Source organism: Aeromonas sp. S16(2024), assembly GCF_041403065.1.
Lineage (GTDB): Bacteria > Pseudomonadota > Gammaproteobacteria > Enterobacterales > Aeromonadaceae > Aeromonas.
Genome location: NZ_JBGLQX010000008.1, coordinates 1 through 112465 on the forward strand (window position 1 = coordinate 1; position 112465 = coordinate 112465).

Annotated in this window: 112 protein-coding genes, 2 tRNA genes and 1 pseudogene (1 of these 115 cut by a window edge); 55 read left to right on the top strand and 60 right to left on the bottom strand. The window is 62.0% G+C overall.

Annotation, left to right across the window (positions count from 1 at the left end):
* Window positions 1-192: 192 nt before the first annotated feature.
* Complete coding sequence (gene prmA, locus ACB030_RS07655) at window positions 193-1071, bottom strand: 50S ribosomal protein L11 methyltransferase (protein WP_005317670.1); 879 nt, start codon at window positions 1069-1071, stop codon at window positions 193-195.
* A gap of 535 nt (window positions 1072-1606) precedes the next feature.
* The gene (locus ACB030_RS07660; protein WP_371158865.1) at window positions 1607-2623 is read right to left on the bottom strand and encodes a zinc-binding alcohol dehydrogenase family protein; all 1017 of its coding nucleotides are present in this window, start codon (window positions 2621-2623) and stop codon (window positions 1607-1609) included.
* 100 nt (window positions 2624-2723) lie between these two features.
* On the opposite strand from ACB030_RS07660, the gene ACB030_RS07665 reads away from it, so the two are divergent.
* Window positions 2724-3596, top strand: coding sequence for a LysR family transcriptional regulator (locus tag ACB030_RS07665; RefSeq protein ID WP_371158866.1), 873 nt, complete (start codon window positions 2724-2726; stop codon window positions 3594-3596).
* 2 nt (window positions 3597-3598) lie between these two features.
* On the opposite strand, the gene ACB030_RS07670 is transcribed toward ACB030_RS07665, so the two are convergent.
* The 12 genes from ACB030_RS07670 to ACB030_RS07725 all read right to left on the bottom strand — a co-directional run bounded on the left by ACB030_RS07670 (window position 3599) and on the right by ACB030_RS07725 (window position 15322).
* On the bottom strand, window positions 3599-5026 hold the full coding sequence (locus tag ACB030_RS07670) for a PTS transporter subunit EIIC (RefSeq protein WP_371158867.1): 1428 nt from the start codon (window positions 5024-5026) through the stop codon (window positions 3599-3601).
* An 89-nt stretch (window positions 5027-5115) separates the two neighbouring features.
* Window positions 5116-6573: a sodium/pantothenate symporter gene (panF, locus tag ACB030_RS07675; protein ID WP_371158868.1), complete on the bottom strand. Its 1458-nt coding sequence runs from the start codon at window positions 6571-6573 to the stop codon at window positions 5116-5118.
* 84 nt (window positions 6574-6657) lie between these two features.
* A complete protein-coding gene (locus ACB030_RS07680) occupies window positions 6658-6906 on the bottom strand; it encodes a YhdT family protein (protein ID WP_371158869.1) in 249 nt (82 codons plus the stop codon).
* 191 nt (window positions 6907-7097) lie between these two features.
* On the bottom strand, window positions 7098-8438 hold the full coding sequence (gene accC, locus ACB030_RS07685) for an acetyl-CoA carboxylase biotin carboxylase subunit (protein ID WP_025326014.1): 1341 nt from the start codon (window positions 8436-8438) through the stop codon (window positions 7098-7100).
* A 15-nt stretch (window positions 8439-8453) separates the two neighbouring features.
* Window positions 8454-8915 (bottom strand): acetyl-CoA carboxylase biotin carboxyl carrier protein, encoded by a 462-nt coding sequence (gene accB / locus ACB030_RS07690; RefSeq protein WP_025326015.1) that lies wholly within the window; start codon window positions 8913-8915, stop codon window positions 8454-8456.
* Window positions 8916-8951: 36 nt separating this feature from the next.
* A complete protein-coding gene (aroQ, locus tag ACB030_RS07695; protein ID WP_005326561.1) occupies window positions 8952-9401 on the bottom strand; it encodes a type II 3-dehydroquinate dehydratase in 450 nt (149 codons plus the stop codon).
* A 285-nt stretch (window positions 9402-9686) separates the two neighbouring features.
* On the bottom strand, window positions 9687-9815 hold the full coding sequence (locus ACB030_RS07700) for an acetyl-CoA synthetase (RefSeq protein ID WP_080741157.1): 129 nt from the start codon (window positions 9813-9815) through the stop codon (window positions 9687-9689).
* Entirely contained in the window at window positions 9812-11758 is a 1947-nt protein-coding gene (gene acs, locus ACB030_RS07705) for an acetate--CoA ligase (RefSeq protein WP_319912690.1), read from the bottom strand. Before acs ends, ACB030_RS07700 begins: the two co-directional genes overlap by 4 nt.
* A 200-nt stretch (window positions 11759-11958) precedes the next feature.
* The gene (locus tag ACB030_RS07710) at window positions 11959-13752 is read right to left on the bottom strand and encodes a putative bifunctional diguanylate cyclase/phosphodiesterase (RefSeq protein WP_371158870.1); all 1794 of its coding nucleotides are present in this window, start codon (window positions 13750-13752) and stop codon (window positions 11959-11961) included.
* 106 nt (window positions 13753-13858) lie between these two features.
* The gene (locus tag ACB030_RS07715) at window positions 13859-14227 is read right to left on the bottom strand and encodes a hypothetical protein (protein WP_371158871.1); all 369 of its coding nucleotides are present in this window, start codon (window positions 14225-14227) and stop codon (window positions 13859-13861) included.
* A gap of 7 nt (window positions 14228-14234) precedes the next feature.
* Complete coding sequence (torD, locus tag ACB030_RS07720) at window positions 14235-14903, bottom strand: molecular chaperone TorD (RefSeq protein ID WP_371158872.1); 669 nt, start codon at window positions 14901-14903, stop codon at window positions 14235-14237.
* Window positions 14904-15037: 134 nt separating this feature from the next.
* Window positions 15038-15322: a hypothetical protein gene (locus ACB030_RS07725; RefSeq protein ID WP_371158873.1), complete on the bottom strand. Its 285-nt coding sequence runs from the start codon at window positions 15320-15322 to the stop codon at window positions 15038-15040.
* Between the two features lie 433 nt (window positions 15323-15755).
* On the opposite strand from ACB030_RS07725, the gene glyA reads away from it, so the two are divergent.
* The 14 genes from glyA (at window position 15756) to ACB030_RS07795 (ending at window position 30187) form a co-directional block, all read left to right on the top strand.
* Complete coding sequence (glyA, locus tag ACB030_RS07730) at window positions 15756-17009, top strand: serine hydroxymethyltransferase (protein ID WP_371158874.1); 1254 nt, start codon at window positions 15756-15758, stop codon at window positions 17007-17009.
* Between the two features lie 123 nt (window positions 17010-17132).
* Window positions 17133-17561: a hypothetical protein gene (locus ACB030_RS07735; RefSeq protein WP_371158875.1), complete on the top strand. Its 429-nt coding sequence runs from the start codon at window positions 17133-17135 to the stop codon at window positions 17559-17561.
* Between the two features lie 136 nt (window positions 17562-17697).
* Window positions 17698-18147, top strand: a complete 450-nt coding sequence (nrdR, locus tag ACB030_RS07740) for a transcriptional regulator NrdR (RefSeq protein ID WP_025326027.1) — start codon at window positions 17698-17700, stop codon at window positions 18145-18147.
* Window positions 18148-18221: 74 nt separating this feature from the next.
* On the top strand, window positions 18222-19331 hold the full coding sequence (gene ribD / locus ACB030_RS07745) for a bifunctional diaminohydroxyphosphoribosylaminopyrimidine deaminase/5-amino-6-(5-phosphoribosylamino)uracil reductase RibD (protein WP_371158876.1): 1110 nt from the start codon (window positions 18222-18224) through the stop codon (window positions 19329-19331).
* Window positions 19332-19385: 54 nt separating this feature from the next.
* Window positions 19386-20039: a riboflavin synthase gene (locus tag ACB030_RS07750; RefSeq protein WP_371158877.1), complete on the top strand. Its 654-nt coding sequence runs from the start codon at window positions 19386-19388 to the stop codon at window positions 20037-20039.
* A 142-nt stretch (window positions 20040-20181) separates the two neighbouring features.
* Window positions 20182-21291, top strand: coding sequence for a bifunctional 3,4-dihydroxy-2-butanone-4-phosphate synthase/GTP cyclohydrolase II (gene ribBA, locus ACB030_RS07755; protein ID WP_371158878.1), 1110 nt, complete (start codon window positions 20182-20184; stop codon window positions 21289-21291).
* A 210-nt stretch (window positions 21292-21501) separates the two neighbouring features.
* Window positions 21502-21972 carry a 6,7-dimethyl-8-ribityllumazine synthase gene (gene ribE, locus ACB030_RS07760; protein WP_106887633.1) on the top strand — a complete coding sequence of 157 codons (471 nt, stop codon included), beginning with the start codon at window positions 21502-21504 and terminating at the stop codon, window positions 21970-21972.
* A gap of 14 nt (window positions 21973-21986) precedes the next feature.
* On the top strand, window positions 21987-22400 hold the full coding sequence (nusB, locus tag ACB030_RS07765; protein ID WP_025326032.1) for a transcription antitermination factor NusB: 414 nt from the start codon (window positions 21987-21989) through the stop codon (window positions 22398-22400).
* A 201-nt stretch (window positions 22401-22601) separates the two neighbouring features.
* A complete protein-coding gene (gene thiL / locus ACB030_RS07770; protein WP_371158879.1) occupies window positions 22602-23561 on the top strand; it encodes a thiamine-phosphate kinase in 960 nt (319 codons plus the stop codon).
* Window positions 23558-24046: a phosphatidylglycerophosphatase A gene (locus ACB030_RS07775; protein WP_171273383.1), complete on the top strand. Its 489-nt coding sequence runs from the start codon at window positions 23558-23560 to the stop codon at window positions 24044-24046. The genes thiL and ACB030_RS07775 overlap by 4 nt, the downstream gene beginning before the upstream one ends.
* A gap of 653 nt (window positions 24047-24699) precedes the next feature.
* The gene (locus tag ACB030_RS07780; protein WP_106887630.1) at window positions 24700-26424 is read left to right on the top strand and encodes an ABC transporter ATP-binding protein; all 1725 of its coding nucleotides are present in this window, start codon (window positions 24700-24702) and stop codon (window positions 26422-26424) included.
* Window positions 26425-26482: 58 nt separating this feature from the next.
* Window positions 26483-28039: an ABC transporter substrate-binding protein gene (locus ACB030_RS07785; protein ID WP_371158880.1), complete on the top strand. Its 1557-nt coding sequence runs from the start codon at window positions 26483-26485 to the stop codon at window positions 28037-28039.
* A 228-nt stretch (window positions 28040-28267) separates the two neighbouring features.
* Window positions 28268-29242, top strand: a complete 975-nt coding sequence (locus tag ACB030_RS07790) for an ABC transporter permease (RefSeq protein WP_025326037.1) — start codon at window positions 28268-28270, stop codon at window positions 29240-29242.
* Window positions 29243-29245: 3 nt separating this feature from the next.
* Window positions 29246-30187, top strand: coding sequence for an ABC transporter permease (locus tag ACB030_RS07795; protein ID WP_025326038.1), 942 nt, complete (start codon window positions 29246-29248; stop codon window positions 30185-30187).
* 76 nt (window positions 30188-30263) lie between these two features.
* On the opposite strand, the gene dxs is transcribed toward ACB030_RS07795, so the two are convergent.
* From dxs to xseB, 3 genes are read right to left on the bottom strand one after another with little or no spacing between them, the layout of a single operon-like run.
* Window positions 30264-32129, bottom strand: a complete 1866-nt coding sequence (gene dxs / locus ACB030_RS07800; protein WP_371158881.1) for a 1-deoxy-D-xylulose-5-phosphate synthase — start codon at window positions 32127-32129, stop codon at window positions 30264-30266.
* A gap of 21 nt (window positions 32130-32150) precedes the next feature.
* Window positions 32151-33041, bottom strand: a complete 891-nt coding sequence (gene ispA, locus ACB030_RS07805; protein WP_371158882.1) for a (2E,6E)-farnesyl diphosphate synthase — start codon at window positions 33039-33041, stop codon at window positions 32151-32153.
* Window positions 33042-33293: an exodeoxyribonuclease VII small subunit gene (xseB, locus tag ACB030_RS07810; protein WP_025326041.1), complete on the bottom strand. Its 252-nt coding sequence runs from the start codon at window positions 33291-33293 to the stop codon at window positions 33042-33044.
* A gap of 234 nt (window positions 33294-33527) precedes the next feature.
* Between xseB and pomA the strand changes: the two genes are divergently transcribed.
* The 10 genes from pomA to greA all read left to right on the top strand — a co-directional run bounded on the left by pomA (window position 33528) and on the right by greA (window position 41459).
* Entirely contained in the window at window positions 33528-34286 is a 759-nt protein-coding gene (gene pomA, locus ACB030_RS07815; RefSeq protein ID WP_043129112.1) for a flagellar motor protein PomA, read from the top strand.
* A gap of 8 nt (window positions 34287-34294) precedes the next feature.
* Window positions 34295-35188, top strand: coding sequence for a flagellar motor protein MotB (locus ACB030_RS07820; RefSeq protein ID WP_205642299.1), 894 nt, complete (start codon window positions 34295-34297; stop codon window positions 35186-35188).
* Window positions 35189-35573: 385 nt separating this feature from the next.
* Window positions 35574-35945 (top strand): BON domain-containing protein, encoded by a 372-nt coding sequence (locus ACB030_RS07825; protein WP_371158883.1) that lies wholly within the window; start codon window positions 35574-35576, stop codon window positions 35943-35945.
* A 165-nt stretch (window positions 35946-36110) separates the two neighbouring features.
* Complete coding sequence (locus tag ACB030_RS07830) at window positions 36111-37235, top strand: ABC transporter permease (RefSeq protein WP_371158884.1); 1125 nt, start codon at window positions 36111-36113, stop codon at window positions 37233-37235.
* Between the two features lies 1 nt (window position 37236).
* Window positions 37237-38028: an ABC transporter ATP-binding protein gene (locus tag ACB030_RS07835; RefSeq protein WP_371158885.1), complete on the top strand. Its 792-nt coding sequence runs from the start codon at window positions 37237-37239 to the stop codon at window positions 38026-38028.
* Entirely contained in the window at window positions 38025-38885 is an 861-nt protein-coding gene (locus tag ACB030_RS07840) for an MlaD family protein (RefSeq protein WP_371158886.1), read from the top strand. The genes ACB030_RS07835 and ACB030_RS07840 overlap by 4 nt, the downstream gene beginning before the upstream one ends.
* 167 nt (window positions 38886-39052) lie before the next feature.
* A complete protein-coding gene (locus ACB030_RS07845; protein WP_371159035.1) occupies window positions 39053-39643 on the top strand; it encodes an ABC-type transport auxiliary lipoprotein family protein in 591 nt (196 codons plus the stop codon).
* 349 nt (window positions 39644-39992) lie between these two features.
* Window positions 39993-40151: a hypothetical protein gene (locus ACB030_RS07850; protein WP_371158887.1), complete on the top strand. Its 159-nt coding sequence runs from the start codon at window positions 39993-39995 to the stop codon at window positions 40149-40151.
* Window positions 40152-40229: 78 nt separating this feature from the next.
* Entirely contained in the window at window positions 40230-40598 is a 369-nt protein-coding gene (locus ACB030_RS07855) for a PRC-barrel domain-containing protein (RefSeq protein WP_106887621.1), read from the top strand.
* Between the two features lie 384 nt (window positions 40599-40982).
* Window positions 40983-41459 carry a transcription elongation factor GreA gene (gene greA, locus ACB030_RS07860; RefSeq protein ID WP_041205192.1) on the top strand — a complete coding sequence of 159 codons (477 nt, stop codon included), beginning with the start codon at window positions 40983-40985 and terminating at the stop codon, window positions 41457-41459.
* A gap of 48 nt (window positions 41460-41507) precedes the next feature.
* On the opposite strand, the gene ACB030_RS07865 is transcribed toward greA, so the two are convergent.
* Both ACB030_RS07865 and yhbY read right to left on the bottom strand, forming a co-directional pair.
* Complete coding sequence (locus ACB030_RS07865; protein ID WP_371158888.1) at window positions 41508-42101, bottom strand: PilZ domain-containing protein; 594 nt, start codon at window positions 42099-42101, stop codon at window positions 41508-41510.
* 105 nt (window positions 42102-42206) lie between these two features.
* Window positions 42207-42503, bottom strand: coding sequence for a ribosome assembly RNA-binding protein YhbY (gene yhbY / locus ACB030_RS07870; RefSeq protein ID WP_025326057.1), 297 nt, complete (start codon window positions 42501-42503; stop codon window positions 42207-42209).
* 97 nt (window positions 42504-42600) lie between these two features.
* On the opposite strand from yhbY, the gene rlmE reads away from it, so the two are divergent.
* The 16 genes from rlmE to ACB030_RS07950 all read left to right on the top strand — a co-directional run bounded on the left by rlmE (window position 42601) and on the right by ACB030_RS07950 (window position 59415).
* Window positions 42601-43230, top strand: a complete 630-nt coding sequence (gene rlmE, locus ACB030_RS07875; protein ID WP_005326622.1) for a 23S rRNA (uridine(2552)-2'-O)-methyltransferase RlmE — start codon at window positions 42601-42603, stop codon at window positions 43228-43230.
* Between the two features lie 45 nt (window positions 43231-43275).
* On the top strand, window positions 43276-45228 hold the full coding sequence (gene ftsH, locus ACB030_RS07880) for an ATP-dependent zinc metalloprotease FtsH (protein ID WP_371158889.1): 1953 nt from the start codon (window positions 43276-43278) through the stop codon (window positions 45226-45228).
* A gap of 83 nt (window positions 45229-45311) precedes the next feature.
* A complete protein-coding gene (gene folP, locus ACB030_RS07885; RefSeq protein WP_371158890.1) occupies window positions 45312-46157 on the top strand; it encodes a dihydropteroate synthase in 846 nt (281 codons plus the stop codon).
* A gap of 17 nt (window positions 46158-46174) precedes the next feature.
* The gene (glmM, locus tag ACB030_RS07890) at window positions 46175-47509 is read left to right on the top strand and encodes a phosphoglucosamine mutase (protein ID WP_371158891.1); all 1335 of its coding nucleotides are present in this window, start codon (window positions 46175-46177) and stop codon (window positions 47507-47509) included.
* A gap of 131 nt (window positions 47510-47640) precedes the next feature.
* Window positions 47641-48405 carry a triose-phosphate isomerase gene (gene tpiA / locus ACB030_RS07895; protein ID WP_371158892.1) on the top strand — a complete coding sequence of 255 codons (765 nt, stop codon included), beginning with the start codon at window positions 47641-47643 and terminating at the stop codon, window positions 48403-48405.
* Window positions 48406-48732 carry a preprotein translocase subunit SecG gene (gene secG / locus ACB030_RS07900; RefSeq protein ID WP_025326063.1) on the top strand — a complete coding sequence of 109 codons (327 nt, stop codon included), beginning with the start codon at window positions 48406-48408 and terminating at the stop codon, window positions 48730-48732.
* A 9-nt stretch (window positions 48733-48741) separates the two neighbouring features.
* Window positions 48742-48826, top strand: a tRNA-Leu gene (locus ACB030_RS07905).
* 91 nt (window positions 48827-48917) lie between these two features.
* Window positions 48918-48994, top strand: a tRNA-Met gene (locus ACB030_RS07910).
* Window positions 48995-49160: 166 nt separating this feature from the next.
* Window positions 49161-49619, top strand: coding sequence for a ribosome maturation factor RimP (rimP, locus tag ACB030_RS07915; protein ID WP_025326064.1), 459 nt, complete (start codon window positions 49161-49163; stop codon window positions 49617-49619).
* A 14-nt stretch (window positions 49620-49633) separates the two neighbouring features.
* The gene (gene nusA / locus ACB030_RS07920) at window positions 49634-51136 is read left to right on the top strand and encodes a transcription termination factor NusA (protein ID WP_042648795.1); all 1503 of its coding nucleotides are present in this window, start codon (window positions 49634-49636) and stop codon (window positions 51134-51136) included.
* A 20-nt stretch (window positions 51137-51156) separates the two neighbouring features.
* Window positions 51157-53853, top strand: a complete 2697-nt coding sequence (infB, locus tag ACB030_RS07925; protein WP_371158893.1) for a translation initiation factor IF-2 — start codon at window positions 51157-51159, stop codon at window positions 53851-53853.
* 55 nt (window positions 53854-53908) lie between these two features.
* Window positions 53909-54343: a 30S ribosome-binding factor RbfA gene (gene rbfA, locus ACB030_RS07930; protein WP_139745516.1), complete on the top strand. Its 435-nt coding sequence runs from the start codon at window positions 53909-53911 to the stop codon at window positions 54341-54343.
* Between the two features lies 1 nt (window position 54344).
* The gene (gene truB / locus ACB030_RS07935; RefSeq protein WP_371158894.1) at window positions 54345-55304 is read left to right on the top strand and encodes a tRNA pseudouridine(55) synthase TruB; all 960 of its coding nucleotides are present in this window, start codon (window positions 54345-54347) and stop codon (window positions 55302-55304) included.
* A gap of 160 nt (window positions 55305-55464) precedes the next feature.
* Window positions 55465-55734: a 30S ribosomal protein S15 gene (gene rpsO, locus ACB030_RS07940; protein ID WP_005317514.1), complete on the top strand. Its 270-nt coding sequence runs from the start codon at window positions 55465-55467 to the stop codon at window positions 55732-55734.
* A 180-nt stretch (window positions 55735-55914) separates the two neighbouring features.
* Entirely contained in the window at window positions 55915-58056 is a 2142-nt protein-coding gene (gene pnp, locus ACB030_RS07945; protein ID WP_371158895.1) for a polyribonucleotide nucleotidyltransferase, read from the top strand.
* 147 nt (window positions 58057-58203) lie between these two features.
* Window positions 58204-59415 (top strand): MDR family MFS transporter, encoded by a 1212-nt coding sequence (locus tag ACB030_RS07950; protein ID WP_371158896.1) that lies wholly within the window; start codon window positions 58204-58206, stop codon window positions 59413-59415.
* Between the two features lie 3 nt (window positions 59416-59418).
* Here the strand turns inward: ACB030_RS07950 and ACB030_RS07955 are convergent, their stop codons facing one another.
* Entirely contained in the window at window positions 59419-59772 is a 354-nt protein-coding gene (locus ACB030_RS07955) for a DsrE/DsrF/TusD sulfur relay family protein (protein WP_371158897.1), read from the bottom strand.
* 159 nt (window positions 59773-59931) lie between these two features.
* On the opposite strand from ACB030_RS07955, the gene ACB030_RS07960 reads away from it, so the two are divergent.
* Entirely contained in the window at window positions 59932-60324 is a 393-nt protein-coding gene (locus ACB030_RS07960; RefSeq protein ID WP_371158898.1) for a DUF1090 domain-containing protein, read from the top strand.
* A gap of 74 nt (window positions 60325-60398) precedes the next feature.
* Here the strand turns inward: ACB030_RS07960 and ACB030_RS07965 are convergent, their stop codons facing one another.
* Both ACB030_RS07965 and yegQ read right to left on the bottom strand, forming a co-directional pair.
* Entirely contained in the window at window positions 60399-60647 is a 249-nt protein-coding gene (locus ACB030_RS07965; protein ID WP_005326658.1) for a YfhL family 4Fe-4S dicluster ferredoxin, read from the bottom strand.
* A 1-nt stretch (window position 60648) separates the two neighbouring features.
* Window positions 60649-62010, bottom strand: coding sequence for a tRNA 5-hydroxyuridine modification protein YegQ (gene yegQ, locus ACB030_RS07970; protein WP_371158899.1), 1362 nt, complete (start codon window positions 62008-62010; stop codon window positions 60649-60651).
* Window positions 62011-62465: 455 nt separating this feature from the next.
* Here yegQ and ACB030_RS07975 point away from each other — a divergent pair, with 455 nt between their 5' ends.
* Window positions 62466-63392 (top strand): L,D-transpeptidase family protein, encoded by a 927-nt coding sequence (locus tag ACB030_RS07975; RefSeq protein WP_005326662.1) that lies wholly within the window; start codon window positions 62466-62468, stop codon window positions 63390-63392.
* A 66-nt stretch (window positions 63393-63458) separates the two neighbouring features.
* Here ACB030_RS07975 and ACB030_RS07980 read toward each other — a convergent pair whose 3' ends face one another.
* The 5 genes and pseudogenes from ACB030_RS07980 to fldB all read right to left on the bottom strand — a co-directional run bounded on the left by ACB030_RS07980 (window position 63459) and on the right by fldB (window position 67665).
* Complete coding sequence (locus ACB030_RS07980) at window positions 63459-63854, bottom strand: VOC family protein (RefSeq protein WP_162519240.1); 396 nt, start codon at window positions 63852-63854, stop codon at window positions 63459-63461.
* 131 nt (window positions 63855-63985) lie between these two features.
* Entirely contained in the window at window positions 63986-65326 is a 1341-nt protein-coding gene (locus ACB030_RS07985; protein ID WP_371158900.1) for a TldD/PmbA family protein, read from the bottom strand.
* Window positions 65326-66726 (bottom strand): TldD/PmbA family protein, encoded by a 1401-nt coding sequence (locus tag ACB030_RS07990; protein ID WP_371158901.1) that lies wholly within the window; start codon window positions 66724-66726, stop codon window positions 65326-65328. Before ACB030_RS07990 ends, ACB030_RS07985 begins: the two co-directional genes overlap by 1 nt.
* Window positions 66727-66981: 255 nt before the next feature.
* A pseudogene (locus tag ACB030_RS07995) lies at window positions 66982-67083 on the bottom strand (flavodoxin FldB); the annotation flags it as partial.
* Between the two features lie 63 nt (window positions 67084-67146).
* Window positions 67147-67665, bottom strand: coding sequence for a flavodoxin FldB (fldB, locus tag ACB030_RS08000; protein WP_371158902.1), 519 nt, complete (start codon window positions 67663-67665; stop codon window positions 67147-67149).
* A gap of 197 nt (window positions 67666-67862) precedes the next feature.
* On the opposite strand from fldB, the gene xerD reads away from it, so the two are divergent.
* Complete coding sequence (gene xerD, locus ACB030_RS08005) at window positions 67863-68774, top strand: site-specific tyrosine recombinase XerD (protein WP_371158903.1); 912 nt, start codon at window positions 67863-67865, stop codon at window positions 68772-68774.
* A 71-nt stretch (window positions 68775-68845) separates the two neighbouring features.
* Here the strand turns inward: xerD and mscL are convergent, their stop codons facing one another.
* A complete protein-coding gene (gene mscL / locus ACB030_RS08010; protein ID WP_371158904.1) occupies window positions 68846-69259 on the bottom strand; it encodes a large-conductance mechanosensitive channel protein MscL in 414 nt (137 codons plus the stop codon).
* Between the two features lie 259 nt (window positions 69260-69518).
* Between mscL and ACB030_RS08015 the strand changes: the two genes are divergently transcribed.
* The 4 genes from ACB030_RS08015 (at window position 69519) to nqrE (ending at window position 73405) form a co-directional block, all read left to right on the top strand.
* Window positions 69519-70235, top strand: coding sequence for a disulfide isomerase DsbC N-terminal domain-containing protein (locus tag ACB030_RS08015; RefSeq protein ID WP_371158905.1), 717 nt, complete (start codon window positions 69519-69521; stop codon window positions 70233-70235).
* Window positions 70201-71931 (top strand): single-stranded-DNA-specific exonuclease RecJ, encoded by a 1731-nt coding sequence (gene recJ / locus ACB030_RS08020; RefSeq protein ID WP_371158906.1) that lies wholly within the window; start codon window positions 70201-70203, stop codon window positions 71929-71931. The genes ACB030_RS08015 and recJ overlap by 35 nt, the downstream gene beginning before the upstream one ends.
* A gap of 276 nt (window positions 71932-72207) precedes the next feature.
* Window positions 72208-72633: a hypothetical protein gene (locus ACB030_RS08025; protein ID WP_371158907.1), complete on the top strand. Its 426-nt coding sequence runs from the start codon at window positions 72208-72210 to the stop codon at window positions 72631-72633.
* A gap of 172 nt (window positions 72634-72805) precedes the next feature.
* Window positions 72806-73405 (top strand): NADH:ubiquinone reductase (Na(+)-transporting) subunit E, encoded by a 600-nt coding sequence (gene nqrE / locus ACB030_RS08030; RefSeq protein ID WP_371158908.1) that lies wholly within the window; start codon window positions 72806-72808, stop codon window positions 73403-73405.
* A gap of 47 nt (window positions 73406-73452) precedes the next feature.
* Here nqrE and ACB030_RS08035 read toward each other — a convergent pair whose 3' ends face one another.
* From ACB030_RS08035 to leuS, 15 genes are all read right to left on the bottom strand, one after another.
* The gene (locus ACB030_RS08035) at window positions 73453-73959 is read right to left on the bottom strand and encodes a GNAT family N-acetyltransferase (RefSeq protein WP_371158909.1); all 507 of its coding nucleotides are present in this window, start codon (window positions 73957-73959) and stop codon (window positions 73453-73455) included.
* 191 nt (window positions 73960-74150) lie between these two features.
* Entirely contained in the window at window positions 74151-75116 is a 966-nt protein-coding gene (lipA, locus tag ACB030_RS08040; protein ID WP_025326085.1) for a lipoyl synthase, read from the bottom strand.
* 85 nt (window positions 75117-75201) lie between these two features.
* Complete coding sequence (lipB, locus tag ACB030_RS08045) at window positions 75202-75879, bottom strand: lipoyl(octanoyl) transferase LipB (RefSeq protein ID WP_371158910.1); 678 nt, start codon at window positions 75877-75879, stop codon at window positions 75202-75204.
* A gap of 81 nt (window positions 75880-75960) precedes the next feature.
* Window positions 75961-76224 carry a DUF493 family protein YbeD gene (gene ybeD / locus ACB030_RS08050; RefSeq protein ID WP_025326087.1) on the bottom strand — a complete coding sequence of 88 codons (264 nt, stop codon included), beginning with the start codon at window positions 76222-76224 and terminating at the stop codon, window positions 75961-75963.
* 287 nt (window positions 76225-76511) lie between these two features.
* Window positions 76512-77741, bottom strand: a complete 1230-nt coding sequence (locus tag ACB030_RS08055) for a D-alanyl-D-alanine carboxypeptidase family protein (RefSeq protein WP_205642279.1) — start codon at window positions 77739-77741, stop codon at window positions 76512-76514.
* 181 nt (window positions 77742-77922) lie between these two features.
* Window positions 77923-78855 (bottom strand): septal ring lytic transglycosylase RlpA family protein, encoded by a 933-nt coding sequence (locus ACB030_RS08060; RefSeq protein ID WP_371158911.1) that lies wholly within the window; start codon window positions 78853-78855, stop codon window positions 77923-77925.
* Window positions 78797-79795, bottom strand: a complete 999-nt coding sequence (gene mltB, locus ACB030_RS08065) for a lytic murein transglycosylase B (RefSeq protein ID WP_371158912.1) — start codon at window positions 79793-79795, stop codon at window positions 78797-78799. Before mltB ends, ACB030_RS08060 begins: the two co-directional genes overlap by 59 nt.
* Entirely contained in the window at window positions 79795-80898 is a 1104-nt protein-coding gene (gene rodA, locus ACB030_RS08070; RefSeq protein WP_371158913.1) for a rod shape-determining protein RodA, read from the bottom strand. Before rodA ends, mltB begins: the two co-directional genes overlap by 1 nt.
* 68 nt (window positions 80899-80966) lie before the next feature.
* Complete coding sequence (gene mrdA / locus ACB030_RS08075; protein WP_205642275.1) at window positions 80967-82895, bottom strand: penicillin-binding protein 2; 1929 nt, start codon at window positions 82893-82895, stop codon at window positions 80967-80969.
* A gap of 99 nt (window positions 82896-82994) precedes the next feature.
* Window positions 82995-83462 (bottom strand): 23S rRNA (pseudouridine(1915)-N(3))-methyltransferase RlmH, encoded by a 468-nt coding sequence (rlmH, locus tag ACB030_RS08080; protein WP_025326093.1) that lies wholly within the window; start codon window positions 83460-83462, stop codon window positions 82995-82997.
* A gap of 20 nt (window positions 83463-83482) precedes the next feature.
* The gene (gene rsfS / locus ACB030_RS08085) at window positions 83483-83821 is read right to left on the bottom strand and encodes a ribosome silencing factor (RefSeq protein WP_205642274.1); all 339 of its coding nucleotides are present in this window, start codon (window positions 83819-83821) and stop codon (window positions 83483-83485) included.
* Between the two features lie 225 nt (window positions 83822-84046).
* Window positions 84047-84700: a nicotinate-nucleotide adenylyltransferase gene (gene nadD / locus ACB030_RS08090; protein WP_371158914.1), complete on the bottom strand. Its 654-nt coding sequence runs from the start codon at window positions 84698-84700 to the stop codon at window positions 84047-84049.
* A gap of 64 nt (window positions 84701-84764) precedes the next feature.
* The gene (holA, locus tag ACB030_RS08095; protein WP_205642272.1) at window positions 84765-85799 is read right to left on the bottom strand and encodes a DNA polymerase III subunit delta; all 1035 of its coding nucleotides are present in this window, start codon (window positions 85797-85799) and stop codon (window positions 84765-84767) included.
* Between the two features lie 15 nt (window positions 85800-85814).
* Window positions 85815-86297 (bottom strand): LPS assembly lipoprotein LptE, encoded by a 483-nt coding sequence (gene lptE / locus ACB030_RS08100; RefSeq protein ID WP_106887591.1) that lies wholly within the window; start codon window positions 86295-86297, stop codon window positions 85815-85817.
* A gap of 120 nt (window positions 86298-86417) precedes the next feature.
* On the bottom strand, window positions 86418-88994 hold the full coding sequence (gene leuS, locus ACB030_RS08105) for a leucine--tRNA ligase (RefSeq protein WP_371158915.1): 2577 nt from the start codon (window positions 88992-88994) through the stop codon (window positions 86418-86420).
* A 234-nt stretch (window positions 88995-89228) separates the two neighbouring features.
* On the opposite strand from leuS, the gene ACB030_RS08110 reads away from it, so the two are divergent.
* Entirely contained in the window at window positions 89229-89711 is a 483-nt protein-coding gene (locus tag ACB030_RS08110) for a zinc ribbon-containing protein (RefSeq protein WP_111910428.1), read from the top strand.
* A 66-nt stretch (window positions 89712-89777) separates the two neighbouring features.
* On the opposite strand, the gene lnt is transcribed toward ACB030_RS08110, so the two are convergent.
* The 5 genes from lnt to miaB all read right to left on the bottom strand — a co-directional run bounded on the left by lnt (window position 89778) and on the right by miaB (window position 95589).
* Window positions 89778-91307 (bottom strand): apolipoprotein N-acyltransferase, encoded by a 1530-nt coding sequence (lnt, locus tag ACB030_RS08115; protein WP_371158916.1) that lies wholly within the window; start codon window positions 91305-91307, stop codon window positions 89778-89780.
* Window positions 91308-91505: 198 nt separating this feature from the next.
* Window positions 91506-92387: a CNNM family magnesium/cobalt transport protein CorC gene (corC, locus tag ACB030_RS08120; protein WP_371158917.1), complete on the bottom strand. Its 882-nt coding sequence runs from the start codon at window positions 92385-92387 to the stop codon at window positions 91506-91508.
* A 193-nt stretch (window positions 92388-92580) separates the two neighbouring features.
* Window positions 92581-93051 (bottom strand): rRNA maturation RNase YbeY, encoded by a 471-nt coding sequence (ybeY, locus tag ACB030_RS08125; protein ID WP_371158918.1) that lies wholly within the window; start codon window positions 93049-93051, stop codon window positions 92581-92583.
* Window positions 93048-94106, bottom strand: coding sequence for a PhoH family protein (locus ACB030_RS08130; protein WP_371158919.1), 1059 nt, complete (start codon window positions 94104-94106; stop codon window positions 93048-93050). The genes ybeY and ACB030_RS08130 overlap by 4 nt, the downstream gene beginning before the upstream one ends.
* 49 nt (window positions 94107-94155) lie before the next feature.
* A complete protein-coding gene (gene miaB, locus ACB030_RS08135) occupies window positions 94156-95589 on the bottom strand; it encodes a tRNA (N6-isopentenyl adenosine(37)-C2)-methylthiotransferase MiaB (protein WP_139435807.1) in 1434 nt (477 codons plus the stop codon).
* A gap of 225 nt (window positions 95590-95814) precedes the next feature.
* Between miaB and ACB030_RS08140 the strand changes: the two genes are divergently transcribed.
* A complete protein-coding gene (locus ACB030_RS08140) occupies window positions 95815-96978 on the top strand; it encodes an FAD-dependent monooxygenase (RefSeq protein WP_371158920.1) in 1164 nt (387 codons plus the stop codon).
* 139 nt (window positions 96979-97117) lie between these two features.
* Here the strand turns inward: ACB030_RS08140 and ACB030_RS08145 are convergent, their stop codons facing one another.
* Window positions 97118-98014 carry a LysR family transcriptional regulator gene (locus tag ACB030_RS08145; protein ID WP_371158921.1) on the bottom strand — a complete coding sequence of 299 codons (897 nt, stop codon included), beginning with the start codon at window positions 98012-98014 and terminating at the stop codon, window positions 97118-97120.
* 113 nt (window positions 98015-98127) lie between these two features.
* Here ACB030_RS08145 and ACB030_RS08150 point away from each other — a divergent pair, with 113 nt between their 5' ends.
* Window positions 98128-98352, top strand: a complete 225-nt coding sequence (locus tag ACB030_RS08150) for a hypothetical protein (RefSeq protein WP_205642265.1) — start codon at window positions 98128-98130, stop codon at window positions 98350-98352.
* Window positions 98349-99002 carry an HAD-IA family hydrolase gene (locus ACB030_RS08155; RefSeq protein WP_371158922.1) on the top strand — a complete coding sequence of 218 codons (654 nt, stop codon included), beginning with the start codon at window positions 98349-98351 and terminating at the stop codon, window positions 99000-99002. Before ACB030_RS08150 ends, ACB030_RS08155 begins: the two co-directional genes overlap by 4 nt.
* 58 nt (window positions 99003-99060) lie before the next feature.
* On the opposite strand, the gene ACB030_RS08160 is transcribed toward ACB030_RS08155, so the two are convergent.
* Window positions 99061-99663 (bottom strand): nitroreductase family protein, encoded by a 603-nt coding sequence (locus ACB030_RS08160; protein WP_371158923.1) that lies wholly within the window; start codon window positions 99661-99663, stop codon window positions 99061-99063.
* A 281-nt stretch (window positions 99664-99944) separates the two neighbouring features.
* Here ACB030_RS08160 and ACB030_RS08165 point away from each other — a divergent pair, with 281 nt between their 5' ends.
* Together ACB030_RS08165 and ACB030_RS08170 are read left to right on the top strand one after the other, a co-directional pair.
* Window positions 99945-101492, top strand: a complete 1548-nt coding sequence (locus ACB030_RS08165) for a diguanylate cyclase domain-containing protein (RefSeq protein WP_371158924.1) — start codon at window positions 99945-99947, stop codon at window positions 101490-101492.
* A gap of 244 nt (window positions 101493-101736) precedes the next feature.
* Complete coding sequence (locus ACB030_RS08170; protein ID WP_371158925.1) at window positions 101737-102213, top strand: hypothetical protein; 477 nt, start codon at window positions 101737-101739, stop codon at window positions 102211-102213.
* A 54-nt stretch (window positions 102214-102267) separates the two neighbouring features.
* Here ACB030_RS08170 and ACB030_RS08175 read toward each other — a convergent pair whose 3' ends face one another.
* From ACB030_RS08175 to ACB030_RS08200, 6 genes are all read right to left on the bottom strand, one after another.
* Window positions 102268-103224, bottom strand: a complete 957-nt coding sequence (locus ACB030_RS08175; RefSeq protein WP_371158926.1) for a D-2-hydroxyacid dehydrogenase — start codon at window positions 103222-103224, stop codon at window positions 102268-102270.
* 121 nt (window positions 103225-103345) lie between these two features.
* Window positions 103346-104098: a DUF3530 family protein gene (locus tag ACB030_RS08180; RefSeq protein ID WP_371158928.1), complete on the bottom strand. Its 753-nt coding sequence runs from the start codon at window positions 104096-104098 to the stop codon at window positions 103346-103348.
* 106 nt (window positions 104099-104204) lie between these two features.
* A complete protein-coding gene (locus tag ACB030_RS08185; protein ID WP_371158930.1) occupies window positions 104205-104816 on the bottom strand; it encodes a DUF2238 domain-containing protein in 612 nt (203 codons plus the stop codon).
* A gap of 188 nt (window positions 104817-105004) precedes the next feature.
* Complete coding sequence (efp, locus tag ACB030_RS08190) at window positions 105005-105571, bottom strand: elongation factor P (RefSeq protein WP_011707002.1); 567 nt, start codon at window positions 105569-105571, stop codon at window positions 105005-105007.
* Between the two features lie 43 nt (window positions 105572-105614).
* Window positions 105615-106808, bottom strand: coding sequence for an elongation factor P maturation arginine rhamnosyltransferase EarP (earP, locus tag ACB030_RS08195; protein ID WP_371158932.1), 1194 nt, complete (start codon window positions 106806-106808; stop codon window positions 105615-105617).
* Between the two features lie 152 nt (window positions 106809-106960).
* On the bottom strand, window positions 106961-108004 hold the full coding sequence (locus ACB030_RS08200; protein ID WP_268434325.1) for a GMP reductase: 1044 nt from the start codon (window positions 108002-108004) through the stop codon (window positions 106961-106963).
* Window positions 108005-108402: 398 nt separating this feature from the next.
* Between ACB030_RS08200 and ACB030_RS08205 the strand changes: the two genes are divergently transcribed.
* The gene (locus ACB030_RS08205) at window positions 108403-108903 is read left to right on the top strand and encodes an ATP-dependent zinc protease (protein ID WP_371158934.1); all 501 of its coding nucleotides are present in this window, start codon (window positions 108403-108405) and stop codon (window positions 108901-108903) included.
* A 76-nt stretch (window positions 108904-108979) separates the two neighbouring features.
* On the opposite strand, the gene ACB030_RS08210 is transcribed toward ACB030_RS08205, so the two are convergent.
* From ACB030_RS08210 to ACB030_RS08225, 4 genes are all read right to left on the bottom strand, one after another.
* Window positions 108980-110422: an ATP-binding protein gene (locus ACB030_RS08210; RefSeq protein ID WP_371158936.1), complete on the bottom strand. Its 1443-nt coding sequence runs from the start codon at window positions 110420-110422 to the stop codon at window positions 108980-108982.
* Complete coding sequence (locus tag ACB030_RS08215; RefSeq protein ID WP_371158938.1) at window positions 110419-111111, bottom strand: response regulator; 693 nt, start codon at window positions 111109-111111, stop codon at window positions 110419-110421. The genes ACB030_RS08210 and ACB030_RS08215 overlap by 4 nt, the downstream gene beginning before the upstream one ends.
* An 81-nt stretch (window positions 111112-111192) precedes the next feature.
* The gene (locus ACB030_RS08220) at window positions 111193-111828 is read right to left on the bottom strand and encodes a tetratricopeptide repeat protein (RefSeq protein ID WP_371158940.1); all 636 of its coding nucleotides are present in this window, start codon (window positions 111826-111828) and stop codon (window positions 111193-111195) included.
* Between the two features lies 1 nt (window position 111829).
* Window positions 111830-112465 carry the 3' portion of an SDR family oxidoreductase gene (locus ACB030_RS08225; protein ID WP_371158942.1) on the bottom strand. The gene runs 213 nt beyond the window's last position, so only the last 636 of its 849 coding nucleotides appear in the window; the start codon falls outside the window, past its right edge — the gene reads right to left on this strand; the stop codon is at window positions 111830-111832.

The window sequence follows — 112465 nt, forward strand, 5'->3', positions numbered from 1 at the left end:
GCGAGCCTCGATAGCGGTGTTATGGGAGGGCTGGTTTAGGTTAGAGACCCTCCTTGAAGGCTATGAACTGGCTCAGTCTCTTGCGCATCAACAGTTGTGATCAAGAGACAGCCCTGGGGTGCCCTTGTCGTTCTGCAGGATGACATTGCTATCAGCCATGTTTGCGGTCGATAAGCTGGCAGCCTGTTGCTATCAGCCGTGCTTGCGGCCTGAGAGGCGGCACCACTCTTCCTTCACCGCGGTCGGGTCCATGTCGAACCACTGACCGTAGATGGTCTCCAGCTCCGGGGCCTGGCTCTCCAGCACGCCAGAGAGGGCCATCAGGCTGCCGGGCTTGCCGTGGCCGGCGATAAGCGGCGCCAGCTCCCGCAGCGGGCCAGCCAGTATGTTGGCCACCACCACGTCCGCCTCGACGTCTTGCGGCTGGTCGGCCGGCAGGTAGAGCTCGATCTGGCCGGCGACGCCGTTACGTTCGGCGTTGTCATGGCTGGCCTGGATGGCCTGCGGGTCTATGTCGATGCCGATGACGCGGGCGGCACCGAGTTTGAGGGCGGCGATACCGAGGATGCCGGAGCCGCAACCGAAGTCGACCACCGTCTTGCCGGCCAGATCCAGCCCGTCCAGCCACTGCAGGCAGAGCGCCGTGGTGGGGTGGGTGCCGGTACCGAAGGCCAGGCCCGGATCCAGCATGACGTTGACCGCATCGGGGTTCGGCACGTCGCGCCAGCTCGGGCAGATCCAGAGGCGCTCGCCGAACTGCATGGGGTGGAAGTGATCCATCCACTCGCGCACCCAGTCCTTGTCTTCCAGCTGCTCGACCTTGTAGCCGACGTCTTCCCCGAAGATCTGCTGGAAGAAGGCGATGGTGGGAGCCGGGTCGGTTTCGGCATCGAACAGCCCCATCACCTCGGTCTCGCCCCAGAGCGGCGTTTCACCAGGCAGGGGCTCGTAGACGGGCACATCCTGGGCATCCATAAAGGTCACCGCCTGGGCTCCACGCCCCAGCAGCATGTTGCTCACCTTGTCCGCGGTCTTGGCGGTGGCGTTGATTCGAATTTGTATCCAGGGCATGGGGTCGACTCTTCATAAATGTGAAACCGCGGGATTCTATCATCATGGGTCTGTGCTGTCGTGGTTTGCCCATGATGGGATGGGGAAGGAAGGCAACTCTGCCAAGTTGGCACGGTTAATGTATTCCTTACTGGGTGACGGGAAGCAACTTGTTCCCGCTGAATGCTTTGCTCTATGAAGTTCCGTCATCTTTTTCAGCCACCTTAGGGTGGCTTTTTTTATGCCGGCGCGCTGAAAAGCGGTCATTTTGCGGGTAAAAGCAGAGATTGGCACGCAATCTGCAAAGTTCCACATGTCCTGCATAAGGATATGTGTGTGATTGTTACCCCAACGTTCAGGTTTTGAGGGCCATCCCGGCGGGATGGCCTCTTTTTTTATGGTTTTTTCGGGGGAAGGATCTGTCAGGGGCCCAGATAGGCTGCGGGGCTGTGCACTCTTGGGGCTTGTCACTGGTGATCTCACCCCATGATGGTGCATTTTTTACCTATAAGGGAATAGAGCGCATGGCTGCGCGGGCTCCCTGGCGGCAAGGGCCTCAGCTGGCGAAGCCGCTCATGTCGATCACCAGCTTGCCCACCATGCGGCCCGCCTCCAGCTCGCGATGGGCCTGTGCCAGGCTGGCCGGGGTCAGTTCGGGCAGGGTGCGAGTGAGCGTGCTCTTGAGCACCCCTTGGTCCAGCAGGGCGGCGACCCGGCCGAGCAGCTGGTGCTGCTCGATCATGTCCGGGGTTTGGAACAGGGAGCGGGTAAACATGAACTCCTGGCTGAAGGTGACGCTCTTGGCCTTGAGCAGGCCCAGATCCCAGGGCTCGCTGGATTCGGCGATGGTGCAGATGTGACCGAAGGGGCGAATGAGGCTCGCCATGGCGGCCCAGTGCTGCTCGGTGGCATTGGTGCAGAAGATGGCATCGAGCTGGCTGATGCCAAGGCCGGCCAGCTCTTCCTGCAGCTTGTGATGACTCACTACCTGGTGGGCGCCCATGGCCAGGCACCAGTCACGGGTTTCAGGCCGGGAGGCGGTGGCGATCACCTCCATCCTGGTGAGCTGGCGGGCCAGCTGGATGGCGATGGAACCGACGCCGCCGGCGCCACCTATGACAAGCAGTCGCCCGGTACTTTCGCTGGTGAGGCCGATGCGCTCGAACAGGGTTTCCCAGGCGGTGATGGCGGTCAGCGGCAGGGCGGCGGCTTCCAGATCGCTCAGGGTCTTGGGGGCGAGGGCGGCGATGCGCTCATCCACCAGTTGCAGGGCGCTGTTGCTGCCGGAGCGGCTGATGTCGCCGGCATACCAGACCCTGTCCCCCGCCTTGAACAGGGTCACCTCGCTGCCCACGGCTACGACCTCACCGACCGCATCCCAGCCCAGCACCCGCGGGTTGCTCTCTACCTTGGCCTTGGGGGCACGCACCTTGGTGTCCACCGGGTTGATGGAGGTGGCCTTGACCCGTACCAGCAGGTCTCGCGGGCCCGGGGTCGGATCCGGCAGCTCGGTCTCGATGAAGCAGTGGGGGTGATCGCTTGGCAGATAATGGGTGAGGGCGATGGCTTTCATGACAGTTCCTTTCAAATCGGTATGAGTGGGATTGCCAGCGAGTCTAGTCTGGTTGATTATTCCGATTAAGATGGGTAATTGGGACAGACTGTTTGTATATATGAACAATGTCGAACTGGAGTTGATGGGGCTGTTCGCTACCGTGGTGGAGCAGGGCAGTTTTACCGGGGCGGCCGAAGTGCTCGGCATGCCCAAGTCCTCGGTGAGCCAGAAGATCTCGCGCCTCGAAAGCCAGCTGGGGGTGCGGCTGTTGCAGCGCACCACCCGCAGGCTCAGCCTGACCCCGCAGGGGGAGGTCTATGTGGAACAGTGCCAGGCCCTGCTGGCCCTGGCGAGAAGCGCCAATCTGGCCATGGCCAGGCTACGCTCGGCCCCGGCGGGTCGGGTGCGGATCACCGCCCCCGAGGCGACCGGCACCCTGCTGCTTGGCCGGATCCTGGCAGAGTTTCGTGCCCTCTACCCAGAGGTGGTGCTGGAGCTGACCTTGAGTGACGAGCAGTTGGATCTAGTGGGGGAGGGTTACGATCTGGCGCTGCGGGCGGCGCCGCTCAAAGATTCCAGCCTCATCTGCCGGCGCATCGGCCAGGTGGCGCGCCATCTGGTGGCGGCCCCCGGTTATCTGGCGAGCCAGGGCACGCCGCAGCAACTGACTGAGCTGGGGGGCCATGCCTGCCTGGTGCACACGTCGCTGCCGGTGTGGCCACTGCTGGAAGGCGGCTGGCGGCCGCAGGGGGCCTGCCTCAGCAACAGCCTGCTGGCGCTGAGGGAGCTGGCACTGCACGAAGGGGGAATCGCCCTGTTGCCGGATCACGTCTGCCGGGGCGACCTGGCGGCGGGGCGCCTGCTGAAGGTGTTGCCGGATCACTCCATACCGCCCAACCCCTTCTATCTCATCTATCCGAGTCGCGAGCATCTGGCGCCCGCCCTGCGCAGCCTGATGGACTTTGTCGCCGAGCGGCTGCCGTTCCCCTGAGGCTACCAGTTGTTCTGGCTGGCGGACTCCTGGTTGGGCTTGAGGCCGAGTGGCACAGATTGGCGCTCCGCCAGCATGCGGATCTGCCCCTCGACCAGGCTGGCATTGGGGCCTAGCACCAGCACCAGCTGATGATCGTTGAGCTGGATCCAGGAGAGGCAACCCAGCGCCAGCAGACGGGACTGATCCACCTGGGCCATCTCCCGCACCCGCAGGCTGAGGCGGGTCAGGCAGACGCTCATGGCTTGCAGGTTGTCCATGCCCCCCAGCACCTTGAGGTACTGGATCGCCAGCATCTGGGGATCAGAGGGGGCGACGCTCGCCAGCCGTGGATGCTCTTTGGCGATGGGCTTGCTCGGCAGGCTGAGGGGGGCCCGCTCCAGCAGTTGATAGAACAGCAGGGTATAGGTGACGAAGAACAGTATGCCGACCGGAATGAGCCAGAAGCTGTGCTCGCCGGATTGATAGCTGAGCACCAGATCCAGCAGGCCGGCGGAGAAGTAACTGCCCACCTGGATGCCGAGGCCGCTGCAGATGGCGAGCGACAGCCCGGTCAGCAGGGCGTGGGCCAGGAACAGCCAGGGGGCGGTGAAGGCGAACAGGAATTCGATGGGTTCGGTGATCCCCACCAGCGCCGAGGTGAGCGCCAGGGTGAGCAACAGGCCCCCCTGTGGCAGACGCTGCATCCGCTGGCGATGGAGCCAGATGGCAAAACAGGCGCCGGGCAGGCCGAACATGATGATGGGGTAGAGGCCAGCCACATAGCCTTCATGCAGTGGCTGGGCGGTAGCGAGGGCTTGCAGGTTGCTCTCGCCAAGGCCGATGAGGCTGCCCAGCACCTGGTGCAGGCCGAGGGGGATCAGCAGCCGGTTCAGCACACCATAGCAGAAGGCCCCCAGCGGGGTGGTGAGCAGCTCTGAGGCCAGCAGCGTGATGCCCTGCTCCAGCAGGGGCCATAACAGGGAGAGGGGGAAGGCCAGCAACAGGCAACTGAGCGCCGAGGCGAACAGGCAGAGAAAGTCCCCATGCACTCTCTGCAACCAGCCCGACAGTGTGTGCCGCTTTACCCAGGGGTAGACGATGGCCGTGGTCATGCCCGCCAGCAGGCCGCAGATCATGTCCGCATGCAGGCCGGGGGCCAGGGTGCCCAGTGCCGAACTCAGCAGCAGGAAGTTGACCGCCCCGGCCAGCGCCTGGGAGCCCTCTCCCTGCCGGCTCAGGCCGAAGGCGATGGCCACCGCGTAGATGAGCGGCATCTGGCTGAACAGGGCGCGCCCCGTGAGGGAGAGCACCGCCAGATCCAGCACATCCGGCTGACCGAGCCGATAGAGCAGGGCCGCCAGTGGCAGTATGGAGACCGGCAACAACAGGGCATAACCGAGTCGCTGCAGGGCATGAGTCAGGATCTTTCTGGCGTTCTCTACTGGCATAAGGGGGCGGCGTTTTGTGACTTGGCGCACAGTTTACCCGCAAAACACCCATTTGGGGATAGTTTTGGAACCCTTTATTAATCTATTTGTTACTGCTGCTCAAACAATCGCCGCACGCTCTGGTCGGGTGGCGGTGTCAGCAGGCTGACCACCACGAAGGCAGCCAGTCCCAGCCCCAGGCTCGGCACTATGGCGTGCAGGCCGGCCAGCTTGATCCCCCACTGACTCAGCACGCCATAACAGACGATGCCGGACACCATGCTGGCCAGTGCCCCTGGGCCATTAGCCCGCGACCAGTAGAGGCCGAGCACCAGGGGCCAGAGGAAGACCGCCTGCAGGCCGCCGAAGGCGAGCAGGTTGAGCCAGATGATCATCTCGGGGGGCTGCAACGCCGCCAACAGCACCAGGGTGCCGAGGATCAGGGTGCAGAGCAGGGAGAGGCGGGGAATGCGTACCTCCAGCTTCTCTTGGCGAGGATTGAGGTAGTTGAGGTAGAGATCCTTCACCAGGGTCGCCGAGGCCTGGATCAGCTGGGAGTCGATGGTGGACATGATGGCCGCCATCGGCGCCGCCAGGAAGACCCCCGCCAGCCAGGGGGGCAGCACCTCCATCATCAGGGAGGGCATGATCTTGTCCGGGCTGTCCATGCCGGGCAGGATGGCGCGCCCCAGGGCACCGGCCAGATGCATGCCCAGCATCAGCAGGGCGCTGACCACGGTGCCGATGAGGATGCCTCTGTGCAGCGCCTTGCTGTCGCGATAGCCGAAGCAGCGCAGGGCGGAGTGGGGCAGCCCCACCACACCGACGCAGACCAGGATCCAGAAGCTCAACATGAAGGGCTGGGTCAGCATGTCGCCGGCGCCGGTCGGGCTCACCAGTTTGGGATCGATCTCCCTGAGCTGGTGGATAAGGTTCGGCAGGCCGTCACCGGCAATCAGGATCCCCGCCAGCAAGGCGCCGGTGCCGATCAGCATGATGATCCCCTGCAGGGCATCCGTCATCACCACGGCGCGAAAGCCGCCGATGATGGTGTAGAGCAGCACGCAGCTGGCAAACAGGAAGAGCCCCTGCTGGTAGCTGAGGCCGGTGGCCGTCTCCAGCAGGCGGGCGCCGCCGATAAACTGCACCACCATGGTGGCGATAAAGGCGAGGATGATGGTCACCGAGCCCAGCACCACCACCCACTTGCTACGGTAGCGGGCCCACAGCATGTCGTTGATGGTCACCGCATTGACCCGGCGGGCTATGATGGCGAACTTCTTGCCAAGCACCCCCAGGGTGAGCCAGACGGTGGGCAGTTGGATCATCGCCAGCAGCACCCAGCCCAGGCCTATCTTGTAGGCGGCGCCCGGCCCGCCGATGAAGGACGATGCCGAGGTGTAAGTGGCCACCAGGGTCATGGCCAGCACCAGGCCGCCCATGCTGCGGTTGCCGATGAAGTACTCCTGCACGAAGTCACCCCCGGCGCGGTGGCGACCGGCCCAGAAGCCGACCCCCAGCACCAGCACCAGATAAATGAAGAGCGGCAGCATCAGCTCAAGATTCATGGAGAGATTCCTCGGTGTCGAGAGGGGTGTCGATAGACAGGTTGATCCCGCTCAACCGGGGGGGTCATGGGGCCACAGCTCGGCTCAGGATTCATGGGGAGGCTCCTCGGTGTCCAGAGGAATGTCGACGAACAGGCGATCCACCATGAGCGCGCACAGACCGATGAACAGCAGTGGCATCAACATGCAGCTGAGCAGGAACCAGAGCGGCATATCCCAGAGTTCCAGCTCTTCCGGGATGAGATAAGCGGTGCCATACCAGGCAACGAAATAGAGCAGGGTCAGCAGCAGGCAGAGGGCTGCTTCCCGACGGGCGAGCGCGAAACGATTCACCTTGGCCTCCGACAATTTTGAGGGGCGCAAGGATAACAAAAAAGGGCCATGTCGCCATGGCCCTTTTTTCGTTGCCGATCCGGAGGGACCGGACAATCTCTGTTGAAGAGTCCTTACAGACCCAGCTTCTTGTGCAGGTAGTGGCTGTTTGTGCTGCCACCGTGCGGCAAGTTATCGGGTCCTGGCACCTCTTACAGACCCAACTTCTTGTGCAGATAGTGGATATTGGTACCACCGTGCTGGAAGTTCTCGTCCTTCATGATCTCTTTTTGCAGGGCGATGTTGGTCTTGATCCCTTCCACCACCAGCTCGTCGAGAGAGTGACGCATGCGGGCGATGGCGATGTCACGGTTCTCGCCGTAACAGATCAGCTTGCCGATCATGGAGTCGTAGTAGGGGGGCACCTTGTAACCCGCATAAATGTGGGATTCCCAGCGCACGCCCAGACCGCCCGGCGCGTGGAAGCGCTGGATGAGGCCAGGAGATGGCATGAAGGTGGCCGGATCCTCGGCATTGATCCGGCACTCGATGGCATGGCCACGAAGACGGATGTCCTGCTGGGTGATCGACAGGGGCTGGCCGGCGGCGATGCGCAGCTGCTCCTTGATGAGATCCACGCCGGTGACCATCTCGGTGACCGGGTGCTCGACCTGGATCCGGGTGTTCATCTCGATGAAGTAGAACTCGCCGTTCTCGTACAGGAACTCGAAGGTGCCCGCACCGCGGTAGCCGATCTCGAGACAGGCGCGCACGCAGCGCTCACCGATGAACTTGCGCATCTCTTCGGTGATGCCGGGTGCCGGCGCCTCTTCCACCACCTTCTGGTGACGGCGCTGCATGGAGCAGTCCCGCTCACCCAGGTAGAGGGCGGTGCCCTGGCCGTCTGCCAGCACCTGGATCTCGATGTGGCGCGGGTTCTCCAGGTATTTCTCCATGTAGACCATGTCGTTCTTGAAGAACTGGCCCGCTTCGGATTTGGTCAGGGCGATGGCGGCGGCCAGCTCCGACTCGTTGCGCACCACGCGCATGCCACGACCACCACCGCCACCGGCGGCCTTGATGATCACGGGGTAGCCGATCCGCTTGGCGATGGTGGCGTTGCGCTTGGCATCGTTGTCCACCGGGCCGTCGGAGCCGGGTACGCAGGGTACGCCCGCCTTCTTCATCGCCTCGATGGCGGAAACCTTGTCACCCATCAGGCGAATGGTCTCGGCGCGCGGGCCTATGAAGATGAAGCCGGATTTCTCGACCACTTCGGCAAAGTCGGCGTTCTCGGAGAGGAAGCCGTAGCCCGGGTGGATGGCGACGGCCCCGGTCACCTCGGCGGCGGCGATGATGGCCGGCACGTTGAGGTAGGACTCACCGCTGGCGGGTTTGCCGATACAGATGGTTTCGTCGGCCAGGAGCACATGCTTGAGCTCCCGATCGGCAGTGGAGTGAACGGCCACTGTCTTGATCCCGAGCTCTTTGCAGGCGCGCAGGATCCGCAGGGCAATTTCACCGCGGTTGGCGATGACTACTTTGTCCAACATGGGTGGCGTCTTCCCTTATTCGATGATGAACAGCGGCTCGTCAAATTCGACGGCCTGACCATTTTCAACCAGGATCGCTTTGATCACACCGGCCTTGTCAGACTCGATTTGGTTCATCATTTTCATGGCTTCGACGATGCACAGGGTGTCGCCGACATTGACGTGCTGACCGACTTCCACGAACGGCTTGGCTTCCGGGCTGGAGGAGCGGTAGAAGGAGCCCACCATGGGGGAGCGCATCAGATGGCCACTCGGGGCGGCATCGGCAGCAGGGGCGGCGGCCTGGGCGGCAGCGGCGACCGGAGCGGCGGCTTGTTGAACCTGTGCCGGCTGCATCATCATCTGCGGGGCAACGCTAACCTGGCCGGAGAAATTACGGCTGATGCGAACGGACTCTTCCCCTTCGGAGATTTCCAGCTCGGCGATGCCGGACTCTTCAACCAGTTCAATCAGCTTCTTGATTTTGCGGATATCCATTAGCATTCTCTTTCTTCTTTATCTGATCAGTGATTATCAAGCCGCGCGCAACTGATGCACGGCCGCGGTTAAAGCGAATTGGTAGCCATCGGCACCCAGCCCACAAATGACCCCCTTGGCGACATCAGACAGATAGGAGTGATGGCGGAAGGGTTCCCTGGCATGAACGTTTGACAGGTGAACCTCGATAAAGGGGATGGCCACGCCCAGCAGGGCATCGCGCAGGGCGACGCTGGTGTGGGTGAAGGCGGCCGGGTTGATGATGATAAAATCCACCTGGCCCATGGCCTGATGGATGCGGCCGACCAACTCATGTTCGGCATTGGATTGCAGGTGTTCCAGGGTGACACCGAGTTCGTTGGCGTACTGGCTCAGATCGGCGACGATCTCATCGAGCGTCTTGCTGCCGTAGATTCCCGGCTCCCGCTTGCCCAGCAGATTCAGGTTGGGGCCGTTGAGCAGGAGGATTCGGTGATGTTGCGACATATTGAGTACATCCTCGATGATTATGCTGCTATCTATCAGCTATCTGTGGACCACCAAAAATCTAGCCACTTTCTGCACAATTCGGTGTGCCCTGGCACACAGATTTCGCAATTATATTGATTTCGTGAAAATTAGCAGCATTTTACTGGTCTAATCTCTACATCTGCCCATTTATTGAGCACCTTTGCGCTTGGAGCCGCTCTGCCGCAGCATCCGCCTCTTTGGGCTTTCCAGACACGACAAAGCCGGCACAAGGCCGGCTTTGTCGTGAGAGGGGGGAAGGACTCAGGCCGCTTCCGACTTCTCGCGGATAAGCTTGTCCACGACACCCGGATCCGCCAGGGTGGAGATATCCCCCAGGCTGTCGGTCTCGCCGGTGGCGATCTTGCGCTGCATGATGGAACGCATGATCATGCCGCTTCCGACTTCTCGCGGATAAGTTTGTCCACGACGCCCGGATCCGCCAGGGTGGAGATATCCCCCAGGCTGTCGGTCTCGCCGGTGGCGATCTTGCGCAATATCCGGCGCATGATCTTGCCGGAGCGGGTCTTCGGCAGCCCCTCGGCCCAGTGGATCACATCCGGGGTGGCGATGGCGCCTATCTCCTTGCGCACCCACTCCTTCACCTCCTTGTGCAGCTCCCGGCTCGGCTCCTCCCCGGCGATCAGGGTGACATAGGCGTAGATGCCCTGACCCTTGATCTCGTGGGGCACCCCCACCACGGCCGCCTCGGCGATCTTCGGATGGGCCACCAGGGCCGACTCGATTTCGGCGGTGCCCATGCGGTGGCCGGAGACGTTGAGTACATCATCCACCCGACCTGTGATCCAGTAGTAGCCATCCTCGTCGCGACGGGCACCGTCGCCGGTGAAGTAGCGGCCCGGGAAGGTGGAGAAGTAGGTCTGCTCGAAGCGCTCGTGATCGCCAAACACGGTGCGCATCTGGCCAGGCCAGGAGTCGGTGATCACCAGGTTGCCCTCGGTGGCGCCCTCCAGCGGCTCGCCCAGGTTGTCCACCAGGGCTGGCTGCACTCCGAAGAAGGGACGGGTGGCGGAGCCGGGCTTGAGGGCGGTGACGCCGGGCAGCGGGCTTATCAGGATGCCGCCGGTCTCGGTCTGCCACCAGGTGTCGACTATGGGGCAGCGCTCGTCCCCTATGGTGCGGTAGTACCACTCCCAGGCTTCCGGGTTGATGGGTTCCCCCACAGATCCCATGATGCGCAGGCTCTGGCGGGAGGTGCCTTCGATGGCCTCCTTGCCCTTGGCCATCAGGGCGCGGATGGCGGTGGGTGCGGTATAGAGGATGCTGACCTGGTGCTTGTCCACCACCTGGCTCATGCGGTTGGTGGCCGGGTAGTTTGGCACCCCTTCGAACATCAGGGTGGTGGCGCCGTTGGCGAGCGGCCCGTAGACCAGATAGGAGTGGCCCGTGACCCAGCCCACGTCGGCGGTACACCAGTAGATGTCCTCCTCGTGATAGTCGAACACGTACTTGAAGGTGAGGGCGGCATAGACCAGGTAGCCGCCCGTGGTGTGCAGCACCCCCTTGGGCTTGCCGGTGGAGCCCGAGGTGTAGAGCACGAACAGGGGATCCTCGGCGCCCATGGCTTCGGGCGGGCAATCCGGACTGGCAGCGGCGACGGCGTCGTGCCACCAGATGTCCCTGTGGTCATGCCAGGCGACCTTGCCGCCGGTGCGCTTGAGGACGATCACCTTGCTGACCTTGGTATCCGGGTGGGTGAGCGCCTCGTCCACGTTCTTCTTGAGGGGGATGGGGCGGCCACCGCGCAGGCCCTCGTCGGCTGTGATGACGATGGAGGAACCCGAGTCTATGATGCGACCCGAGAGCGCCTCCGGCGAGAAGCCGCCGAAGACGATGCTGTGCACCGCGCCGATGCGGGTACAGGCCAGCATGGCGATGGCCGCCTCAGGCACCATGGGCATGTAGAGGCAGACCATGTCACCGCGCTTGACCCCCTGGGCTTTGAGCACGTTGGCAAACTTGCACACCTCGGTGTGGAGCTCGCGATAGGTGAGCTTGCGATCCTCGGCCGGGTTGTCCCCTTCCCAGATGATAGCGACCTTGTCACCGCGTTGGGCCAAGTGGCGATCCAGGCAGTTGGCCGACACGTTGAGCAGGCCATCCTCGTACCACTTGATGGAGACGTGGCCCGGATCGTAGGAGGTGTTCTTGACACGGGTGTAGGGGGTCATCCAGTCGAGGATCTTGCCCTGCTCCCCCCAGAAGGCGTCCGGGTTCTGCACCGACGCCAAGTACATGGCTTCATAACCTTCCTTGTCCAGCAGGGCGTCGCTACCTATGTGGGCCTTGACCGGATAGACCTTGCTCTCGCTCATCTCTCACTCCTGTGAATACATTTTTGTAATGATTGAGTAACAACTTATACCTTTGGCACGGGAGGGCAATTAGACTTTTGGATAGCGACGAGAGGAGGAGGGGAGCCTGTGAGCAGGCCCTGACGGGATCAAGCTGAAGGGAATAAAAAGAAGGGAGCCTGGTGCTCCCTTCTTCACTGGATCCCTTGAGGCGGCCGTCGTCAGCGCTGGGGGGCGAGCATGGAGGTCATGTGGGGTTCTGACAGTGGGTGGCTGAACAGGTAGCCCTGGCCCTCCTCGCAGCGCAGAGACTGCAGGAACTGGCGCTGGGGCTGGGTCTCTATGCCTTCCGCCGTGACCGCCATGCCGAGGCTGTCGGCCAGGCTGACTATGGTGCGGCACAGCTCCCGGCTGTGCTTGTCGTCGGGCAGCGCCTGTACGAAGGCCCTGTCTATCTTGATGCGGTCTATGGGCAGGCTCTTGAGCAGGCTCAGGGAGGAGAAGCCGGTGCCAAAGTCGTCGATGGCGATCTGCACTCCCAGCGCCTTGAGGCGGGTAAAGAGGCGCAGGCTCTGATCCACGCTCTGGATGATGCTCTCGGTGACCTCTATCTCCAGCCGCTCTGCCGGGAAACCGGTCTGCGCCAGGATGGCGGTGACTCTGTCCACGTAGTCGGGGGAGCGCATCTCCCTGACCGACACATTGACGGACAATCTGGGCACGGCGAACCCTTCCGCCAGCCACCGCTGTCCCTGTTGGCAGGCGGTGCGCATCACCCATTCCCCCAACTGCTCTATCAGGCCGCACTCCTCGGCCACCGGAATGAAGCGGGCGGGGGAGATCATGCCCTCTCTGGGGTGCTGCCAGCGCACCAGGGCCTCGAGGCCGCTGAGGCTGTCATTGGCCAGATCCGTCATGGGTTGGTACAGCAGGCGGAACTGCTGTTGCTCCATGGCCTTGATCAGCCCCTGCTCCAGGGCCATCCGCTCCCTCATCTGCGTCATCATCTCGGGGGAGTAGAACAGATGGCCGTTGCGGCCCCGGCGCTTGGCCTCATGCATGGCATTGTCCGCCGCACTGATGAGGCTGTCCGGGGTCAGGCCATGATCCGGGTAGAGGGCGACGCCTATGCTGGCGGAGAGCCTCACCCGCTCCTGTCCTATGTCGGCCGGATCGTGGAGCCTGTGTTGCAGCCGCTCGATCAGCCCCACCAGATCCTGGGTCTGCCCGATGTCGGGCAGCAGCACCAGAAACTCGTCTGCGCCGAGCCGGGTGGCGAGATCCCCCGAGCGCAGGCTGTGGCGGATGCGCTGTGCCAGCAGCTTGAGCAGCTGATCCCCGGCGCTGTGCCCCAGGTTGTCGTTGATCAGCTTGAAGCCGTCGAGATCGATGAACAGCAGGGCGAGGGGTTGTCGGTTGAGCCGGGCCGTCTCTATCTCCAGTGCGAGCCGCTCCTGCAGCAGGTTGCGATTGCCAAGATCGGTGAGGGGGTCGTGATAGGAGAGGTGGTGGAGCCTGGCCTCCGCCTGGTAGAGCCGCTGTGCGTGCTGGCTGCTTGCCTCCTGGATCTCCCCGGTGAAGCGGGTCACGCCCAGGTAGGCGCGGGGATCCTGGGTGAGATCGCGGGCGATGAGGAAGATGCCATTGAAGATCCCTGCGGCGTCCATCAGGGGGCTGCAGCTCATCTGCCAGCGCCTCGGCCCGCCGGGGCGGGAGACATGGATACAGCCGAGATCCAGCTCGGCCCGGGGGGCGCCATGGAGCAATTGCTTGAGCCGGGGGAGCAACATGGGGGCCTGGGCCGGGGTGATGTCGAACAGCGTCTTGCCGAGGTGATCCCCCTGCGCAAGACCGCTCAGCTCGGTGAAGATACCGTTGACGCCACGGCACCTGAAGTCACGATCGAAGACCCCTATCCCGAAGGGTGCCAGCTCGAACAGTTGTTGCCATTCATGAAGGGATAACGGGTCTGACAAATGCAGTGTCTGAACCGATTCGGGTAGCACTTTTTCCATGGAGGCTCCTGAATTGATTTCTTTGTCATTTAGACGACTGTGTCAGTATGGCAGGAAGTTTCAAGAGGGAGAGAAAGTCTGGGAATGATGGTAAATCAACGGGATGTCAGCCTTTCTGGCGGCCGAATGCCTGAATGCCGCGCACCAGCACCAGCCAGCCGAGCAGGTGGAACGGCAGGGCCAGCAGGTAGAGCAGCAGGAAGTGTGACTCGCAGCCGCTGCTGTTGATGAAGTCCACCCAGGCCACCAGCAGGGTCAGCATGCCCGCTATCTGGAAGCGGCGGCGCAGCACCACCTCGACACCGAGATTGGCAAGGTAGAGGGTGAGCAGTATGCCGCCAAAGCCGGTCAGCTGGGCGGCGCCGTACAGTTCCCTGTCCGGGTGAAACAGCAGGACGGCGAGGGGGGTCAGGCCCTGATCCAGCGGGATCAGGGCCAGCAGCCAGCATGCAATCAGAAGCAGGGCTGTTTTCATCGCGGGCTTAGTCGGCGGACTGCGCCGGTTTGACCAGAGAGAGGTAGTTGGCATCCATGGTGAGGAAGACCCCCAGCAGACGGGCGCAGGCGCCATAGAAACCGAAGGTGTCGGCGGCGTGGCAGGCGGCCTCGAAGCGCGGGAACCAGGCGAGCAGATGCTCGTGCAGCAGCGCTTCCTGCTCCCCGAGCCAGCTCTCCCGCTGGGCGGCAGTGGTCGCCTCGGCGGCGCGAATGATGAGGTTGCCCATCAGATCCAGCTCGATGGCCAGGTGATCGGCTGGCTCCTTGTACTTGTCGCTGACATTGATGCCGAGGCGATCGAGGCGAGCATGCATCTCGGCCATGGGGGCCTGCATCAGCAATTTGGCATCGCCCCGGTAGAGCGATTCGTAGGGCAGGGCCCCCTGCTTGGGATCCACCAGAAACAGGCCGGCAAAATCGGCGGCGAGCTCCAGCTGGCGATCGGTGCGCACCAGCAGGCGGGCGATGGCCTCGTTGAGCTCCGCCACCGCCTCGCGCATGGGATCCAGGGTGGAGAGGCTTTTCAGGAAGCTTCGCACGTCATAGGTGTCATATTCGGCGATCTGCTCATCACTGAGTTCGGCAGCAAACAGGGTGGAGAACCACCAGTAGAGTTGGGCCCGGCGTTCGCTGGTAGCCATGAATTCCTGCATTTTTCCTCCGTGGATGGCAATCGGGAGCCTTGATGGCTCCCGATTCTAACGACTTTAAAAATAAAGGAAACTCAAGGGGGCGCTTTGACCGGATAGCACCAGGAGAGCGCATCGTGGGCGGCGACGAGGCCAACCTACTCCTCGACGCGATAGAGCGCCTGTTTGCAGCGAGGGCAGATGTGCTGGCGCCGGTAGTCGGCCTGATGCACCACCCCCACCTCGAGCTGCTGATGGTGGCCGCAATGGATGCAGAAGATGAGATCCCCATCGACGGCCTCGGGGTGGGCCGCCAGGTACTGCTCCCGGGTGGGCAGCGCCTCCCAGTTGGTGGTGCAGGCACCCTTGCGACTGCCGGTGTAATAGACCCAATAGAAGATGGCAAAGACAGAGACAATCACGAACAGCATCAGATGATCCATGGTGGAGTTCCCCCTTGTGGTGAGAGAGGCAAACGCAGGGCTCTGGTGCGACCCTGTGCGCCAAAGGGCCCTGCCGTTGCCAACCAATGGCCGCTTGCCAGGCTTCGCAACCGCGGTGCTGTCTAAAGATGTTATCTGTTAGTAAATGCTATATCCATGATCTGGCTCTGGTTTTTGCCCTCCATCGGGGCGGGATCTGAGGGTGGGCCAGACAGGATCGCCGGGCGCCTCAGGAGGAGCCGAGTCGGCGGGAGGGGCACAGACCTGGCGAGGGGAAAGAGGAAAGAGGGGCGCCCGGCTTCAAAAACTGCGAGGTATTTTACATTTTATAAACAAGTTTTTGGGTGGTTGGACTGTCTCTTTGATCCAGCTCACGTTACAATGCGCGGGCCCATTTCACCTATCGCGCAAACGATTTTCAGGAGATAAACGGATGTTGAAACGTGACATGACCATCGCCGGCTATGATCCAGAGCTGTGGCAGGCCATCACAGACGAAACCCGTCGTCAGGAAGAACATATCGAGCTGATCGCGTCTGAGAACTACACCAGCCCCCGCGTCATGGAAGCTCAGGGCTCCCAGTTGACCAACAAGTACGCCGAAGGCTATCCGGCCAAGCGTTACTACGGTGGTTGCGAGTACGTCGACGTGGTCGAAACCCTGGCCATCGAGCGCGCCAAGGAACTGTTTGGTGCCACCTATGCCAACGTGCAGCCGCACTCCGGCTCCCAGGCCAACAGCGCCGTCTACATGGCCCTGCTGCAGCCGGGCGACACCGTGCTGGGCATGAACCTGGCCCACGGCGGTCACCTGACCCACGGCTCCCCCGTCAACTTCTCCGGCAAGCTGTACAACATCATCCCCTACGGCATCGATGAGTCCGGCAAGATCGACTATGACGAGATGGAGCGCCTGGCCGTTGAGCACAAGCCGAAGATGATGATAGGTGGCTTCTCCGCCTACTCCGGCATCGTCGACTGGGCCCGCATGCGCGAAATCGCCGACAAGATCGGTGCCTACCTGTTCGTCGACATGGCTCACGTGGCCGGTCTGATTGCCGCAGGCGTCTACCCGAACCCGGTGCCCCACGCCCACGTGGTCACCTCCACCACCCACAAGACCCTGGCCGGTCCCCGTGGTGGTCTGATCCTCTCCGCCGCCGACGACGAAGATCTGTACAAGAAGCTGAACTCCGCCGTCTTCCCGGGCGGTCAGGGCGGCCCGCTGATGCACGTCATCGCTGGCAAGGCCGTGGCCTTCAAGGAAGCACTGGAGCCCGAGTTCAAGACTTATCAGGCCCAGGTCGTCAAGAACGCCAAGGCCATGGCCGCCACCTTCATGGAGCGCGGTTACAAGATCGTCTCCGGCGGTACCGACAACCACCTGATGCTGGTTGATTTGATCGGCCGCGAGCTGACCGGTAAGGACGCCGACGCTGCCCTCGGCAAGGCCAACATCACGGTCAACAAGAACTCGGTGCCGAACGACCCGCGCTCCCCCTTCGTCACCTCAGGTGTGCGGATTGGTACCCCGGCCATCACCCGCCGCGGTTTCAAGGAAGCCGAGTCCATCGAGCTGACCAACTGGATCTGCGACGTGCTGGACAACCACGACAACGATGCCGTGCTGGCCACCGTTCGCGAGAAGGTGCTGGACATCTGCCGCCGTTTCCCTGTCTATGCCTGATTGGCCAGACAGCCTGGTTTGAGACCAATGCCACCTTCGGGTGGCATTGTTTTTTCTAGCGTGGCCCATGGGCCTTGCTCTTATGTAACAGTCCGTGTTTAACAACAGTAAAGAGGAGGCATGATGACCAGTCAGATCCGGACCGCCGACGAGGAGGCGATCTCGTCCATCCGAGCCCAGTATCACTTTCGCCCGGCGCCCGAGGGCCTGCAGGCGTGGGACGTGCGCCGGTTGGTGCGACTGAGTCGCGACCTGCCGGTGCAGGCGGTGGCACTCGGCCGGATTGCCGAACTCGACAAGGTGCACTGGTACGGCCATGACGCCGCCAGCCCCACGGTGCGCAGTGTGGTCGAGCATTGCCAGCTCATCATGGCGGCGGATCTCGCTTATCCAGTTATTCTGGACAGCGCCGGTCGGGTGATGGATGGCATGCACCGGATCGGCAAGGCATTGATGCTGGGTCATGACTATATCGATGCGGTGCAGTTTACGGTCGATCCCGCCCCCGATTTTCTGGATTGCGATCCCGATACCCTGCCTTACGACGACTGAGCTGCCCCTTGGTGATAACGGGCAGAAAAATCACGCTTTTCCGCTTTTTACCGCCCTTGTATGGCCGTGCTACACTGGCCGGCCAAGATCCTGACCCCGTGGGGCAGGTGCCTTTTCCGTTAACGCCGGAGGTCAGATGCATTGCCCTTTCTGTAGTGCCGTTGATACCAAGGTGATCGACTCCCGTCTGGTGGCAGAAGGCCATCAGGTGCGCCGCCGTCGTGAATGCCTGCTCTGCCACGAGCGCTTCACCACCTTCGAGATGGCCGAGCTGGTGATGCCCCGTGTCATCAAGTCCAACGGCTCCCGCGAGCCCTTCAATGAAGACAAGCTGCGTGCCGGCATACTGCGGGCCCTGGAGAAGCGGCCGGTGAGCATGGAGGCCATCGAAAAGGGGGTCAATCACATCAAATCCCGGCTGCGTGCCACCGGCGAGCGCGAAGTCGCCTCCCAGTTGGTGGGCAACCTGGTGATGGATGAGCTCAAGAGCCTGGACAAGGTGGCCTATATCCGCTTCGCCTCCGTCTATCGCAGCTTCGAAGACATCCGCGAGTTTGGCGAAGAGATCGCCAAGCTGGAGAAATAAGCTTCCCAATGTCCGATTACGCTGCGCTAATCGAACCTACAACGCCCATTTTCTCGCTTTGAACGGGAGCCCTGATGTTTAGTCAAGATGATTACCAATGGATGAGTCGGGCCCTCGAACTGGCCCGCCGAGGTCGTTACACCACGGCCCCCAATCCCTGTGTGGGCGCCGTGCTGGTGAAGGCCGGCGTTGTGGTGGGGGAGGGCTGGCACCAGCGTGCCGGTGAACCCCATGCCGAGGTCTATGCCCTGCATGCCGCCGGCGAAGAGGCCCGTGGCGCCACCGCCTATGTGACCCTGGAGCCCTGCTCCCATCACGGTCGCACCCCTCCCTGCGCCGAGGCGCTGATCAAGGCCGGCGTGACCCGGGTGGTCGCCGCCATGGTGGATCCCAATCCCCAGGTGGGGGGGCGTGGCCTGCGTATGCTCTCCGAGGCGGGCATCAAGACCGACTTCGGCCTGCTCAGCGCCGAGGCCGAGGCCCTCAACCCCGGCTTCTTCAAGCGGATGCGCACCGCCTTCCCGCAGGTGACGGTCAAGCTCGGTGCCAGCCTGGACGGTCGCACCGCCATGGCGAGCGGCGAGAGCCAGTGGATCACCTCCCCGGAGGCGCGCCGGGACGTGCAGCGGCTGCGTGCCCGCCACGATGCCGTGCTCTCCAGCGCCGAGACGGTGCTGGCCGACGGCGCCTCCCTGACCGTGCGCTGGGACGAGCTGCCGGCCTCGGTCAAGGCCGTTTATCCCAAAGAGACCCTGCGCCAGCCGCTGCGGGTCATCGTCGATTCCCAGAACCGGCTCACCCCGGACCTGCCCCTGTTCCAGAGCGAGAGCCCCGTGCTGCTGGCCCGTCACAAGGTCGACGGGGACTGGCCTGCCTGGGTGCAGCAGCTGACCCTGCCGCTGCTGGATGGCAAGCTGGATCTGGTGAGCCTCTTCATGCTGCTGGCCAAGCAGAACATCAACTCTGTGCTGGTGGAGGCGGGCCCCAGGCTGTGCGGCGCCCTGCTGGCCAAGGGGCTGGTGGATGAGCTGGTGCTCTATCAGGCACCCAAGCTCTTGGGGGATGAGGGGCGTGGCCTGTTCCACCTGCCGGAGTTGACCAAGCTGTTCCAGGCTCCCAAGCTCCAGCTCAAGGATGTGCGTATGGTGGGGCAGGACATTCGCATCACAGCGAAAATTGCCTGATTTTTCACTGTCTATCGGGGCCGATTCGGCCCCGTCATCATCAAGGTGATCTGCATGTTTACCGGAATTATCGAAGCCATGGGGACCCTGGCGGCCCTGCGCCGCCAGGGGGATGACATGGCCCTCACCGTCCACGCCCCGACCCTGGACTTTGGCGACGTCAAACTGGGCGACTCCATCGCCACCAACGGCGTCTGCCTGACCGTGGTGGCCCTGGGGGACAAGAGCTACACCGCCGACGTCTCCCTTGAGACGCTCTCTCGCACCGGCTTTGCCGAGGCCAAGGTAGGGGATCCGGTGAACCTCGAGAAGGCGCTGATGCCGACTTCCCGCCTCGGTGGCCACCTGGTCTCGGGCCACGTGGATGGCATCGGCGAGGTGAAGAGCAAGTCCAGCAGCGGCCGCGCCATCGAGTACTGGATCAAGGCGCCAAAGGAACTTTCTCGCTATATCGCCGAGAAGGGCTCGATTGCGGTGGATGGCATCAGCCTGACGGTCAACGCCGTGCAGGGGGATCTCTTTCGCCTCACCATAGTGCCCCACACCGCCCAGGAGACCACCATAGCCCGCTGGAAACCGGGCCACAGGGTGAACCTGGAGGTGGATCAAATCGCCCGCTATCTGGAGCGGCTGATGCAAGGCAAGGCCCATGACGGCTCGTCATCGACCCTGACGCTGGAAAAGCTGGCCCAGTCCGGCTTCCTGTAACGGCCGATGTCGCGGGAAAAACGCTTTTCTGTGATCCCGCTCCGATTGAAATGGGGCCTCGCGCCCCCATCTAGCACACAATGACGCAGTATCAAGCCGAGCCGGCAGGCTCAATTCCCCAAGCATGTTGATGGAGTAGCCCATGGCGCTGAGCACAACCCAGGAAATCATTGCCGATATCAAGGCAGGCAAGATGGTGATCCTGATGGATGACGAAGACAGGGAGAACGAAGGGGACCTCATCATGGCCGCCTCCTGTGTCCGTCCTGAGGATATCAACTTCATGGCGCGCTACGGTCGTGGCCTCATCTGCCTGACCCTGACCCGGGATCGCTGCAAGCAGCTGGCGCTGCCGTTGATGGTGGACAGGAACAACGCCCAGTTCTCCACCGCCTTCACCGTGACCATAGAAGCGGCCGAGGGGGTGACCACGGGCATCTCCGCCGCCGATCGCGCCGTCACCGTACAGGCCGCCGTCGCACCTAATGCCAAGGCCGCCGATCTGGTGCAGCCTGGCCACATCTTCCCGCTGATGGCGCAGGATGGTGGCGTGCTGACCCGTGCCGGTCACACCGAAGCCGGTTGCGATCTGGCGCGTCTCGCCGGTTACGAGGCGGCCTCCGTCATCGTCGAGATCCTCAACGAGGATGGCACCATGGCGCGCCGTCCGGATCTGGAAGTCTTCGCGGAGCAGCACGGCATCAAGCTGGGCACCATTGCGGATCTCATCGAGTACCGCAACCAGCACGAGACTACGGTGGAGAAGGTGGCCGAGTGCAAGCTGCCCACCGAGTTCGGGGAATTTGATCTGGTCACCTTCCGCGACACCATAGACAACCAGGTGCACTTCGCCCTCAAGAAAGGCGAGGTGAAGGCCGACCAGCCGACCCTGGTGCGGGTCCATCTGCACGACGTGCTGAGCGATCTGCTGCTGACGGATCGCCACAGCGCCCGCAGCTGGCCGCTGCCCAAATCCATGGCCCGCATCGCCGACGAGGGCGGTGTGCTGGTGATCCTGGGGGCGGAAGCCCAGGGCGCCGAGCTGCTGGCCCGGGTCAAGGGCTTTGAAGCTGCCGACAAGGGGCTGGCGCCGGAAGGGGCCAAGTGGCAGGGCACCTCGCGCCGGGTCGGCGTGGGCTCCCAGATCCTCAAGGCGCTCGGGGTCGGCAAGATGCGCCTCTTGAGCTCGCCGAAGAAATACCATGCCCTCGGCGGTTTCGGCCTGGAAGTGGTGGAGTACGTCGGCGAGTAAGCGCCTTGGTACTCGCTTGACGAAATACCATCCTCGTCAGCGGCTTCGGCCTTGAGGTGGTGGAGTACGTCGGCGAACAAGTCCCTGATGGCTTGAATGACTATCATGGCCGCTCGTTGCGGCCATGGTTTTTTGTCGCGGCTCTGTTGTGCTAGAATGCGTGCACTTTTGGCCCCGGCCCCTATTGATTGCACAGAGACAGGATTTCCAATGAAGATTATCGAAGGGAATATCGCCGCTCCCGAGGCGCGTGTTGCTATTGTCGTTGCCCGTTTCAACAGCTTCATCAATGACAGCCTGGTGAACGGCGCGCTGGACGTGCTCAAGCGTCAAGGCCAGGTCCAGGACAGCAATCTCACCCTGGTGCGTGTGCCGGGTGCCGTCGAAATCCCCCTGGCAGCCAAGAAGCTGGCCAAGAGCGGTCAATACGACGCCATAGTCGCGCTCGGCACCGTCATCCGTGGCGGCACCTATCACTTCGAACTGGTGGCGAGCGAGAACGGCAAGGGGCTGGCCCAGGTGATGATGGAGTATGAAATTCCCGTCGCCTTCGGCGTATTGACCACTGAAAACATTGAACAAGCCATCGAGCGCGCCGGTACCAAGGCGGGTAACAAGGGTGCAGAGGCTGCACTGAGCGCGCTCGAAATGATCAACGTCCTGAAACAGCTGGACGTGTAACGAGGAGAAGTACATTGAAACCGTCCGAGCGCCGTAAGGCCCGCCATTGCGCCACCCAAGCCATCTACCAGTGGCAGATGACCCAGGCCAACGTGGGCGACATCGAAGAGCAGTTCAAGATCGATCAGGACACCAAGGGTGTGGACCTGAGCTATTTCCGCGATCTGCTGTTCGGGGTAGCGGTCCACTGCAACGAGCTGGACAAGGTGTTCTCACCTTTCCTCTCCCGTCCGCTGGAAGAAGTGGACATGGTGGACAAGGCGATCCTGCGTCTGGCGACCTACGAGCTGACTCGTCGTGATGATGTGCCGCCGCGCGTGGTGATCAACGAAGCGATCGAGCTGGCCAAAGCCTTCGCCGCCGATGACAGCCACAAGTTTGTCAACGGTGTACTGGACAAGGTGATCAAGACGCTGCCCAAGCGTTGATCCCGCCGTCCATCAGCATTCAGTGCTGATAGATGCGCTGTCGCGAGAAGTCGTCAGCAAGGTGAAGAGCAGCGCAGGGGCCTGAGTGTATAGAGATACATGCGGAGCCCGAGCAGCAGATGAGCCTTGATCACGATGCCGCAGCAAGCGCATCTACAGCATCTAAGAGAGGAGCCAGCTTAACCGCTGGCTTTTTACTGTATGGGTGAATTTGAGCTGATTGAGAAGTACTTCAAGGTCCCCCACGCCCGCAAGGACGTGGTGATGGGCCCAGGGGATGACTGCGCCCTGCTGACCCTGCCCGCCGATACCCAACTGGCGGTGAGCACCGATACCCTGGTGAGCGGTGTGCACTTCTTCCCGGACATGGATCCGGTGGATCTGGGCTACAAGGCGCTGGCGGTCAACCTCTCCGACCTCGCCGCCATGGGGGCCGAGCCGCGCTGGGTCTCCCTGGCATTGACCCTGCCTGCCGTCAACGAGGCCTGGGTTGCGGGCTTTGCGGAAGGATTCCTGGAGCTTGCCGAATATTACAATGTGGCCCTGGTAGGGGGAGACATGACCCGCGGGCCACTCTCCATCACCGTCTCGGTGAAGGGATCGGTTCCGACCGGCCGTGCCCTGATGCGCAGCGGCGCCAGGGTGGGGGACGGCATCTATGTCACCGGCACCCTGGGGGATGCGGCCCTGGCGCTCTCCCATTTGCTGGGCAAGCGCACCCTCAACGAGAACCAGCTGGCGGCCGTGCTGCCCAGGCTCGATCATCCCCATCCCCGCATCCTGGCCGGTCAGGCCCTGCGCGGGCTGGCAAGCAGCGCGCTGGATCTCTCCGATGGCCTGGCTTCCGATCTCGGCCATATCCTCAAGGCGTCCGGTGTTCGGGCCCAGATCGATCTCGACCTGCTGCCCCTCTCGCCGGTGTTGCAGGACGCCGTGCCCGTACGGGATGCCTGGCAACTGGCGCTGGCCGGTGGCGATGACTACGAGCTCTGCTTCACGGTGCCACAAGAGCATCACGGCGCCCTGGACACGGCGCTGGCCAACTGTGGTGTCAGGTTCACCCGCATCGGCCGCATCCAGGCCGGCGACCCCGGCATCGACTATGTGCAGGATGAGCAGCCAGTCGAGCTTCATCTCAAGGGCTGGGATCACTTCGCATGAGCTTTTTCAAGATAAGGCCCGAGCTCAAAAGCCTGAGCCTGAAGAACCCGCTCCACTGTCTGGCGCTGGGCTTTGGTGCCGGTCTCTCTCCCAGGGCGCCGGGGACCATGGGGACCCTGGTGGCCATTCCGCTCTACCTGCTGGTGAGCGGTCTGCCGACCCCCTGGTTCATCGCTCTGCTGGCGGTGGGTTTCGTGGCGGGCATACGCATCTGCCAGGCGGCCACCGATGCCATCGGCATGCCGGATCACGGTGCCATCGTCTGGGACGAGGTGATAGGGTTTGGCGTCACCATGATTGCCGCTCCCGCTGGCTGGGAGTGGGTGCTGGCCGGCTTCGTGCTGTTCCGGCTGTTCGACGTGCTCAAGCCCTGGCCCATCTCCTGGTTCGATCGCCGTATCCATGGCGGGCTCGGCATCATGCTGGATGACCTCATCGCCGGTCTGTTCGCCCTGCTCTGCATGCAGTTGCTGGCTCGCTGGTAGGTGGGATCGGTGGCCTCGGCCCCCGATGCCGCGCAGTGTCATCGTCTGTCTGCCCGCTCTTTCCATACAATTAAGCTTCAGGCGCAGTTCCTTGTCGGGACTGCGCCTTTTTGTATGCAATCCCCCCGGCTTGTCCGGTGACGGCGCACCGGGCTCTGGCAGATCATTCTGAGTTGACCCTATTTATCTCTGCTTAGTTTTCCTTCATCCAGATATGCTGCCGTTAAAAAATCATTTCACATAAATATTCACTACTCATTCGAAGCTGCGCAGTCTGTGTTGAATAGTGGATTCGATTGCTTGTTACATCTTTGTTGAAGTTTAAATAAGCTAATCTCTCGCATTTCCATCACAATCTCTGTTAATGTGATATTTATCGACATTTTGCGCCAATGGCGAGTGCGTTATCTGCGCAAAGTATTGCGAAATTGTATAACTGGATCATTTACACCCGCGGACAAACCGACTAACTTACTCGCGGGTTATTCCAAAAAAATGCAAAAAACCCGCCCGGATCGCTGGTTTGGTTGCCTCATGGATTGAGCGTTTATTACACAAGACAAGCTCTCAACATAAGTACCAAGGCACAACCAGCATCTGCGGCTGATTTACGGACGAATTATTTGGGACGGATGTCCCCCGCAGAGGTAACCATGTCCTTGCTCGAAGTGAAAAACTTGCGGATCGAGTACCCCTCCCGCTATGGGGTACTGGCCGCGGTCAAGGATCTCTCTTTTTCCGTGGAAAAAGGCGAGATCGTCGGCGTAGTCGGTGAATCAGGCGCCGGCAAGTCCACCATAGGCAATGCCGTCATCGATCTGTTGAGCCCGCCCGGTCGCATCGCCCGTGGCGATATCTACCTCAACGGCGAGCTCATCTCCGGCAAGAGCCAGAACGAGATGCGTGCCATCCGTGGCTCCCGTATCGGCTTCATCTTCCAGGATCCCATGACCTCCCTCAATCCGCTGTTCACCGTTGAGCAGCAGTTGGTGGAGACCATACTGGCCAATACCGATCTCAATCGCGAGGCCGCCTTTGCCAAGGCCCTCGAGCTGATGGGGGCGGTCGGGATACCGCAGCCGGAAATCCGCATCAAGCAGTACCCGCACCAGTTCTCCGGTGGCATGCGCCAGCGGGTGGTCATCGCCATCGCGCTGTCGGGGGATCCCGAGCTCATCATCGCCGATGAGCCGACCACTGCGCTGGACGTCTCCATTCAAGACCAGATCCTCCAGCTCATCCGCAACCTCTGCAAGGAGCGTCAGGTGGGCTGCATGCTGGTGACCCACGACATGGGCGTGGTCTCCAACGTCACCGACAAGGTGGCTGTCATGTATCGCGGGGATCTGGTGGAGTTCGGCACCACAGAACAGGTGCTGGGTCGCCCCAGCCACCCCTATACCCGCAGCCTCATCTCGGCGGTGCCCCGCTCCGATGTGAAGCTGGTGCGCTTCCCCCTGGTCTCCTACATAGAGGATGCCGGTGCGCCGGATCTCAGCATCGATCTCAAGACCCACTGGCTCGGTCAGAGTCAGGACGAGCGCAGCTATGAAGGTGCCCTGCTGCGGGTGGAGAACGTGGATCTGAAGTTCGTCACCAAGGATTCCATCTTCCCGAGCCGTCGCCAGTACGTGCGCGCCTGCAACAACATCAGCTTCGAGATCTTCGAAGGGGAGACCTTCGGTCTGGTGGGGGAGTCGGGCTCCGGCAAATCCACCATAGCCCGTGCCATCACAGGCCTCTATCCGCCCGATACCGGCAAGATCTTCTTTGAGGGGATCGATCTCACCGCCCTGAAAGGGGAGCATGAGCGCCGCCCGCTGCGCCGCCAGATGCAGATGGTGTTCCAGAACCCTTACTCCTCGATGAACCCGCGCATGAAGGTGCGTGACATCATCGCCGAGCCGATCCGCTTCCACAAACTGGCGAGCAGCGAGAGCCAGATCCAGGGCATAGTGAGCGATCTGCTGGATCACGTCGGCCTCGGCCGCGGGGCCGGGGTCAAGTATCCCCACGAGTTCTCAGGTGGTCAGCGCCAGCGCATCTCCATTGCCCGCGCCCTGGCGACCCGGCCGCGCTTCCTCATCTGCGACGAGCCGACCTCGGCGCTGGATGTCTCGGTGCAGGCCCAGATCCTCAACTTGCTCAAGGATTTGCAGCAGGAGCTTGGGCTCACCATGCTGTTCATCAGCCACGATCTGCCGGTCATCCGCCAGATGTGCGATCGCATCGGCGTGATGCAGCACGGCCACCTGGTGGAGGTCGCGGAGACCGAAAAACTGTTTACCAATGCCGAGCATGAGTACAGCCGCAAGCTGATCTCCCTCATGCCGGAATTTAAGGGAATGTCCCGCGAGGGGCTGGAAATCGCAAGCTAGGAAAGCACCGGTTCGCCGGTTTGTCTGTCAATAAAAAGCCAAAAGCATGGAGAAAGACATGAAGAAAGGATTATCCAAGATCGCCATGGCGCTGTTCGCCGCGGGTCTCGCGTTCAACGTTTCTGCCGCCGACATCAAGGTTGCCGTCGCCTCTGACGCCACCTCGCTGGACCCGCAGGAGCAGCTCTCCGGTCAGACCCTGGAGATGTCTCACCTGGTGTTCGATCCCCTGATGCGTTACACCCAGGATCTGCAATTCGAGCCGCGTCTGGCCGAGAAGTATGAGCGCATCGACGACAAGACCGTCCGCTTCCACCTGCGCAAGGGTGTCAAGTTCCACTCCGGCAACGACTTCACCGCCGATGACGTGGTATGGACCGTCAACCGTCTGAAGGCCTCCCCGGACTTCAAGGCGATTTTCGACCCCATCGCCGAAGCCAAGAAGGTGGATGACTTCACCGTGGATCTCGTCACCGCCAAGCCGTTCCCGCTGGTGCTGCAGACCGTCACCTACATCTTCCCGATGGACTCCAAGTTCTACAGCGGCAAGGATGAAGCCGGCAAGGACAAGGCCGCCATCGTCAAGAACGGCGACTCCTATGCCTCTACCCATGTCTCCGGTACAGGTCCGTTCAGCGTCAAGTTCCGCGAGCAGGGCGTGAAGCTGGAATATGCCCGCAACGCCAACTACTGGGACAAGGCCTCCAAGGGCAACGTCCAGAACCTGACCGTGGTGCCGATCAAGGAAGACGCGACCCGCGTAGCCGCCCTGCTGGGTGGAGACGTGGACATGATCTACCCGGTTGCCCCGAACGATCTGGAGCGCGTGAAGAACGGCAAGGATTCCCAGCTGGTGACCCTGTCCGGTACCCGCGCCATCATCATCGAGCTGAACCAGAACACCAACCCGGCGCTCAAAGACAAGCGCGTGCGTCAGGCGATCAACTACGCCATCAACCAGGTGGGCATCGTCGACAAGATCAACAAGGGCTTCGGTACCCCCGCTGGCCAGCTGAGCCCGAAAGGCTATGCCGGTTACAACGAGGCGCTCAAGCCCCAGTATGATCTGGCCAAGGCCAAGGAGCTGATGAAGGAAGCCGGTTACGAGCAGGGCTTCAAGATGACCTTCATCTCCCCGGCCGCCCGCTACGTCAACGACGTCAAGATCGCCCAGGCCGTCTCCGCCATGCTCTCCAAGATCAACATCAAGGTGGATCTGAAGACCATGCCGGTGGCCCAGTACTGGCCCGAGTTTGACAAGTGCGCCGCCGACATGCAGTTGATCGGCTGGCACTCCGACACCGAAGACAGTGCGAACTTCTTCGAGTTCCTGACCTTCACCAAGGATGCCAAGACCGGCATGGGTCAGTACAACTGCGGCGGTTATGCCAACGCAGAAGCTGACAAGATGGTGATGGAAGCGAACACCGAAACCGATCCGGCCAAGCGTGCCGCCATCCTGCAGAAGGTGGAAGCCATGCTGATCGACGACGCTGCCTATGTGCCCTTGCACTGGGAGGACCTGGCCTACGGTGCCAAGAAGAACGTCGACATCAAGCCGGTGGTCAACGTGATGAACTTCCCTTACCTGGGTGACCTGGTGGTCAACAAATAAGAACCTGCTCATGTTCTTACTGCGACGCCGTGATCAAGGCTCATGCGCTGCTCGGAATCCTCATGTGTCATTACACACTCCGGTTCCTGCACAGCTCTTTACCTTGCTGACGGCCTCTCGTCACAGACCATGAACAGGTTATGAAGGAAGGACCTGGCGGGGCGCCCATGGGTGCCCCGTCATTAACAGAAGCCTGTGCCAAGACACAGGCCACGTAGAAGGACAAGCATGTTTACATTCCTGCTGAAACGGTTCTATCAGGCCGTGATAGTGATGTTCGTCATCAGCCTGGTCGCCTTCTCCATCCAGGACAACCTGGGGGATCCGCTGCGCGAGCTGGTGGGACAATCCGTCTCCGAGTCCGTGCGCCAGGAGCTGCGCGACAAAATGGGCCTCAACGATCCCTTTTTGGTGAAATACAGCCGCTTCCTGCAGAACGCGGTGCAAGGGGATCTGGGCACCTCCTATTTCTTCAAGCGACCGGCCCTCGAGGTGATCCTCGACAAGCTGGTGGCTACCCTTGAGCTGGTGTTTGCCGCTGCGCTCATCATCGTCGTGGTCTCCATTCCGCTGGGGGTTTATTCGGCGATAAGACCGCGCAGTTTCCTGACCAAGCTCATCATGGCGGTGAGCAGCATCGGCATCTCGATCCCGGTCTTCCTGACCGCCATCATGCTGATGTACCTCTTCTCCATCCAGCTAGGCTGGCTGCCGGCCTATGGCCGTGGCGAGACCTACAACCTGCTGGGCTGGGAGTCGGGCTTCTTTACCTGGGACGGCATACTGCACCTGATCCTGCCTGCGGTCTCCCTCTCCTCCATCATGCTGCCGCTGTTCATCCGGTTGGTACGCTCGGAGATGCTGGAGCAGCTCTCCTCCGAGTACGTGAAGTTCGCCCGTGCCAAGGGGCTGGACAACAACAAGGTCTACTACAGCCACGCCCTCAAAAACACCATGCTGCCGGTCATCACCGTCGGCGGCGTGCAGATCGGCACCATGGTGGCCTACACCATACTGACCGAGAGCGTGTTCCAGTGGCCGGGGACGGGTTTCCTGTTCCTCGAGGCGATCCACAGGGTCGATACCCCGCTGATCACCGCTTACGTCATCTTCGTGGGCCTTATCTTCGTGGTGACCAATACCCTGGTCGACCTGCTCTACGGGTTCATCAACCCGACCGTCAACCTGACCGCCAAGGGGTAACAGATGACTAATGCTGTAACTGCAAGCCCAAGCCGTTGGGCGCGATTCAAGAACTCTGACATCGTCTACTACTTCCTGCGGGACAAGGTAGCCATGTTCAGCTTTGCGGTGTTCGTGGTGTTCGTACTGGCGGCGCTGCTGGCGCCCTGGCTGGCACCGCACAACGTCTATGACCAGACCAGCTTCGATCTGATGGATGCGGAGCTGCCTCCCTCCTGGCTGGAAGGGGGCGAGGCTCGCTTCTGGCTCGGTACCGACAACCAGGGACGGGACATCTGGAGCACCATCCTCTATGGCGCCCGCATCTCGTTGACCATAGGCCTGTTTGCCGTCGGTCTGCAGCTGGTGCTCGGCATCGTCATCGGCCTAATCGCCGGCTACTTCGGTGGTCGCATCGACAACCTGCTGATGCGCTTTGCCGACGTGCAGCTGTCGTTCTCCACCATGATGGTGGCCATCATCATCTCCGCCATCTTCCAGGCGACCTTTGGCTCCGAGTTCTACTCGAAGTTCGCCATCCTGATGCTGGTGGTGATCATCGGCATCGCCGAGTGGCCCCAGTACGCCCGGACGGTACGCGCCTCCGTGCTGGCTGAGAAGAAGAAGGAGTACGTGGAAGCGGCCCAGGTGATGGGGTTCCGTGCCCCGCGCATCATGTTCCGCCACATACTGCCGAACTGCCTGTCGCCCATCCTGGTCATCTCCACCGTGCAGGTGGCGAACGCCATCATGAGCGAGGCGGCACTCTCCTTCCTGGGGCTGGGCATGCCGGTGGATCAGCCGTCGCTGGGGTCGCTTATCAGCGTGGGCTTCAACTACATCTTCTCCGGCTCCTGGTGGATCACCGCCTTCCCTGGCATCTGCCTGGTGGTGCTGGTGCTGGTCATCAACCTGCTGGGTGACTGGCTGCGGGATGTGTTTAACCCGAAGATCTACAAAGGGTAAGAAAGGTCAGACACGCAGAAAACAAGAAGGGCGCCATCAGGCGCCCTTCTTTTGTTTGATCGCGTTAACCGCTTGATCAGGCTTGCAGCCAGGCCTCTATGCTGGCCCGGATGCCAACGGCATCCAGCCCCAGCTGGGCATAGATCTCCTCCTGGGTGCCTTGCTCCACGAAGCGATCCGGCAAACCGAGATTCAGCACCGGTTTGCACTGCTTGGCACGCATCAGCAGTTCGTTCACCGCAGAGCCGGCCCCGCCCATGATGGCGTTGTCCTCGAGAGTGACAAACTGATCGTGGGAGGCGGCAAGTTCAAGCACCAGTGCCTCATCCATGGGCTTGACGAAGCGCATGTCTACCAGGGTGGCGTCCAGCGCCTCGGCGGCGGCCCTGGCCTGATGCAGCAGGGTACCAAACGCCAGTATGGCGGTGCCCTTGCCATCACGAACGACGCGACCCTTGCCGAGTTCGAGTGCCTCCATCTCGCCCATGATCTCGCTGCCGCAGCCGCTGCCACGGGGGTAGCGCACCGCCGCAGGCTGGTTGCACTGATAGCCGGTGTAGAGCATCTGGCGGCACTCGTTCTCGTCGGACGGCGTCATCACCACCATGTTCGGCACTGTGCGCAGGAAGCTGATGTCGAACGCCCCCTGATGGGTAGGGCCGTCGGCCCCCACCAGACCGGCGCGGTCTATGGCAAACAGCACCGGCAGGTTCTGCAGCGCCACATCGTGGATCAGCTGGTCATAGGCCCGTTGCAGGAAGCTTGAATAGATGGCAACCACGGGTTTCTTGTCGGCGATGGCCAGGCCAGCGGCGAAGGTGACCGCATGCTGCTCGGCGATGGCAACGTCGAAGTAGCGATCCGGGTACTGCTGGCTGAACTTGACCAGCCCCGAGCCCTCCCGCATGGCGGGGGTGATGCCGACCAGACGCTCGTCCTTGGCGGCCATGTCGCACAGCCACTGGCCGAAGATGGCTGAGAAGGTGGGCTTGCCACCGGCGCTCTTGGGCAGGGCGCACTCGTCCGGGTTGAACTTGGGGACGGCGTGATAGCCGATGGGGTCTTTCTCTGCGGGCTCGTAGCCCTTGCCCTTCTTGGTCTTGACGTGCAGCAGCTGGGGGCCCTTGAGGTTGCGCATGTTGCGCAGGGTCTCGACCAGAGCGTGGATGTCGTGGCCGTCGATGGGGCCTATGTAGTTGAAGCCGAACTCCTCGAACAGGGTGCCTGGCACCACCATGCCCTTGAGGTGCTCCTCGGCCCGCTTGGCCAGCTCCTTGACCGGCGGCAGCCCCGCCAGCACCTTCTTGCCGCCTTCGCGGATGGTGGTGTAGAGCTTGCCGGACATCAGCCTGGCCAGGTGGTTGTTGAGCGCCCCGACATTCTCGGAGATGGACATCTCGTTGTCATTGAGCACCACCAGCATGTCCTTGTGGACATCGCCGGCGTGGTTGAGGGCCTCGAAGGCCATGCCCGCGGTGATGGCGCCGTCACCTATGACGGCCACCACCTTGCGGCCCAGCCCCTCGCTCTCGGCGGCAACCGCCATGCCGAGGGCGGCACCTATGGAGGTGCTGGAGTGGCCCACGCTGAGCACGTCGTACTCGCTCTCTTCCCGCCAGGGGAAGGGGTGCAGGCCATCTTTCTGGCGAATGGTGTGAATGCGCTCGCGCCGACCGGTCAGGATCTTGTGGGGATAGGCCTGATGGCCCACGTCCCACACCAGTCGATCGAAGGGGGTGTTGTAGACGTAGTGCAACGCCACCGTCAGCTCGACGGTGCCAAGGCCGGAGGCGAAGTGGCCGCTGGAGCGGCTCACCGAGCGCAGCAGATACTCGCGCAGCTCTTCGCACAGAATGGGCAGCCGCTCTTTGGGCAGGGATCGCAACTCGACCGGCGTATCCGCGAGGGCCAGGTTGGGGAAATCGCTAATATCAACGCTCATATTGTTACTGTTATCCAGCGTTTAGTGGGTTCGCTCGATGATGTAATCGGCAAACGCTTCCAGAATGTCGGTATTGTAGGGCAAGGATTGCAGGGCTGTTAAGGCCTTGTCATGCAGTTCGCGAGCCAGCTCACGGGCACTGTCGAGACCGAGCAGGGCCGGATAGGTGCTCTTCTCCTGCGCCAGATCCGAACCTTGCGGCTTGCCCAGGGTGGCGGTGTCGCCCGTGATGTCGAGGATGTCATCCTGCACCTGGAAGGCGAGCCCGATGGCGGCGGCATAGGTTTGCAGCGCAGCCAGGGTGGCAGGCGCCACGTCGGCCTTGCACAGGGCCCCCAGGGTGACGGCGCACTCGATGAGGGCGCCCGTCTTGTGGCGGTGCACCTGCTCCAGCTCGGCGAGGCTGATTTGGCGGCCTTCGGCCTCCAGATCCAGCGCCTGACCGCCGCACATGCCGAGATAACCGGAGGCGCGGGCCAGGGCGCTCAGCATCCGTACCCGGTTGGCCAGTAGTTCGTCGGGGAGGGGATGGTCCGCCAGTATGGAGAAGGCCAGAGTCTGCAGGGCATCACCGGCCAGGATGGCGGTGCCTTCATCGAACGCCTTGTGCACTGTGGGCTGGCCACGGCGCAAATCGTCGTTGTCCATGGCGGGCAGATCGTCGTGCAGCAGGGAGTAGGCGTGAATGCACTCCACCGCAGCGGCGGGGCCATCCAGCAGCTCGCTTTTGACCCCCAGCATCTCGCCCACGGCGTAGACCAGGAAGGGGCGCACCCGTTTGCCGCCGAGCAGCAGGCCGTATTTCATCGCGTCCCGCAGGCGCGGCGCCATGGCGGGCAGGGCGTCAAGCTGTGCCGAGAGACAGTCGTCGATGCGGCGCCGGTGCAGGCGGGAGAAATCGTCCAGGGTCACTCACTCCTCTCCTTGCTCTGATCGAAAGGGGACCGCCTGTTCGCTGCCGTCGGCCTGGGTCAGCAGGATCTGGATCTTCTGCTCGGCCTGCTCCAGCTTCTGCTGGCCGGCCCGCACCAGATGGATGCCTTGCTCGAATTGTTTGAGTGCCTCCTCGAGGGGGAGCGACCCCTGTTCGAGTTGATGCACTATGGTTTCCAGCTCTTCCAGGGTGGCATCAAAACTCAGACGGTCGATTTTTTTACTGGCCATGTCCATCCTCGGGGATTGAAAAAAACGGCTCATCTTAACATCGACCGGGCACAGGGGGGAGGCAGAAAAGTGTGCCGTCCTCAAACTATCCAGACCCCGGCCGATAAGAAGGGGCTGGCATCCATGTACTGCCGACGGGTTATTGAGGTGTGCCGGGCTTGCTGCCAGGGGCGCAATAGCAGAAAATTCAACAAAATATAAATAGATGGCAAGTTCGGCGACAGGAGTAGGGATGTGGATTTAGGCAGTCTGATAGGCATAGTGCTGGGATTCGGGGTAGTGGTGTACGGCATGCTGCTGGGTGGCCCCATGAGCATGTATGTGGATATGCCCTCGGTCTATATCACCATACTGGGTTCCCTGTTCATCTGCATGATGAAGTTCAACCTCAGCCAGTTCCTGATGGCGTTCAAGGTTGCGGGCAAGGCCTTCATGTACAAGGGCGACAAGCTCGACGATCTGATTGCCAAGGCGGTGGAACTGGCGGACGCGGCCCGCAAGGGGGGCTTTCTGGCGCTGGAGGCGGCGGAGATCCCCAATCCCTTCATGAAGAAGGGCATCGACATGCTGGTGGACGGCCATGACGCCGACGTGGTGCGCGCCGTGATGGAGAAGGACATAGAGCTGACTTCGGAGCGTCACGTCATCGCCATCAAGGTGTTTCGCTCCCTCGGCGATCTCGGCCCCGCCATGGGGATGATAGGTACGCTAGTGGGGCTGGTGGCCATGCTGGCGAACATGAGCGACCCCAAATCCATCGGTCCGGCCATGGCGGTGGCCTTGCTGACCACGCTGTACGGGGCGATTGAAGCCAACATGATCGCCATCCCCATCGCCGACAAGCTGGAGCTGCGCAGCGGCGAGGAGCAACTGAGCCGCACCCTGATCCTCGACGCCATCATGGGTATCCAGGACGGCCAGAATCCTCGCGTGATCCAGGCCATGTTGCAGAACTACCTGAATCAGTCCAAACGCAACAACGGGCTCGAATAGGAGGCCCCATGGCAAAGTGCAAGTGTCCGCCCCCCGGCCTGCCTGGTTACATGGGTACCTTCGCCGATCTCATGTCCCTGCTGATGTGCTTCTTCGTGCTGCTGCTCTCCTTCGCCGAGATGGATGTGCAGAAGTTCAAGCAGATCGCTGGCTCCATGGAGAAGGCGTTCGGGGTGCAGAACATCCTGGAGGTGAAAGACATCCCCAAGGGGACCTCGGTCATCGCCCAGGAGTTTCGCCCTGGCCGGCCTGAACCGACTCCCATCGACACCATCATGCAGCAGACCATCGACATGACCCAGACCGAGCTGGATTTTCAGCCCGGGGATGCGGATCAGGCGGGGGGGCATGACAAGACCGAGGGTCAGCAGAGCGGGGGCGACACCGCCCAGCAGGCCCAGAAGGCGCAGGAGCAGTCCAACGAACTGGCCAAGGCGCTGGCCGAGCAGATGCAGGCCCAGATCCAGGATGGGGCCATAGAGATAGAGGCGCTGGGTCAGCAGATCATCATTCGCATCCGCGAGAAGGCGGCGTTCCCGGCGGGCTCGGCCTTCCTGCAACCCCAGTTCTGGCCGGTGATCCGTAAAGTCGCGACCCTGCTCAAGGATGTGCCCGGGGAGATCACCGTCTCCGGTCACACCGATGACGTCGCCACCGAAGACGAGCTGTTCCAGTCCAACTGGGAGCTTTCGTCCCAGCGTGCGGTGGCGGTGGCCCACCAGATGATCAAGGTGCCCGGCTTTGACGGCAGCCGTCTGGTGGTGCAGGGCATGGCGGACTCCCAGCCGCTGGTGCCGAACAACAGCCCGGAGAACAGGCGCATGAACCGGCGGGTGGAGATCGCCATCATGCAGGGTAAACCGACGGTCTCCGCCCCGATCGGTGTCGCTGAGCCCAAGTAGCCTTTACCAGCCAGCACCATCCCGCTCGCAGCGGTTGTTTCCGATAACCGCTGCGTCTCTTTTCTGGTGGATTCGAGTGGCCGAACAAAGGACCTCCGCTCGCCGCATGTCCTGGCAAATCGGGTGAGAACAGTGGCCGATTGAACCGCGCCTCTGCGGTTCGCCCGCCCATCAGTCACTCCCAATGCGGCGCCTGTCGCGCGGCAAGGCTCCCTCATCTCCCCCTGATGTCATGCCGCTCCTCCGTGGCCTTGTCGACCTCCCTCGTTATGTACGATGCCGTACAGAACTGCGCGCTGCCCCGTGTTACATCTTCGTCACGGCGAATGGATAGCACCTGGGCTGCCGGACGTGCGTTTTTTCAGCCCTCCAGGAAGGAACCACCATGAACCATATCTTCAGTGCCAACCTGCTCCTCACCGGACTGCTGTTGCTCCCGTTGGCCAGCCATGGCGCCGGGCTCACCGACGACACCGATGCCGTGCAGTCGATGCCATCGGAATCGACGACCATGGAGTCCTCGACGCTGGAATATGTCGAGGTCTCGGTCATCACCACCAAGATCAAGGCGGGGCTCGCTGCCGAGCAGATGTCCAGCCTGATCAATATCCATGTCGATACCGATGAGGCCGGGGAGGTCACCCTGAGTGGCGGCGCGGTGGATCAGGCGGCGCTGGACAAGGCTGTCGCGATTGCCATGGGCGTCGAGGGGGTGACCTCTGTCAAGAATGACATCAAGGTCGGGACCGACCGCTAGGCAAACGCCCGACGCGCCCTCATGTCATGGCGCCATGCCCTGCAGGGGAACCCTTGACCCTGCTGATCCGGCACGCTGCCTGCCTGGCTTCCGCCATCGGCCGATGGCGCCCCTTCTGCACTTCATCCGTTCGGGGTTGCCACTCTGTTGTCAGGGTGGCCAGCCTTGAAGCCGATCATCACACCGGCGGCCATGAGCCGGACGGCGCCACAGGCGCTGGCGTTGTCGGGATCCTGGACTGCGCGTGGCATAGGCAGGCTGACAAGCGAGCTCGACGCCTTTGCCGCCCCGGCCGGAGAGCATTGGGTCATCGACGCCTCTGGCATCGAGGCCCTCGATACGGCAGGGGCCTGGATCCTGCAAACACTGCTGCGACGGCTGCGTGACGGTGCGGCTGGCGTCGAATTGCGCCAGTTGCGCCCGGAGTTCATCAGGCTGTTCGATGCTCTGGCTCAGGAGGCCGCACCGGGACCCGCGCCTGTACCCTCTCACCCTCTATCCCGCCTGGAAAGCCTGGGCCACGGCACGGCGACCCTGCTGGCACAAGGCTGCGCCCTGCTCGCCTTCATCGGCGAGTGCACCTTCGCCTTTGGTGGCTGGCTGGCCCATCCGACACGGATTCGCTGGCGCCCAATTCTTTACAACATCCGCAGCGCAGGTGTCGATGCCCTGCCCATCGTCGGTTTGCTCTCTTTTCTGCTCGGTATCGTCGTCGCCTATCAGGGGGCCGCTCAGCTGCGCCTCTATGGCGCCAACATCTTTGTCGTCGATCTGGTCGCGCTCTCGATGCTGCGAGAGTTTGCACCGCTGATCACCGCCATCATAGTCGCCGGCCGCTCAGGTTCCGCCTACGCGGCGCAGATCGGCACCATGGCGGTGACCGAGGAGATCGACGCCATGCGTACCATAGGCATTGCACCGCTCGACATGCTGGTGCTGCCCAAGGCGCTCGCTCTCCTGATCACTCTCCCCCTGCTCACCCTTTTCGCCGATCTCTTCGGCGTCCTGGGGGGCATGCTGATGGCGCACATCCAGCTGGACGTCGGCACGGCCGAATTCCTCGCTCGCTTCGTCAAGACGGTGAGCGTCACGGATCTGCTGATCGGCATCGGCAAGGCGCCGGTATTTGCCGTCATCATAGTGACCGTTGGCTGCTTCCAGGGGTTTCAAACCAAGGGAGGCGCCGACAGTGTCGGACGGCAGACCACGCGTAGCGTCGTCCACTCCATCTTTATGGTGATCGTGGCCGATGCGCTCTTCTCGGTTGCCTTCAGCGCCCTGGATCTCTGAGATGAAGGCGCCAGATGGCAGTGTCACCCCGGCCATCATCATCAGCCAGCTGATGACGCGCTTTGGCGAACATGTCGTCCATGACGGGATCGATCTGGTGGTCAACCACGGCGAGATCTTCGCGCTGATCGGCGGCTCGGGATCGGGCAAGTCGACCCTGCTGCGGGAGATCATCCTGCTTCAGCAACCCGAGTCGGGCTCGATCCGGGTGCTCGGGGTCGATCTCGCCGACATCGAAGACGCCGACGCCCTTGCCCTGCGCCAGCGCTGGGGCGTCATGTTTCAGAGTGGCGGCTTGTTCGGCTCCCTGACCGCCAGGGAAAACGTGGGTCTGCCGCTGCGTGAGCACACCGAACTCACAGAGGGGCTGATCGACGACATCGCCGATAGAAAGCTGGCGATGAGCGGCCTGGAGCCGGTCGTGGGTGATCAGTACCCGGCCGAGCTGAGCGGCGGCATGCTAAAGCGCGTCTCGCTGGCTCGTGCCCTGGCCCTCGATCCCGAACTGCTCTTTCTCGATGAGCCGACCGCAGGTCTGGACCCCGAAAGCGCTGGCGAGATAGACAGTCTGATCCGCAAGTTACGCGATCTGTTCGGCCTGACCATAGTCCTTATCACCCACGATCTCGATCTGCTGTGGCAGGTGGCCGACCGCGTCGCCGTGCTCGGCGACGGCAAGGTACAGGGGATAGGGTCGATGACAGCGCTGGCAGAGATGGATCTGCCGGCAATCCGGCCATTCTTCGACGGCCCGCGAGGGCGGGCCGCCGAGCAACGCAGCGAGGGGACATGATGGAAACCAAGGTCAGTTACGCCCTGGTAGGGGGTTTTGTCGTCATCCTCGGCACCCTGCTGGTGGCCGTCATCCTCTGGCTCGCCTCGGGAGGGGCTTTCCAGAAGGCATACGATCTCTATCTGGCGATCTCGGAGGAGTCGGTCGCCGGCCTCAATCTCAATGCACCGGTCAAATACAACGGTGTCGATGTCGGCAGGGTCAGGCAGATACGGCTCGATCCGGCCAATCCCGAGCAGGTCAATCTGCTGTTCGCCATCGAGCGAGGCACGCCGATCAGGCAGGACACTGTGGCCGTGCTCAAGACACAGGGCCTGACGGGGATCGCCTACGTCGAGCTGAGCGGCGGGACCAGCGACATGCCCCTGTTGCAGGCCAGCGCCGGCTATGAGTATCCGGTGATCCGCACCAATCCCTCTCTCGCCGCTCGCCTCGAGAACGTCCTTACCAGCGTGCTGGCCAAGCTGGACAGTACCTCGAACAGCCTCAATACCCTGCTCGGTCCGGAGAATCAGGCCGCCTTCCAGAGCACCCTGACCGACATTGCCCGGGTGGCGCATACCCTGGCCGCGCGCAACGAGAGCATAGATGCCGGCCTGATGGATGCGGCCAGTGTGATGAAAAACAGCGCGAGCGCGAGCGACGAGCTCGCCCCCCTGATCGCGCGTATCGGGCGGGCGGCGGATGCCGTTGAGAAGATGGGCAATGAGATCGCCGGCACCAGTGCCAGCGCAGGCAAGACTCTCAACGCGGTCGGCAGCGACATCAACCGCTTCACGGCGGAGACCCTGCCCCAGCTGGAACGCCTGCTCGGTGAGCTTAGCGTGCTGACGACCTCGCTGCGCCGCCTCAGCTAGCAGACCGAACGCAACCCCTCCGGACTCCTGTTCGGCCACAAGCCGGTACCGGATGGCCCCGGAGAATCATCCGAAGGAGGGCAACAGCCATGATCCGCCAGCCAGCACGTCTCTTCACCCGGCTCGCCGTCGCCGCGCTGTTGCTGCTCCTGCCCGCTGCCTGCAGCATGTTCGATGCGGCCAAGGTGCCGCCACCGGCCTTCTATTCGCTCTCCGGGGTGGGCGCACCCCCCCCGACCAAGGCCGCAGCGGCCAGACTGGGCGCCGCGCCTACGCTGATCGTCAACCCGCCGCGTGCCGCCCCCGGTTTCGACAGCCAGCGGATCATCTACGTTCGCGAGCCCTATCAGCTGGAGTATTTCGCGCACAGTGAATGGATCGATACGCCCGCCCGGATGATAGCCCCGCGCATCGTCGCCGCACTCGAGGGCACGGGGGCCTTTCGCGCCGTCGTCCTGGCCCCCAGCGCGGCTGCGGGGGATCTGCGCCTCGATGTCGAAATCATCCGCCTGCAGCAGGAGTTCGACAGATCACCCAGCCGTACCCGCTTCACGCTGCGGGCCTACCTGGTGGACAGCGACAGCCGCCAGGTGCTGGCCTGGCGCGAATTCGACGAGACAGTGCCAGCACCGCAGGCCAATCCCTACGGCGGCGTGATAGCGGCCAATAGTGCCGTTCAGCAGGTCGTGCAGCGCCTGGCCAGCTTCTGTGCCGACGCCACAGGCAACTGGCGCCCCTCACCCGGGGCGCGCCGCTGAACCGCAGACATGGCAGGGAAAAGGGGGCAGGCACAGGCAGGGGGGCTGCACGCGCTCTTGGTTCTGACATCTGGACGGGGCTTCATCTTGATGCCTGACACTCAGCCTCTCCTGTCGGCGGGTTGTGTCGCCTCGGGGCCTTGCCGGTGGTAGACGGGGGAGGGGATCGAACAAGTGGTGCTCTGGCTTAACGCCGTATCAGCGAGCCATTGGTCAGGTGCCGGGCCCGTGCTCTATGTGGGTCAACGTACAGACCCCCTGTTGTGTGCGGCTTATTCTCACGATGGTTGGTGCGGGATCCCTTGTTGCTTCTCGCACCCCTCATCCAACTGACTATCAGGAGTTCATCATGAACAAGGACCAACTCAAGGGTCGTACTGAAGAGACCAAAGGCAAGGGTAAGGACGATAAGGAATCAAAGGGGGCGATTCCAGCGTCTGCCGGCAAACACCAGGCAGCCCCCGACGATAGAAAAGAAGAGCGCAGGGACGCCAGAAAGGGGAAATAAATCGTTACCGCGTTGGTTAGCGTTCTGCCAACGCGCTTTTCCCCTCACTCTTTCTTCCAACAATGTCAGGAGTATCAAATGAACAATATCATTCCATCCAGCCGTCTTGGGTCAAGAGTACTCAGCGCCAGCACGCTCAGTGGCGACGATGTGTACGACCCGAGAGGTGAAAAGCTGGGCAGCATCAAGGAGCTCATGCTGGATATCGAAAACGGCAAGGTGTGCTATGCGGTGCTCTCCTTCGGCGGTTTCCTCAGTCTCGGCGAGAAGCTGTTTGCCGTACCCTGGAGCGCCCTGAAGGTCGATACTGAAAACAAGCGCTTCATCATGGATACCACAGAGGAACGCATGAAGAACGCCCCGGGTTTTGATAGCGACCACTGGCCCAACATGGCAGATACCTCTTGGGAAAAGAGCATCTACAGCTATTACGACACCAGGTACTGAGGTGGTTTTGCACGCTGGCTTGATGTTGGTCTGCCTTTTGATCCCCTCCGGCCTATGATCGCCAGCAAGGCATGGAAACGTGTCTGCAAGCAGGATTTCACCTAGGCAAGGCGAGGCTCGATGCGGTGGTGAGCCTGATCAGACAACCAAAACGAAAATATTGCAGCCAGGGTCAAGGTCGCCGTGGCTGCCTCCGCTCGCCTCATCCTCTCGATTTTCTTCAGCCTCCCGGCAGGCCTCTGGTCATTCAAAGCGCGATCCCGCTCGCAGGGGCTGACATGGATTTTGTGGCGGCTTCATATTAAGATGCCTCATCCGAACCGATAGCTGCGGCTCTCTTTGATTGCCGCAGCTTCTCTTTTTCAAGCAACCCAGGTTTCGACTATGAATCATACTCCGATGACTGTTCGCGGCGCTGAAAAGCTGCGTCAAGAGCTCGACTATCTGAAGAGCGAGCTGCGTCCCCAGATTATCGAAGCGATTGCTGATGCCCGTGAACATGGTGATCTGAAAGAAAACGCCGAATACCATGCCGCTCGCGAGCAGCAAGGTTTCTGTGAAGGCCGCATTCAGGAAATTGAGAGCAAGCTCTCCAATGCCCAGGTGATCGATATCACCAAGATTGCCAACAATGGCCGCGTCATCTTCGGTGCGACCGTCACTCTGCTGAAAAGCGAAACGGAAGAGGAAGTGGTCTACCGCATCGTGGGTGACGACGAGGCGGACATCAAACAGAACATGATCTCCGTGAACTCGCCTATTGCCCGTGCCCTGATCGGCAAGGAAGTGGACGACGTGGCCATCGTCAAGACACCGGCTGGCGATGTTGAGTACGAAATTCTGGAAGTCGCCTACCTCTGACGATAAGGGGCGGTGAAGAGACAGGGGAGCCCGGCTCCCCTGTTCCATTTAGTCCCCCTGATAGGTCTGGACGAAGGCGTCCTGATGACGCTGGAAGAGCCAGTCCCGCAGCTGCTCCTGATCTCCCTTGTCCAGCTGGAATTGCAAGGCCCAGTCATGGTGCTGCTGGTGGGACTGGACATGCCTTATGAGGGTGCCGCTCAGTGCCAGGGGAGGCAATCCCTCGATGCCGAGGGTGCCGTGCAGCCGATCGCCCTTGGTCAGAGTCGGTGGCAAACCGGCCACGATGAGACCGCCGAGGGAGAGGCTGTGCACCTCATACTCGGCATCGCTGGTGTGCAGGACGGCTTTCTCATCGAGTCGCCAGGCGCGCAGGTGAGGGGAGCCCAGCTCTGTGATGGTGGGGGCGGCGATGCGCAGCTCGGTGTGGCCTTCCGCCGCCAGGGTACAATGCAGCGGAAAACGCAGTTGATGGCCGGCGATACGGGCCTCGATCGTCAAGGGGCTGGCCCGTTGCAGCAAGCTCTGTAGGGGAAGACTCAGGTTGCCTCGCAGGAACTGGCCGGCGGCCATGTCCTCTGCGTCTCCCAAGTCCTGCAGCATAGCCAGCTCCTCGTCGGTGAGAATCTGATGCTTGTCCATAGTGGGTGTCCGCAAGTATTCATCGCAGGTTAAGGGCCTGACGACTATTTTGGCAAGCGACTTGGGAAGAAGAGAAATGAAGGAAAGAGCGAACGCTCTTTCCTGTTACTTGCGGGGCAACTGGATCTTGGGTTCTGTGGCTTGACGATAGATGGTCAGTACATGGCCCATGCTCTGTACCTTGATGGCGCCTGTCTCACGGACGATGGCTTCCATCACCAGCTGTTTCATCTCACGATCTTCAGACGACACCTTAACCTTGATCAGCTCGTGGTGGTTCAGCGCCAGATCGATTTCGGCCAGCACCCCTTCGGTCAGGCCGTGTTGTCCCAGCAGGACGACCGGCTTCAGGCTGTGGGCGAGGCCCTTGAGGTACTGTTTCTGTTTATTGTTGAGAATCATGGCAATTTCTTCATAAGTCAGGGTTGAAAGGGGCGTATTCTACCCCCACTTAGCCCTTAATACTAATAACCCTTGTGGTTTTTTAAAGTCGACAATCATGACCCAGAAAAAACATTCCCCCAGTTCAACCCGCTGGTTAAAAGAACATTTTGACGATCATTACGTCAAAAAAGCCCAGAAGTTGGGACTGCGTTCCCGCGCAGTGTTCAAGATCGATGAGATCCAGGGCAAGGACAAACTGCTCAAGCCGGGCATGACGGTGGTGGATCTGGGGGCGGCCCCCGGCGGTTGGTCCCAGTTCGCCATTGATCAGGTGGGTGACAAGGGGAGAGTGATTGCTTGCGATATTCTGCCGATGGATTCCATTGCCGGTGTCGATTTCCTGCAAGGGGACTTTCGGGAGGAAACTGTGCTTGCCGCCTTGCTGGCCCGGGTTGGCCCGGACAAGGTTGATGTGGTCATGTCTGACATGGCGCCCAACATGAGCGGGACCCAGCAGGTGGATCAGGCTCGCTCCATGTATCTGATCGAGCTGGCGCTGGACATGTGCAATCAGGTCTTGCGCAGTAATGGCAGTTTTGTGGTCAAGGTATTCCAGGGGGAGGGGTTTGACGCCTATCTCAATGAAATTCGTAGACTTTTCTCTGTCGTCAAGATTCGTAAACCAGACTCCTCCCGTGCCCGTTCACGAGAAGTCTACATTGTGGCTACCGGTTTTAAACTGTAGTACCCTAACCCTCATCGTTAACTGTCAGTCTGCGAGGTCATTGATTTGAGTGACATGGCGAAAAACCTAATCCTGTGGCTGGTCATCGCCGTCGTGCTGATGTCGGTGTTCAATAGCTTCAGCCCCAGCGATACCACCAGTCGCCAGCTGGACTATTCCAGCTTCGTGAAAGAAGTGACCCAAGAGCAGATCCGTGAAGTGCGGATGGATGGCAAGGTCATTAACGGCGTCAAGCGCACCGGTGAACGTTTCACCACCATCATCCCTGCGCCGGATCCCCAACTGCTCAACGACATGCTCAACCACAACGTGAAGGTGATGGGTGAGAAGCCGGAAGAGCCGTCTCTTATCACGTCCATCTTCATCTCCTGGTTCCCGATGCTGTTGCTGATCGGTGTCTGGGTCTTCTTCATGCGTCAGATGCAGGGCGGCGGTGGCAAGGGTGCCATGTCGTTCGGCAAGAGCAAGGCTCGCCTGATGAGTGAAGATCAGATCAAGACCACCTTCGTCGACGTGGCGGGTTGTGACGAGGCAAAGGAAGAGGTCAAAGAGCTGGTCGACTATCTGCGCGATCCGACCAAGTTCCAGAAACTGGGCGGCAAGATCCCCACCGGCGTGCTGCTGGTCGGTCCGCCCGGTACAGGTAAGACCCTGCTGGCCAAGGCCATCGCGGGTGAGGCTAAGGTGCCCTTCTTCACCATCTCGGGTTCCGACTTCGTCGAGATGTTCGTGGGTGTCGGTGCCTCCCGGGTGCGCGACATGTTCGAGCAGGCCAAGAAATCCTCACCCTGCATCATCTTCATCGATGAAATTGATGCGGTCGGTCGCCAGCGTGGCGCCGGTCTGGGTGGCGGCCACGATGAGCGTGAGCAGACCCTGAACCAGATGCTGGTCGAGATGGATGGTTTCGAAGGCAATGAAGGCGTCATCGTCATCGCCGCGACCAACCGTCCCGACGTGCTGGATCCCGCTCTGCTGCGTCCGGGTCGTTTCGACCGTCAGGTCGTGGTCGGTCTGCCGGATGTCCGCGGTCGCGAGCAGATCCTGAAGGTGCACATGCGCAAGGTTCCGTTGGCGGATGACGTCAATCCGGCGCTGATTGCCCGTGGTACGCCCGGTTTCTCCGGTGCCGATCTCGCCAACCTGGTCAACGAGGCCGCCCTGTTCTCCGCCCGTGAGAGCCGCCGCGTAGTTTCCATGAACGAGTTCGAGAAGGCCAAGGACAAGATCATGATGGGTGCAGAACGTCGCTCCATGGTGATGAAGGAGTCCGAGAAGGAGATGACGGCTTATCATGAAGCCGGCCATGCCATCATCGGTCGGGTCGTGCCGGATCATGATCCCGTCTACAAGGTCTCCATCATTCCACGTGGCCGCGCCCTTGGGGTGACCATGTACCTGCCGGAGCAGGACCGCTGGAGCCACTCCAAGCAGCATCTGGAGTCCATGATCTCCAGCCTGTACGGCGGTCGTCTGGCGGAGGAGCTGATCTACGGTGCCGAGAAGGTATCGACCGGTGCCTCCAACGACATCGAGCGTGCCACCGACATCGCCCGCAAGATGGTGACCCAGTGGGGCATGTCCGAGCGCCTGGGCCCCATGCTCTATGCCGAAGAAGACGGTGAAGTCTTCCTTGGTCGCAGCATGGCCAAGGCCAAGCACATGTCCGACGACACTGCGCGCGTCATCGATGCCGAGGTCAAGCAGGTCATCGATCGCAACTATGCTCGTGCCAAGCAGATCCTGCAGGACAACATGGATGTGCTGCACACCATGAAGGATGCCTTGATGAAGTACGAGACCATAGATGCCAAGCAGATCGACGATCTGATGGCTCGTCGTGAGGTACGTGCCCCCAGCAACTGGCACGATGAACACGGTGACACCCCGCAAGGCGGCGCCAGCGTGAGCAGCGAGCCCGATGTCAAGGCGCAGGCCGATGACAACAGCGCACCGCGCAATGACATCGACAAGGCGAACGATGTGCCGGCCAAATAAGCTTTCATGATCCAAACCCCGGGCTTGCCCGGGGTTTTTCTTTATGCAATACCCAGATTTTCTTGTGACAGGTAGATGTAAAGATGCAACTAATCAGCAAGGGGCGCAGCCTCTCTCTGGACAGTCCCCACGTCATGGGGATCCTCAACGTGACGCCGGACTCCTTCTCCGATGGTGGCCGCTTCAAGCAGCTTGAACTGGCCCTGGCCCATGCCCGCCAGATGATGGAGGAGGGGGCTACCCTCATCGACATCGGTGGCGAGTCGACCCGTCCCGGCGCCCCCGACGTGAGCGAGCAGGAGGAGCTGGACAGGGTCATTCCCGTGGTCGAGCGGATGGTGCAGGATCTCGATGTGATGATCTCCCTCGATACTTCCAAGGCTGCCGTGATGAGGGCGGGCTGCGCGGCAGGCGCTCACCTCATCAATGACGTGCGGGCCCTGCTCGAGCCTGGTGCCCTGGTTGCCGCGGCAGAGGCTGACGTGCCTGTGTGCCTGATGCACATGCAAGGCCAGCCGAGAACCATGCAGACCGAACCCCATTACGACGACTTGCTGGGGGAGGTGAGGGCCTTCTTCGACGAGCGGATAGCCGCTTGCCTGGATGCCGGGATCCCGCGCCAGCACCTGCTGCTGGATCCGGGTTATGGCTTTGGCAAGACGGTAGCACACAACTATCAGTTGCTGGCCGAGCAGCAGAAGTTGCTGGATTACGGTCTGCCGCTCTTGGTGGGGATGTCGCGAAAGTCTATGATAGGCAATCTGCTTGGCCGCCCTGTTGATGAGCGGCTGGCCGGCAGCCTGGCCTGCGCCCTGATTGGGTTGCAGCATGGCGCCAGGATCATTCGGGTGCACGACGTGCGAGCCACCATGGACGCGCTGCGCGTAGGCTGGATGACCATGACGGGACAAGATTTCGTATCCAGATAAAATAACGAGAACAGACAATGACCAGAAAGTACTTCGGCACAGACGGTGTGCGCGGCAAGGTGGGTGAATACCCGATCACCCCGGATTTCGTGATGAAGCTGGGCTGGGCCGCCGGCAAGGTGCTCTCCAAGAAGGGCACCAAGAAGGTGCTGATCGGCAAGGACACCCGGATCTCCGGTTACATGCTGGAATCGGCGCTGGAAGCGGGTCTCTCCGCTGCTGGCCTCAAGGCCATACTGATGGGCCCTATGCCGACGCCGGCGGTGGCCTACCTGACTCGCACCTTCCGTGCCGAGGCTGGCATCGTCATCAGCGCCTCCCACAACCCCTATTACGACAACGGCATCAAGTTCTTCTCCGCCGACGGCACCAAGCTGCCCGATGAAGTGGAGCTGGCCATCGAAGCCGAACTGGACAACGAGCTCAAGTGCGTGGAGTCCGCCGAACTTGGCAAGGCGCAGCGCATCGACGATGCCGCCGGTCGCTATATTGAGTTCTGCAAGAGCACCTTCCCCACCCATCTGAGCCTGGAAGGGGTGAAGATGGTGGTAGATTGCGGCCATGGCGCCACCTATCACATCGCCCCCTCGGTGTTTCGCGAGCTGGGCGCAGAGGTGATTGCCATCGGTTGCAGCCCGGATGGCCTCAACATCAACGATGGAGTGGGCTCCACCGCGCCTGAGGCGCTGGCCGCCAAGGTGCTGGAGTGCAAGGCCGATCTCGGTGTCGCCTTCGACGGTGACGGCGATCGCCTGGTGATGGTAGACAGCACTGGCTACATCATCGACGGAGACGAGATCCTCTACATCATCGCCCGCGATGCCCTGCGCAACGGCCGCCTCAAGGGCGGCGTAGTCGGTACCCTGATGGCCAACATGGGCCTGGAGCTGGCATTGCAGACGCTCGGTATTCCGTTTGCCCGTGCCAAGGTGGGTGACCGCTACGTGCTCGAGATGATGAACGAGAAGGGCTGGCGCATCGGTGGCGAGAACTCGGGTCACATCATCTGCCTGGATCAGACCACCACAGGGGATGGCATAGTCGCCGCCCTGCAGGTGCTGACGGCGGTGTGCTCTGCGGAGATGCCGCTGGCCAAGCTGCGCTCCGGCATGAGCAAGTTCCCCCAGGTACTGGTGAACGTACGTTTTGCCGAGGGCAAGGATCCGCTGGCGGCCGAAGCCGTGCAGCAGGAAGTGACCAAGGTGGAACAGGAACTGGGCGGCCGTGGCCGTGTCCTGCTGCGCAAATCCGGCACCGAGCCCCTGATCCGGGTCATGGTGGAAGGGGAGCATGAGCAACAGGTGCGTGACATGGCACAACGCATCGCCCAACAGGTCGAATCGGCGTTTTAATGAGCAACCAGGGCGATTTTTTAATCGCCCTGGTTGTATCTTGTTCAAACGATTCGAAAATTTGAAAATAGCACTTGTCAGCTGATCATCCTCTGGATATTATCAGCCCCGCTTTCGCAAGGGAGTTGCCGATGGGACATCGCAAGCCGTTTGTAGCAGCCAACTGGAAGTTACACGGTAGTAGGTCGCAGTTAGAGCAGTTTACGAGTCAATGCCTGAAGGGTATTGGTGATGATGTAGATGTTGTTCTCTGTCCTTCCCATGTGCATCTCGACTTTACCGCACGACTGCTCGATGAGCAGAAGGTGATAAGGTTGGGGGCTCAGAATGTGAGTCAGCACCGACAGGGCGCTTATACGGGTGAAGTCTCGTGTGAGATGCTGGTCGAGGCAGGGTGCCGATACGTACTGGTCGGTCACTCCGAGCGCAGGCGTCTCTTTGGTGAGACCAGCTTTATCGTCGCAGAGAAGTTTGCGGCAGTCAGAGCGGCAGGTTTGATTCCCATCCTTTGTCTGGGGGAGTCAGGTGCGGCGAGACAGGCGAGAAGAACCTTCGAGGTGATCGCCGAAGAGCTTGATATCGTCATAGAGAAAAATGGCGCGATGGCTTTCGATAATGCTATCATCGCCTACGAGCCGATTTGGGCTGTAGGTACAGGTAAATGCGCCACACCCGAGCAGGCACAAGAGGTTCATTCCTTTATACGTGGTCGCTTGGCGGAGGATACTCCGGTAATAGGTGAGAAAGTCAGAATCATCTATGGTGGGAGCGTGACGCCGACCAACGCGAGAGATTTGTTTGCCCAGCCCGACATTGATGGCGGACTGATAGGTGGAGCAAGCCTCGACAGCGATGCGTTTTTAGGAATTGTTGAAGCGGCAAAGGGTGCAAGTTAAATGTACGAGATTCTTTTAGTCGTTTATCTGCTGGTGTCACTGGCTCTGATCGGTCTGGTGATGATACAGCAAGGTAAAGGGGCTGATATGGGCGCCTCCTTCGGCGCAGGGGCATCGAATACTGTATTCGGCTCCGGTGGTTCAGGCAGTTTCCTGACCCGCACAACTGCAATTTTGGCCACTCTGTTCTTTTTGATCAGCCTGGTGCTTGGCTCCATGTCAAGCAACAAGGTAAAACAGGGTAGCGAATGGGAAAATCTGCAACAGACTCAGCAAGTTGAGCAGACCAAAGCGCCAGTGAAGAAAGACACTGACGTTCCCGAGTAAAGAGTTTTTGCCGTGGTGGTGGAATTGGTAGACACGCTATCTTGAGGGGGTAGTGCTCTAGGGTGTGCGGGTTCGAGTCCCGCCCACGGCACCAATTAAGCAGTGAACCCGGGTAACCGGGAAGTTATAGCCAGTCAGTCTTGTGTGATGAGAATGAAGTGGCTATAATCTCGCACGATTTCGGACGCGGGGTGGAGCAGCATGGTAGCTCGTCGGGCTCATAACCCGAAGGTCGTCGGTTCAAATCCGGCCCCCGCAACCAAATTTCACGCATTTCCTACGCTCAGGAAGGCGGTCGCTGCGAGGCGACAATCAGGGTAAAGCGCCAAGCCCCGATTTGACATCGGGGCTTTTTGTTATGTGCGATTTACTCTGAATCGATCTCTATCTGGGCTATATGCCCTTTTTTTGTTTTTCGGAGGGTGACTTTGGCTACGTTGGAACAACGTTTGACCGATCTGCTCGAGGCTCCGGTCGTTGCCTTGGGTTTTGAACTTTGGGGTGTCGAGTTTATCCGTGCGGGTAAGCACTCGACCTTGCGCGTCTTCATCGACTCAGAGCAAGGCGTGACGGTGGAAGACTGTGCTGAGGTGAGCCGCCAGGTTGGCGCCATCATGGACGTTGAAGATCCCATCACCGAGGAGTATTACCTCGAGGTTTCCTCCCCGGGTCTGGATCGTCCGCTGTTCAAGGTTGCCCAGTTCGAAAAATACGTTGGCCAAGAGGCGGCGGTTTCGCTTCGGATGGCAACAAACAACCGCCGCAAGTTCAAAGGCGTAATCAAAGCTGTGCAGGGGGACATGATCACCCTGACAGTAGATGGTAAGGACGAGGTGTTGGCTTTCACCAATATCCAAAAAGCGAACATAGTGCCGAACTTTGGTTAACGAGGCTATCGGATATGAATAAAGAGATTTTGCTGGTCGTTGACGCTGTGTCCAACGAGAAGGCTGTCCCCCGCGAGAAGATTTTCCAGGCTCTGGAGACTGCGCTGGCGACTGCGACCAAGAAAAAATACGAAGGCGAGATTGAAGTTCGGGTCGAGATCGATCGCAAGACCGGTGACTACGACACCTATCGCCGTTGGGTCGTGGTGGCCGATCAGGCTTCCATGGAGAACCCGTACGGGGAAATCACCCTCGAAGCCGCTCAGATCGAGCAGCCGGATATCCAGATCGGCGACTATGTTGAAGACCAGATTGACTCTGTCACCTTCGACCGCATCACCACCCAGACCGCCAAGCAGGTCATCGTGCAGAAAGTGCGCGAGGCCGAGCGTTCCCAAGTCGTTGACCAGTTCAAGGACAAGGAAGGCACCATCATCAGCGGTGTGGTCAAGAAGAGCAACCGCGACAACGTGATCCTGGATCTGGGCAGCAATGCCGAGGCGGTGATCTTCCGCGACGACATGCTGCCCCGTGAGACCTTCCGTCCCGGTGACCGCATCCGTGGCCTGCTCTACGCAGTCCGCCCGGAAGCCCGTGGTTCCCAGCTGTTCGTCAGCCGCTCCAGCCCGGACTTCCTGAAAGAGCTGTTCCGCATTGAAGTGCCGGAAATCGGCGAAGAGATGATCGAAATCATGGGCGCCGCCCGTGATCCGGGTTCTCGCGCCAAGATTGCGGTCAAGACCAACGATCGTCGTATCGACCCGATTGGTGCCTGTATCGGCATGCGTGGTGCCCGTGTTCAGGCCGTCTCCGCCGAGCTGAGCGGTGAGCGTGCCGACATCGTGCTGTACGATGACAACCCGGCCCAGTACGTGATCAACGCCATGGCGCCTGCCGATGTGGCCTCCATCATCGTCGATGAAGACAACCACACCATGGACATCGCTGTGGAAGCCGCCAACCTGGCCCAGGCCATCGGTCGCAACGGTCAGAACGTGCGTCTGGCCTCCCAGCTGACCGGTTGGGAGCTGAACGTCATGACCGTCGAGGACATGCGCGCCAAGCACCAGGCCGAGAACGATCGCATCCTGACCCTGTTCACCACAGCGCTGGACATCGACGACGATTTCGCCGGTCTGCTGATGGAAGAAGGTTTCTCCACCCTGGAAGAGATCGCCTTCGTACCCGTCAATGAGCTGCTGGCCATCGACGGTCTGGACGAAGACATGGTGGAAGAGCTGCGCAAGCGTGCCAAGGATGTCCTGACCACCAAGGCCCTGGCCAAAGAAGAATCCTTCGACGGCGTAGAGCCTTCCGAAGAACTGCTCAATCTCAACGGCCTTGGCCGTGACATGGCGTATGCCCTGGCCGCTCGCGGCGTCGGCACCCTGGAAGATTTGGCAGAGCAAGGTATCGACGACCTTGCCGACATTGAAGAGCTGACCGCTGAGAAAGCCGGTGAGCTGATTATGGCTGCTCGCAATATCTGTTGGTTCGGAGAAGAGCAGTCTGAATAAGATCAAACGGAGGAAAATGAATGGCAGAAGTATCAGTCAAACAACTTGCCACTGACATCGACACGCCGGTTGATCGTCTTCTCCAGCAGTTTGTCGATGCCGGTATCAGCAAGAGCAAGGCCGACGACCTCGTCAGCGAGTCTGAGAAACAGACTCTGCTGGCTCACTTGAAAAAACAGCATGGAGGTGACGAGATCACCGCACCAGCCCGCATGACATTGCAGCGCAAGACCAAGAGCACCCTGAGTGTTCAAGGCACTGGCGGCAAGAACAAGGAAGTGCAGGTTGAAGTGCGCAAGACTCGCACCTATGTAAAACGCTCGGCGCTGGAAGATGAACAGCGTCAGGCGGAAGCCGAGGAAAAAGCGCGTTTGGAAGCAGAAGAAAAAGCTCGTCACGAGGCCGAGAACAAGGCTCGTCTCGATGCTGAAGAGAAGGCTCGCCGTGAGGCTGAGCAGGCTCGTCGTGAAGCTGAGGAAAAGGCGCGGATCGAGGCACAATCAAAGGCTCGACAGGCTCCACAGCCCGCCAAAGTAGCCGCTAGCACAGCTCAGCAAGAGGCAGAAAAGATGGCCAAGCGCGAAGCAGAAGAACTGAAGCGCCAACAGGAACAAACCGCTTTGCAAAAAGCAGAAGAACTCGCCGCCAAGAAAGCCGAAGAGGCTCGTCTCATGGCGGAACAGAACGGCCCTCGCTGGGCTGAAGAAGAAGCTGCTCGCGCCAAAGAGAGCAGTGATTACCATCTGACCACCAACAAGCATGCGCAAGCCGCAGAAGACGAGTTGGACCGGAAGGAAGAGACCAGTCGTCGCACGGCTGCTGCAGCGGTCAAGGCCCCGAAAAAGGCCACTCGCCGCGAAGACGACCGTGACTCCCGCAATCCCCGTGCTCGCAAAGGCAAGCGCGGCAAGGTCGCCATGCCCAACGCCATGAAGCACGGCTTCAACAAGCCTGCCGCCGTGGTGAACCGTGACGTCGTCATCGGCGAGACCATCACTGTGGCCGAGCTGGCCAACAAGATGGCCGTCAAGGGTGTCGAAGTCATCAAGGCGATGATGAAGATGGGCGCCATGGCTACCATCAACCAGGTGATCGATCAGGAGACTGCTCAGCTGGTCGCCGAGGAGATGGGTCACAAGGTATTGCTGCGTCGTGAGAACGAACTGGAAGAGGCGGTACTGTCCGATCGTGACGAGACCTCTGAAGCCAAGCCGCGTGCCCCTGTCGTGACCATCATGGGTCACGTCGACCACGGCAAGACCTCGCTGCTCGACTACATCCGTAAGGCCAAGGTTGCCGCTGGCGAAGCCGGTGGCATCACCCAGCACATCGGTGCCTACCACGTCGAAACCGACAGTGGCATGATCACCTTCCTGGATACTCCGGGTCACGCTGCGTTTACCTCCATGCGTGCCCGTGGTGCCAAGTCGACCGATATCGTGGTACTGGTCGTCGCTGCCGATGACGGCGTCATGCCGCAGACCATCGAAGCCATCCAGCACGCCAAGGCGGCAGAAGTGCCCATCGTGGTTGCGGTCAACAAGATCGACAAGCCTGAAGCGGATCCGGATCGCGTCAAGACCGAGCTGGCCCGTTACAACGTCATGTCCGAAGACTGGGGTGGTGACAGCCAGTTCGTGCACGTCTCCGCCAAGTCTGGCGAAGGCATCGACGATCTGCTGGAAGCCATCCTGATCCAGTCCGAAGTACTGGAGCTGAAAGCGGTCGTCGATGGCATGGCCAGCGGCGTCGTGATCGAGTCCTTCCTGGACAAGGGCCGTGGTCCGGTTGCCACCGTGCTGGTACAAGAAGGTACCCTGCGCCAGGGCGACATCGTGCTGTGTGGTCTGGAATACGGTCGTATTCGTGCCATGCGTGACGAACTGGGTCGCGAGATCAAGGAAGCGGGTCCGTCCCTGCCGGTGGAAATCCTGGGTCTGTCCGGTGTTCCCTCTGCCGGTGACGAAGCCACTGTCGTGCGTGACGAGAAGAAGGCCCGTGAAGTGGCACTCTATCGTCAGGGCAAGTTCCGCGACGTCAAGCTGGCTCGCCAGCAGAAGGCCAAGCTGGAAAACATGTTCGCCAACATGACCGAGGGCGAAGTGTCCGAAGTGAACGTGGTGATCAAGGCCGACGTACAGGGCTCCGTGCAAGCTATCTGCGATGCACTGGTGCAGCTCTCTACCGACGAAGTCAAGGTCAAGATCGTGGGTTCCGGGGTCGGTGGCATCACCGAAACCGACGCTACCCTGGCAGCTGCTTCCAGCGCCATCCTGGTGGGCTTCAACGTCCGTGCCGACGCTTCTGCGCGCAAGGTCATCGAATCCGAGAGCCTGGATCTGCGTTACTACTCCGTCATCTATGACCTGATCGACGAAGTGAAGCAGGCCATGAGCGGCAAGCTGGCCCCTGAGTATCGTCAGGAGATCATCGGTCTGGCTGAAGTCCGTAGCGTCTTCAAGTCACCGAAGTTCGGCGCCGTTGCCGGCTGTATGGTCACCGAAGGTGTGGTCAAGCGCTCCAACCGTATTCGCGTTCTGCGTGACAACGTGGTTATCTATGAAGGCGAGCTGGAATCCCTGCGCCGCTTCAAGGATGACGTCAACGAGGTCCGCAACGGTTACGAGTGTGGTATCGCGGTCAAGAACTACAACGACGTGCGCGAAGGCGACCAGATCGAAGTTTACGAGACCATTGAAATTCAGCGGACTCTGTAAGCCGACAGTTAGAACAAATAGGGGGCTGCGGCCCCCTTTTATCGCAGGATAGAATATGGCCAGAGAATTCAGCCGGACCCGTCGGGTCGGGCAGCAGATCCAGCGTGAAATCGCGCTGATCCTGCAGCGCGAGGTGAAAGACCCGCGCATCGGCATGGTGACTGTCTCCGACGTGGAAGTGTCCAAGGACCTCAACTATGCCAAGATTTACGTCACCTTCTTGCAGCTGGAGAATGACGCCGAGCGGATCAAAGAAGGCCTCAAGGGCCTGACCGAGGCGGCCGGTTACATTCGCAGCCTGCTCGGCAGCGCCATGCGTCTGCGGGTGGTGCCGGAGCTGCGTTTCTACTACGACCAGACCCTGGTCGAGGGGATGCGCCTCTCCAACCTGGTGACCAACACTGTGCGTGAAGACAAGCGTCGCATGACCGAAGCCGGTCGTGAAGAAGACGAAGCCGCACCGGATGATACAACTGAGGATAAAGCCTGAGATGTCTCGAAGACGTCGTTTCAAGGGCCGTGACGTACACGGTATCCTGCTGCTGGACAAGCCGACCGGTCTGACCTCCAACGATGTGTTGCAGAAGGTCAAGCGGATCTACAACGCGGCCAAGGCCGGTCACACCGGCGCCCTGGACCCCCTGGCGACCGGCATGTTGCCGATCTGCCTCGGTGAGGCCACCAAGTTCTCCCAGTATCTGCTGGAGGCGGACAAGCGCTATGAGGTGACCGCCAAGCTGGGCGAGCGCACCAACACCAGCGACTCCGACGGCGAGGTGGTCTCCACCCGTCCGGTGAACGTGGCCGTGGGTACCCTGATCGAGGCGCTGGACCAGTTCCGCGGCCCCATCATGCAGGTGCCGTCCATGTACTCCGCCCTCAAGCACAACGGTCGTCCGCTCTACGAGTACGCCCGTGAAGGCATAGAGATCGAGCGGGAAGCCCGCCCCATCACCGTATTCGAGCTCAAACTGCTGAGCTTTGAAGGGGATGAGGTGCGCCTCGAGGTGCACTGCAGCAAGGGCACCTACATCCGCTCCCTGGTGGACGATCTCGGCGAAGTGCTGGGCTGTGGCGCCCACGTCACCCAGCTGCGTCGTACCCAGGTGGCCAGCTATCCCTACGACAGGATGCTGACCCTGGAGCAGCTCGAGTGCATCTTCGAGCAGGCCAAGGCCGAGAGCATACCGCCGCGGGAGCAGCTGGACCCGCTGCTGCTGCCGATGGATACCGCAGTGGCGTCCCTGCCCGAGGTGAACATGCTGACGGCCGTCGCCGCCTATGTGAATCAGGGTCAGGCAGTGCAGGTGGCGGGTGCACCGCAAAGCGGCCAGGTCCGCATGACGGTGGGTTCTGAGCGCGAGTTCATCGGCGTCGGCGAGATCGACGACGAAGGGCGGGTCGCTCCCAAGCGGCTGGTGCGTTATCACGACGATAACAGCGAGGAGTGATCCTCTGGCGGTATCGCCCTGGCTCACCGGCCAGGGCGCGTGCAGCTCGCTCCTCTTTATCGTTGCGAAAAGGGGCGGCTGCGATTATGATACCGCCCTCATTTCACGGCTGAATTAGAGATTGGCTGTGAACCTTTAAACACTCTACTGGAGTAATACCATGTCTCTAAATGCTGAGATCAAAGCTTCCATCGTTGCTGACAACGCTCGTTGCGCCAACGACACCGGTTCCCCCGAAGTGCAGGTTGCCCTGCTGACTGCCCAGATCAACCATCTGCAAGGTCACTTCAAGGAGCACGCCAAGGATCACCACGGTCGTCGCGGTCTGCTGCGCATGGTTTCCCAGCGTCGTAAGCTGCTGGACTACCTGAAGCGTAAAGACGTTCAGCGTTACGCTGCTCTGATCGCCAAGCTGGGTCTGCGTCGTTAATCGACCATCAGATTTCGCGAAAAAGGGGAACCGTGAGGTTCCCCTTTTTTATGGATCATTTTTATCGCGCGGCAAACCGTTGCCTGCCTCACAGAATGCGTGCCACCGCTTACCTTTTGATGCGAATCAAGTATACTTGCACGCGAATTTAAAGCGCCAAATTGTAAAAAGGAAATTCACGTGAATCCTATTGTAAAGTCATTCCAGTACGGTCAACACACCGTCACCCTGGAAACCGGTGTGATGGCCCGTCAAGCCACTGCGGCCGTCATGGTCAGCATGGACGATACCTGCGTATTTGTGACCGTAGTTGGCAAGAAAGAGGCCGATCACGGCCGTGATTTCTTCCCGCTGACCGTCAACTACCAGGAGCGTACCTATGCTGCTGGTCGTATCCCGGGTGGTTTCTTCCGTCGTGAAGGCCGTCCGAGCGAAGGTGAGACCCTTATCTCCCGCCTGATCGACCGTCCTATTCGTCCGCTGTTCCCGGAAGGCTTCCTCAATGAGGTTCAGGTGGTTGCCACCGTCATGTCCGTGAACCCGGCCGTGTCCCCCGACATCGTTGCCATGATCGGTGCCTCTGCTGCCCTGGCCATCTCCGGTATCCCGTTCGGCGGCCCGATTGCTGCTGCCCGCGTGGGTTACATGAACGGTCAGTACGTGCTGAACCCGACCACCACCGAACTGCCCCAGAGCGACCTGGACCTGGTGGTTGCCGGTACTGCCAACGCCGTGCTGATGGTGGAATCCGAAGCGGCCATCCTCTCCGAAGAGGTGATGCTGGGCGCCGTGGTCTATGGCCACGAGCAGATGCAGGTGGTGATCAACGCCATCAACGAATTCGCCGCCGACGTGGGTACCCAGCCCTGGGACTGGACCCCGCCTGCCGTCAACGAAGCGCTGAAAGCCAAGGTTGCCGAGCTGGCCACCGCCGAACTGGGTGAAGCCTACCGCATCACCGAGAAGGCCGTGCGTTACGCCGCCATCGGTGCCATCAAGTCCCGTGTGGTTGAGCAAGTTATCGCTTCCGGCGTGGAAGAAGATGCCAAGAAGATCGGCGAAGAGTTCCACAGCCTGGAAAGCCGCATCGTCCGTGGCCGTGTGGTCCGTGGCGAGCCGCGCATCGATGGTCGCGATCCGGAAATGATCCGCGCCCTGTCCGTCGGCACCGGCATCCTGCCGCGCGCTCACGGCTCCGCCCTATTCACCCGTGGCGAGACTCAGGCCATCGTGGTTGCGACCCTGGGTACCGAGCGTGACGCCCAGAACATCGACGAGCTCTCTGGCCACCGTGCCGACCGCTTCATGCTGCACTACAACTTCCCGCCGTATTGCGTCGGCGAGACCGGCATGATGGGCAGCCCCAAGCGTCGTGAGATCGGTCATGGTCGTCTGGCCAAGCGCGGCGTTGCTGCCGTGATGCCGAGCGCCGCCGAGTTCCCGTACGTGGTGCGCGTGGTGTCCGAGATCACCGAATCCAACGGTTCCTCCTCCATGGCCTCCGTCTGTGGTTCCTCCCTGGCGCTGATGGACGCGGGTGTGCCGATCAAGGCCTCCGTTGCTGGTATCGCCATGGGTCTGGTGAAGGAAGAAGAAGGTTTCGTCGTGCTGTCCGACATCCTGGGTGACGAAGATCACCTGGGCGACATGGACTTCAAGGTGGCCGGTACTACCCAGGGTATCACCGCGCTGCAGATGGACATCAAGATCGAAGGCATCACCAAAGAGATCATGGAGATTGCTCTCAAGCAAGCTCGTGGCGCTCGCCTGCACATCCTGAAGGTGATGGACGAAGCCATCCAGGCTCCCCGTGCCGAGATCTCCGATTTCGCCCCGCGCATCCACACCATCAAGATCAATCCCGAGAAGATCAAGGATGTCATCGGCAAGGGCGGTTCCGTGATCCGTGCCCTGACCGAAGAGACCGGCACCAACATCGAGCTGGATGATGACGGTACCGTCCGCATCTCTGCCGTTGCCAACGAAGCCGCCATGGAAGCCATCCGTCGCATCGAGGCCATCACCGCCGAGATCGAAGTGAACCGCATCTATGAAGGCAAGGTTGTGCGTCTGGCCGATTTTGGCGCCTTCGTCAACATACTGCCGGGTAAAGACGGTCTGGTGCACATCTCCCAGATCACCGATGCCCGCGTGCAGAACGTGGCCGACTTCCTGAAGATCGGCGATGTGGTGAAGGTGAAGGTACTGGAAGTGGACCGTCAGGGCCGCGTGCGTCTCTCCATCAAGGAAGCGAATGCACCGACCGAAGCCGTCGCCCCGGTTGCCGACGTGGCCGTTGCCGAAGAGCCGGCTGCCGAATAAGGCACCCGTTCTGTGAAGAGCCGACCTCAGGGTCGGCTTTTTTGTGCCTGTCTGCCTGTGGAGACCAGAGAGAAGATGCCTTGTTCCTTTTGGCGCCAATTGCTATAAGGGACGACTCGCCGTCACGTTGTCAAAAGGAAGTGCAGCATGTCATGGGCCTATCTCAGGCAGTTTCCCCCGTTAGTCTGGATCGTCATCCTGGGCACCTTCATGGTGCGCACCACCTTCTTCATGGTCTGGCCCTTTCTCTCCATCCTGCTCTATCGCGACTATGGCCTCTCGGCGACCCTGATCGGCCTCATCCTGGGGGCCACGGCGGCCCTCTCCACCCTGGTCAGCTTCTATGGCGGCTGGCTGTCGGACAAGTGGGGGCGGCGCAACATACTGCTGTTCGGCTGCCTGGTGTCCGCCCTGAGCGTCGCCTTGCTCGGCCTCTCCCATCAGGTGATCTGGCTGGCTCTCGGGGTGATCGGCAGCGGGCTCTCCTACGGGCTCATCGATTCCCCTGGCAAGGCGCTGATGGCCGACAGCCTGGCCGAGCCCAAGGCCCGCGAGCTGGCGCTGCACCTGCGTTACTTTCTGCTCAACCTGGGGGCGGCCATCGGTCCCCTGCTCGGGGTCAGCTACGGCCTGAGCGCTCGGCAGGAGACTTTCCTGCTGCTCAGTGCCAGCTATCTGCTGCTCGGCTTCATCTTCTTCGTCGGTTTTCGACTGGCCGCCTGTCAGCCAAGCCATGCCGCCGGCCCGGGCATGCGCGCCGTGCTGCGGGTGCTCTGGCAGGACAGGGGCTTCCTGCTGCTGACGATGGCCAACATGCTGCTGATGCTGGTCTATGCCCAGTTCGAGTCACCGCTCATCCAATACCTGACCCGGGCGGGCACCCCTGAGGTGGAGCGCCTCATCGGCTGGCTGGTGAGCACCAATGCGCTGACCATAGTGATCCTGCAGTTCCCGCTGCTGCACCTGACCGCCAACTGGTCTATCAAGCGCCGACTGCAGCTCGGGGTCGCCTTCTTCCTCAGCGCCCAGCTGCAGTTCGCGCTCGGGGATACCGCCATCTGGTGGCACTGGATAGTGGCGGTGATCCTGCTCAGCATCGGCGAGTGCATCTTGTTCCCACTGCTCAATGTGCTGGTCGATCAGATGGCGCCGGAGCACCTCAAGGGCAGTTACTTCGGGGCGGCCTCCATGTCCGGGCTCGGGATCGCCATCGGTGCCCTGCTGGGGGGCTGGATCCTGGCCAACTGGGGGGGCAGCTGGCTCTATGGCTGCATGGCGCTGCTCTGCCTGGCGATCCTGATGCTCTATGGCCTGAGTTCCCGGACCTCACGCCCTGCGCTGGTCCGGGCCGAGCCCTGATCCCTAGAAGGTCAGCACCTTGTCGGCCGCCAGAGTCCACTGGGCAAGCAGGGGCAGGGTGCCTACCTCTATGCCCTCGATGAGGGGCAGGGCCGTGATGCCCCGCGCGTCCGTGCAGCTCTTGCACAGCCGGATGACTGTGCCCTGTGCCAGCAGGATCTCCAGCATCTGGCGAAGGTTGTAACCCTCGGCGGGGGATTGGCCCGCCAGGGCGGCGCTGACTGCGTCTGACATCAGGAAGAGTTTCAGGTCGATGTCTTCCTGCTCGTTGAGGGCTATCCCCAGGCGCAGGGCATTGAACAGGGTTTCGCTGCCATAGGGGGCACCGTTGGCGATGATGACGATCTGTTGCTTCATGGGACTCTCCGGGTTGAAAGGGGCATTGTAGCGTCGCCGGCATGGCGGCGGCATGACCCAGTGCAAACTCTGTCGTAGCCCTTTCCCTGTGCCTTGACCTCGGGGGATGAGTCAGGTTTCATAGGCGGCCATCCAGTATGACAGAGCAAAGAGGTCGTTATGTGGAAGATTGCCGGAATAGGATTATTGCTGTTGGCCGGACAGGCCTATGGCAGTGAAAACGTCGGCTGCAAGGCCAGGCATCAGGCAGTGACCGAGCAGTTGAGCTTCGCCCGGGCGCACGATAACGCCGAGCAGGTGGCGGGCCTGGAGCAGGCCCTGCGCAACATCGAGACCCATTGCACCGATGCCGGCCTCGTCGAGGAGCAGCAAGAGAAGGTCGCCAAGCAGAAGCAAGAGGTGGAGGAGCGCCTGGCGGATCTGCAGAGCGCCCGGGTCTCTGGCAAGCCGGACAAGATCGCCAAGAAGCAGGTCAAGCTGGAGGAGTCCCAGGCCGAGCTGCTGGAGGCCCAACGCGAGCTTGAGGCGCTGCAGAAGCTGGTCAAGCCCTGAGTGGGTTGTAGCGCAATAGAAAAAGCCGGGCATGCCCGGCTTTTTCTATTTCTGGATGACCCGCAGGTCCGGCACTACTGCCTGTGCATCAGCACAAACTTGTCCATCAGCTGCTCTTCGGTCTCCACGTGGGCGGGATCCCAGATGATGCAATCGATAGGGCAGACGCTGATGCAGGTGGGCTTCTCATAGTGGCCGACGCACTCGGTGCAGCGATCCGGATCTATCTCGTAGATCTTCTCCCCCAGGCTGATGGCCTGGTTCGGACACTCGGGATCGCACATGTCACAGTTGATGCACTTGTCGGTGATGAGCAGCGCCATCTCAGGCCGCCGAGTGGGGCTGACGGGTGTCCTGACGATCGCCCAGGTTGCGCAGCAGTATGCCGTAGTTGACGTCGATCTCTTTGGGGACGGGCACATAGACAACGTGGCCGTTGCCCGGCGCGGTGTCGATAAGCTCGCCCTTGCGGTTCTGCATCTGCTCCAGGTTGAAGCTGACGTTGCCCTGCGGCGTCATCAGCTCCAGGCTGTTGCCCACCAGGAACTTGTTTTTCACTTCCACTTCCACCATGTCGCCCTGGCGACCGGTGATCTCGCCGACGAACTGCTGGGTGTCGGAGACCGAGTAGCCGTAGTCGTAGTTCTGGTACTCGCTGTGGTTGTGACGGCGCAGGAAGCCCTCGGTGTAGCCGCGGTGGGCCAGGTTCTCGAGGGTGCCCATCAGGGTCGGATCGAACGGACGACCGGCGACCGCATCGTCGATGGCCTTGCGATAGACCTGGGCGGTACGGGCGCAGTAGTAGAAGGACTTGGTGCGGCCTTCGATCTTCAGGGAGTGCACTCCCATTTTGGTCAGGCGCTCCACGTGCTCGACGGCGCGCAGATCCTTGGAGTTCATGATGTAGGTGCCGTGCTCGTCCTCGAACGCCGTCATGTACTCGCCGGGGCGGTTGGACTCTTCCAGCAGCACCAGGGCATCGCTCGGCTTGCCGAGCCCAAGGGTGTTGTCCGGGCGCACGGCGATGGGCTCCTGACGGTGGACGATTTGGCCCACGTCATCTTCCTTGCCCTCGTGCACCTTGTACTCCCAGCGGCAGGAGTTGGTGCAGGTGCCCTGGTTGGGGTCGCGCTTGTTGATGTAGCCGGAGAGCAGGCAGCGGCCCGAATAGGCCATGCACAGCGCGCCGTGGACGAAGACTTCCAGCTCCATCTCGGGCACCTGCATGCGGATCTCTTCGATCTCGTCGAGGGACAATTCGCGGGAGAGAATGGCGCGGGTCAGGCCCATCTGATGCCAGAACTTCACCGTGGCCCAGTTGACCGCGTTGGCCTGCACCGAGAGGTGAATGGGCATCTCCGGGAAGGCTTCGCGCATCATCATGATGAGGCCGGGGTCTGACATGATGAGCGCATCCGGCTTCATGTCCACCACGGGGCGCATGTCGCGGATGAAGGTCTTGAGCTTGGAGTTGTGGGGCTGGATGTTGGCCACCACATAGAACTGCTTGCCCAGCGCGTGGGCTTCGTTGATGCCGAGCTGCAGATTCTCGTGATCGAATTCGTTGTTGCGTACCCGCAGGCTGTAGCGCGGCTGGCCCGCATAGACGGCGTCGGCGCCATAGGCATAGGCGTAACGCATATTCTTGAGGGTCCCGGCGGGGGAGAGCAATTCTGGTCTGAACATGTTGGACTCTTTCTGTCTGATTGCAAATCAGGACGGCGCCACCTGATGGCGCCGTATAGGGTCATCGGCATGGTGCGACCGTACTCGACGCACGGCCACCCGATGAGGTACACCCAGAGCACGAGATGACTCGATACTCCTGATAAAAGGGGTGCGAGATTGTACTCGTGACGGCGCCATCATGCAATTTGGCGCTAGGGTGGCGGGCCGGATGCATGTTCATTTTGCGCTCAGATTGGCGATGTTAGGGTAACAGGCACCCGATACGGTCGATTGTTGGGGGGAGAATGGATCTTTTCCGCGAAAAAGCCCCCTCTTCAAGTTGAAATTTTGTCCGACTCGGGAAAGAATGCGCGCTCGGTATTGGCCTCGGGCGAGAGCGACTCGTGACAAGGGGCAGACCGAGGATGAACCGGCTTCAGGCCAACAGGTACAGGAAACCATACAGGAATTTTATGAATCCCCTTCGCATTGCCGCTTCGGCCCTTTTTTGCACTCTGACCCTGGTCAGCCAGCAGGCCGCCGCCGTTGAATACGCGCTGCCAGCCGCCAACAGCCGTCTGATCGGTGAGAACCAGGAATACGTGGTGCCCGCAGACAATCGTCCGCTGGAGCAGATCGCCGCCGACTTCCAGCTGGGCCTGACCAACATCATGGAAGCGAATCCGGGCGTCGACCCCTATCTGCCGACGCCGGGCAGCAAGCTGACCATTCCGCATCAGCTGATCCTGCCGAATGCGCCGCGCGAGGGGATCGTCATCAACGTGGCCGAGATGCGTCTCTACTACTACCCGAAAGGCAAGAACGTGGTGCAGGTGCTGCCCATCGGCATCGGCCAGCTGGGGGTCAACACCCCGGAGAACTGGATCACCAAGGTTGAGCGCAAGCGCGCCAACCCGACCTGGACCCCGACCGAGAACATCCGTCGCCGTTACGCCGCCCAGGGCAAGACACTGCCTGCGGTCTGGCCGGCCGGTCCGGACAACCCCATGGGCCTGCACGCCCTCTATATCGGCAACCTGTATGCCATCCATGGCACCAACGCCACCTTCGGCATTGGCCTGCGGGTGAGCAGCGGCTGCGTGCGTCTGCGCGCCGATGACATCAAGTACCTGTTCGACAACGTGCCGGTCGGCACCCGCGTCCAGTTCGTCAACCAGCCGGTCAAGACCACGGTCGAGCCGGATGGCGGTCGTTACATGGAAGTGCACGAGCCGCTGTCGCGTACCGAGGAGGAGTTCAACTCCACCGCCTCGGTGCCGCTCCCCATGACCCCGGCCACCACCCGCTTCATCGCCCACATGGACAGCGATTCCAACGTGGTCAAGCAGGTGCTGGAACAGCGTACCGGCATGCCGACCCGCCTCAATCCCGAAGCCTGATCGCTTCTGCGAGACGCTCGGTAACAATAACGGCGACCCCAGGGTCGCCGTTATTGTTTATGTGACTCAAGGGGCGGGCGGGGCATAGAGGGCCAGCCAGTTGCCTTCGGTATCCTCTATGATGACCCGTGAGCCGTGGCCGCTGCCGATGGAGTGCAGGGGTTCGAGCACCCGCCCGCCGAGCCGGGGAACCAGCTGCTCGGCCTCCTGCAGCCTGTCACCCAGGGAGAGATAGATGAGGGGACCGGCGCCACCGGGCTGGTGGTATTTGTCCATGGGGCCGAGACAGGCCGCCGCGTTGCTGCCATCGTAGCGCAGCATGGCAAAACGCATCTCCTCCTCCTGTATGGGGGTGACCTGCACATCGAGCAGGGCCGAGTAGAAGTCCATGGCACGATCCAGATCCCGTGTCGGAATGTCGGCCCAGACCAGGGTGTTGTCCATCTTCGTATTCTCCAGCATGTTCCGGCCGATGCGGTCGGTGGCTCTTTGAGGGTAGGAGTGGCCGAACAGGGGCGCCATCAATGAAAAAACGGCGCCTGATGGCGCCGCTTTTGGATGGGGAAGATAACTGCTTTTCCCGCTAGATACAGTCACTTGCCTGCGATGTTCAGCCCGCCAATGCGGATCAGCGGCGCGTAGAATCCCTTGCCATCGTTGTGATGCAGGGTGTCACCGACCGCTTCCAGCTCCCCGAGCAGGCGGTAGAAGTTACCCGCCACCGTGATGCCGCGCACCGGCTGGACGCGAACGCCGTCCCGGCACAGGAACCCCGAGGCGCCGAACGAGAAGTCGCCGCTCACCGCATCGGCACCGGAGTGCAAACCGTCCAGCTTGAGCAGCTCCAGATAGTCGCCGCTCTGCACCTCGCCCTCGCTGTGAGGACCTGTGCCAAACACCAGATGGCGGGCGGTTACATCCAGCGCGCTGCGGGCGCTGCGGGCCGCCGAGCCGTTGCTCGTCACGCCGAAGTGGCGGGCGGTGGCGCTGTTGTGCAGCAGGGTTTTCAGCTCCCCCTCGCCAATCAGCAGCAGATCCGAGGTGGCTGTCCCCTCGCCATCGAACGCCTTGATGTTCATGCCGCCCGGCATATAGGCCCTGCTTTCCAGGGTGAGCCAGCGTGACGCCACGCTCTGTCCCACCTTGTCTCGCCAGGGGTTGATCCCCTGCTGGGCCCACTTGCCCGACAGCGCCCCCTGGAAGCAGCCAAACAGGCTGGCGAAGCAGTTGGTGCTGAAAATGGCGCTGTAGCGACCGCTCGGCACCGCTTCACCGGGCAGCAGGCCATCGGCGATGGCGTAGATTTGTTCGATAAGGGCCTGGCTGTCGAGCTCGTCGAAGCGGCGGCCATACTGCCCTTGCGAGTGCATCGACTGGCGGCCATCCCGCTCTACCAGCGCCGAGGTATAGCAGCCGACGCTGAATTCACTGTGCTGGCAGAGGCTGCCCAGGCTGTTGGCGAGCCAGAGGCGGCTCTCCCCCTCGAAGAAGCTGTTGTAGGGGGCCCCGGTCACATCGGGCATGGCCAGCATGTCAGATTCCAGGCGCAGGGCCAGGGCGATCTTCTCCTCCACCGCCGTGGTATCGGGCTGGTTTATTTCGGCGCAGTCGGTGCTGATCCGGCTGCCGGCAACCGAGATGCGCTGATCCGGGTCCACCTTGGCAAAGCGGCTGGCATCCAGTGCATCCTGCAGCATGGCATCGAGGGCCGCCTCATCGAGGGATTCCGAGTAGGCGATGCCGACCCGTCCATCCTTGATGAGACGAATGCCGAGCTGCTGGCTGCTGGTGACCTTGTATTCCCCGAGCTCCCCCTTGTCGGCCTTGAGGGAGAAGGCTTTGTCCTGATTGGCGATGACGTCCGCCTCGGCGCCAAGGTCCGCGACCTTCTCCAGCAGGCGGGTGAGCAGTTGGTTCATGTCGAGTGTGCTCATCAGGCGTTCCCTCCTACCAGTATCTTGTCAACTTTCAAGGCGGGTTGGCCGACAGAGGTGGGCACAGAGCCCGAGACGGAGCCGCACATACCGGCGGCCAGCGCCAGATTGCGCCCGACCATGGAGATCTCTTTGAGCACTTGCGGGCCGGTGCCGATCAGGGTCGCCGACTTGAGCGGGCGGGTGATCTTGCCGTGCTCGATGAGATAGGCTTCCTGCACGTTGAAGTTGAACTCGCCGGTACCCGGTTGCACCGAGCCGCCCCCCATCTTCTTGGCGTAGATGCCGTGCTCGACGGTGGCCAGCATATCGTCGAGGCTGTGGCTGCCCGGTTCGATATAGGTGTTGCGCATGCGCGAGGTGGGGGCGTATTTGTAGGATTCGCGCCTTCCCGAGCCGGTGCGGGCATGGCCTGTCTTGAGGGCGCCCATTCTGTCCACCAGAAAACCGGTCAGCACGCCGTCCTTGATGAGCTGGGTGTGCTGGGTCGCCATCCCTTCGTCATCGACGTTGATGGAGCCCCAGGCGTTGCTCTGCAAGCCTTCATCCACGGCGCTGACCGCCGGATTGGCGATCAGCTGGCCCATCTTGTCGTGGAATACCGAGGCCTTCTTGGCGACCGAGGTGGTCTCCAGCAGATGGCCGCAGGCCTCGTGGAAGATGACGCCGCCAAAGCCGCTCTCCATGATGACCGGCAGGGTGCCGCTCGGGCAGGGGGCTGCACCCAGCTTCACCAGTGCCTGGCGAGTGGCGGTGAGCGCCAGCTCGCGCGGATCGATACGATCTGCGTGTTCCCAGCCCATCAGGGCGCCGGGCGCCTCATAGCCCACGCTCTGCTCGCCCCCCTCAACGGCGATGGTCTGGGCCATGATGCGGTTGTAGTGGCGGCGATCGCTCACCTGCAGCCCTTCGCTGTTGAAGATCTCCACCTCCTGCTCCCAGCCCAGCACGTTGCCGGAGAACTGGCTCACCTTGCTGCTTTCGGCGCGAGCCACCGCATCCATGGCGTGCAGATAGGCAATCTTCTGCTCCAGCTGCTTGTCGGCCGAGAGCGGCAACGCTACCGGGTTGCGATCGGTCAATCGGGTGAAATCGAAGGCGGTGGCGGTGACCACGGGGTCACGCCTGTCCTTGGCCGCCAGCAGGCTGACGATGCGCAGCAGCTCGTCGCGGCTGGCCAGGTTGGTGTAGCCGTAGAGCACCTTGTGGCCGTAGCACAGGCGCACGCCTATGCCGAAATCGAGGCCGCCGCTGATGTTCTCTATCTGGCTGGAGAGCAGGCTGAGCTGGCTGCGGCGCTTGCGCTCCACAAACAGCTCGGCGAAGTCGGCACCCAGCGCCAGCGCGTGATCGAGCACGTCGCGGGCTATGGTGGGGGCCAACAGGGAGAATGAGGTCATAGAATTTCCTTTTCTGATCTGTCCGTTTGCTTCCGACACCGGGTGTTAGGTTGTTATAGGGTGTCGAACCCATTGTTGCAGACCAGCAGTAAAAAGTCGCTATAGCGTCAGACGATGATACCGTTCGAGATAATCGGTGCGATAACTGCGCCCGGCAGCCAGTGTGGTCGGCTGCCGGCAGGGGAGATCAACACCGCTTTCGGTGCTCGATGAGGACGCCGGGCCGTCGACGCTCTTTGGCGCCGCCAGGCGGGATCACAGCAGCTCGTGGATCTCATTCAGGATCTGATCGACCCACTGCTCGATGCGGGATTCGGTCTGGTCGTACTGATTGGCGTCATCGAGGGCCAGGCCGACGACAAGATGGTGGCCATCGTCGCTCCGCATCCAAGGGATCATCGAACATGCAAGCTACCTGGATCACAGCAGCTCGTGGATCTCATTCAGGATCTGATCGACCCACTGCTCGATGCGGGATTCGGTCTGGTCGTACTGATTGGCGTCATCGAGGGCCAGGCCGACGAAGTGACGGCCATCGTCGATCAGTGCCTTGGAGGCATCGAACTCGTACCCCTCGTTGGGCCAGTAACCCACCAGCCTGACCCCCTTGGGCACCAGCTGATCGTGCAACAGGCCAAGAGCATCCTGATACCACTCGCCGTACCCCAGCTGATCGCCCATGCCGAACAGGGCGATGATGCATCCTTCCAGAGGCACATCCTTGATGTCTTCCCAGCGGGATTCCCAATCTTCCTGCAGCTCGCCGAAGTCCCAGGTGGAGATGCCGAGGATCAGGATGTCGTACTCCTGCATGCGGGCCAGGGGTACATCCTTGATGTTGTGGAGATCAACCAGCTCGGGGCCAATGAGGGCGCGGATCTTCTCGGCGGCCATCTCGGTGTAGCAGGTGGTTGAGCCGTAAAACAAACCTATCTTCATCGCTCTTCTCTTGATCGCAGTAGGCAAGGGGGGGTCGGGCAACCATGGGTTGGACCGCCCGAGTGAGGGCGCCAGTCTAGCAGATTGCCCCTCGTGCTTCACCGCCTGCTATGCCTGCCGGGGAAGCGCAAGCCCCTGATGTGCGCGCCGGCCTGGCAGGCTACAATGGGCCACCGTTTGCCCAAGACCGACACCCCATGACCAAGCCAGCCCCTGCCGTGCACAACCATCCCCTGATCGAGCCCTTCCTCGATGCCCTCTGGCTGGAGCGGGGACTGTCCGACAATACGGTCAGCTCCTATCGCTCGGATCTGGAAAAGTTTGCCCTCTGGCTCGATGGGCAGGGGGGCTCCCTGCTGCTGGCGGGGATGGACGACATCCAGCACTACCTCGCCTGGCGGGTTGACCAGCAGTTTGCGGCCAGCAGCACGGCCCGCTTCCTCTCGGCCCTGCGCCGCTTCTATCAGTATCTCAATCGGGAAAAATTGCGCAGCGACGACCCGACAGTGCTGCTGGAGGGGCCCAAGTTGCCCAAGAAGCTCCCCTCCGATTTGAGCGAGGCCGAGGTGGATGCGCTGCTCACGGCGCCCCTGGTGGATGATCCGCTGGAGCTGCGGGACAAGGCGATGCTCGAGCTGCTCTATGCCACCGGGCTGCGGGTCTCCGAGCTGGTGGGGCTCACCGCCGAGCATGTCAGCCTGCGCCAGGGGTTGGTGCGGGTGGTGGGCAAGGGCAACAAGGAGCGGCTGGTGCCCATGGGGGAGGAGGCGGTGTACTGGCTGGAGCGCTACTACAGGGAGGCCCGCATCCTGCTGCTGGGGGGCACCAGCTCGGACGTGGTCTTCCCCTCCAAGCAGGCCAGGATGATGACCCGCCAGACCTTCTGGCATCGCATCAAGCTCTATGCCCAGCGGGCGGGGATCAGGGGGGAACTCTCCCCCCACACCCTGCGCCACGCCTTTGCCACCCATCTGCTCAACCACGGCGCCGATCTGCGGGTGGTGCAGATGCTGCTGGGACATGCGGATCTCTCCACCACCCAGATCTACACCCATGTAGCCAACGAGCGGCTCAAGGCGCTCCATGGGGAGCACCATCCCCGGGCTTGACTTGCCCCGGCTGCAAACAAAAAAAACGCCAAGCGGCGTTTTTTTCATCACTGCACGACAGGAGCTGGCGCTTATTTTCCCTGCTGGGATTTGAGCAGATCGCGGATCTCGGTCAACAATTCCTGATCCTTGGTCGGGCCGGCTGGCGCGGCGGCTTGCTCTTCTTCCTGCTTCTTCTTGAGGGTGTTGATGGCCTTGAGCCCCATGAAGATGGCGAAGGAGATGATCAGGAAGTCGATGCAGGTCTGGATAAACTTGCCGTAGGCGATGACCACGGCCGGGATGTCACCTTCGGCGGCCTTCAGGGTGACAGCGAGGTCGCTGAAGTCCACTCCCCCCAGGATGAGGCCGATGGGAGGCATGATGACGTCGCCCACGAAGGAGGAGACTATCTTGCCGAAGGCGGCACCTATGATGATACCGACCGCCATGTCGATGACGTTGCCTCTGGCCGCAAAGGCCTTGAACTCTTTAATCAGACTCATTTTTCCCCCTAAAAACGGACAGCATGCGGTCTGACCGCATCGCTACTTGAACGATAAAACATCAATAAAACAGAGGGATGACCATGGTGTCTCCCGTCGTCCTGATTAGCTTGCTGGGCCTTAGCCCAATTGGCAACCTGTCAGGTCGGGATTTTTTTGCGGCAGGTTCTATTAACAAATCTCTGATTAAGGTGTTGGGACAAGGATGTGTACTGAGTTACCTTATGAATCCATTCAATCATGCTAAGTGAGCAATCAAGTGCGACATTTACTGCTGGGAATGATGCTGCTGTGCACCTTTGCTGCCAGTGCGGGGATGGACCCCCAGCTGTTGAAACAGACCATAGGGCAGCGGCTCGGGGTGCAGGTCTTCCTGGTGGACGAGACCCCGGTGCCGGGTCTCTATCTGCTGGGCACGGCCCAGGGGCTGATCTACAGCGATGCCAAAGGCGACTATGTGCTGCAGGGCTCCATGCTGGATCTGGCCCACGACATGCAAAATCTCACCCGCCTGAGCCAGCAACAGCAGCGCCGGCTGGCGCTGGAGCAAGTAGGCGAGGCACGGCTCTGGCTCAAGGCACCAAACGAGCACTACCGTGTTACCCTGTTTACCGATCTCGGCTGCCGCCGCTGTCACGCCGTTCTGGACGAGCTGCCCCAGTTGCAGGCCAGAGGGGTGAGCGTGCAGGTGCTGCCCCTGGCTGCGCCTTTCGCCAAGCTGGCCGAGACGCAGGCGCTCTGGTGCGATCCCGCGCTCCTGGGTGAACTCAGTCTCAGTGATCGTTTGCCTGCGGCCGGATGTAATGAGATCCTTGCCCATCATATCGGCCTGAGCCAGTGGCTCGGGATCAAGGCGTCACCGAGCTGGGTCCTGCCAAACGGGGATCTGGTGCGGGGATATCAGAGCCCTGAACAACTGCTCAAGATACTGGATCACATCAATGCCCCTGCAAATCCGTCGTCGTCCGCGAGTTGATGATTCCCATCTGCCCGCTACTTTGCACCCACTGCTTCGTCAAATCTTCGCCAGCCGCGGCGTGGAGGATCCCGCCCTGCTGGAGCGCAGCGCCAGCCAGCTGCTGCCGCCCCAGCGCCTGTTCGGCATGGAGCAGGCGGTGCCCCTGCTGGCGGATGCCCTGACGGCGCAGCAGCGCATCCTGATCGTCGGCGACTTCGACTGCGACGGCGCCACCAGCTCGGCCCTGTGTGTGCTGGCGCTGCGGGCCATGGGGGGCCATCACGTCGACTTTCTGGTGCCCAACCGCTTCGAGTTCGGCTACGGCCTCACCCCCGAAATCGTCGAGCTGGCGGTGGCACGGGGCGCCGAGTTCCTGATCACTGTGGACAACGGCATCTCCAGCATTGCCGGGGTGGCGGCGGCCAAGGCGGCCGGGATGCGGGTACTGGTTACCGATCACCACTTGCCGGGCCAGGATCTGCCTGATGCCGATGCGATAGTGAACCCCAACCAGCGTGGTTGCGACTTCCCCTCCAAGTCCCTGGCCGGGGTCGGGGTGGCCTTCTATCTGATGGCGGCCCTCAACACCCACCTGCGCCAGAGCGGCTGGTATGATCGCCAGGGCATTCGCGCCCCCAATGTGGCGGACTATCTCGATCTGGTGGCGCTTGGCACCGTCGCCGACGTGGTGGCGCTGGATGGCAACAACCGCATCCTGGTCCATCAGGGGCTGCAACGGATCCGGGCCGGTCGCTGCCGCCCCGGCATCCAGGCGCTGGTGGATGTCTCCGGCCGTGATGGCCGCCGCCTGTGCGCCGCCGATCTCGGCTTTGCCCTGGGGCCCCGCCTCAATGCGGTGGGCCGGCTCGATGACATGTCCCTCGGGGTCGCCTGTCTGCTCAGCGATGACATCAACCTGGCGCGCCAGCTTGCGGCCGAGATGGACAGCCTCAATCAGGAGCGCAAGGAGATAGAGCAGGGGATGCAGCAGGAGGCCCTCGCCACCCTGGAGCAGATCCGTTTTCGTGATGGCGAAGTCCCCTCCGGCATAGTGCTGCACAGGGACGAGTGGCATCAGGGGGTGGTGGGGCTGGTGGCCTCCAAGGTGAAGGAGAAGTACTACAGACCCGTGATCGCGTTTGCGCAGAGCAGCGACACCGAGCTCAAGGGTTCGGGCCGCTCCATCCCCGGGGTGCACCTGCGCGACGCCCTCGAGCTGCTCGATACCCGCCATCCCGGCCTGATGGGCAAGTTTGGCGGCCACGCCATGGCGGCCGGGCTGACCCTGCCCAAGGCCAATATCGAGGCGTTCGGCCGGGCGTTTGAAGCCGTCATCGCCGAGCTGGTGACCCCGGAGCTGCTGACCGGGGTGCTGCTCACCGATGGCGAGCTGCTGCCGGACGAGCTCAGCCTGGAGCTGGCGGAGCTCATCCGCGCCTCCGGCCCCTGGGGTCAGGCCTTCCCCGAGCCGCTGTTCGACGGCGAGTTCGTGCTGGTGGCGCAGCGGCTGGTGGGGGAGAAACACCTCAAGATGATGCTGACCACGGATACCGGTCATGCGGTGGATGCCATCGCCTTCGGGGTGGATCTCAAGCGCTGGCCCGATGCCTCGGTGAAACGGGTGCGGCTGGTCTACCGGCTCGACGTCAACGAGTGGCGCGGCAATCGCAGCGTTCAGCTGCTGGTGGAGCATCTGGAGGCCGCCGGTCTCTAGTGGGCAGTCGCCATGCCCGGCAACAAAAACGGTCACCCTGGGGTGGCCGTTTTTGTTGCGAGAGCGGCTATGCCCTCACTGAATGGGGCTCAAGGGGTGGGGATGGGAGTCGTTCCCCGCTGTTTTCCTTGAGGGTGTTAAATGCCCGCTTTGTGGGAAAAACAGGTTGTTTGTATCGAATGTTGTCGGTTAGCTGAGGCCAAAATTCAATATAAGGAGGGATTGTGATATATTCGGCCCCGTTCAACCCCTTGCCTTTTCAAGGAGCCTGTCCCCTTGCTACCCCTTGGTCGACCATTGCGCTGGCCGATGGCGCTCGCCGTCGCCTGCCTGCTGTGGCTTGCCGCCTCTGCCGCGGCAGGGCTCAGTGCGCCCGCGCTGTCGGCCCAGGGGACATCGACATCCTCGATGCAGTTGCACGAGCCTCCTGCGTCGGGGTTGGCCGACAGCGTCAGCCTGCCTCCCGCCTCCCAGTGGCGGCTCAGCTTCGAGCAGGGGCGGCGGCTGGAAGGTGCTATCGACCCGGATCTCTACCAGATGCTGCTGGCCTGGTTCCAGCACGAGATCCTGGGTTGGCTCTGCGGCCTGCTGTTCTTCCAGCCCCTCATCTACCTCAGGCAATTACCGGGCTGCCTTGGTCATCTGCACCAGCGGCAACTGCTCTGCCATCACCTGCAATATCGCTTCTGCCACGGCGACTAGCGTCCCTCCCCTCGCCGGGCACACGCCGTCTCTGTCGCTGATCCCTGTCTGTTGATCCGCCGACCCCTGTCGTCTGCGTTCGCGCCCGTGCTGACTGTCATCCGGTTCCCGCCGCTGGCCCCTGGTCAGGGACGGATCCTCTCTTTGCACAATCAAGTGGTGAGCAGCCTTCATGGACTATTACGTCAATTTGTTTATTCAGTCGATCTTTGTGGAAAACCTGGCCCTGGCCTTCTTTCTCGGCATGTGTACCTTCCTAGCAGTGTCGAAGAACATCAACACCGCCTTCGGCCTTGGCATGACGGTGCTGGTGGTCATGGTGATCGCCATTCCCCTCAACAACCTGATCTACCGCCATATACTGCGTCCGGACAGCACCTTCCTCGGGGAATTTGATCTCGGCTTTCTCGATTTCATCATCTACATAGGGGTGCTGGCGGCCCTGGTGCAGGTGATGGAGATGGTGCTGGACAAGCATTTCCCGGCGCTCCATCAGGCCCTGGGGATCTACCTGCCGCTGTTGACGGTGCACTGCGCCATCTTCGGCGGCGTCATCTTCATGGCCCAGCGGGATTACGATTTTATCGAATCCGTGATCTACGGGGCGGGGTCGGGGCTAGGCTGGCTGCTGGCCATAGTCGCCATCGCGGGCCTGCGCCAGAAGATGAAGTACTCGGACGTGCCGGAAGGGCTGCGAGGCATCGGCATCACCTTCATAGTGGCGGGGCTGATGTCGCTCGGTTTCATGTCGTTTTCCGGGATCTCGCTCTGAGTGCCCGCGCGAACTGAAACCGGGAAGAGGGTCGATGGCGGGAGCCATCAACCCAGCGTCTTGGCCATGTTGTAGCCCGTGATGTGAAAGCCTATCTCTTCGTAGAGCGCCCTGGCCCTCGGATTGTCATAGGCGACTCTCAGCTTGATCTGGCCGACGCCAAGGCACTTCAACTCGCTCTCCAGCACCGCCATGGCGGCCTTGCCATATCCCAGTCCGCGATGGGTCGGGAGTGTGTAGAAGTCATAGACAAAGGTGGTGTGGGCGGCGCTGTCGATGCTGTGCCAGAGATAGCCGGCAATGCCCGCCATCGGTGCGACTGAACTCCCGACATTGTCACTCACAGGGATGATGCAGAGCAGGCTCTGGCCCGGCGTGGCGGCTCCTTGGGGCAGGTGTTGCAGCAAGGAAGCCTCGGCTTGTTGGCGGGCATCGGCCAGGGTCAGCCCGTGATTGCTGGCAAGATCCTGGGCGTAGTCGTCGATGAAGTAGTCGCGATAGGCGGGGAAAGCCGCCTCATCCATGGGGATCAGACGAACGATAGGGGTTGGCATCTGAGTGTCACTCAAGGAAAGGGAGTCGCCACCTTAACCCCGGAACCGGGAATTAGCCAAGGGGTTGGTCGGGCGTGTCGAGTCCGACATGTTCAACAAGAAGAGCGCCCTTGGGCGCTCTTCTTTTAGCTGGAGAGGTTATTCGACCCCTCTTTCGGGCGAGATCATTTGACCTCTCTTTCCGGGCGAGGTTATTTGACCTCTTCTCCCTTGGCCTGCAGATCCGCGTGGTAGGAGGAGCGCACGAAGGGGCCGCAGGCGGCGTGGGAGAAGCCCAGCCCCATGGCGACGTCTTTGAGCTCGTCGAACTCTGCGGGCGGCACGTAGCGCTTCACCGGCAGGTGGTGGCGGCTCGGCTGCAGGTACTGACCCAGGGTCAGCATGTTGACGCCGTGCTCGCGCAGATCCTTGAGTACCTGCACGATTTCTTCGTTGGTCTCGCCCAGACCCATCATGACGCCGGACTTGGTCGGCACATGGGGGTGCATCTCCTTGATGCGACGCAGCAGCTCCAAAGACCACTTGTAGTCGGCACCCGGGCGGGCGACCCGGTACATGCGCGGGGCGGTTTCCAGGTTGTGGTTGAACACGTCAGGGGGCGTCTCGCGGAACACCTCCAGCGCCTGCTCCATGCGGCCGCGGAAGTCCGGGGTCAGGATCTCGATGCGGGTCTGGGGGCTGTGCTCGCGGATCTGCTTGATGCAGTCGGCGAAGTGCTGGGCACCACCGTCGCGCAGATCGTCGCGGTCCACCGAGGTGATGACCACGTATTTCAGCCCCATCTCCTTGATGGTGAGCGCCAGCTTCTTCGGCTCTTCGGGATCCAGTGCCAGCGGGCGGCCGTGGGCCACGTCGCAGAAGGGGCAACGGCGGGTGCAGATGGCGCCCATGATCATGAAGGTGGCCGTGCCGTGGTTGAAGCACTCCGCCAGGTTGGGGCAGGAGGCCTCTTCACAGACCGAGTGCAGCTTGTTCTTGCGCAGGGTGCTCTTGATGTGCTCGATCTTCTGGCTCGACGGCGGCAGCTTGATCCGCATCCAGTCCGGCTTGCGCAGCACTTCCTCGTTGGGATCCGGCATGAATTTCACCGGGATCAGGGCCATCTTGTCGCCATCGCGCAGCTTGACGCCCGGCTCCATACGAACGGGTTTGCTCATGATTCACTCTCGGTGTTTGTTATTGTCTGATTGATAGCCATCAGGGTCCTCTCGGGGCCCTCATGGCCACGCGGCATGGGCTTGCTCATGCTGCCTCTTCGGTATTCGTGATCTTTTCATAGCCAATCAGGCTGGCCAGCTCCATCACCAGGATGGATTGCGCCTCGGCCACGCTCTGCGGGCCGCCCAGGGCGCTGGTCTGGGTCATGGCCATGCCCGCATAACCGCACGGATTGATGCGCAGGAAGGGGGTCATGTCCATGTTGATATTGAGGGCGAGTCCGTGGAAGGAGCAGCCCTTGCGGATCCGCAGGCCCAGGGAGGCGAGCTTGGCCTCGATGCCGAGATCGTTCTTCACGTAGACGCCGGGGGCATCGGCCTTGGCATAGGCCTGGATGTCGCTTCTGGCCAGGGTGTTGATGATGGCGGTTTCCAGGCAGGTCACCAGCTCGCGCACCGAGAGCTTGCTGCGGCGCACATCCACCAGCACATAGAGCACCAGCTGGCCGGGACCGTGATAGGTCACCTGGCCGCCGCGATCGCTCTGCACCACGGGGATGTCACCGGGGGCGAGCAGATGCTCGGCCTTGCCGGCCTGGCCTTGGGTGTAGACGGGATCGTGCTCAACCACCCAGAACTCGTCGGGGGTCTCGCTGGTGCGGTTGTCGGTGAAGGCCTTCATGGCGTCCCACACCGGCTGGTAGGGGCGACGGCCCAACTGTCTGACTAACAGCCGTGGCTGGGCGGGGATCTGTGATGACATCTTTCCTCACTGACGGGCGCTTGCGTCGGCAAAACAGAATGGCAAATAATCGCTCGCCCCGATGGCGGGGCGAGAGAGAAATTACAGTACGTATTTCACCAGCTCGATCTTGCCAAGGGCGTGATACATCGCTTCGATGTGCTCCTTGCTCTGGGCCGTCACGGTTACGCGGACAGAGTGGTAGTTGCCCTTGGAGCTGGGCTGAACGGTGGGGCTGTAAGTACCGGGGGCATGTTGCTGCAGCACTTCAACCACTTGATCCGGCAGGGCGGGATCGGCCACGCCAAGCACCTTGAACGGGAACTTGCAGGGGAACTCCAGCAGCTCATCAAACTTGGTATTCATCTCACTCACCTTTAGCGTCGTCACGAAACGACTTCATCTTGCATCTTGTCTGGCCGAAGGACTCGGGCCGCCAGTCGCGTCAACCATGGGCACGGCTCCATCTTATATGGGCACTGCCCGGCGCGGGATCAAGCCCGCCAGGTCGACAGGACGTGGGAATGCTGCTTTTTACCACAAATGGCGCGTCGGCGGAACCTGCAGATTGCAGGGTTATTCACTGCCATGATGCGGTAAAGACAGCAGCGGCGCCTGTTGGCGCCGCTGCTTGGTCGGGATTGTGCGGTAGATTACTTGAACCAGCTGGCGACCAGCATCACCAGGTAATCCCACAGACGGCTCATCAGGCCACCTTCCTGCACCTCTTCCAGGGCGACCAGCGGAACCTGCTTGATCTCCTTGTCACCCTGCTTGAGGAACACGGTACCGACGCGCTGACCCTTGGCCAGCGGGGCCTTCAGCTCGCTCTCAAGCTGGAAGTCCGCCTTCAGGTTGTTGCCCTGGCCACGGGTGACCAGCACGGAGACATCCTGATCGACCCCGAGTTTCACTTCGGACTTGTCGCCCATCCAGATCTTCTGGGTCACCAGCTCGGTACCCGCCTTGTAGGGGGTCAGGCTCTGGAAGAAGCGGAAGCCGTAGGTGAGCAGCTTCTTGCTCTCGGCGGCGCGGGAGCCTTCACTGTTGGCGCCCAGCACCACGGCGATCAGGCGCATGCCCTCGTTGTTGGTGGCGGAGGAGACCAGGTTGTAGCCGACCTGGCTGACGTGACCTGTCTTGATGCCATCCACTTGCAGGGACTGATCCCACAGCAGGCGGTTGCGGTTGTGCTGGGTGATGCCGTTGAACACGAAGGATTTCTGGGAGTAGATCTTGTACTCCTCAGGTTGATCGTGGATCAGGGCCTGACCCAGGCGGGCCATGTCGCGAGCCGTACTGTAGTGACCCTCTTCATCCAGACCGTGAGGGTTCTTGAACTGGGAGTCTTTCATGCCGAGCTTGGCGGCCCAGGAGTTCATCAGGCTGGCGAAGGAGTCGGTGCTGCCCGCCAGGTGTTCGGCCATGGCGACGCAGGCGTCGTTGCCGGACTGGATGATGATGCCCTTGTTGAGATCATCGACGGAGACCTGCTTGCCTACCTCGATGAACATCTTGGAGGAGTCGGAGTAGTTCTTGGACCAGGCGTTCTGGCTGATGGTCACCATGTCGGTGCCCTTGATGTTCCCCTTCAGCAGCTCGTTGCCGACTATGTAGGAGGTCATCATCTTGGTCAGGCTGGCGGGGGGCAGACGCTCGTCGGCGTTCTGCTCGGCCAGCACCTGACCGGAGAAGTAGTCGATCAGAATATGGGCCTTGGCGGAGATCTCCGGCGCGGCAGGCACCACCATGGGGGCGCTGTTCAGGGTGGGGACCGGCTGGGCAGTCGGCAGAGCCGAATCCGGCGTCGGTACCGGCTGGTTGGCCTGGGCGGTCGCGCTTAGCAGGGAGGCCAGAATAACGGAACGGGCAAATTTGGACATCTTGAAATTCCTGGTGCCTGGATGGGGATTACCCAAGTTGAAAAAAAGCGGGCTCCACTATACCAGATGTGCCGGTCGGTCATAGTCCGGCGTGCCATCTGGTCTGGTTTTTTATCCATCGGTTGTCGGCGTCACGCCGGGAAACGACGTGACGCCTGTATGAGGTTGTGATCTGTTGCTATCAAGGAACGATAAAGGCCTGCTCCAGCCCCCCCTGCCGGATCTGTTCCAGCAGGCTTGCCTGCTGATCGGCGGCGACCGGTCCCAGCAGCACCCGGAAGATGGCGTCATGGGCCACCACCTGGTAGGGCACGCCGTAGCGCTGGGTCATCACCTTGCCCATGGCCTCGGCCCTGGGTTGGGAGCCGCTGGCCAGCACCTGGATCATCTTGCCCTGGCCGGTGGCGGCCTTGGGCGTGGAGAGGGTGCTGGTCGCCGTGGCGGCCGCCGCGGGAGCGGCCTTGGCCGGGGGGACTGTGGTTGCAGCCGCTGGCTGGGCCTCACCCAGGAAGGCGGCCTCCTGGGCGGCCGGCTGCATGGGTTGCATCGGCGTCATGGGCACCATCTCGACCATCTGATCCGGCTGATCGGTGATGAGCTCGAGACGTACCCTGGCCTCGCCCCCGTCGACCATCTCCAGTTGTTTGGCCGCGGCATGGGAGAGATCGATCAGGCGCTCGCTGCCGAAGGGGCCGCGATCGTTGACTCGCACTATGGTCTCCAGCCCGTTGTCCAGGTTGGTGACCCGCACATAGCTCGGCAGCGGCAGGTTGCGGTGGGCGGCGCTGAACAGGGTGCTGTCCTGCACGTCGCCGTTGGCGGTCTTGTTGCCATCGAGATCCCGGGACAGCCAGCTGGCGGTGCCCTCCTCGCTGTAGTGCTTGATGTCGCGCCACACCTCGTACTTCTGCTTGCCGATCCAGTAGTCCCGGTTGCCGCTCTCGCTCATGGGCTCGGGGCGCGGGATGGCACCGGTCGCCTGGGGGATTTCGATCACCTGGGGTTTTTCCGGCTGCACCTGGACCGGCGGCGGGGGAGCCTGCTCCGGTTGGCTGCTACAGGCGGCCAGCAACAAGGTCAGGCTGAGGGGGAGAAGTTTGTGGCTGTAATGCATAAGCGTCCTGGATGGCTTGACTGAGTTGATGCACCGCCATCGCATAGAGGGGGCTGCGGTTGTAGCGGGTGATCACATAAAAATTGTGGCGCGCGACCCAGTATTCGGGCCCGTCTGCCTGATCCAATGCCAGCAGTTTGACCGGCGTGTCCGGTGCCAGCGGGGTGGCGAGCTCGATCCCGGCGGCGGCCAGCTCGGCCCAGCGCTGCTTGAGCTCGGGCTCTGGCCTCAGCAGGGTACCCACAGGCGCCAATCCGATCAAGGCGGGTTCCACGACGGATTCCCCCCAGCGCCAGCGGTGCTCGGCGAAGTAGTTGGCCACGCTGCCGATGGCGTCCGCCGGGTTGGCAAACAGATCCCGCTTGCCATCCCCGTCAAAATCGACGGCGTAGTGGCGGTAACTGGAGGGCATGAACTGGCCCATGCCCATGGCGCCAGCATAGGAGCCCTTGAGAGCGGTGAGTGGCCACTGCTCTTCCCGGGCAAGCAGCACCAGCTGGGCGAACTCCTTGGCGAAGAACTCCTCACGGGCGGGGTAGTGGAACCCCAGGGTGTAGAGGCTGTCGAGCACCGGATGGCGGCCCATCTGGCGGCCATAGAAGGTCTCGATACCGATGATGGCGACGATGAGAGAGGCTGGCACCCGGTAGTGCTGCTCGGCCCTGGTCAGGGTGGCGGCGTGGCGTTGCCAGAAGCCGACCCCGTCCCGGATCCGCTCCGGGGTGACGAACAGCGGCCGGTAGCGATGCCAGGGCTTGGCCTCCCAGGGACGGCTGATGGTGTCGAGCACCTCCTGGCGCAGCCGCGCCTGGGCGGCGGCAGCTTGCAACTCGGCCAGCGGCACGGATTGCTGCTCGGCGAGCTGGACCAGCCGCTCGGGGGAGACGCTCGCCCCCGCCGTGAGCGAACAGGCCCAGAGCGCCAGCCAACCAGCTCTCATCAGGCCAGCAGTCGTCTGTGAGTCTGGATGGACATCAGGATGCCGAAGCCCGCCATCAGGGTCACCATGGAGGTGCCGCCATAGCTCACCAGGGGCAGGGGCACCCCCACCACAGGGAGTATGCCGCTCACCATGCCCATGTTGACGAACACATAGACGAAGAAGGTGAGGGTCAGGGCGCCGCCGAGCAGGCGCTCGAAGCTGTTCTGGGCCTGCATGGAGATAAAGAGGCAGCGGCTGATGATATAGAGGTAGATCACCAGCAAGAGGGCCACCCCCACCAAGCCGAACTCCTCGCTGAACACCGCAAAGATAAAGTCGGTATGCCGTTCTGGTAAAAATTCGAGTTGAGACTGGGTGCCTTGCAGCCAACCCTTGCCGAACACGCCGCCGGAGCCGATGGCTATCTTGGACTGGATGATGTGGTAGCCGCGCCCGAGGGGGTCCTTCTCCGGGTCCAGCAGCATCAGCACCCGTTGGCGCTGGTAGTCGTGCATCAGGAAGAACCAGAGCACCGGCATAAAGGCGGTGATGAGCAGCACAGCCAGCCCGATGAGCCACCAGCTGATCCCGGCCAGGAAGATGACGAAGAAGCCGGAGGCCGCCACCAGGATGGAGGTGCCGAGATCGGGCTGGGCGGCGATGAGTAGGGTGGGCAAGAGCACCATCACCAGGGCTATCATCACATGGCTGAACTTGGGGGGCAGCGAATGGCGGCTGAGCCAGGCGGCCACCATGATGGGCATGGAGAGCTTCATCACCTCGGAGGGCTGGAACTTCATGAAACCGAGATCCAGCCAGCGCTGGGCCCCCTTGCCGATATGGCCGAACACATCCACCGCGATGAGCAGCAGCACCACCAGGGTGAACAGGGGCACGGACCAGCGGGCATAGAGGGAGGGGGGCAGCTGGGCCAGGCCTATCATCAGGCCAAAGGCGAGGCCGCCACGCACCAGCTGGCGCACTATGGAGTCAAAGTCCTGGCCCGAGGCGGAGTAGAGCACCACCATGGAGAGGGTCATCAGCGCCAGCAGGCCGAGCAGCAGCGGCAGGTCGATGTGCAGTCGGTACCAGATACTCTGCTGGCGGGCGGAGTTACTCATGAGAGAAGACCTCGTTCTGCATGGATGGCCTCGGGAGGGGAGGCAAGGTGCGCAGCAGGCGTGCGGCGTTATTCATTGGGCACGACCTCGCTCTGATCCGGGCTTTGGGCGGACGGCTTGTCAGGCGCCGGCGGCAGCTGGGGTTCTGGCGGCAGCAGGTAGGCGTCCAGCATGTGGCGGGCGACCGGCGCCCCCATGGCACTGCCGCCACCGGCGTTTTCCAGCACCAGGGCCACCACGGCCTTGGGGGCCTCGAACGGCGCGAAGGCGACGAAGAGGGCGTTGTCGCGGTGCTCCACCTTGGTGGTGGCCGCGTTGTAGACCTGGTTCTCTTTGAGGCCCACCACCTGGGCGGTGCCTGACTTGCCCGCCGCTTTGTAGGGGGTGCCCGCAAAGGCGCGGCGCCCCGTCCCCTCATGGCCGTTGATGACGCGCCACATGCCGTCCTTGGCCACCTGCCAGTAGGTGTCGCTCTTGGCGGCGATGGCCACGTTCGGGTTGATGGGGGCGTTGACCACGCCATCCACCGAGGCGGTGCTCTTGAGCAGGTGCGGCGTCACGTCGTGACCGTTCTGGGTCAGTATGCTGATCGCCTTGGCGAGCTGGATGGGGGTGGAGCTCCAGTAGCCCTGACCGATGCCGATGGAGATGGTGTCCCCCTGATACCAGGGCTGACGCCAGCGCGCCATCTTCCAGTCGCGGGACGGCATGACCCCCTTGGTCTCTTCATAGAGGTCGACGCCACTGTACTGACCGAAGCCGAACTTGGTCATGTAGCTGTGGATCTTGTCGATGCCGACCCGGTAGGCGAGATCGTAGAAGTAGGTGTCCGCCGACACCTCGATGGCGCGATAGACGTCGAGCCAGCCATGGCCCCAGCGGCGCCAGTCGCGGAACTTCTTGGTGGTGCCCGGGATGGAGAAGCTGGGACCGCCGAAGTAGCGATAGTTGGGGGTGATGGCCCCCTCGTTGAGCCCCATCACCGCCATCATGGGCTTGACGGTGGAGGCGGGGGCATAGATGCCCTGGGTGGTGCGGTTCACCAGCGGGCGCGCCGGATCGTTGAGCAGCGCCGAGTAGTTGGTGTTGGAGATGCCGGTCACGAACAGGTTGGGGTCGTAGCTCGGGCTCGACTCCATGGCCAGGATGGCGCCGGTGTTGGGATCCATCATGACGATGGCGCCCCGGCGGCCAGCCAGCAGCTCCTGCGCCTTCAATTGCAGGCGGATGTCGATGTTGAGGTAGATGTCCTTGCCCGGCTCCGGTGGCTGGAACTTGAGGGTGCGCACCACCCGGCCGCGGTTGTTGACCTCGACCTCCTGGTAGCCCGCCACGCCGTGCAGCTGATCCTCGTAGAACTTCTCCACCCCCTGCTTGCCGATGTCCTTGGTGGCGGCATAGTTCGCGAGCTTGTCCTCCTTGTCGAGGCGCTCCACGTCACGGGTGTTGATCTTGGCCACATAGCCCAGCGCATGGGTCAGGGTATCGCCAAACGGGTAGTAGCGCTTGAGATAGGCCTCTATGCTGGCGCCCGGGTAGTTGTGCTGGTTGACCGAGAAGAGCGCGACCTGATACTCGGTCAGCTTCTCGAACAGGGGCACAGGCTTGAAGCGGCGCTGGCGCTTCACCTCGGCCAGGAACCGCTCCTTGGTCCCCTCCGGCAGGGCCAGCAGGGTGATCAGCTCGTCGGCTGTCTTCTCCAGATCCTCGGTCTCTTCCGGCACTATCTCCAGGCTGTAGACCGGGCGGTTTTCCGCCAGCAGCACGCCGTTGGCGTCATAGATGAGGCCCCGCGGCGGTGCCACCGGCACGACCCGGATCCGGTTGTCGTTGGAACGGGTCTGGTAGGTTTCGTAAGACTCTACCTGCAGGTAATAGAGATTACCCAGCAGCACCAGCATGAGGACGACCATGCCGATGTAGGCGACCAGGGTGCGCCGGAAGAACAGACGTCCCTCGGCACTGTGATCGCGCATTTCGATGCGATTCTTCAGCATGCCGTTACCTTATGGCTGACGTGCGGGTGAGAGAGGCGGTATGCATGCTCAGGCTCCGGGGGCCGGGCGGGTGAGCGGAATGCGTGGGCTCTGCATGGATCACTCTCTGTGATACGGATGATTGGTGGTAATGCTCCAGGCGCGGTAGAGGCTCTCGGCCACCAGTACCCGCACCAGCGGATGGGGCAGGGTCAGGGGGGAGAGCGACCAGCTCTGTTCGGCGGCGGCCTTGCACTCGGGTGAGAGGCCTTCAGGCCCGCCCACCAGCAGCGCCACATCCCGGCCATCGAGCTTCCAGGCCTCCAGCGACACGGCGAGTTGCTCCGTGGTCCAGGGCTTGCCGGGAATGTCCAGGGTGACGATGCGCGAGCGGCCGGCGGCGGCCAGCATGGCTTCCCCCTCCTTTTGCAGGATGCGGGGAATGTCAGCATTTTTACCGCGTTTGCCTGCGCCTATCTCGACCAGCTCGAACGGCATGTCTTTGGGGAATCGGCGACGGTACTCTTCGAAGCCACGCTCTACCCAGGCAGGCATCTTGGTGCCCACAGCAATCAACTGGATCTTCATCGTTCTTTACGCTTGCACCCTTATTGCACCTGTACTTGGGCGCCGCCCCAGAGCTTTTCCAGTTGGTAGAAATCGCGAAATTCATCCTGCATCACGTGGACGATGACGGAACCCATGTCCACCAGCACCCACTCACCGGTGACCTCACCTTCCACGCTGAGCAGGCTGAGCCCCGCATGGCGGGCCTCGCTGGCCAGGTTGTGGGCAATGGCGCTGACGTGGCGATTGGAGTTGCCGGAGCAGATGATCATGGTGTCCGTGATGCTGGATTTGCCGCGTACATCCAGGGTGATGATGTCGCGGCCTTTCATGTCATCGATCTTGTCGACGATAAAGGCGAGCAGTTCTTGGCCTTGCAATGATTCTCTCCTGTATTCCGGCGCCCTGCTACTTACGTCAGGGCGGCGGATTATATCATGGTCATTCCCGTTTCCCAGTCTGGCAAAGGGGAATGGATCCGGGGCCGCCGCCATGGGCAGGGCAGGCCCCTGTTGATCACTATAGTGCGCAACCAGGCGGCACAATAGTCAAGCCTGTGCCGGCTGCGCCTTCGGGTGTCGGCTGACAAGCCCGGGGGGCGCCGCTCACCGGCTTGGCGATGGCTGATAGAGCCGGTGCTGCCGGATGTAGTCGGCGACCGGGTCCGGCAGCAGGTACCTGGGGTCCTGCCCCGCCGCCAGCAGGGCCCGCAGCCGGGTGGCCGACAGCTCGATGGGCAGGTTGTCGGCGATCCAGACATGGCCCTGACGGTGTCGATGCAGATCCCGCACATCCCGGGTCTGGTGGCGGGCCAGCAGGTTGGCCACCTCACCCGGGTAATCCGGTTGCCAGCCCGGGCGCTTGCTTACCACCAGGTGGGCATGGTCGAGCAGCTCCTGCCAGCGATGCCAGCTCGGCAAGCCGAGCAGGGAGTCCATGCCCATCAGGAAACAGACGGGGGTATCCGGCAGCTCCTGCTTGAGCTCGATGAGGGTGTCTATGGTCCAGGACGGTTTATCCCGTTGCAGCTCCCGCTCATCCACCACGAAGCCCGGGTTCTCCGCCGCCGCCAGCGCGACCATGGCGAGCCGCTGCTCGCTGGAGCAGAAGGGATTGGCGCGATGGGGCGGGATATGGTTCGGGAGCAGGCGCACCTCGGCCAGGCCCAGAGCGTCGCGGGCCTCGATGGCGGGCCTCAGATGACCGATGTGGATGGGGTCGAAGGTGCCGCCCAGGATGCCGATGGGAGCCTTCAGCATGAGTCGGCTCCTGCCAGGTCATGGAGGGGAGCCAAGGGGTCGGCCAGGCGTGCGATGGGGGCGCTCAGCATGGTTCCACCTCCAGCAGGGGCAGCGGCGTGCCATCGCGAAAACCCAGGGCTATGGTCTGCAACATCAGCCAGGCCTGCTCGGTGTCGAAGCGGCGCTGGGCGTCATCGAGTCGGGCCATCAGTTGCCACAGCTGCTGTATCTTGCCAACGGGCAGCCGGGTCAGGGCCTGCTGAATGAGCTGCTGGCGGCTCTGCCAGATGCGCAACCGGCTGAAGTGTTCCACCAGCGGTTGACCGGCGCGGGCGGCCAGGGCCAGCTCGGTGAGCTGCTCCAGCTCCCGGCACAGGGTCCAGGCCAGCATGCCGGGCTCGGTGCCCTCGGCCCGCAGCGCCAGCAGGATGCGCTGGGCCCGGTTCACCTTGCCCTCCAGCAGGGTATCGACGAGCTGGAACGGCGTGAAGTGGGCGTGCCGTATGATGGTCTCTTGCAGATAGGCGACGCTGATGGGCTGGGGCGGGCCGAGCAGGGTCAGCTTCTCTATCTCCTGGCTCGCGGCCAGCAGGTTGCCCTCAAAGGCGTGACACATGAAGTTGACCGCATCCGGCAGCGCCTTGAGGCCGAAGCGTTGAAACCTCGCACTCATCCAGCGCGGGAAGAAACGGGGCTCGGGGTGATTGACCGGCACATAGGTGCCGCTCTGGCTCAGCTTGTCGAACCAGGCTGCCTTCATCTGGGTCTGGTTGAGACGTCCCCCCGAGAGCACCAGCAGCAGGTCAGGATGGAGCTGCTTGCCGATCTCTGTGATGCGGGCGGCGAGATCCTTGTCGACCTTGGCGGGCAGCTCCAGCTCGATGATCTGGCGGGCGGAGAAGAGGCTCATGGCCTGACAGGCGTCATAGACCTGATTCCAGTCCAGCCCGGCTTCCACGACGAAAGTGTGGCGTTCATCGAACCCCTGCTTGCGGGCCACCTGACGCACGGCGTCTATGGCCTCGAGCTTGAGCAGCGGCTCGTCACCAAAAACGAGATAGCAGGGCTTGAGCCCTGCCTTGAGATGGTCCGCAAACTGCTCGGGATAGACTCTCAATTTAAAACACTCGCATCAGAACTTGACCTGGCTCAGCTGGCGGATCACCAGATTGGCAGCCTGCTCCTGCATCTCCTTGCCGAGCTGCTCCTGCTCGCGGGAGGAGGCCAGCGCCGCATCCGGCTTGTTCAGGAAGCTGCGGTTGAAGGTGATGGGGAAGACCTGGGTCGGCTTGCCCGGCATGGAGACGGTGAACTGGGTGCTGTAACCCAGCAGGTACTCGCGGTCCTGGCCGATGGAGTCGACGGAGGCAACCTGGCTGCTGCTGCTCACCCCGGACAGGGTCAGCACCGGAATGCCCTCCTTGTCTGCCAGGGTCACCCCGGAGGCCTTGAGGCGGGTGGTCACCAGCCGATAGAAGTCGCTCTTGTTGTCACCGACCACCTTCATGGTCATCAGCTCGGGGGGGATCGCGGTTCCCCGCATCTGAAAACCGCAGGCCTGCAGCAGCAGGCCCGTCAGCATGATGGCAATCCAGCGAGTGAGGGACATGCCCATGTGAATTCCTCTTTGCATCAAGTGAAGAACGGCGGGCGCTTGCCCGCCGTCACATATGGATTCAGACTCCTGCAGCTCTCCTCCCCCGACAGGGGAGGAGGCAGGGAGTGCTGGTTATCCTCAGTTTGCGACTATGTTGAGCAGCTTGCCCGGTACATAGACCACCTTGCGCACTGTCAGGCCTTCGGTGAACTTCTGCACCGAGGCATCGGCCATGGCCAGCTTCTCGACGTCGGCCTGGCTTATCTCGGCCGGCACTGTCAGCTTGCCGCGCATCTTGCCGTTGATCTGCACCACCACCAGCTTCTCGGTCTCGACCATGGCGGCTTCATCCGCCACCGGCCAGCCGGTCACGTCTATGTCCCCTTCCTTGCCCAGCATCTTCCACAGCTCGAAGCCGATGTGCGGGGTGATGGGGTAGAGCATGACGACGACGGCTTCCAGCGCTTCCTGCATCAGGGCGCGGTCCTGCTCGTCAGAGCCCAGCTTGGCCAGGTTGTTCATCAGCTCCATGATGGCGGCGATGGCGGTGTTGAAGGTCTGACGGCGACCCACGTCGTCGCTCACCTTGGCGATGGTCTTGTGCAACTCGCGGCGCACCGCCTTCTGCTCGTTGGAGAGGGCGGCCACATCCAGCGCGGCAACGGCGCCACCGGAGACGTGCTCGAAGGTGGTGCGCCACAGGCGACGCAGGAAGCGCTGGGCCCCCTCTACGCCGGAGTCGGACCACTCCAGGGTCATGTCGGCCGGGGAGGCGAACATCATGAACAGACGGACGGTATCGGCGCCGTAACGCTCCACCATCAGTTGAGGGTCTATGCCGTTGTTCTTGGACTTGGACATCTTGGTCATGCCGGAGTGGATCACCTCGCGGCCCTCAAGATCCACGGCCTTGGTGATGCGCCCCTTGTCGTCACGCTCTACCTTGACGTCGGTCGGGCTGACCCAGACGTTGCCACCCTTCTCGTCCTTGTAGTAGAAGGCGTCGGCCAGCACCATACCCTGGCAGAGCAGGCGCTTGAACGGCTCGTCGCTGTTGACCAGCCCTGCGTCACGCAGCAGCTTGTGGAAGAAGCGGGCGTAGAGCAGGTGCATACAGGCGTGCTCTATGCCACCTATGTACTGATCTACCGGCAGCCAGTGGTTGGCAGCAGCCGGGTCCAGCATGCCCTTGTCGTAGTCCGGGGAGCAGTAGCGGGCGTAGTACCAGGAGGACTCCATGAAGGTGTCGAAGGTATCAGTCTCGCGGAAGGCTTCCTGGCCGTTGTAAGTGGTCTTGGCCCACTCGGGGTCGGCCTTGATCGGGCTCTGGATGCCGTCCATCACCACATCTTCGGGCAGCAGCACCGGCAGTTGATCTTCCGGGGTCGGCACCACAGTGCCGTCAGCCAGGGTCAACATGGGGATGGGGGCACCCCAGTAACGCTGACGGGAGACGCCCCAGTCACGCAGACGGAAGTTGACGGTACGCTTGCCGTGGCCGAGGGCTTCCAGCTTGTTGGCGATGGCGTCAAAAGCGCCCTGGAAGTCGAGACCGTCAAACTCGCCGGAGTTGAAGAGTTCGCCTTTCTCGGTATAAGCAGCTTCGCTCACGTCCACTTCACCATCGGCGGGCTTGATCACCGCCTTGATGTCGAGGCCATATTTGGTGGCGAATTCGAAGTCACGCTGATCGTGACCCGGTACCGCCATCACGGCGCCGGTGCCGTAGTTCATCAGCACGAAGTTGGCGACCCAGACCGGCACCTTGCGGCCATTGAGCGGGTGAATGGCGTAGAGGCCGGTGGCCATGCCCTTCTTCTCCATGGTCGCCATGTCAGCCTCGGCGACCTTGGTGTGCTTGCACTCCTCGATAAAGGCGGCCAGTTCCGGATTGCTGGCAGCAGCCTGTGCGGCCAGCGGGTGACCGGCGGCAATGCCCACATAGGTCACGCCCATGAAGGTATCAGGACGGGTGGTGTAGACCTCCAGCTGCTCATCCTGACCGTCGATATTGAAGCTGATGTTGACCCCTTCGGAGCGACCAATCCAGTTGCGCTGCATGGTCTTGACCATGTCCGGCCAGCCTTCCAGATTGTCGATGTCGTTCAGCAGCTCTTCGGCATAGTCGGTGATCTTGATGAACCACTGGGGGATCTCTTTCTGCTCCACCGGGGTGTCACAGCGCCAGCAGCAGTTGTCGATCACCTGCTCGTTGGCCAGCACCGTCATGTCGTTCGGGCACCAGTTGACGGAGGAGGTTTTCTTGTAGACCAGACCCTTCTCGTAGAGCTTGGTGAAGAACCACTGCTCCCAGCGGTAGTAGTCCGGCTTGCAGGTGGCGAGCTCTCTGTCCCAGTCATAGCCCAGACCCAGCATCTTCAGCTGGTTCTTCATGTATTCGATGTTTTCGTAGGTCCAGGGGGCCGGCGCCGTGCTGTTCTTGATGGCGGCGTTTTCCGCCGGCAGACCGAAGGCATCCCAGCCGATGGGTTGCAGCACATTCTTGCCATTGAGCCGTTGATAACGGGAGATCACATCACCTATGGTGTAGTTACGCACGTGCCCCATGTGTAGACGACCAGACGGATAAGGGAACATGGAGAGGCAGTAGAACTTTTCTTTGTCTACTTTCTCCACGGCCTTGAAGGTTTTCTTGGCATCCCAGTGCTGTTGCACTGCTGGTTCTATGGATTGGGGAACGTATTGCTCTTGCATTGGTGACATCCGGATCTGTGAAATGAATAGATAAAACGGCTGGGAAATCCCGATAGAATACCCATATCCTGCGGCGGCAACAACCGCCAGCATCCGCCCAGTCTCAGGCCGGCCCGGGCAGCATGGAGGTTTCGCAAAGCAGCAAGGGTGACAGAGGGCGGCAACCACCGCCTGCACCGCTTAGTCTCTGGCTCAGGCCGGGCACGATCAGGGTTCAGCAGAGGAGTAATGGCCATGGACAAACGTCGACAAGGGTATGAAGCCTTCATCGCCCAGCTCAAGAAGCAGTGGGAGGAGACCGAAGAGTTTCAGGGGGAACGCCTCAACCGGATGATCGCCAAGGTACAGGCCTATCTGGAGGCGGCCGGCGATCTGACCCAGGACGAGCTGGCGCTGATCGCAGAATACGTGAAGCGGGATCTCGGCAACTATGACGAGAGCCGTGCCGAGGTGCCCGAGTCCGCCTTTATGCTGGCATTGAAAGATACAGTGTGGTCCTGGCTGGCGGATGTGACCGACCGTGCCCAGGTGGAGTGGAGCGAGCTGGCGGACGAGCTGGAACATAAGGGCGTCTATCGGGCCGGCGACTGGGTGGGGCTCGGCGTGCTGGTGTGCGATCACTGCGAGTGGCGCCACACCGTACTGCATCCCGAGCAGCTCGGCACCTGCCCGGAGTGCGGTGCCAACGAGTATCATCGCGAACCGCTCTCCCCTTGAGTTCAGTGAACCGATGAAAAAAGAGGCGCCCCATAAGGGCGCCTCTTTTATATGGGCCAGGGTCGCTTAACGCTGGCGAGCCCAGGGGTGGGCGCGGGGCCTCAGCACCAGTGCCAGACCGAGCAGCAGGGCGGCCAGCGCGTACATGGGCCAGCTGCCAAAGCGCAGGTAGGGGGTCTGGCCGTGGGCCGGACGCACCTCGGCGCGCAGCACTCCGGCCTCGAACTGGGGGATCTGGCCCATGATGCTGCCGTCGATCTCGGTGACTATGGTGATGCCGGTGTTGGTTGCACGCAACAACGGGCGAGCCAGCTCCAGGGCGCGCATCCGGGCAATTTCCATGTGCTGCCAGGGGCCTATGCTGGTGCCGAACCAGGCATCGTTGGAGACGGTCAGCAGGAAGTCGGTGTCCGGCTGCACGTTGCGGCGCACCTCGTCCGGGAAGATGATCTCGTAGCAGATGGCGGCGGCGAACTTGAGCCCCTTGGCGATCAGGTTCGGCTGCACCGCGTCACCCCGGCTGAAGGAGGACATGGGCAGGTTGAAGAAGGGGGCTATGGGACGCAGCAGATCTTCAAAGGGCACGAACTCGCCGATGGGCAACAGGTGGTGCTTGTAGTAGCGGTTCTTGTGCTCGTAGTGATAGGACTCCTTGCCGTCCAGATCCTGCACCCCCATGCCGAGCACGGTATTGTAGAAGCGCTGCTGCTTCAGATCGTAATGGATGATCCCCGCCAGCAGGCCGGTGTCATTCACCTTCATCGCCTTGTCCAGGCTCTCCAGATAGGTACCCATCTCCTTCTCGATGGCCGGGATCGCCGATTCCGGCCAGATGATGATGTCGGCGTCCTGATTCTCGCGGCTGAGATCCTGATAGGTGCGCACCGTTGGGATCAGGGCCTCGGGATCCCACTTGAGGGACTGGGCTATGTTGCCCTGCACCAGGGCCACCTTGACCGGCTCGCCCCGGGTCACCCAGTTGAGCTGCATCAGCCCCTGGGCGGCGCCGACCAGCACGACCGGCAGCAGCAGCCAGGCCGGTTTGCGGCTCTGCCAGGTGAGCCAGAGGGCGGAGGTGGTGAGCAGCAGGGCGAGCGTGATGCCCTGCACCCCGAGGATGGGGGCGAAGCCCTTGAGGGGGCCGTCTATCTGGGTGTAACCAAACCAGAGCCAGGGATAGCCGGTCATCACCCAGCCCCGCAGCCAGTCAGTCATCAGCCAGAGCGCCGGGAAGGCGAGCAGCCAGCGACTCCAGTGGCGGCCGCCAAAGAAGCGGGCGAAGGCCCAGCAGGCCAGGGTCGGATAGAGGGAGAGATAGGCGCAGAGGCCGGCCAGCAGCACGAAGGCGGCGGGCAGCGGGATGCCGCCAAACTCCGTCATGCTGACATGGATCCACCACTGTCCGGGCAAAAACAGCCCCATGGCATAGCCGAAGCCGCGCCAGGCCGCCTGCTTGGGGTTGGCCTTGTCCAGCAGGGCATAGAGACCGAGCAGGGAGAGGATCACCAGAGGCCAGTAGCCGAAAGGGGAGAAGGCCAGCACGGCGATGGCGCCAGAGGCCAGGGCGAACAGGCTTGTCAGAAGTTTCGATTTCACGGGGGATCGGGGCTCGAATTGGGCTGAATAAAAATGGAATGGCCGACATCTTAACCGCAAACCGCGCCAACGGCGAGCCTCCCGGCCAGCCGGATGTCGAAGGGGCGCGCAGCAGGGGAATGGGAAGGCGCGGGGGCGGCAGAATGACAAACGCCCCTGAAAGCAGGGGCGTTGATTGACGGCGCGAGGAGCGCGGGATCAGGACTCCGGTTGGGCCGCCACGTGATTCTCCGGGATCTTCACCTGCAGTTGCTGCAGGCGACGACGGTCCGCGTGCATCACCTTGAACAGGTAGCCGTCGAGCTCTATCTCCTCGCCCTTCTTGGGCAGGTGGCTGAAGGCGTGCATTACCAGGCCGCCCACCGTATCCACCTCTTCATCGCTGAACTGGGTGCCGAAGAAGTCGTTGAAATCCTCGATCTCGGTCAGCGCGCTGACGGAGAAGACCCGCTTGCTGATGCGGCGGATCTCTTCCGGCTCATCCTCGATGTCGTCAAACTCGTCGTCTATTTCGCCAACGATGAGTTCCAGTATGTCTTCTATGGTCACCAGACCCGAGACGCCGCCGAACTCGTCCACCACTATGGCCATGTGGTAGCGCTCTTCGCGGAACTCCTTGAGCAGGCGATCGACCCGCTTGCTCTCCGGCACTATCACGGTGGGGCGCAGGATCTTCTCGAGCTGCAGCGGCTCGCAGGCCAGATGGCCGCCAAAGCCGAACGGCAGCAGATCTTTGGCGAGCAAGATGCCCTCCACGTGATCCTTGTCTTCGTTGATCACCGGGAAGCGGGAGTGGCCGGATTCGATGATGACGGGCAGGAAGTCGTCCACCGGCTGGGACTTCTCTATGGTCACCATCTGGGAGCGGGGGATCATGATGTCGCGCACGCGCAGCTCGGCAATTTCGAGCACGCCCTCGATCATGTCCTTGGTGTCCTGATCGATAAGGTCACGTTCTTCCGCATCGGCGATGACTTCCACCAGATCGTTGCGGTCTTTTGGCTCGCCCTGGAAGAGTTGGCTGAGCTTGTCGAGCCAGGTTTTCTTCGGCGAGCCGGTACTAGGGTGATCGTCGGTCATTTTCTCTCTTGGTTACTCGTGTGAACACAGGGGATATTGTCTTGGTTATATAAGGATGACAGCGGCGTGTTTCAATGCCGTGATCGCCTCGTCAGCCCTTACTCTTCATCATTTAGATAGGGGTCGGGGAAACCGAGTTCCTGCATGATGTCGCGCTCTTGAACCGCATCATCTCCTCGGCTTCCTATTCACCTTATCCTTCTACTTCGTCGTCGAGGTAGGGATCCGCAAAGCCGAGTTCCTGCATGATGTCGCGCTCGAGCGCCTCCATCTCCTCGGCCTCCTCGTCCTCGATATGGTCATAACCTAGCAGATGCAGACTGCCGTGCACAACCATGTGAGCCCAGTGGGCCATCAGGGGCTTGCCCTGTTCGACCGCCTCGGCCTCGACAACCTGGCGACAGATCACCAGATCCCCGAGCAGGGGGAGTTCCATGCCGGGGGGGGCTTCGAACGGGAAGGAGAGCACGTTGGTGGGCTTGTCCTTGCCGCGATAGGTGTGGTTGAGCTCGCGGCTCTCCGCCTCGTCCACCAGGCGCACCGTCACCTCGGCCTCGTCCTGGAAGCCCGGAATGGTGCCATCGAGCCAGCCTTGCAACTGGGCTTCGGTCGGCAGGCCGTCGGTGCTGGCGCAGGCCAGTTGCAGATCCAGGGTCACGCTCATTGGGCACTCTCTTTGCTGGTGTTCTCGTTGCGGGTATTGGGGGCGCTCTTGTCGGCCGCCTGCTGGGCGTCGAACGCCTCGTAGGCCTGCACTATGCGGGCCACCACGGGGTGACGCACCACGTCCTTGGATTCGAAGAAGTTGAACGACAGGCCATCGACCCCCTGCAGTACTTCCAGCGCGTGGCGCAGGCCGGATTTGGTGCTGCGCGGCAAGTCCACCTGGGTGATGTCGCCGGTCACCACCGCCTTGGAGTTGAAGCCGATGCGGGTCAGGAACATCTTCATCTGCTCGGTGGTGGTGTTCTGGGCCTCGTCCAGGATGATGAAGGCGTCATTCAAGGTGCGGCCGCGCATATAGGCGAGCGGCGCCACCTCGATGATGTTGCGCTCCATCAGCTTCTCGACGCGCTCGAATCCCAGCATCTCGAACAGGGCGTCGTAGAGGGGACGCAGGTAAGGGTCCACCTTCTGGGAGAGATCCCCGGGCAGGAAGCCGAGCTTCTCACCGGCTTCCACCGCCGGGCGGGTCAGCAGGATGCGGCGGATCTCCTGGCGCTCCAGGGCATCCACGGCGGCGGCCACCGCCAGATAGGTCTTGCCGGTACCGGCCGGACCGATGCCGAAGCTGATGTCGTGGCGCACTATGTTGGCAATGTACTGGGCCTGGTTCGGGCTCCTCGGCTTGATGAGGCCGCGCTTGGTCTTGACCGTCACCTCCTTGCCATAGGGCTGGCTCGGCGCCTCGTCATCGTCCTGCTCCAACACACGGGACTCCTGCACCGTCAGGTGCACCATCTCCGGGGTGATGTCATTCACCTTGCCGCCCCTGAGCGGCTGGGTCTCCACATAGAGGTGCTTGAGGATGACGGCCGCCGCATCTATCTGGGCCTGCTTGCCGAGCACCTGAAAGTGGTTGTCACGGTAGCTTATCTCGATGCCGAGACGGCGCTCCAGCTGCTTGAGGTTGTCGTCAAAGGGGCCGCACAGGCTGGCGAGACGCAGGTTGTCGGCGGGCTCCAGGTGCAGGTTCAGGGTCGAGATGTGTCGGCTCAAAATGTCCTCGTATCGGCTGTTCCCCCCGCCCTCGGGAGGGGGGAGAAAATTAATGGGGTCTGAAGGCCGCCACCCCGAGATCATCGGGGACGTTGTCCGGGCGGCGAGCCAGGATTTCGCTCGGCGCGGTGGCGATGCGCAGATTCATTTCGTCCTCGCCGCGGATGAAGCGGCCACGCAGGGAGTAGGGGCGCACATCGGTGATCTCCACGTCGGCGAAGCCGCCGATGAGGCGGTGCGGCCCTTCGAAGTTGACCACCCGGTTGTTCTCGGTGCGGCCACTGAGCTGCATGGGATCCATCTTGGAGGGCCCCTCCACCAGGATGCGCTGCACCGAGCCCAGCATGGCGCGGCCGATGAGCATGGACTGGTGATTGATCTGGTTCTGCAGGCGGGTGAGACGGGCCTTCTTCACCTCCATGTCGACGTCGTCCGGCAGATCGGCGGCCGGGGTGCCGGGGCGCGGGCTGTAGATGAAGCTGAAACTCATGTCGTAGTTGATCTCCTCGATGAGCTTCATGGTGGCCTCGAAATCCTCGTCCGTCTCGTTCGGGAAGCCGACGATGAAGTCGGAACTCATGGTGATGTCGGGACGGGCGGCGCGCAGGCGGCGGATCTTGGACTTGTACTCCAGCACTGTGTGCGGGCGCTTCATCATGGTCAGGATGCGATCCGAGCCGCTCTGCACCGGCAGGTGCAGGAAGCTGACCACTTCCGGCGTGTCCTTGTAGACCTCGATGATGTCGTCGGTAAATTCGATGGGATGACTGGTGGTGTAGCGAATGCGGTCTATGCCGTCGATGGCGGCCACCAGGCGCAGCAGCTCGGCGAAGGTGCAGTCATTGCCATCGAAGGTCGGGCCGCGGTAGGCGTTGACGTTCTGACCGAGCAGGTTCACCTCGCGCACCCCCTGCTGGGCGAGCTGGGCGATTTCGTAGAGCACGTCGTCGAGCGGCCGGCTCACCTCCTCACCGCGGGTGTAGGGCACCACGCAGAAGGAGCAGTATTTGGAGCAGCCTTCCATGATGGAGACAAACGCCGTGACCCCCTCGGCGCGGGGCTCCGGCAGGTTGTCGAACTTCTCTATCTCGGGGAAGGCGATGTCCACCTGGGCACCGCGCCCCTCCTGGACCTGTTTGATCATGGCGGGCAGGCGGTGCAGGGTCTGGGGGCCGAAGACGATGTCCACATAGGGCGCCCGGCTGCGCAGGGCTTCCCCTTCCTGGGAGGCGACACAGCCACCCACTCCGATCACCAGTCCCGGTTTTTTCAGCTTGAGCTTCTTCCAGCGACCGAGCTGGTGGAACACCTTCTCCTGGGCCTTTTCACGGATGGAGCAGGTATTGAGCAGCAGGACGTCTGCCTCCTCGGGCTCTTCGGTCAGCGTGTAGCCATTGCTGGCGTCCAACAGGTCGGCCATCTTGGACGAGTCGTACTCGTTCATCTGGCAGCCCCAGGTCTTGATATGAAGTTTCTTGCTCATTGCTACTCTTGACTGTGTTTAAGATCGGCAGGGTCAAAGGACCGGCCATTTTACTCCGCAATCCCGGTGCTGACCAGTCTGGGGCCGCGCCGCCGCCATATGGCCTGGCCCGTCGCGGCAATTGCCCGTCTGACTCACTGTTTATCCGGTCTCCTTGCGTTATCATGCCCCATTCGATTCGCTCCTCTCCCCTTGTCCGGGGCGACCCCTTGCAGGAATCAAGTTATGGAACAGTGTGATATCGCCATCGTCGGCGCCGGCATGGTGGGCGCCGCCACCGCCTGCCTGCTGGCGGCAGAGGGTCTTAACGTGCGGGTCATCGAGACCCGGTTGCCGGAACATTACGCCCCTGATCAGCCGCTGGATCTGCGGGTCTCCGCCATCAGCCAGGCCTCGGTGGCGCTGCTGGACAAGGCCGGCGCCTGGTCGCACCTGCAGCAGATGCGGCTGTGTCCCTACCGCCGGCTGGAGACCTGGGAGCTGGATGGCTTCGCCACCCGCTTCGACGCGGCGGATCTGGGGCTGCCCCAGCTCGGCTACATCATAGAGAACCGGCTGGTGCAGCTCGCCCTGCTGAGGCGAATGGAGGATTTCCCCAACATCCAGACCCACACCCCGGCGGCTGTGGTCCGGCTGCAGCAAGGTGCCGAGCACGCCAGCCTGCTGCTCGATGACGGTACCGAGCTGCAGGCGCGCTGGGTGCTGGCCTGCGACGGCGCCGAGTCGCTCACCCGCCGCCTCGCCGGGATCGGGGTGTCGCGCTTCGAGTACCGCCAGCACTGCATGCTGATCAACATAGATACCGAGTTCGAGCAGGAGGACATCACCTGGCAGCAGTTCACCCCGCAGGGCCCGCGCGCCTTCCTGCCGCTGCCCGGCCGGCACGGCTCCCTGGTGTGGTATGACAGCCCGGCCCGCATCCGGGCCTTGGCCGCCATGAGTAACGAGCAGCTGGGGGAGGAGGTGCGCCGTCACTTCCCGGCCCGGCTCGGCGGCTTCACCGTCACCGGCAAGGGGAGCTTCCCCCTGGTGCGCCGCCACGCCAACCACTACCACGCCGGACGGGTGCTGCTGCTCGGCGACGCTGCCCACACCATCAACCCGCTGGCGGGGCAGGGGGTCAACCTCGGCTTCAAGGACGTAGCCTGCTGGGCCGAGCTGCTCGGCAAGGCGGGGGCTGACTGGCACGACATCACCCTGGCCAGCCGCTACGAGCGCCGTCGCCGCCCCGACAACCTGCTGATGCAGTCGGGGATGGATCTCTTCTACGGGGTGTTCAGCAACGACATAGGCCCGCTCAAGCTGGCCCGCAATCTGGCCCTGACCCTGGCGGACAAGGCGGGGCCGCTCAAGGAGATGGCGCTGCGCTACGCCCTGGGGCTGGTATAAAAAGTTCCCCTGACCGGAAAGCGATGAGGGTATCTGATGTCTGCTCGTCGGCGCATCAGGCCCGCACGGGGAAGATCAGTGGGGCGGCCATTGAGCCAGCCTTGCTGCTTTCCCTTTCCTTGACTGGGCAGCGCTCCTGTCAGAGGCTGTCCCCCTCCGGGTGCATAGCCCTGACCAGGGTCAGGAAACGGTCGCGAATGGGATCCGCAAAGTCGGGGTTCCACACCAGGCTTATCTCCCACTCGGACCAGGGGCCGGAGAGGGGATAGAGAGTCACGTCCTTGCCCGCGATAAAGCCGACGCTGCGGGGCAGGATGGCGTTGCCTATGCCGGCGGCCACCAGGGCCACCAGGGTCTGGATGTCTTCCGCCTCCTGGATCATGCCGGTCAGCCGGTTGGCGCCGAGGAAGCGGGCGATCTGCTGGCTGAGGCCTGGGCAGCGGTGGCCCACCATCTGCAACAGCGGCTGCGTGGTCAGCGCCCGCTCCACGTCGAACGCAGCCGGATCCGGCCCCGTCATCTGGCTCGGCACGGCCAGCACCAGCCGGTCGGTCAACAGCCTGTGCTCCCTCAGCTGTGGCGCCTGTGGCCTGCGCATAAAGCCTATCTGCAGTCGCCCTGCCAGCAGCAGATCGTGCTGGACGGCGGAGGTCATGTCCTGCAGGTGCACCATCACATCGGGGGCCTGCTGCTTGAAGCGGGCCACCAGGGAGGGGGCCAGTGCGAAGCTTGACAGCCCGAACCCTATCTTGAGGCGCCCGGCGGCGCCACTCGCCAGCGCCACAGCATGCTGCTCGAATCCCTTTCCGTGTTCCACCAGGGCGCAGGCCTGGGGCAGCAACTGGGTGCCGATGGCGGTCAGCTCGGCGCCGTGGCGGCCCCGGTTGAACAGGGTGCTGCCGAGCGCCAGCTCCAGCCCCTGGATCTGCTTGGTCAGCGCCGGTTGCGTGATGAAGAGCCGACTGGCGGCCTCCCGGTAGTTGGCGGTCTCGGCCAGCACGACGAAGGCCTGCAGCTGTCTTAAGTCGAATTTCATTCCGTTTGGTTATCCAATATGGCGATTTATTGATTATAAATTATCTAACTACCTTGTTCTAATGGTCTCGAAACGGGCCTTTTGCCCGCTGACCAGCCACAAGGAGTCATGTCATGTCGAGCGAACGCTATCTGTTCTTGATCAAGGGAAGCCTGGTAATGGCCCAGCCACTGGCGGCGCCGGAGACGGGGGAGCTTCTGACCAGCCTGCTGCAGCAGGGGTTCGCCGTCGGGCCCCTGCCGGTGTGGGCGAGCAATGCCGAGCAGGCGCTCGCCTGTTATGAGCAGTCGGCCCAGCGGCAGGCCTTCGTCGACGTGCTGGCGGGGAGATCCGCATGACCAGGCTTACCCTGAGGGCCGAGGCCCTGCTGCTGGACATGGACGGCACCCTGGTGCACTCCACCGGCGAGGTGGAGACCGTCTGGCGGCTCTGGTGCCGGCGTCATCGGCTGGATCCCGGGCCGGTACTGGCCATGTGTCACGGGGTACGTTCGCGGGAGGTGATCCGCGCGTTGGCACCACAGCTTGACATGGCCCGGGAGGTGGCGCTGCTGGACGAGCTGGAGATCAACCATACGGGGGCGGCCGAGCCGATCGCCGGGGCCCGCGCCTTGCTTGCGGCCCTGCCGGCAGAGTGCTGGGCACTGGTGACCTCCGCGAGCCAGCGGGTGGCGCGGCACCGTCTGGCCAGTGCCGGATTGCCGTTGCCAAAGCAATTGATCGGGGCTGAGGATGTGGTGCGGGGCAAGCCGGATCCCGAGCCTTACCTGCTCGGCGCGGGCAGGCTTGGCGTGGCCCCTGCCGACTGCCTGGTGTTCGAGGATGCGCCGGCGGGCATCGCCAGCGCCCTGCAGGCCGGTTGCCAGGTGGTGCAGGTCGGGGGCAGCAAAAGGTTCGACCCGGCGGTTGCGGCGGTGATCCAGCACTGGCGCCAGGTGACTGTGGTCACGGCTGCGGCGGGCTCCTTGCAGGTGACGCTGCTGACCTGAGAGGCCGGCAACAGAAAGCCCCCGGTGAACGGGGGCTTGATCGGACGAGACGCCCGGGTTACTTGAAGACCCGGAAGCGGACCTCGTCGTCCATGAAGGTCTTGTCACCGGCCGGTTGCTCTATGCTGCCAAAGGGCATCTGGGCACGCAGCAGCCAGCTGGCGGGCAGGTCCCACTCCTGGCGAACCGCTTCGTCGATCAGCGGGTTGTAGTGCTGCAAGGAGGCGCCTATGCCTTCCTGGGCCAGGGTGGTCCAGACCGCAAACTGGGCGATCCCGGTGGCATGTTCGGACCAGATGGGGAAGTTGTCGGCATAGAGGGCGAATTTCTGCTGCAGATCCTCGATGACGGCGGTGTCTTCGAAGAACAGCACAGTGCCGAAACCGGCGCGGAAGCTGCCGTTGACCTTGGCTTCGCTCTGGGGATAGGCCTCTGGCGGCACAATCTTTTTCAATTCAGCTTTGACGATGTCCCACAGCTTGTGGTGCTGCTCGCCAAACAGGATGACGGCGCGAGAACTCTGGGAGTTGAAAGAGGAGGGGCTGTGCTTGATGGCCTCCTTGATGAGGGCCGTCAGCTGGGCTTCGGAATGGGTCACCTGGTCGCCCAGGGCATAGATGGTACGACGTGCTTTGATCTGTTCGATAAACGGACTGCTCATAACATCTCCTTGGTTGATGAATCGTTGCTGCCAGCGTGGCCGACAAAGGTCATCTGGCTCCGATTTCTCGAGTCACGGACTATAACACCTTCTGTTCGATAAACCGTCAACGCAGGGTGATGACTGTTTCTACTTTTTATGTATATTCACATGACGAAACCGGGCATGGCCCGCTGGTGTCTTTATTGTCATTAACCGCAGGAGTTAATGACTTCAATCAATATGATGGTGGTGTTTTCCACTATAAAATGCATCTTACGTGACCTTTTATAGAGGGTGGCATGGCTGCAACCATCATCAAGGAACGCTACTACATACTGACGCCGCTGTCGTTTCTGCTCGGTGCCCTGGTGCTGATCGCCACCCTGTTGCTGGCGGCGGCCAGCTACCTGCGCAGCATCGACAAGACCCTGGCCGGCTATGAGCACATGCTCACCTCCATCGATGTCACCTTTATTCATGAGATGGTGCAGGCCAATCGGCGGCAGCTCGGCGTGCTGGAGGACTCCCTGGACAAGCAGGCCATCGCGAAGGGAGAATCGGCCGTCAATGCTATCTGGGCCATCGCCCACCAGTTCAAGCACGACGCCCACTTCCTCTTCTTCTACAACACCCGCTTCGACCGTCTCGACAGTTACCCGGACTGGCAGGTGCCGACAGACTACCAGGTGCAGAAGCGCCCCTGGTATCAGACCCTTGCCAGCGACAACGAGGAGCTTGTCTGGTTTGGTCCCTACCAGGAGTTCGGCGGCAACGCAGAGGTTCTGTCCCTGATCAAACGGGTCAAGGATGACGAGGGGCAACTGCTGGGCCTGCTGATGGTCGACATGTTGTTCAATTCGCTGCAGGCGGCACTGCGACGGGCGATGGGAAGCGATCAGGCGGCCCTCTACATCACAGAGCGCAAGGGAGACCGGCTGGTGGTGGGACACAACCTGTCACTGCTGCCGGCGGCGCCCGGCACGCCGAGCCAGGGGGCCGGGTTGAACGTGATCCGGGCAGGCAGTCACCTGAAGCGCCCGCTGTCGGATATCGACTGGGATCTCAACATCTATCTGCCCCCCGCCCACTTTCATGGCAACCTGCAAGATACCCTGCTGATGGTGGTGCTGCCGGCGTTGACGCTGCTCGGTATCTGGCTGTGCAGCCTGCTGTTTCTGGTGCGAATTTTTCGTCAGGAGCAGACCCTGGTGCAGCGCTCCCTCAGCGGCCTCGTCCAGGATGAGGCGCTGATGGAGATCCAGCGGCGCCAGCGAACCTGGTTCGTACACGGCAGCCTGGGGGAGATCTGCCAGGTGAGAAACAGCCTGCAGCAGGGACAGGATGCCCTGCTGCACGATCCCCTCACCGGCATCATGAACCGGCGGGCCTTCGAGCAGGACAGGGCCAGACTGGCGCAGGAGGGCGGGCCCTATTGGGTGGTGTTGTTTGATGTGGACTGCTTCAAGCGCGTCAATGACAGCTGGGGGCACAGAGTGGGGGATGGGGTGCTGTTTCGGGTGGCTACCATCATGGCAAGAACCCTGGGAGAGGCTCAGGTCTACCGCATCGGCGGGGATGAGTTTGCGGCCCTGCTGCCCTGGGAGCGGGAGGAGGTCGAGGAGCGTCTGACCCAGCTGCTAGCCCGGGTGCGGGCGCTGCAGTGGCGCGAGTTTGAGGAGTCCATCACCCTGAGCGCGGGGGGGGCTCGCTATCCGGATGACGCCGCCGCCCTGCTCGATCGGGCGGATGAGTGCCTGTACCAGAGCAAGCGGCAGGGACGGGACTGCTGGCATCTGTCAGCCACTTCGCCTCCCTCCAAAGGGGCTGTAGTGACAGTATCTGTCTGACCGCCATCGGGAGAAAAAGGGCCTGAATGGCCGAGAAAGGGGGCACAGTGGGGATAATTTCCCATGTGACCTTTTTTTTTGATTCATTTTCAGTCGGTTAGCTCATGTGATTGGGCAATGTCGCGAAGCGGAGACAGTCAGCCTGTCGGCGAGGACGCCGTAATCCCGGTAGCGGAGTCCGGGGCGCTTTGTATAGTGCAGGGAAAAATAATCAATCAGACATCAGGTTTGACAGGAGTACCCCATGGAAATGAGAAAATACGGCATGAGCGCGATGGCGCTGCTGGGCGCGCTGCTGTTGGGCAATGGTCAGGCGCAGGCGTCCGAGACCGTCAACACCATACTCGGTGGTGGCGTCGGCGGGGTGGCGGGCACCATGATCGGCAAGCAGCTGGGGGGCGACACCGGCGCCCTGGTGGGGGCCGCCGTCGGCGGCGCGGCGGGCGGTGCGGCCACGGCCGACAGGGGCAACAAGAATGAGGCTGCCCTGGGTGGTGCCGTTGGTGCCCTGGGTGGTGCAGCCATCGGCAAGAGCGTGGGTGGCAGCACGGGTCAGCTGATCGGCGCCGGCATAGGCGGGGCTGGCGGTTCGGCCATCGGCGCCAGAACCGGCGACGGTCACGAGAGCAAGAACAATCGCTATTACGACGACAGGCGCCATCACAAGCACCACAAGCATCACAAGAAGCACCGCAAGCACAGATGGCATGACGACGACTGAGATCTGCCTGGATAGACAACAAGGGGCCAGTGGCCCCTTTTTCTTGTCCATCGTCTAGACCAGCCGGTGCTGGCGCCTGCCGATAGCGAAGGCGTTGATGTTGTCGATAAGCTGATCCGCGAGGCGCTGCATCGACTCCTCGCTGGCCCAGGCCACATGGGGCGTCAGGATGAAGTTGGGGTAACGCAGCGCCTGCATCAGGGGGTGGTCGGGGGGCGGCGGCTCGACGCTTGCCACGTCGAACCCGGCGCCGCCGAGGCGACCGTTGCCGAGCGCCTCCAGCAGGGCCTGCTCGTCCACCAGGCCGCCACGGCCCACGTTGATGAGCAGGGCCCCCGGTTTCATCATGGCCAGCTCCCGCTCCCCGATGAGGTGGCGGGTGTAGGGGGTGAGCGGGCAGTGCAGGCTGATCACATCCGAACTCTGCAGCAGGGCCTCCAGGGGCAATCTGTCTTCATCCCCGGGGGCGCCGACCTGGCTCTGGGCATAATAGACCTCCATGCCGATGGCGCTGGCTCTCTGACCCAGGGCCTGACCCAGGGTGCCCTTGCCTATGATGCCGAGGCGCTTGCCGTGCAGATCCATGATGGGGTGATCGAAGAAACAGAACTGACCGCTTTGCTGCCAGCGCCCCTCCAGCAGGGACTGGCGCCAGGCGAACAGGTTGCGTGACAGTGCCAGCATCAGGGCCATGGCGTGTTCGGGAACAGAGGGGCCCGAATAGTTGCGGATGTTGCACACGGCGACATTGGCGGCGCGGCACGCCTCCAGATCCAGGTTGTCGCTGCCGGTGGCCGCCAGGGCGATCAGGCGCAGCTCCTGCAACTGGGCCAGCTCGTCCTTGCCGATGCGGATCTTGTTGATGATGGCGATGCTGGCGCACCTGAGCCGCTCCACCACCTGTTCAGGCTTCGTCTCTGGGTAGCTTTGCCAGTGATGGGGGAAATCGGGGCGACGCAGATTGATGCCGGCGTCCAGGGTGTCACTGTCGAGAAACACGATTTGCTGCATGAAGCCTCCTGCCGTTCTCTGCCGCGTGGGAGTCGCCATGATGCCAAAGATGGAGGGGGGCTGACCAGCTCGGATGCAGACAGGCCGGATGGCCCAATTCCATACTTGCTAGTCGTTCGGGTCAGATCCAGCCCAGATGGGTCAGCCAGCCCTGGATGCGCCCCGGCGTTTCGTCCAGCGCCATCAGGGCGTAGGGGCGGTAGTTGAGCTTGTGGCTGCGGCGGCTCTCGCTCTTGCGCGCCTCGGCGGCCAGCAGGGGCCAGCGCCCCCCGTCTTCCTGATAGAGATCCAGGGTGGGAATGCTGGCCTGGGCCACCTGCTTGGCCAGGGTCTGGTTGCTCAGCTGGTTGGGAAAGAAACCGTCGAGCAGCACCAGGGCATCGGGGGCGGGCAACTGTTCGCTGGTGATGAGGTTGGCGGCCCAGGCAGCGCTGGTGCCTTGCGCCAGCAGCAGCTTGAAGCCCCCTTCCTGCAGCTTGGCGTCACCGAGCTTGACGATGCGCTCGGCAAATTGCTGGCGAAACGCCTCCATGGTCTCCTGCTTCTTCTCGGAGGCCGGATCCAGCTCGGTTTGCTGGGGGGAGGGGAGCAGCAGCAGGGTGTCGAAGCCCAGTCGCCCCAGCTCCCGGGTCAGCTGCCACAGCTGGCCGCTGCGCTGCCAGTCCGGCAGCAGTATTGCGAGCCCCAGGTAGCTGTTGCCGTCATGCTTGGCAAAGAGCACCCGCTGCTTGTCGATCCGGGTGCTGTCAGGCACCCCCTTCCAGTCGCTCTCCTGCCAGTGATCGATGGGGGCTGGGGGCGAGATCTCGTTGGCCGGCAAGGTGGTGCTCGCCAGCAGGGTCAAAAACAGCAGTGGTAAGGATAATCTGGCCATGATGCGCTCCCCGGTTGACTGGGTTAGCGGCGGCGCGCCGGATTTCTGAAGGGGGCCGGAGGATCCAGGAGAAAGAGGGAAGGGGCAGGCCCTTCCCTCGACCGGCTCAGGGCCGGGCAAGCCTGCCGAGCTGGCGGTCGTGCAGGGGGGAGAGCAGCAACAGGGCGCTGACGGCCCCCACCAGGGCGAAGAACATGTCGGACTGGGTATCCCAGGGATCCCCCTGGGTGCCGAGGAACTCGTCGGCGCCCTGACCCAGTGCCAGTGCGGCGCCCCACTCGACGAGTTCATAGCTGGCACTGACGGCGAGCACCACGCAGATCACCAGAAACACCAGCATCTTCTTGCCCTGCACATGGTGGCCGCGCAGCAGTATCTCGCGGCAGGCCAGGGCGGGCACGAAGCCCTGGAAGAAGTGGCCAATCTTGTCATAGGGGTTGCGGCTGAGTTCGAACCACTGCTGCAGCTCGAAACCGAGCGGCACCCTGGCATAGGTGTAAGCGCCCCCCAGCATCAGCACTGCCCCGTGCAGAAAGATGCACAAATAGAGCAGGCTGGTGAGGGGGTAGCTGCGCTGGCTCAGCAGCAACAGCGGCACGACGATCAGCACGGGGGCGACTTCCAGCAGCCAGGTGACCCTGTCATAGGGTTGCCAGCCGGAGAGCACCAGCAGTACCAGGGTGAGCAGCAACAGCAGGAGTTTTTGATGAGATGTCATAGGGAGCCTGTGGCGAAGGAGGAACCTGACTTCATGGTGTAGCCCCAATCGGCGCGAGACGAAAGGGGGCTGGGGAATTCTCCCGCAATGGGCGGCCCGCTGTCACTGACCGGGGCTGAATGGTCATGCCCATAAAGAAAAAGCGAGCCGGGGGCTCGCTTTTTTCAACACTGTCTCAAGCCGTCAAATCAGTTGACGCGACGCTTGAACTCGCCGGTGCGGGTGTCGATTTCGATCTTGTCGCCGATCTCTACGAAGGCGGCAACGGCCAGCTCGTAGGTGGTGCCCTTCAGGCGGGCCGGCTTGGTCACTTTACCGGAGGTGTCGCCACGGGCGGCCGGCTCGGTGTACTCGACTTCGCGAACTATGGTGGTCGGCAGCTCGACGGAGATGGCTTTCTCGTTGTAGAAAGTCACTTCGCAGATGTCTTCCATGCCGTCAACCATGTAGTTCAGGGCGTCACCCAGGTTGTCTTTCTCGACGTCGTACTGGTTGTACTCGGTGTCCATGAAGACATACAGGGGGTCGGAGAAGTAAGAGTAGGTGCACTCTTTACGCTCCAGCTGAACGACTTCCAGCTTGTCGTCGGCCTTGAATACGGTCTCGGTGGCGCTGCCGTTCAGCAGGCCTTTCAGCTTCATCTTGACCACGGCGGAGTTACGGCCGGATTTGTTGAATTCGGCTTTCTGGACCACCATCGGCTCGGTACCGATCATGACGACGTTACCAGCGCGGATTTCCTGTGCGGTTTTCATGTAAAAATTCCTGTTCGTATACGGGCAGATAAAAACTGCCAGATTATATACGGCTTTCTAAAAATTTCACCAGCCGAGTGACGAGATCCCCATCGGCAAGCAACTTCTGTGACCAGCTTCGCGCATGTTGTTGCCAAATAGTACCGAATTGCGGCCATTGGGCCCAGAGTTCGCGCACATCTTGCCCATGGTTGAGGGCATGGTTGAAAGTGCGCAACCAGTGGGCCGCATCGGTCGGCAAGTCGGCCAGATCTGGCAAGCTAGATAAGTAGTGGTCGAGGAAATCATCCAGCTTGGCAATGTGAGCCTGATCGTCCTGGGGATAGATGTGCCACAGGAAGGGCCTCGCCGCCCACTGGGCCCGCACGAAGGAGTCTTCGCCGCGCACCAGATTGAGATCGCAGCTCCACAGCAGCCGGTCGTAGCCCGCCTGGCTCGTCATCGGCAGCAGCTTGATGGCGAGCTTGCCCGCGTGCAGCAGATCCCCCGCCCGTGCCGTGCCGATGGCACTCTCAAGCCCTGCGCCGCTGAGCACGTCGTTGAGGGCGCGCCCCATGGGCAGCAACAGGGTGACCGGGGTGGCGCCCTGGCACCAGCTCGCGACCAGGCTTTTCAGCGCCTCGCTTTCGTAGGTGAAGAGGCTTATCCGCAGCTCGTCTTGCGCCTTGTGCGGCAGCCCCAGGCTGGCCCAGTAGGCGGCAAGACCAGCCTCATCCTGCTGCCACCGCTCCCGTTCGGCGATGAGCCCCTGCTCGCACAGCAAGCCACCGGTTCTGGCCGTGAAGCCCGGGAAGAAGAAGTATTTATTGAGACTCAGCTTGCCCACCCGCTGGGGTGAGGCGAGGCCGTGGCAATCCTCGACCCAGCTCTCCGCCGAGAGATATTCCAGATTGATCCAGCAGGGGGGCGGGCTCTGCTCGGCCATGCGCTCGATGAAGAGGGCGGGCAGCTCGCAGGCAAATGCCTCTATGACCACGCTAGCCGGGATGGCATCCGCTGGCAGGGGGTCCTGCCAGCGCTGGATGTGAATGCCCTCAACCCACTGGCGATCCCGCGCGGGATCCAGCTCCGGACAGATGCGGGCAAAGCTCGCCAGGTCATCCACCCAGAGCCGCACCTGTCCATGGCCCTCCCGCTCCAGCTGGCGGGCCAGCCGCCAGGTGACGCCTATGTCGCCGAAGTTGTCCACCACGGTGCAGAAGATGTCCCAGTCAAAGGGGGGCAGGGGGCTTGTCATGGCTCGGGGTTCCAGATGCAAAAAACCGGTGCGCAGGGTAGCACACCGGTGACTTGGCTTCTAACTGCGGGGCCGCCAACCCCCTCCCAGCCTCCCCCTTCGAAAGGGGGAGGTGTCAACACTCCCGCCCCTGGTGAAGGGGAGGGCCGGGGTTACTCCTTGCCGTAGACGTTATTCTCTTGCTCGCGTACCCGGATGAAGGTGGTGCGCTTGGTCAGCTCTTTGAGCTGGCTGGCGCCCACATAGGTGCAGGTGGATCGCACACCGCCGAGGATGTCGCGCACGGCGTTCTCGACCGGGCCGCGGTAGGGCAGCAGCACCGTCTTGCCTTCGGAGGCTCGGTACTCGGCGACGCCGCCGGCGTGCTTGTCCATGGCGCTCGACGAGCTCATGCCGTAGAACTTCATGAAGGGGGCGCCATCGACGTCCACCACCTCGCCGCCGCACTCCTCGTGGGCCGCCAGCATGCCCCCCAGCATCACGAAGTCTGCGCCGCCGCCGAAGGCCTTGGCCACGTCGCCCGGGCAGGTGCAGCCGCCGTCACCGACGATCTGGCCGCCGAGGCCGTGGGCCGCATCGGCGCACTCTATGATGGCGGAGAGCTGGGGGTAGCCGACGCCGGTCTTGACCCGGGTGGTGCAGACCGAGCCCGGGCCTATGCCCACTTTGACGATGTCGGCGCCGGAGAGGATCAGCTCCTCCACCATCTCGCCGGTGACCACGTTGCCCGCCAGGATGACGTGGTTGGGGCAGGCTTCACGGATCTTGCGCAGGAACTCGACGAAGTGCTGGGAGTAGCCGTTGGCCACGTCGACGCAGATGAAGCGCAGCGCCTCGGACATGGCGAGGATCTGGCGAGTCTTGATGAAGTCCTCTTCCGAGGTGCCGGTGGAGACCATCACATGGCCCAGCAGGGCCGGATCTGTGTCGTTCACGAAGGTTTGCCACTGGGCGAGGCTGTAGTGCTTGTGTACCGCCGTCATCATCTCGAAGCCCGCCAGGGTACGCGCCATGGCGAAGGTGCCTACGGTGTCCATGTTGGCGGCGATGACGGGCACCCCCTGCCACTGGGTCCGGGTGTGCTTGAAGGTGAACTGACGGGTCAGGCTGACTTGGGAACGGCTCTTGAGGGTAGAGCGCTTGGGACGAAACAGTACATCCTTGAAACCGAGCTTCAAGTCTTCTTCGATACGCATTGCAAATTCCTTATTGAGCCTTGTGAAAGTCACTGTTGCAGTGGGCAAAATTTTCGGCAGGCACAAAAAAACCGCAGGTTTTCAAGGCCTCCGGTTTACAACAGTCTAGGCAAAAATCCCGCCAGAACAAGACTGATAATTCGCTCATCATTGTGGTAGCCTTTGGCGTCACAACCTGAGGTTGGCCACCAGCTTCATCCAGCACCTCGCCATGGCCCCTCCCTCCCCTCTTTTTGCCCCCTGCCTCAGAGTCAACTGCTGTCGGATCCCCCATGCCGTGAACGCCAGAAGCTCGGGGTCTGGGCCCCTGTGCCGCGTTTGCCAGTTGACAGTGCCCTGCGTGCTGCCCACTCTGGCGCAGAGGGCCAGCGTGGGCCCGCTTCGACGAGGAGAACACATTGTCCGCATCACACAAAGCCGGCTGGTTGCTGTTGGCCAGCCTCTGCCTCTCATCGGGCGCCTGGGCCGCCCCTACCGTCTATGGCTGGATCGAGAAGGGCGTGCTCATGCCGGGTGGGGTGGCGGTCAAGATGAAGCTGGATACCGGCGCCCTCACGTCGTCCCTCGATGCGCGGGAGCTGCACCACTTCAAGCGTGACGGCAAGCCCTGGGTGCGCTTCACCCTGGTGCTGACCGATGCCAACACCGACAAGGAGGTGCGCCAGATCCTGGAGCGGCCGGTGGAGCGCAGCGTGACGGTGCGCGGCGCCGGTGGCATGGAGGAGCGTCCCACTGTGACCATGTCTGTCTGTGTCGGTGACAAGCTCTACAAGGAGTGGTTCACCCTGCGGGATCGCAGCGACATGATCTATCCCGTGCTGCTCGGCCGTCGCCTGCTGGCGGAGCTGGGACCTGTGGACTCTTCCCGCACCTTCACTGTGCAGCCGAGCTGTGGCTAGGAAGGCCTCTTTGGGATCATCTATGGTGCGCGGGGGCTTGGGCCCCCGCGCTTTTTTTCCCTGAGGCTTGCGCCGCCTATGCCTGGCGCGGCGGGGCGGGCAGTAGCACGCTCACTTCCAGCCCCCCCTCTGGCCTGTTGTGGATGTCCAGATCCGCGCCGTGCAGCTGCACTATGCGCTGCACTATGGCCATGCCGAGGCCCACCCCGTCCCCCTGCTGGGGATTGACCCGGAAGAAGCGCTCGCACAGGCGCGACAGGGCGGCGGTGGGGATGCCGGGGCCGTTGTCCCGCACATCCACCCTGACCCTGTTGCCCTCCTGGGTGATCACCACGGCGACCTCGCCGCCCACCTGGGTGTAGCGCAGCGCGTTGTCGATGAGGTTGCCAAACATCAGATCCAGCAGCATGGCCTGCCCCATCACCTGCAGATGCTCGTCCCCCTCCAGGGAGAGCTGCAGATCCTTCCTCAGGGCGATGGGGGCCAGGGTGGCCAGGGTGCCCTGCAACAGCAGGCTCAGATCCAGACTGGCGAGCGCCGGGGCCTGCTGGTTGTCGATGCGGGCCTGGGTCAGCAGCTGGCGGATCAGCCGGTCGCTGCGATCGAGGGCCAGCAGCATCTTGCGCAGCGCCTGCTCGCGGCTGGCGTCATCCTCGGCGGCCAGGGCATTTTCACTGTGGATGCGCAGCACCGCCAGCGGGGTGCGCAGCTCGTGGGCCGCCTCGTTGGTGAACTGTTTCTCCCGCTCTATGGTGTCCGCCAGGGTGTGCATCAGGCGGTTGATCTCCGCCACCAGGGGCGTCAGCTCCTCGGCCTTGATGGCCAGGTTGAGCGGGCTCAGGTTGGCGGGATGGCGCTCCCCTATGGCCTGGGTGAGTTGATTCAGCGGGGCCAGCCCCCGGGTGACCAGCCACCACAGCAGGCCGAGCAGGAAGGGCAGGGTGATGAAGAGCGGCAGCATGGTCAGAGTGGCCATCTTGCTGGCCAGTTCCCCTCGCTCGTCATCCCGCTCCGCGACGATGAGCCAGGTCTGCTCATCCTCGTTGTAGAGGGTGAAGGTGCGCCACTCGTGCTGATCCTTGGTCTCGCTGTTGAAGCCGCGCTCCAGGGTGGTCAGGGGCTGCTCCGGCGCATTGGGTGAGCGCAGCAGTATGGTGCCTTGCTCGTCGAGCAGTTGGAAGTAGAGGTTGTGTTCGAACTCATGGCCGTAGGGGGTGAACTCGTTGTCCCGCCCCAGCTGGCTGAAGCTGCGCTTCTCCGGATGGGGGGCGTCGGGCACGGCCTGCTCCCACTCCTGGTAGACGGCCCCGTTGCTGGGCAGCTCGCCGCGCTGCTTCAGATAACGGCTGAGCAGCTGGTTGGTGATGCGGGCGGACTGGGCGAGACGGGCATCGAACAGCTCTTCCATCTCGTGGTTGGCTTCCAGATAGCCGATGAGGCCGCTGACGGCCAGGCTGAGGCTGACCAGGGCCAGGATGCCGGAGAGCAGGAAGCGGCGGATGGAGCGGACGCGACTCATCGGGCGGGCATCCCTCTGCTGCCCTGGGTATCTGGCTGCGGCACTATGTAGCCGACGCCGCGGATGTTGCGGATGAGCTCGGGGAAGAACTTCTTGCGCAGGTGGTGAATGTGCACCTCCACCGCATTGCTCTCGGCCCCCTCGTCCCAGCCATAGAGGCTCTGCTGCAGCTGATCCCGGCTCAGCACCCGGCCGCTCTGGCTGATGAGCTCCTGCAGCAGCTTGTATTCGTGGGGGGTCAGCTTGACCGCCTCCCCCTGATAGGTGACCTGCTGGGACTCGGGGTAGATGAGGATGTCGCCATACTCCAGCACCGCCTGGGCCTGCCCCTTGCTGCGGCGCACCAGGGCGCGCAGGCGGGCGTTGAGCTCCTGCAGGGCGAAGGGCTTGACCATGTAGTCATCGGAGCCTGCATCCAGCCCCAGCACCCTGTCGTCCAGGGCATCCCGGGCGGTGAGGATGAGCACCGGCAGCGTCTGCCCCTCCCGGCGCAGCTTGCGCAGCAGGCTGATGCCGTCGATGTCCGGCAGATTGAGATCCAGGATGAGGGCGGCAAACTCCTCGCTCTTGAGCGCTGGCAGGGCGGGCAGCCCCTGCTGCAGCCAGTCCACGGTGTAACCGCTGCTGCGCAGGGCATCCACCATGCCATCCCCCAGCATCACATCATCTTCTACCAACAGGACTCGCATTGTTTTTCCCCTCAAATGACGCTGCCCACCAGTATGCAAGTTGGTGGGCAGAGTTTAAATAGCGCACTGATCTGCTTGTGTTTATAGCTTGGCGAGACGCTCGCGAATTTCCGTCCTGCGCCCTTCGTCCGCCAGCTCGCGGCCCGGTCTGGCCGGGGCGGCCAGGGCCTTGTCCAGGTAGATCTTCGCCTGGGCCTTGTCCCCCTGATCCAGCAGGAAGTCGCCGTAGAAGAAGTTGGGATCGATGCCGTTGGGGTTGATGGCGAGCGCCTGCCTGAGCAACTGCTCGGCCTTGTCGTCATCCCCGAAGCCGACCGGCCAGCCCGGCACCTGGTAGTAGAGGGAGCCCAGACTGGTATAGGCGGAGCCCTCCAGCGCCTTGGGATCCTGCTTGATGGCGATCTCCAGCTTGGCCTTGGCCTCCTTCACCAGGCTGAGGGCCCCGAGGCCGCCCTTGGCGCCGGCCCAGGTGCTCTTGACGATGGCGGACCAGATCAGCAGGTCGGTACGAAAGGCCTCCTTGGCACTGGCCTGATCCGCCTGGGCACTCAGGGCTTCCAGGCAGCTCTCCTTGGTCTTGCCGGTCTCCTGATACTGGCAGTGGGCCCACTGCTGCTGAATGGTGGGCAGGGCATCGGCGGCCTGAACCAGGCTGCTTGCCAGGGCGAGCAGCAGGACGCTGTGACCAAATCGGGGGCGGAAAGTGGCGTGTTTCATCTTAATGTTCCTTTTTGTGCGTGGCACAGGCGGGGTTGTCCCCGTGATCTCTGGCCAGGGGGACAGGGTGGCGGGCATGGCGTTCTATGATGGGCAGCTGTCTGGCCAGCGCCCTGTCGACCAGGGCGGGCAGCAGGGCATTGAGCCGCACAAACAGCTTCTCCGGCCAGCCGAGCCAGCTGCGGCGCGTCTCGTTGCACAGGGCGATGACGGCCTCCTCGGCCACGTCCTGGGGGCTGTCGGTCCGGGTGCCGAGCTCGGCATTCATGGCGTAGGCCGCCTCGGAGTTGAGGTGGGTGCGGGTGGCGCGGGGGGCAAAGTGCAGCACCTTGATGCCGGTGCCCTCCAGCTCCCGCCCCAGAGACTCGCTAAAGCCCCGCAGGGCGAACTTGCTGGCGCAATAGACGCTGTAACCGGCATAGCCGATGGCCCCGAGGCTGGAGCCGATGTTCATGATGACGGCGGGTTTGCGCAGCCGGGGCAGCAGGGCGCGGGTGAGCTGGATGGGCGCCTCTATGTTGAGCAGCAGTTGGCGCGTCACCTGCTCGCCGCTCTGATCCTCCAGCCAGGCGAACTGGTTGCAGCCCGCGCTGTTGATAAGCACATCCAGCCCCTCCTCCAGCGCCGGGTGCTGCAA

Coding starts and splice junctions, on each gene's coding strand:
- ACB030_RS08150 (WP_205642265.1), top strand. CDS start 98,128: ATGTCGAGCGAACGCTATCTGTTCTTGATCAAGGGAAGCCTGGTAATG.
- ACB030_RS08110 (WP_111910428.1), top strand. CDS start 89,229: ATGGACAAACGTCGACAAGGGTATGAAGCCTTCATCGCCCAGCTCAAG.
- xerD (WP_371158903.1), top strand. CDS start 67,863: ATGACCAAGCCAGCCCCTGCCGTGCACAACCATCCCCTGATCGAGCCC.
- ACB030_RS07835 (WP_371158885.1), top strand. CDS start 37,237: ATGAAGGCGCCAGATGGCAGTGTCACCCCGGCCATCATCATCAGCCAG.
- ACB030_RS07965 (WP_005326658.1), bottom strand. CDS start 60,647: ATGGCGCTGCTCATCACCGACAAGTGCATCAACTGTGACATGTGCGAT.
- yhbY (WP_025326057.1), bottom strand. CDS start 42,503: ATGATTCTCAACAATAAACAGAAACAGTACCTCAAGGGCCTCGCCCAC.
- rbfA (WP_139745516.1), top strand. CDS start 53,909: ATGGCCAGAGAATTCAGCCGGACCCGTCGGGTCGGGCAGCAGATCCAG.
- lptE (WP_106887591.1), bottom strand. CDS start 86,297: ATGGGCATGTCCCTCACTCGCTGGATTGCCATCATGCTGACGGGCCTG.
- ACB030_RS07980 (WP_162519240.1), bottom strand. CDS start 63,854: ATGCTGGAGAATACGAAGATGGACAACACCCTGGTCTGGGCCGACATT.
- rlmH (WP_025326093.1), bottom strand. CDS start 83,462: ATGAAGATCCAGTTGATTGCTGTGGGCACCAAGATGCCTGCCTGGGTA.
- ACB030_RS07990 (WP_371158901.1), bottom strand. CDS start 66,726: ATGACCTCATTCTCCCTGTTGGCCCCCACCATAGCCCGCGACGTGCTC.
- ACB030_RS07820 (WP_205642299.1), top strand. CDS start 34,295: ATGGCAAAGTGCAAGTGTCCGCCCCCCGGCCTGCCTGGTTACATGGGT.
- ACB030_RS07845 (WP_371159035.1), top strand. CDS start 39,053: ATGTTCGATGCGGCCAAGGTGCCGCCACCGGCCTTCTATTCGCTCTCC.
- nqrE (WP_371158908.1), top strand. CDS start 72,806: ATGGACTATTACGTCAATTTGTTTATTCAGTCGATCTTTGTGGAAAAC.
- ACB030_RS07855 (WP_106887621.1), top strand. CDS start 40,230: ATGAACAATATCATTCCATCCAGCCGTCTTGGGTCAAGAGTACTCAGC.
- ACB030_RS08180 (WP_371158928.1), bottom strand. CDS start 104,098: ATGGCCAGATTATCCTTACCACTGCTGTTTTTGACCCTGCTGGCGAGC.
- secG (WP_025326063.1), top strand. CDS start 48,406: ATGTACGAGATTCTTTTAGTCGTTTATCTGCTGGTGTCACTGGCTCTG.
- rpsO (WP_005317514.1), top strand. CDS start 55,465: ATGTCTCTAAATGCTGAGATCAAAGCTTCCATCGTTGCTGACAACGCT.
- glyA (WP_371158874.1), top strand. CDS start 15,756: ATGTTGAAACGTGACATGACCATCGCCGGCTATGATCCAGAGCTGTGG.
- ACB030_RS07710 (WP_371158870.1), bottom strand. CDS start 13,752: ATGGAAAAAGTGCTACCCGAATCGGTTCAGACACTGCATTTGTCAGAC.
- efp (WP_011707002.1), bottom strand. CDS start 105,571: ATGAAAACCGCACAGGAAATCCGCGCTGGTAACGTCGTCATGATCGGT.
- ACB030_RS08035 (WP_371158909.1), bottom strand. CDS start 73,959: ATGCCAACCCCTATCGTTCGTCTGATCCCCATGGATGAGGCGGCTTTC.
- ACB030_RS08185 (WP_371158930.1), bottom strand. CDS start 104,816: ATGACATCTCATCAAAAACTCCTGCTGTTGCTGCTCACCCTGGTACTG.
- ACB030_RS07950 (WP_371158896.1), top strand. CDS start 58,204: ATGTCATGGGCCTATCTCAGGCAGTTTCCCCCGTTAGTCTGGATCGTC.
- rodA (WP_371158913.1), bottom strand. CDS start 80,898: ATGAGTAACTCCGCCCGCCAGCAGAGTATCTGGTACCGACTGCACATC.
- ACB030_RS07960 (WP_371158898.1), top strand. CDS start 59,932: ATGTGGAAGATTGCCGGAATAGGATTATTGCTGTTGGCCGGACAGGCC.
- ACB030_RS07840 (WP_371158886.1), top strand. CDS start 38,025: ATGATGGAAACCAAGGTCAGTTACGCCCTGGTAGGGGGTTTTGTCGTC.
- ACB030_RS07660 (WP_371158865.1), bottom strand. CDS start 2,623: ATGAAAGCCATCGCCCTCACCCATTATCTGCCAAGCGATCACCCCCAC.
- ACB030_RS07670 (WP_371158867.1), bottom strand. CDS start 5,026: ATGCCAGTAGAGAACGCCAGAAAGATCCTGACTCATGCCCTGCAGCGA.
- ribE (WP_106887633.1), top strand. CDS start 21,502: ATGAAGATTATCGAAGGGAATATCGCCGCTCCCGAGGCGCGTGTTGCT.
- ribBA (WP_371158878.1), top strand. CDS start 20,182: ATGGCGCTGAGCACAACCCAGGAAATCATTGCCGATATCAAGGCAGGC.
- ACB030_RS07715 (WP_371158871.1), bottom strand. CDS start 14,227: ATGAAAACAGCCCTGCTTCTGATTGCATGCTGGCTGCTGGCCCTGATC.
- ACB030_RS08170 (WP_371158925.1), top strand. CDS start 101,737: ATGGAAATGAGAAAATACGGCATGAGCGCGATGGCGCTGCTGGGCGCG.
- dxs (WP_371158881.1), bottom strand. CDS start 32,129: ATGAGCGTTGATATTAGCGATTTCCCCAACCTGGCCCTCGCGGATACG.
- thiL (WP_371158879.1), top strand. CDS start 22,602: ATGGGTGAATTTGAGCTGATTGAGAAGTACTTCAAGGTCCCCCACGCC.
- ACB030_RS07725 (WP_371158873.1), bottom strand. CDS start 15,322: ATGGATCATCTGATGCTGTTCGTGATTGTCTCTGTCTTTGCCATCTTC.
- panF (WP_371158868.1), bottom strand. CDS start 6,573: ATGAATCTTGAGCTGATGCTGCCGCTCTTCATTTATCTGGTGCTGGTG.
- ACB030_RS07850 (WP_371158887.1), top strand. CDS start 39,993: ATGAACAAGGACCAACTCAAGGGTCGTACTGAAGAGACCAAAGGCAAG.
- mscL (WP_371158904.1), bottom strand. CDS start 69,259: ATGAGTCTGATTAAAGAGTTCAAGGCCTTTGCGGCCAGAGGCAACGTC.
- ACB030_RS08200 (WP_268434325.1), bottom strand. CDS start 108,004: ATGCGTATCGAAGAAGACTTGAAGCTCGGTTTCAAGGATGTACTGTTT.
- recJ (WP_371158906.1), top strand. CDS start 70,201: ATGCCCCTGCAAATCCGTCGTCGTCCGCGAGTTGATGATTCCCATCTG.
- ACB030_RS08165 (WP_371158924.1), top strand. CDS start 99,945: ATGGCTGCAACCATCATCAAGGAACGCTACTACATACTGACGCCGCTG.
- ACB030_RS07790 (WP_025326037.1), top strand. CDS start 28,268: ATGTTTACATTCCTGCTGAAACGGTTCTATCAGGCCGTGATAGTGATG.
- ACB030_RS07795 (WP_025326038.1), top strand. CDS start 29,246: ATGACTAATGCTGTAACTGCAAGCCCAAGCCGTTGGGCGCGATTCAAG.
- mrdA (WP_205642275.1), bottom strand. CDS start 82,895: ATGCTGAAGAATCGCATCGAAATGCGCGATCACAGTGCCGAGGGACGT.
- ACB030_RS08220 (WP_371158940.1), bottom strand. CDS start 111,828: ATGAAACACGCCACTTTCCGCCCCCGATTTGGTCACAGCGTCCTGCTG.
- ribD (WP_371158876.1), top strand. CDS start 18,222: ATGTTTAGTCAAGATGATTACCAATGGATGAGTCGGGCCCTCGAACTG.
- ACB030_RS07825 (WP_371158883.1), top strand. CDS start 35,574: ATGAACCATATCTTCAGTGCCAACCTGCTCCTCACCGGACTGCTGTTG.
- aroQ (WP_005326561.1), bottom strand. CDS start 9,401: ATGTCGCAACATCACCGAATCCTCCTGCTCAACGGCCCCAACCTGAAT.
- ybeY (WP_371158918.1), bottom strand. CDS start 93,051: ATGAGCGTGACCCTGGATCTGCAACTGGCCTGCGCCAGCACCGACGGC.
- ACB030_RS07750 (WP_371158877.1), top strand. CDS start 19,386: ATGTTTACCGGAATTATCGAAGCCATGGGGACCCTGGCGGCCCTGCGC.
- nusA (WP_042648795.1), top strand. CDS start 49,634: ATGAATAAAGAGATTTTGCTGGTCGTTGACGCTGTGTCCAACGAGAAG.
- ACB030_RS07955 (WP_371158897.1), bottom strand. CDS start 59,772: ATGAAGCAACAGATCGTCATCATCGCCAACGGTGCCCCCTATGGCAGC.
- ACB030_RS08210 (WP_371158936.1), bottom strand. CDS start 110,422: ATGAGTCGCGTCCGCTCCATCCGCCGCTTCCTGCTCTCCGGCATCCTG.
- ACB030_RS08160 (WP_371158923.1), bottom strand. CDS start 99,663: ATGAGCAGTCCGTTTATCGAACAGATCAAAGCACGTCGTACCATCTAT.
- folP (WP_371158890.1), top strand. CDS start 45,312: ATGCAACTAATCAGCAAGGGGCGCAGCCTCTCTCTGGACAGTCCCCAC.
- glmM (WP_371158891.1), top strand. CDS start 46,175: ATGACCAGAAAGTACTTCGGCACAGACGGTGTGCGCGGCAAGGTGGGT.
- ACB030_RS07985 (WP_371158900.1), bottom strand. CDS start 65,326: ATGAGCACACTCGACATGAACCAACTGCTCACCCGCCTGCTGGAGAAG.
- ACB030_RS08060 (WP_371158911.1), bottom strand. CDS start 78,855: ATGCATTACAGCCACAAACTTCTCCCCCTCAGCCTGACCTTGTTGCTG.
- mltB (WP_371158912.1), bottom strand. CDS start 79,795: ATGAGAGCTGGTTGGCTGGCGCTCTGGGCCTGTTCGCTCACGGCGGGG.
- ACB030_RS08055 (WP_205642279.1), bottom strand. CDS start 77,741: ATGTCCAAATTTGCCCGTTCCGTTATTCTGGCCTCCCTGCTAAGCGCG.
- ACB030_RS07780 (WP_106887630.1), top strand. CDS start 24,700: ATGTCCTTGCTCGAAGTGAAAAACTTGCGGATCGAGTACCCCTCCCGC.
- accC (WP_025326014.1), bottom strand. CDS start 8,438: ATGTTGGACAAAGTAGTCATCGCCAACCGCGGTGAAATTGCCCTGCGG.
- ACB030_RS07775 (WP_171273383.1), top strand. CDS start 23,558: ATGAGCTTTTTCAAGATAAGGCCCGAGCTCAAAAGCCTGAGCCTGAAG.
- infB (WP_371158893.1), top strand. CDS start 51,157: ATGGCAGAAGTATCAGTCAAACAACTTGCCACTGACATCGACACGCCG.
- miaB (WP_139435807.1), bottom strand. CDS start 95,589: ATGAGCAAGAAACTTCATATCAAGACCTGGGGCTGCCAGATGAACGAG.
- prmA (WP_005317670.1), bottom strand. CDS start 1,071: ATGCCCTGGATACAAATTCGAATCAACGCCACCGCCAAGACCGCGGAC.
- ACB030_RS08140 (WP_371158920.1), top strand. CDS start 95,815: ATGGAACAGTGTGATATCGCCATCGTCGGCGCCGGCATGGTGGGCGCC.
- nadD (WP_371158914.1), bottom strand. CDS start 84,700: ATGCTGAAGGCTCCCATCGGCATCCTGGGCGGCACCTTCGACCCCATC.
- corC (WP_371158917.1), bottom strand. CDS start 92,387: ATGACCGACGATCACCCTAGTACCGGCTCGCCGAAGAAAACCTGGCTC.
- nrdR (WP_025326027.1), top strand. CDS start 17,698: ATGCATTGCCCTTTCTGTAGTGCCGTTGATACCAAGGTGATCGACTCC.
- ACB030_RS07735 (WP_371158875.1), top strand. CDS start 17,133: ATGACCAGTCAGATCCGGACCGCCGACGAGGAGGCGATCTCGTCCATC.
- ACB030_RS07700 (WP_080741157.1), bottom strand. CDS start 9,815: ATGATCATGCGTTCCATCATGCAGCGCAAGATCGCCACCGGCGAGACC.
- tpiA (WP_371158892.1), top strand. CDS start 47,641: ATGGGACATCGCAAGCCGTTTGTAGCAGCCAACTGGAAGTTACACGGT.
- ACB030_RS08175 (WP_371158926.1), bottom strand. CDS start 103,224: ATGCAGCAAATCGTGTTTCTCGACAGTGACACCCTGGACGCCGGCATC.
- ACB030_RS08145 (WP_371158921.1), bottom strand. CDS start 98,014: ATGAAATTCGACTTAAGACAGCTGCAGGCCTTCGTCGTGCTGGCCGAG.
- ACB030_RS08155 (WP_371158922.1), top strand. CDS start 98,349: ATGACCAGGCTTACCCTGAGGGCCGAGGCCCTGCTGCTGGACATGGAC.
- torD (WP_371158872.1), bottom strand. CDS start 14,903: ATGCAGGAATTCATGGCTACCAGCGAACGCCGGGCCCAACTCTACTGG.
- ACB030_RS07665 (WP_371158866.1), top strand. CDS start 2,724: ATGAACAATGTCGAACTGGAGTTGATGGGGCTGTTCGCTACCGTGGTG.
- fldB (WP_371158902.1), bottom strand. CDS start 67,665: ATGAAGATAGGTTTGTTTTACGGCTCAACCACCTGCTACACCGAGATG.
- truB (WP_371158894.1), top strand. CDS start 54,345: ATGTCTCGAAGACGTCGTTTCAAGGGCCGTGACGTACACGGTATCCTG.
- ACB030_RS07975 (WP_005326662.1), top strand. CDS start 62,466: ATGAATCCCCTTCGCATTGCCGCTTCGGCCCTTTTTTGCACTCTGACC.
- leuS (WP_371158915.1), bottom strand. CDS start 88,994: ATGCAAGAGCAATACGTTCCCCAATCCATAGAACCAGCAGTGCAACAG.
- acs (WP_319912690.1), bottom strand. CDS start 11,758: ATGAGCGAGAGCAAGGTCTATCCGGTCAAGGCCCACATAGGTAGCGAC.
- accB (WP_025326015.1), bottom strand. CDS start 8,915: ATGGATATCCGCAAAATCAAGAAGCTGATTGAACTGGTTGAAGAGTCC.
- ybeD (WP_025326087.1), bottom strand. CDS start 76,224: ATGAATACCAAGTTTGATGAGCTGCTGGAGTTCCCCTGCAAGTTCCCG.
- xseB (WP_025326041.1), bottom strand. CDS start 33,293: ATGGCCAGTAAAAAAATCGACCGTCTGAGTTTTGATGCCACCCTGGAA.
- lipB (WP_371158910.1), bottom strand. CDS start 75,879: ATGTCATCACAGATCCCCGCCCAGCCACGGCTGTTAGTCAGACAGTTG.
- lipA (WP_025326085.1), bottom strand. CDS start 75,116: ATGAGCAAACCCGTTCGTATGGAGCCGGGCGTCAAGCTGCGCGATGGC.
- greA (WP_041205192.1), top strand. CDS start 40,983: ATGAATCATACTCCGATGACTGTTCGCGGCGCTGAAAAGCTGCGTCAA.
- earP (WP_371158932.1), bottom strand. CDS start 106,808: ATGACAAGCCCCCTGCCCCCCTTTGACTGGGACATCTTCTGCACCGTG.
- rlmE (WP_005326622.1), top strand. CDS start 42,601: ATGACCCAGAAAAAACATTCCCCCAGTTCAACCCGCTGGTTAAAAGAA.
- ACB030_RS07865 (WP_371158888.1), bottom strand. CDS start 42,101: ATGGACAAGCATCAGATTCTCACCGACGAGGAGCTGGCTATGCTGCAG.
- ACB030_RS08215 (WP_371158938.1), bottom strand. CDS start 111,111: ATGCGAGTCCTGTTGGTAGAAGATGATGTGATGCTGGGGGATGGCATG.
- yegQ (WP_371158899.1), bottom strand. CDS start 62,010: ATGTTCAGACCAGAATTGCTCTCCCCCGCCGGGACCCTCAAGAATATG.
- ACB030_RS07785 (WP_371158880.1), top strand. CDS start 26,483: ATGAAGAAAGGATTATCCAAGATCGCCATGGCGCTGTTCGCCGCGGGT.